The sequence below is a fragment of the Nonomuraea glycinis genome, from assembly GCF_014646515.1.
GTDB classification, from domain to species: domain Bacteria; phylum Actinomycetota; class Actinomycetes; order Streptosporangiales; family Streptosporangiaceae; genus Nonomuraea; species Nonomuraea glycinis.
Genome location: NZ_BMNK01000001.1, coordinates 228,745 through 341,804, shown reverse-complemented (window position 1 = coordinate 341,804; position 113,060 = coordinate 228,745). Strand labels below are relative to the sequence as shown.

105 protein-coding genes and 3 tRNA genes (1 of these 108 running past the window's edge) are annotated in these 113,060 nt (G+C 70.1%); 35 read left to right on the top strand and 73 right to left on the bottom strand.

Features of this window, described 5'->3' with window-relative positions; all coding sequences use genetic code 11:
- From IEY87_RS01570 to IEY87_RS01560, 3 genes are all read left to right on the top strand, one after another.
- A protein-coding gene (locus IEY87_RS01570; protein WP_189136639.1) for an ABC transporter ATP-binding protein crosses the window boundary here: on the top strand, positions 1-1,040 show its 3' portion. The gene continues 823 nt to the left of window position 1, outside the view; only the last 1,040 of its 1,863 coding nucleotides appear in the window; the start codon falls outside the window, past its left edge; the stop codon is at positions 1,038-1,040.
- 308 nt (positions 1,041-1,348) lie between these two features.
- Complete coding sequence (locus IEY87_RS01565; RefSeq protein WP_189136638.1) at positions 1,349-1,672, top strand: PadR family transcriptional regulator; 324 nt, start codon at positions 1,349-1,351, stop codon at positions 1,670-1,672.
- On the top strand, positions 1,669-2,592 hold the full coding sequence (locus IEY87_RS01560) for a hypothetical protein (protein ID WP_189136637.1): 924 nt from the start codon (positions 1,669-1,671) through the stop codon (positions 2,590-2,592). Before IEY87_RS01565 ends, IEY87_RS01560 begins: the two co-directional genes overlap by 4 nt.
- A gap of 219 nt (positions 2,593-2,811) precedes the next feature.
- Here IEY87_RS01560 and IEY87_RS01555 read toward each other — a convergent pair whose 3' ends face one another.
- Positions 2,812-3,507 carry a TetR/AcrR family transcriptional regulator gene (locus IEY87_RS01555; RefSeq protein WP_189136636.1) on the bottom strand — a complete coding sequence of 232 codons (696 nt, stop codon included), beginning with the start codon at positions 3,505-3,507 and terminating at the stop codon, positions 2,812-2,814.
- Positions 3,508-3,650: 143 nt separating this feature from the next.
- On the opposite strand from IEY87_RS01555, the gene IEY87_RS01550 reads away from it, so the two are divergent.
- The gene (locus tag IEY87_RS01550; RefSeq protein ID WP_225276846.1) at positions 3,651-4,106 is read left to right on the top strand and encodes a hypothetical protein; all 456 of its coding nucleotides are present in this window, start codon (positions 3,651-3,653) and stop codon (positions 4,104-4,106) included.
- A 48-nt stretch (positions 4,107-4,154) separates the two neighbouring features.
- Here IEY87_RS01550 and IEY87_RS01545 read toward each other — a convergent pair whose 3' ends face one another.
- The 5 genes from IEY87_RS01545 to IEY87_RS01525 form a co-directional block, all read right to left on the bottom strand.
- Entirely contained in the window at positions 4,155-4,583 is a 429-nt protein-coding gene (locus IEY87_RS01545; RefSeq protein WP_189136635.1) for a universal stress protein, read from the bottom strand.
- Between the two features lie 260 nt (positions 4,584-4,843).
- Complete coding sequence (locus IEY87_RS01540) at positions 4,844-6,028, bottom strand: MFS transporter (RefSeq protein ID WP_189136634.1); 1,185 nt, start codon at positions 6,026-6,028, stop codon at positions 4,844-4,846.
- An 88-nt stretch (positions 6,029-6,116) separates the two neighbouring features.
- Positions 6,117-6,347 (bottom strand): DUF397 domain-containing protein, encoded by a 231-nt coding sequence (locus tag IEY87_RS01535; RefSeq protein WP_189136633.1) that lies wholly within the window; start codon positions 6,345-6,347, stop codon positions 6,117-6,119.
- 115 nt (positions 6,348-6,462) lie between these two features.
- Positions 6,463-6,669 carry a DUF397 domain-containing protein gene (locus IEY87_RS01530; protein ID WP_189136632.1) on the bottom strand — a complete coding sequence of 69 codons (207 nt, stop codon included), beginning with the start codon at positions 6,667-6,669 and terminating at the stop codon, positions 6,463-6,465.
- Positions 6,670-6,692: 23 nt separating this feature from the next.
- A complete protein-coding gene (locus IEY87_RS01525; protein WP_225276893.1) occupies positions 6,693-7,598 on the bottom strand; it encodes a helix-turn-helix domain-containing protein in 906 nt (301 codons plus the stop codon).
- Positions 7,599-8,057: 459 nt separating this feature from the next.
- Between IEY87_RS01525 and IEY87_RS01520 the strand changes: the two genes are divergently transcribed.
- Complete coding sequence (locus tag IEY87_RS01520; protein ID WP_189136630.1) at positions 8,058-8,510, top strand: ATP-binding protein; 453 nt, start codon at positions 8,058-8,060, stop codon at positions 8,508-8,510.
- Positions 8,511-8,630: 120 nt separating this feature from the next.
- Here the strand turns inward: IEY87_RS01520 and IEY87_RS01515 are convergent, their stop codons facing one another.
- From IEY87_RS01515 to IEY87_RS01505, 3 genes are all read right to left on the bottom strand, one after another.
- Positions 8,631-8,777: a hypothetical protein gene (locus IEY87_RS01515; protein ID WP_189136629.1), complete on the bottom strand. Its 147-nt coding sequence runs from the start codon at positions 8,775-8,777 to the stop codon at positions 8,631-8,633.
- 148 nt (positions 8,778-8,925) lie between these two features.
- A complete protein-coding gene (locus tag IEY87_RS01510) occupies positions 8,926-9,147 on the bottom strand; it encodes a hypothetical protein (RefSeq protein WP_189136628.1) in 222 nt (73 codons plus the stop codon).
- A 218-nt stretch (positions 9,148-9,365) separates the two neighbouring features.
- Positions 9,366-11,822, bottom strand: a complete 2,457-nt coding sequence (locus IEY87_RS01505) for a DNRLRE domain-containing protein (RefSeq protein WP_189136627.1) — start codon at positions 11,820-11,822, stop codon at positions 9,366-9,368.
- A gap of 520 nt (positions 11,823-12,342) precedes the next feature.
- Between IEY87_RS01505 and IEY87_RS01500 the strand changes: the two genes are divergently transcribed.
- Positions 12,343-13,251, top strand: a complete 909-nt coding sequence (locus IEY87_RS01500) for an LLM class flavin-dependent oxidoreductase (RefSeq protein ID WP_189136626.1) — start codon at positions 12,343-12,345, stop codon at positions 13,249-13,251.
- Between the two features lie 77 nt (positions 13,252-13,328).
- On the opposite strand, the gene IEY87_RS01495 is transcribed toward IEY87_RS01500, so the two are convergent.
- Together IEY87_RS01495 and IEY87_RS01490 are read right to left on the bottom strand one after the other, a co-directional pair.
- Entirely contained in the window at positions 13,329-14,621 is a 1,293-nt protein-coding gene (locus IEY87_RS01495; protein WP_225276847.1) for a penicillin-binding transpeptidase domain-containing protein, read from the bottom strand.
- A 103-nt stretch (positions 14,622-14,724) separates the two neighbouring features.
- Positions 14,725-15,084 (bottom strand): MerR family transcriptional regulator, encoded by a 360-nt coding sequence (locus IEY87_RS01490; protein ID WP_189136624.1) that lies wholly within the window; start codon positions 15,082-15,084, stop codon positions 14,725-14,727.
- A gap of 131 nt (positions 15,085-15,215) precedes the next feature.
- Here IEY87_RS01490 and IEY87_RS01485 point away from each other — a divergent pair, with 131 nt between their 5' ends.
- Positions 15,216-16,136: an aldo/keto reductase gene (locus tag IEY87_RS01485; RefSeq protein WP_189136623.1), complete on the top strand. Its 921-nt coding sequence runs from the start codon at positions 15,216-15,218 to the stop codon at positions 16,134-16,136.
- Positions 16,137-16,275: 139 nt separating this feature from the next.
- On the opposite strand, the gene IEY87_RS01480 is transcribed toward IEY87_RS01485, so the two are convergent.
- Complete coding sequence (locus IEY87_RS01480; RefSeq protein WP_189136622.1) at positions 16,276-16,917, bottom strand: TetR/AcrR family transcriptional regulator; 642 nt, start codon at positions 16,915-16,917, stop codon at positions 16,276-16,278.
- Positions 16,918-16,998: 81 nt separating this feature from the next.
- Here IEY87_RS01480 and IEY87_RS01475 point away from each other — a divergent pair, with 81 nt between their 5' ends.
- The gene (locus IEY87_RS01475) at positions 16,999-18,291 is read left to right on the top strand and encodes a GH1 family beta-glucosidase (RefSeq protein WP_189136621.1); all 1,293 of its coding nucleotides are present in this window, start codon (positions 16,999-17,001) and stop codon (positions 18,289-18,291) included.
- Here IEY87_RS01475 and IEY87_RS01470 read toward each other — a convergent pair.
- Complete coding sequence (locus IEY87_RS01470; RefSeq protein WP_225276848.1) at positions 18,288-19,163, bottom strand: VldE C-terminal domain-containing protein; 876 nt, start codon at positions 19,161-19,163, stop codon at positions 18,288-18,290. The two genes, IEY87_RS01475 and IEY87_RS01470, sit on opposite strands and share 4 nt — an antisense overlap.
- 215 nt (positions 19,164-19,378) lie before the next feature.
- Here IEY87_RS01470 and IEY87_RS01465 point away from each other — a divergent pair, with 215 nt between their 5' ends.
- Complete coding sequence (locus IEY87_RS01465) at positions 19,379-22,393, top strand: M14 family metallopeptidase (protein ID WP_225276849.1); 3,015 nt, start codon at positions 19,379-19,381, stop codon at positions 22,391-22,393.
- A 130-nt stretch (positions 22,394-22,523) separates the two neighbouring features.
- Positions 22,524-23,957, top strand: a complete 1,434-nt coding sequence (locus tag IEY87_RS01460; protein ID WP_189136619.1) for an aldehyde dehydrogenase — start codon at positions 22,524-22,526, stop codon at positions 23,955-23,957.
- A gap of 185 nt (positions 23,958-24,142) precedes the next feature.
- On the opposite strand, the gene IEY87_RS01455 is transcribed toward IEY87_RS01460, so the two are convergent.
- Genes IEY87_RS01455 through IEY87_RS01435 form a run of 5 tightly spaced genes read right to left on the bottom strand, consistent with a single transcriptional unit; the run spans position 24,143 to position 29,573 of the window.
- Positions 24,143-24,904: an alpha/beta hydrolase gene (locus IEY87_RS01455; protein WP_189136618.1), complete on the bottom strand. Its 762-nt coding sequence runs from the start codon at positions 24,902-24,904 to the stop codon at positions 24,143-24,145.
- A 9-nt stretch (positions 24,905-24,913) separates the two neighbouring features.
- Complete coding sequence (locus IEY87_RS01450) at positions 24,914-25,873, bottom strand: ATP-binding protein (protein WP_189136617.1); 960 nt, start codon at positions 25,871-25,873, stop codon at positions 24,914-24,916.
- On the bottom strand, positions 25,866-26,288 hold the full coding sequence (locus IEY87_RS01445) for an AMP-binding protein (protein WP_189136616.1): 423 nt from the start codon (positions 26,286-26,288) through the stop codon (positions 25,866-25,868). The genes IEY87_RS01450 and IEY87_RS01445 overlap by 8 nt, the downstream gene beginning before the upstream one ends.
- 56 nt (positions 26,289-26,344) lie before the next feature.
- Positions 26,345-28,777 carry a LuxR C-terminal-related transcriptional regulator gene (locus IEY87_RS01440; RefSeq protein ID WP_189136615.1) on the bottom strand — a complete coding sequence of 811 codons (2,433 nt, stop codon included), beginning with the start codon at positions 28,775-28,777 and terminating at the stop codon, positions 26,345-26,347.
- Between the two features lie 52 nt (positions 28,778-28,829).
- Positions 28,830-29,573 (bottom strand): AMP-binding protein, encoded by a 744-nt coding sequence (locus IEY87_RS01435; protein WP_189136614.1) that lies wholly within the window; start codon positions 29,571-29,573, stop codon positions 28,830-28,832.
- Between the two features lie 185 nt (positions 29,574-29,758).
- Here IEY87_RS01435 and typA point away from each other — a divergent pair, with 185 nt between their 5' ends.
- A complete protein-coding gene (typA, locus tag IEY87_RS01430; RefSeq protein WP_189136613.1) occupies positions 29,759-31,609 on the top strand; it encodes a translational GTPase TypA in 1,851 nt (616 codons plus the stop codon).
- A 215-nt stretch (positions 31,610-31,824) separates the two neighbouring features.
- Here the strand turns inward: typA and IEY87_RS01425 are convergent, their stop codons facing one another.
- The 4 genes from IEY87_RS01425 to IEY87_RS01410 form a co-directional block, all read right to left on the bottom strand.
- Positions 31,825-32,475, bottom strand: a complete 651-nt coding sequence (locus IEY87_RS01425) for a DUF2461 domain-containing protein (protein ID WP_189136612.1) — start codon at positions 32,473-32,475, stop codon at positions 31,825-31,827.
- Between the two features lie 19 nt (positions 32,476-32,494).
- Positions 32,495-33,295, bottom strand: a complete 801-nt coding sequence (locus IEY87_RS01420) for a polysaccharide deacetylase family protein (protein ID WP_189136611.1) — start codon at positions 33,293-33,295, stop codon at positions 32,495-32,497.
- Positions 33,296-33,317: 22 nt separating this feature from the next.
- Positions 33,318-33,623, bottom strand: coding sequence for a hypothetical protein (locus IEY87_RS01415; RefSeq protein WP_189136610.1), 306 nt, complete (start codon positions 33,621-33,623; stop codon positions 33,318-33,320).
- Between the two features lie 123 nt (positions 33,624-33,746).
- Positions 33,747-34,322: a helix-turn-helix domain-containing protein gene (locus tag IEY87_RS01410; RefSeq protein WP_189136609.1), complete on the bottom strand. Its 576-nt coding sequence runs from the start codon at positions 34,320-34,322 to the stop codon at positions 33,747-33,749.
- Positions 34,323-34,417: 95 nt separating this feature from the next.
- Between IEY87_RS01410 and IEY87_RS01405 the strand changes: the two genes are divergently transcribed.
- Positions 34,418-35,251: a DMT family transporter gene (locus IEY87_RS01405; RefSeq protein WP_189136608.1), complete on the top strand. Its 834-nt coding sequence runs from the start codon at positions 34,418-34,420 to the stop codon at positions 35,249-35,251.
- A 407-nt stretch (positions 35,252-35,658) separates the two neighbouring features.
- On the opposite strand, the gene IEY87_RS01400 is transcribed toward IEY87_RS01405, so the two are convergent.
- Entirely contained in the window at positions 35,659-36,243 is a 585-nt protein-coding gene (locus IEY87_RS01400; RefSeq protein WP_225276850.1) for a sigma-70 family RNA polymerase sigma factor, read from the bottom strand.
- A 244-nt stretch (positions 36,244-36,487) separates the two neighbouring features.
- Between IEY87_RS01400 and IEY87_RS01395 the strand changes: the two genes are divergently transcribed.
- Positions 36,488-37,561, top strand: a complete 1,074-nt coding sequence (locus IEY87_RS01395; RefSeq protein WP_189136606.1) for a PLP-dependent cysteine synthase family protein — start codon at positions 36,488-36,490, stop codon at positions 37,559-37,561.
- A 55-nt stretch (positions 37,562-37,616) separates the two neighbouring features.
- On the opposite strand, the gene IEY87_RS01390 is transcribed toward IEY87_RS01395, so the two are convergent.
- Positions 37,617-38,594 carry an ABC transporter substrate-binding protein gene (locus IEY87_RS01390; protein WP_189136605.1) on the bottom strand — a complete coding sequence of 326 codons (978 nt, stop codon included), beginning with the start codon at positions 38,592-38,594 and terminating at the stop codon, positions 37,617-37,619.
- Positions 38,595-38,695: 101 nt separating this feature from the next.
- Here IEY87_RS01390 and IEY87_RS01385 point away from each other — a divergent pair, with 101 nt between their 5' ends.
- From IEY87_RS01385 to IEY87_RS01375, 3 genes are read left to right on the top strand one after another with little or no spacing between them, the layout of a single operon-like run.
- The gene (locus IEY87_RS01385; RefSeq protein WP_189136604.1) at positions 38,696-39,730 is read left to right on the top strand and encodes a FecCD family ABC transporter permease; all 1,035 of its coding nucleotides are present in this window, start codon (positions 38,696-38,698) and stop codon (positions 39,728-39,730) included.
- Positions 39,727-40,767 (top strand): FecCD family ABC transporter permease, encoded by a 1,041-nt coding sequence (locus IEY87_RS01380; RefSeq protein ID WP_189136603.1) that lies wholly within the window; start codon positions 39,727-39,729, stop codon positions 40,765-40,767. Before IEY87_RS01385 ends, IEY87_RS01380 begins: the two co-directional genes overlap by 4 nt.
- A complete protein-coding gene (locus IEY87_RS01375) occupies positions 40,764-41,582 on the top strand; it encodes an ABC transporter ATP-binding protein (RefSeq protein ID WP_189136602.1) in 819 nt (272 codons plus the stop codon). Before IEY87_RS01380 ends, IEY87_RS01375 begins: the two co-directional genes overlap by 4 nt.
- Before the next feature lie 28 nt (positions 41,583-41,610).
- Here the strand turns inward: IEY87_RS01375 and IEY87_RS01370 are convergent, their stop codons facing one another.
- The 14 genes from IEY87_RS01370 to IEY87_RS01310 all read right to left on the bottom strand — a co-directional run bounded on the left by IEY87_RS01370 (position 41,611) and on the right by IEY87_RS01310 (position 61,225).
- Positions 41,611-42,066 carry a hypothetical protein gene (locus tag IEY87_RS01370; RefSeq protein ID WP_189136601.1) on the bottom strand — a complete coding sequence of 152 codons (456 nt, stop codon included), beginning with the start codon at positions 42,064-42,066 and terminating at the stop codon, positions 41,611-41,613.
- 145 nt (positions 42,067-42,211) lie between these two features.
- Complete coding sequence (locus IEY87_RS01365; protein ID WP_189136600.1) at positions 42,212-44,518, bottom strand: ATP-binding protein; 2,307 nt, start codon at positions 44,516-44,518, stop codon at positions 42,212-42,214.
- On the bottom strand, positions 44,515-46,266 hold the full coding sequence (locus IEY87_RS01360; protein WP_225276894.1) for a ThiF family adenylyltransferase: 1,752 nt from the start codon (positions 46,264-46,266) through the stop codon (positions 44,515-44,517). The genes IEY87_RS01365 and IEY87_RS01360 overlap by 4 nt, the downstream gene beginning before the upstream one ends.
- 10 nt (positions 46,267-46,276) lie before the next feature.
- Complete coding sequence (locus tag IEY87_RS01355) at positions 46,277-46,846, bottom strand: hypothetical protein (protein WP_189136598.1); 570 nt, start codon at positions 46,844-46,846, stop codon at positions 46,277-46,279.
- Positions 46,843-47,673 (bottom strand): hypothetical protein, encoded by an 831-nt coding sequence (locus IEY87_RS01350; RefSeq protein ID WP_189136597.1) that lies wholly within the window; start codon positions 47,671-47,673, stop codon positions 46,843-46,845. Before IEY87_RS01350 ends, IEY87_RS01355 begins: the two co-directional genes overlap by 4 nt.
- A complete protein-coding gene (locus tag IEY87_RS01345) occupies positions 47,670-48,677 on the bottom strand; it encodes a hypothetical protein (protein ID WP_189136596.1) in 1,008 nt (335 codons plus the stop codon). The genes IEY87_RS01350 and IEY87_RS01345 overlap by 4 nt, the downstream gene beginning before the upstream one ends.
- Before the next feature lie 90 nt (positions 48,678-48,767).
- Positions 48,768-49,367, bottom strand: a complete 600-nt coding sequence (locus IEY87_RS01340; RefSeq protein ID WP_189136595.1) for a hypothetical protein — start codon at positions 49,365-49,367, stop codon at positions 48,768-48,770.
- Positions 49,368-49,677: 310 nt separating this feature from the next.
- Positions 49,678-52,404 carry a helix-turn-helix transcriptional regulator gene (locus tag IEY87_RS01335; RefSeq protein WP_189136594.1) on the bottom strand — a complete coding sequence of 909 codons (2,727 nt, stop codon included), beginning with the start codon at positions 52,402-52,404 and terminating at the stop codon, positions 49,678-49,680.
- Between the two features lie 117 nt (positions 52,405-52,521).
- On the bottom strand, positions 52,522-54,222 hold the full coding sequence (locus tag IEY87_RS01330) for a tetratricopeptide repeat protein (RefSeq protein WP_225276851.1): 1,701 nt from the start codon (positions 54,220-54,222) through the stop codon (positions 52,522-52,524).
- A 209-nt stretch (positions 54,223-54,431) separates the two neighbouring features.
- Entirely contained in the window at positions 54,432-55,604 is a 1,173-nt protein-coding gene (gene ftsY, locus IEY87_RS01325; RefSeq protein WP_189136593.1) for a signal recognition particle-docking protein FtsY, read from the bottom strand.
- A 65-nt stretch (positions 55,605-55,669) separates the two neighbouring features.
- Positions 55,670-59,443: an AAA family ATPase gene (locus IEY87_RS01320; RefSeq protein WP_189136592.1), complete on the bottom strand. Its 3,774-nt coding sequence runs from the start codon at positions 59,441-59,443 to the stop codon at positions 55,670-55,672.
- A 188-nt stretch (positions 59,444-59,631) separates the two neighbouring features.
- Positions 59,632-59,826: a hypothetical protein gene (locus IEY87_RS45395; RefSeq protein ID WP_225276852.1), complete on the bottom strand. Its 195-nt coding sequence runs from the start codon at positions 59,824-59,826 to the stop codon at positions 59,632-59,634.
- Between the two features lie 190 nt (positions 59,827-60,016).
- A complete protein-coding gene (locus IEY87_RS01315) occupies positions 60,017-60,304 on the bottom strand; it encodes an acylphosphatase (protein WP_189136591.1) in 288 nt (95 codons plus the stop codon).
- Between the two features lie 18 nt (positions 60,305-60,322).
- A complete protein-coding gene (locus IEY87_RS01310; protein ID WP_189136590.1) occupies positions 60,323-61,225 on the bottom strand; it encodes a LysR family transcriptional regulator in 903 nt (300 codons plus the stop codon).
- Positions 61,226-61,316: 91 nt separating this feature from the next.
- Here IEY87_RS01310 and IEY87_RS01305 point away from each other — a divergent pair, with 91 nt between their 5' ends.
- A complete protein-coding gene (locus IEY87_RS01305; protein WP_189136589.1) occupies positions 61,317-62,594 on the top strand; it encodes an MFS transporter in 1,278 nt (425 codons plus the stop codon).
- Here IEY87_RS01305 and mutM read toward each other — a convergent pair.
- From mutM to fakA, 8 genes are all read right to left on the bottom strand, one after another.
- The gene (mutM, locus tag IEY87_RS01300; protein ID WP_189136588.1) at positions 62,542-63,387 is read right to left on the bottom strand and encodes a bifunctional DNA-formamidopyrimidine glycosylase/DNA-(apurinic or apyrimidinic site) lyase; all 846 of its coding nucleotides are present in this window, start codon (positions 63,385-63,387) and stop codon (positions 62,542-62,544) included. The genes IEY87_RS01305 and mutM overlap by 53 nt on opposite strands.
- A gap of 47 nt (positions 63,388-63,434) precedes the next feature.
- Positions 63,435-64,154, bottom strand: a complete 720-nt coding sequence (gene rnc / locus IEY87_RS01295; RefSeq protein WP_189137267.1) for a ribonuclease III — start codon at positions 64,152-64,154, stop codon at positions 63,435-63,437.
- A gap of 211 nt (positions 64,155-64,365) precedes the next feature.
- Positions 64,366-64,545 carry a 50S ribosomal protein L32 gene (gene rpmF, locus IEY87_RS01290; RefSeq protein WP_033409409.1) on the bottom strand — a complete coding sequence of 60 codons (180 nt, stop codon included), beginning with the start codon at positions 64,543-64,545 and terminating at the stop codon, positions 64,366-64,368.
- A 1-nt stretch (position 64,546) separates the two neighbouring features.
- Complete coding sequence (locus tag IEY87_RS01285) at positions 64,547-65,098, bottom strand: YceD family protein (RefSeq protein ID WP_189136587.1); 552 nt, start codon at positions 65,096-65,098, stop codon at positions 64,547-64,549.
- Positions 65,099-65,169: 71 nt separating this feature from the next.
- A complete protein-coding gene (coaD, locus tag IEY87_RS01280) occupies positions 65,170-65,646 on the bottom strand; it encodes a pantetheine-phosphate adenylyltransferase (protein ID WP_189136586.1) in 477 nt (158 codons plus the stop codon).
- A 14-nt stretch (positions 65,647-65,660) separates the two neighbouring features.
- Positions 65,661-66,269, bottom strand: coding sequence for a 16S rRNA (guanine(966)-N(2))-methyltransferase RsmD (gene rsmD, locus IEY87_RS01275; RefSeq protein WP_189136585.1), 609 nt, complete (start codon positions 66,267-66,269; stop codon positions 65,661-65,663).
- Positions 66,270-66,630: 361 nt separating this feature from the next.
- The gene (recG, locus tag IEY87_RS01270) at positions 66,631-68,811 is read right to left on the bottom strand and encodes an ATP-dependent DNA helicase RecG (RefSeq protein ID WP_189136584.1); all 2,181 of its coding nucleotides are present in this window, start codon (positions 68,809-68,811) and stop codon (positions 66,631-66,633) included.
- A 48-nt stretch (positions 68,812-68,859) separates the two neighbouring features.
- Complete coding sequence (gene fakA, locus IEY87_RS01265; RefSeq protein WP_189136583.1) at positions 68,860-70,404, bottom strand: DAK2 domain-containing protein; 1,545 nt, start codon at positions 70,402-70,404, stop codon at positions 68,860-68,862.
- A gap of 206 nt (positions 70,405-70,610) precedes the next feature.
- Here fakA and rpmB point away from each other — a divergent pair, with 206 nt between their 5' ends.
- Positions 70,611-70,796: a 50S ribosomal protein L28 gene (rpmB, locus tag IEY87_RS01260; RefSeq protein WP_049556934.1), complete on the top strand. Its 186-nt coding sequence runs from the start codon at positions 70,611-70,613 to the stop codon at positions 70,794-70,796.
- Between the two features lie 121 nt (positions 70,797-70,917).
- On the opposite strand, the gene thiD is transcribed toward rpmB, so the two are convergent.
- The 3 genes from thiD to IEY87_RS01245 all read right to left on the bottom strand — a co-directional run bounded on the left by thiD (position 70,918) and on the right by IEY87_RS01245 (position 74,697).
- Positions 70,918-71,721, bottom strand: coding sequence for a bifunctional hydroxymethylpyrimidine kinase/phosphomethylpyrimidine kinase (gene thiD / locus IEY87_RS01255; RefSeq protein WP_189136582.1), 804 nt, complete (start codon positions 71,719-71,721; stop codon positions 70,918-70,920).
- An 8-nt stretch (positions 71,722-71,729) separates the two neighbouring features.
- Entirely contained in the window at positions 71,730-73,418 is a 1,689-nt protein-coding gene (locus IEY87_RS01250; protein WP_189136581.1) for a hypothetical protein, read from the bottom strand.
- Positions 73,419-73,728: 310 nt separating this feature from the next.
- Positions 73,729-74,697 carry a thiamine-phosphate kinase gene (locus IEY87_RS01245; RefSeq protein ID WP_225276853.1) on the bottom strand — a complete coding sequence of 323 codons (969 nt, stop codon included), beginning with the start codon at positions 74,695-74,697 and terminating at the stop codon, positions 73,729-73,731.
- 47 nt (positions 74,698-74,744) lie between these two features.
- Between IEY87_RS01245 and IEY87_RS01240 the strand changes: the two genes are divergently transcribed.
- Positions 74,745-74,978 carry an Lrp/AsnC family transcriptional regulator gene (locus IEY87_RS01240; RefSeq protein ID WP_106249262.1) on the top strand — a complete coding sequence of 78 codons (234 nt, stop codon included), beginning with the start codon at positions 74,745-74,747 and terminating at the stop codon, positions 74,976-74,978.
- Positions 74,979-74,991: 13 nt separating this feature from the next.
- Complete coding sequence (locus IEY87_RS01235; RefSeq protein WP_189136580.1) at positions 74,992-75,423, top strand: DUF3515 domain-containing protein; 432 nt, start codon at positions 74,992-74,994, stop codon at positions 75,421-75,423.
- On the opposite strand, the gene IEY87_RS01230 is transcribed toward IEY87_RS01235, so the two are convergent.
- From IEY87_RS01230 to IEY87_RS01220, 3 genes are all read right to left on the bottom strand, one after another.
- Positions 75,406-76,500 (bottom strand): D-alanine--D-alanine ligase family protein, encoded by a 1,095-nt coding sequence (locus IEY87_RS01230; protein WP_189136579.1) that lies wholly within the window; start codon positions 76,498-76,500, stop codon positions 75,406-75,408. The genes IEY87_RS01235 and IEY87_RS01230 overlap by 18 nt on opposite strands.
- A gap of 70 nt (positions 76,501-76,570) precedes the next feature.
- Entirely contained in the window at positions 76,571-77,581 is a 1,011-nt protein-coding gene (locus IEY87_RS01225; protein WP_189136578.1) for an NAD(P)H-dependent glycerol-3-phosphate dehydrogenase, read from the bottom strand.
- A 4-nt stretch (positions 77,582-77,585) separates the two neighbouring features.
- Positions 77,586-78,293, bottom strand: a complete 708-nt coding sequence (locus IEY87_RS01220; RefSeq protein ID WP_189136577.1) for a lysophospholipid acyltransferase family protein — start codon at positions 78,291-78,293, stop codon at positions 77,586-77,588.
- Positions 78,294-78,371: 78 nt separating this feature from the next.
- Between IEY87_RS01220 and cofC the strand changes: the two genes are divergently transcribed.
- Both cofC and IEY87_RS01210 read left to right on the top strand, forming a co-directional pair.
- Positions 78,372-79,019, top strand: a complete 648-nt coding sequence (cofC, locus tag IEY87_RS01215; RefSeq protein ID WP_189136576.1) for a 2-phospho-L-lactate guanylyltransferase — start codon at positions 78,372-78,374, stop codon at positions 79,017-79,019.
- Between the two features lie 17 nt (positions 79,020-79,036).
- Positions 79,037-79,237, top strand: a complete 201-nt coding sequence (locus IEY87_RS01210) for a hypothetical protein (RefSeq protein WP_189136575.1) — start codon at positions 79,037-79,039, stop codon at positions 79,235-79,237.
- A 50-nt stretch (positions 79,238-79,287) separates the two neighbouring features.
- Here the strand turns inward: IEY87_RS01210 and IEY87_RS01205 are convergent, their stop codons facing one another.
- From IEY87_RS01205 to leuC, 4 genes are all read right to left on the bottom strand, one after another.
- Positions 79,288-79,587, bottom strand: a complete 300-nt coding sequence (locus IEY87_RS01205) for an HU family DNA-binding protein (protein WP_189136574.1) — start codon at positions 79,585-79,587, stop codon at positions 79,288-79,290.
- Between the two features lie 99 nt (positions 79,588-79,686).
- Positions 79,687-79,929: an SCO5555 family protein gene (locus IEY87_RS01200; RefSeq protein ID WP_189136573.1), complete on the bottom strand. Its 243-nt coding sequence runs from the start codon at positions 79,927-79,929 to the stop codon at positions 79,687-79,689.
- Positions 79,908-80,495 carry a 3-isopropylmalate dehydratase small subunit gene (leuD, locus tag IEY87_RS01195; protein WP_189136572.1) on the bottom strand — a complete coding sequence of 196 codons (588 nt, stop codon included), beginning with the start codon at positions 80,493-80,495 and terminating at the stop codon, positions 79,908-79,910. The genes IEY87_RS01200 and leuD overlap by 22 nt, the downstream gene beginning before the upstream one ends.
- A 12-nt stretch (positions 80,496-80,507) precedes the next feature.
- A complete protein-coding gene (gene leuC, locus IEY87_RS01190) occupies positions 80,508-81,893 on the bottom strand; it encodes a 3-isopropylmalate dehydratase large subunit (RefSeq protein ID WP_189136571.1) in 1,386 nt (461 codons plus the stop codon).
- 61 nt (positions 81,894-81,954) lie between these two features.
- Between leuC and IEY87_RS01185 the strand changes: the two genes are divergently transcribed.
- Positions 81,955-82,671, top strand: a complete 717-nt coding sequence (locus IEY87_RS01185; RefSeq protein ID WP_189136570.1) for an IclR family transcriptional regulator — start codon at positions 81,955-81,957, stop codon at positions 82,669-82,671.
- A gap of 67 nt (positions 82,672-82,738) precedes the next feature.
- The gene (locus IEY87_RS01180) at positions 82,739-84,451 is read left to right on the top strand and encodes a hypothetical protein (RefSeq protein ID WP_189136569.1); all 1,713 of its coding nucleotides are present in this window, start codon (positions 82,739-82,741) and stop codon (positions 84,449-84,451) included.
- Between the two features lie 184 nt (positions 84,452-84,635).
- On the opposite strand, the gene IEY87_RS01175 is transcribed toward IEY87_RS01180, so the two are convergent.
- The 4 genes from IEY87_RS01175 to IEY87_RS01160 form a co-directional block, all read right to left on the bottom strand.
- Positions 84,636-84,708: transfer RNA gene (locus tag IEY87_RS01175), tRNA-Glu, on the bottom strand.
- Between the two features lie 19 nt (positions 84,709-84,727).
- A tRNA-Glu gene (locus tag IEY87_RS01170) sits at positions 84,728-84,803 on the bottom strand.
- An 80-nt stretch (positions 84,804-84,883) separates the two neighbouring features.
- Entirely contained in the window at positions 84,884-85,462 is a 579-nt protein-coding gene (locus IEY87_RS01165; protein ID WP_189136568.1) for a hypothetical protein, read from the bottom strand.
- Between the two features lie 45 nt (positions 85,463-85,507).
- A tRNA-Gln gene (locus IEY87_RS01160) sits at positions 85,508-85,579 on the bottom strand.
- Positions 85,580-85,735: 156 nt separating this feature from the next.
- Here IEY87_RS01160 and IEY87_RS01155 point away from each other — a divergent pair.
- On the top strand, positions 85,736-87,703 hold the full coding sequence (locus IEY87_RS01155; RefSeq protein WP_189136567.1) for a M3 family metallopeptidase: 1,968 nt from the start codon (positions 85,736-85,738) through the stop codon (positions 87,701-87,703).
- A 206-nt stretch (positions 87,704-87,909) separates the two neighbouring features.
- Here the strand turns inward: IEY87_RS01155 and IEY87_RS01150 are convergent, their stop codons facing one another.
- The gene (locus IEY87_RS01150; protein WP_189136566.1) at positions 87,910-88,455 is read right to left on the bottom strand and encodes a PadR family transcriptional regulator; all 546 of its coding nucleotides are present in this window, start codon (positions 88,453-88,455) and stop codon (positions 87,910-87,912) included.
- Between the two features lie 57 nt (positions 88,456-88,512).
- On the opposite strand from IEY87_RS01150, the gene IEY87_RS01145 reads away from it, so the two are divergent.
- A complete protein-coding gene (locus IEY87_RS01145; RefSeq protein WP_189136565.1) occupies positions 88,513-89,778 on the top strand; it encodes an MATE family efflux transporter in 1,266 nt (421 codons plus the stop codon).
- Here IEY87_RS01145 and gltX read toward each other — a convergent pair.
- A complete protein-coding gene (gene gltX, locus IEY87_RS01140; protein ID WP_189136564.1) occupies positions 89,672-91,045 on the bottom strand; it encodes a glutamate--tRNA ligase in 1,374 nt (457 codons plus the stop codon). The two genes, IEY87_RS01145 and gltX, sit on opposite strands and share 107 nt — an antisense overlap.
- Positions 91,038-91,814 carry a fumarylacetoacetate hydrolase family protein gene (locus IEY87_RS01135; RefSeq protein WP_189136563.1) on the bottom strand — a complete coding sequence of 259 codons (777 nt, stop codon included), beginning with the start codon at positions 91,812-91,814 and terminating at the stop codon, positions 91,038-91,040. The genes gltX and IEY87_RS01135 overlap by 8 nt, the downstream gene beginning before the upstream one ends.
- Positions 91,815-91,929: 115 nt before the next feature.
- Between IEY87_RS01135 and IEY87_RS01130 the strand changes: the two genes are divergently transcribed.
- Positions 91,930-92,301: an antibiotic biosynthesis monooxygenase family protein gene (locus tag IEY87_RS01130; protein ID WP_189136562.1), complete on the top strand. Its 372-nt coding sequence runs from the start codon at positions 91,930-91,932 to the stop codon at positions 92,299-92,301.
- 68 nt (positions 92,302-92,369) lie between these two features.
- Here IEY87_RS01130 and IEY87_RS01125 read toward each other — a convergent pair whose 3' ends face one another.
- A complete protein-coding gene (locus tag IEY87_RS01125; protein ID WP_189136561.1) occupies positions 92,370-92,966 on the bottom strand; it encodes an HD domain-containing protein in 597 nt (198 codons plus the stop codon).
- 137 nt (positions 92,967-93,103) lie between these two features.
- Here IEY87_RS01125 and IEY87_RS01120 point away from each other — a divergent pair, with 137 nt between their 5' ends.
- Positions 93,104-94,747, top strand: a complete 1,644-nt coding sequence (locus IEY87_RS01120; RefSeq protein ID WP_225276854.1) for a heparinase II/III domain-containing protein — start codon at positions 93,104-93,106, stop codon at positions 94,745-94,747.
- A gap of 144 nt (positions 94,748-94,891) precedes the next feature.
- Entirely contained in the window at positions 94,892-95,326 is a 435-nt protein-coding gene (locus IEY87_RS01115) for a DoxX family protein (RefSeq protein WP_189136559.1), read from the top strand.
- A 22-nt stretch (positions 95,327-95,348) separates the two neighbouring features.
- On the opposite strand, the gene cimA is transcribed toward IEY87_RS01115, so the two are convergent.
- Positions 95,349-96,926 (bottom strand): citramalate synthase, encoded by a 1,578-nt coding sequence (gene cimA / locus IEY87_RS01110; protein WP_189136558.1) that lies wholly within the window; start codon positions 96,924-96,926, stop codon positions 95,349-95,351.
- Positions 96,927-97,124: 198 nt separating this feature from the next.
- The gene (locus tag IEY87_RS01105; protein WP_189136557.1) at positions 97,125-97,763 is read right to left on the bottom strand and encodes a DsbA family protein; all 639 of its coding nucleotides are present in this window, start codon (positions 97,761-97,763) and stop codon (positions 97,125-97,127) included.
- 147 nt (positions 97,764-97,910) lie between these two features.
- Between IEY87_RS01105 and IEY87_RS01100 the strand changes: the two genes are divergently transcribed.
- A complete protein-coding gene (locus IEY87_RS01100) occupies positions 97,911-98,567 on the top strand; it encodes an O-methyltransferase (RefSeq protein WP_189136556.1) in 657 nt (218 codons plus the stop codon).
- Between the two features lie 6 nt (positions 98,568-98,573).
- Here the strand turns inward: IEY87_RS01100 and IEY87_RS01095 are convergent, their stop codons facing one another.
- The 3 genes from IEY87_RS01095 to IEY87_RS01085 form a co-directional block, all read right to left on the bottom strand.
- The gene (locus tag IEY87_RS01095; protein ID WP_189136555.1) at positions 98,574-99,119 is read right to left on the bottom strand and encodes a Uma2 family endonuclease; all 546 of its coding nucleotides are present in this window, start codon (positions 99,117-99,119) and stop codon (positions 98,574-98,576) included.
- Between the two features lie 139 nt (positions 99,120-99,258).
- Positions 99,259-100,356, bottom strand: a complete 1,098-nt coding sequence (locus tag IEY87_RS01090; RefSeq protein WP_189136554.1) for a branched-chain amino acid aminotransferase — start codon at positions 100,354-100,356, stop codon at positions 99,259-99,261.
- Between the two features lie 171 nt (positions 100,357-100,527).
- Positions 100,528-101,574 carry a 3-isopropylmalate dehydrogenase gene (locus IEY87_RS01085; protein WP_189136553.1) on the bottom strand — a complete coding sequence of 349 codons (1,047 nt, stop codon included), beginning with the start codon at positions 101,572-101,574 and terminating at the stop codon, positions 100,528-100,530.
- 94 nt (positions 101,575-101,668) lie between these two features.
- Here IEY87_RS01085 and IEY87_RS01080 point away from each other — a divergent pair, with 94 nt between their 5' ends.
- The gene (locus IEY87_RS01080) at positions 101,669-102,484 is read left to right on the top strand and encodes a class I SAM-dependent methyltransferase (RefSeq protein ID WP_189136552.1); all 816 of its coding nucleotides are present in this window, start codon (positions 101,669-101,671) and stop codon (positions 102,482-102,484) included.
- A gap of 390 nt (positions 102,485-102,874) precedes the next feature.
- Here the strand turns inward: IEY87_RS01080 and serA are convergent, their stop codons facing one another.
- Positions 102,875-104,464, bottom strand: a complete 1,590-nt coding sequence (gene serA, locus IEY87_RS01075) for a phosphoglycerate dehydrogenase (RefSeq protein WP_189136551.1) — start codon at positions 104,462-104,464, stop codon at positions 102,875-102,877.
- Positions 104,465-104,707: 243 nt separating this feature from the next.
- Between serA and IEY87_RS01070 the strand changes: the two genes are divergently transcribed.
- Both IEY87_RS01070 and IEY87_RS01065 read left to right on the top strand, forming a co-directional pair.
- Positions 104,708-105,562 carry a hypothetical protein gene (locus IEY87_RS01070; RefSeq protein WP_189136550.1) on the top strand — a complete coding sequence of 285 codons (855 nt, stop codon included), beginning with the start codon at positions 104,708-104,710 and terminating at the stop codon, positions 105,560-105,562.
- A gap of 85 nt (positions 105,563-105,647) precedes the next feature.
- The gene (locus tag IEY87_RS01065; RefSeq protein WP_189136549.1) at positions 105,648-107,018 is read left to right on the top strand and encodes an MFS transporter; all 1,371 of its coding nucleotides are present in this window, start codon (positions 105,648-105,650) and stop codon (positions 107,016-107,018) included.
- On the opposite strand, the gene IEY87_RS01060 is transcribed toward IEY87_RS01065, so the two are convergent.
- The 3 genes from IEY87_RS01060 to IEY87_RS01050 are packed head-to-tail and all read right to left on the bottom strand — an operon-like array spanning position 106,978 to position 110,710.
- Entirely contained in the window at positions 106,978-109,524 is a 2,547-nt protein-coding gene (locus IEY87_RS01060; protein WP_189136548.1) for an FtsX-like permease family protein, read from the bottom strand. The genes IEY87_RS01065 and IEY87_RS01060 overlap by 41 nt on opposite strands.
- Positions 109,521-110,201, bottom strand: a complete 681-nt coding sequence (locus tag IEY87_RS01055; protein ID WP_189136547.1) for an ABC transporter ATP-binding protein — start codon at positions 110,199-110,201, stop codon at positions 109,521-109,523. The genes IEY87_RS01060 and IEY87_RS01055 overlap by 4 nt, the downstream gene beginning before the upstream one ends.
- Positions 110,198-110,710 carry a PadR family transcriptional regulator gene (locus tag IEY87_RS01050; protein ID WP_189136546.1) on the bottom strand — a complete coding sequence of 171 codons (513 nt, stop codon included), beginning with the start codon at positions 110,708-110,710 and terminating at the stop codon, positions 110,198-110,200. Before IEY87_RS01050 ends, IEY87_RS01055 begins: the two co-directional genes overlap by 4 nt.
- 88 nt (positions 110,711-110,798) lie before the next feature.
- Here IEY87_RS01050 and IEY87_RS01045 point away from each other — a divergent pair, with 88 nt between their 5' ends.
- A complete protein-coding gene (locus IEY87_RS01045) occupies positions 110,799-111,365 on the top strand; it encodes an FHA domain-containing protein (protein ID WP_189136545.1) in 567 nt (188 codons plus the stop codon).
- Between the two features lie 85 nt (positions 111,366-111,450).
- Entirely contained in the window at positions 111,451-112,998 is a 1,548-nt protein-coding gene (dacB, locus tag IEY87_RS01040; protein WP_189136544.1) for a D-alanyl-D-alanine carboxypeptidase/D-alanyl-D-alanine endopeptidase, read from the top strand.
- Positions 112,999-113,060: the final 62 nt, after the last annotated feature.

Genomic DNA, 113,060 nt, shown 5'->3' with positions numbered 1-113,060 from the left:
TCGGTCTGGCCAGACGGGAGACCGTCGCCAGGCTCGTCGGCGAAGCACTGGGCGGGATCGGCAGCGCCCTGGTTTACGTCGCGCTCGGCGTGCTGCTCGCCCTCGCCGCCATCCCCCTCGCCGTCGCGGGGACCGCCGTGCTGGCCATCAGATCCGGCCAGACCTCCCTCGCCAACCTGATGTACGCCACCAACCGGCTCTATGAGGACGGCCTCTACTTCACCGACTTCCTGGAGTTCTGCGCCCATGCCGAGCGCCGGCTGCCTGACCAGCGGCGGGCCGCCACCCCCGACGGCTTCGAGCGGATCAGCGCCAAGGACGTCACCTTCACCTACCCCGGCTCCGACGCGCCCGCACTGCGCGGCGTGTCCGTAGAGATCAAGCACGGCGAGGTGATCGCCTTCGTGGGCGAGAACGGCTCCGGCAAGACCACCCTCGCCAAGATCCTCTCCGGCCTCTACGAGCCGGACACCGGCAGCGTCCTGTGGGACGACACCGACCTGCGTGAGGTCGACCCCGAGGAGCTGCGCGGGCGCACCGCCGTCATCGCCCAGGACCACACCCGCTGGCCGCTCACCGCCCGCTACAACATCACCATGGGCACCGGTAAGGGCGAGGAGAGCCTGCAGGCCGCGGCGGCCGTCGCGGGCGCCGACGAGGTGATCGCCGGCCTGCCGCACGGCTACCGCACCCTGCTGGACCGGCGCTTCAAGGACGGCCACGAGCTGTCCGGCGGCCAGTGGCAGAGGATCGCCGTAGCACGAGGCTTTCATCGCGACGCCTGCCTGCTGATCTGCGACGAGCCCACGGCGGCTCTTGACGCCCGCGCCGAGCACGCCCTGTTCGAACGCATCCGCAGCCACTCCGACGGCCGCACGGTCCTGCTGATCACCCACCGCCTGGCCAGCGTCCGCTACGCCGACCGCATCTACGTCCTGGACCACGGCAAGGTCACCGAGCAGGGCGACCACGAGACCCTGATGACCCTCAACGGCCTCTACGCCGAGCTCTACACCTTGCAGGCGTCGGCCTACCGATAGTGACTACGAGTGTAGGATCCGCGATCCGATGCGCAATGTCGGCTCTTGATGCGCAGTGAATGCGCAAATCCGCCCAGTACCGGGCCGTCAGGGACGGGGCCGTTGATCTACATCCAGATCCAGCGGTGACCGATCCAGAACTCGCCTTTCACACTGAACCGAGCGTGGTCTGATCCCTTTACGTAGGACACGATCGTCGCCACGAGCACCGCGATGACCTTCGCGGTCACCGGCTCGGGCACTGCGTGCGGCTGACTGCGGACGCGCTAGGACTTGCTCAGTGATACTTACTAAGCTTTACTGAATACATGGCACGCAGGACACAGGAGCTCGGCCGCTTCACGGATGTGGCGCTGCTCGTGCTCATCAGCCTCGCCGAGGGCCAGAAACACGGCTATCGGATGATCAGCGACATCGAGGAGTTCTCGGGCACGTCGCTGGAGCCGGGCACCCTTTACGGGGCGTTGATGCGGCTGGAGGAGCGCGGCTGGATCGAGGCGGTGGAGCCGGCCGAGCGACGCAAGCCGTACCGGATCACCGACGGAGGGCGTGACGCGCTGCGCGAGCAGCTCGCCACCCTGCGCCGGGTCGAGCAGGCGGGAGTCAGGCGAGTGGCGTGGGGGACGGCATGAGGCGAAGCATGGGGGCAGGCGTGTTGCGAGCGGCGGCAGGGGCCGTGCTGAGCCTCTACCCGAAGGCGTGGCGGGAGCGATACGGCGAGGAGGTCGCCGACCTGGTCGCCTCGCGGCCGGTGCGGTTGCGCACGGTGGCCGACCTGGCCGCCGGGGCCGGCGACGCGTGGCTGCACCACCGGCGCATCCCCGGTGCCCGGCCGCTGCGCCTGCCGCTCGCGGCGGTCCTGGTCGCGGGGGTCTATGGCCTGTGGTTGTTGTGGAGCCTAAGCGTCCGCGACATAGCCAGCCTGCAGGGCGTGTGGGCCGAGGCGGCGCGTGCCGGATCGCTCGCCGGCGAGCTGCGCAGAACGGCCACGACCATGTTCGCCTCGGCGGGCGCGATGACACTGCTGTCGCTGGCGCAACTCAACCCCGCCGTACGCGCCGCCAGCAAGCGTGCCCCGCTCGGGGCGGCCCGGACGACCGGGCATCGAGTGGTCGTGACCGGCCTGGCCATCGCCCTGCCGATCGTGTTCGTCCTGACCATATACGCCGGCCTCATGCTAGGCGCCGGCCAACCACTCGGACTGCTCGGCGGCGCCATCACGGGCGGTTTCTTCGTGCCGCCCCTCATGGCGCTGATCCTGCCGCTGCCGCTCATCGCGGCGACGTCACCCGCGCTGAGGTCCGCCGCGCGCGCCGTCGGCAAGTCGCTGATCGTGGCGGCCATCTTGAACGCGATCGCGTGGCTGGCGGTGGCGGTGCTGGTGGCCATGGGCCTCATGGAGGCGTCGCCGTGGTTCGTCACGGCGCTCGCGGCCGGCGCGGTGCTCAGCGTCGGCATGGCGGCGCTGGTCGCCAGGACCGTGCTGAGGCGGGCCTCCGAGGAGCCGGTCATGCTGCCCGAGCGCACACAGCTCGGCCGGGCCCCCTTCTGAACGACACGTGGTGCCGTCAGCCGGTGCCACGCGGCTGAGCAGCGGCACGAGCCAGCAGATCATTCCCACAGTGCGCATCAGACCCGGATTCCGGCGTTTCGGCAGCAGCGAATGCTCACGCAAGCGCGGACCCTACACCGAGCTTCCGGCCGTTCCCGAGGAGGATCCTTGGTGGCGGCGGGCACCAGCGACAGTCTTCGCCCGCTGACATGGGGAGATCTAGCCGCCGGCCGATTCGACCACGCTCTCGATCTCCGTGGCCATCAGGAGCCCGGCGTCCATGTTCATGTTGTCGAAGGCGCCGGCGATCTCGAGCGAGATGAGGCCGTGCATGCGGGACCAGGTGAGCACAGCGAGCCGCAGCGCTGTCGGCGTGATGTCCGCGGGTGCGCCGATCGCCTGCCCCCACCGCAGCAACTCCTCGTCGAGTGGAGTGGCGCCGTCGGATGAGGATGGCGACGTGAGCTCCCTCAGAGCGGTGAGCAGGGGAAGCATGCCTTCGTTGACCCTGGCGATGCCGTCCGGGGAGTCCGGCACGTCCCGCGAGCGGTCGGAGAAGAGCATCGTGTATCGGCGTGGATAGGTCAGCGCCCAGCGCCGGTACGTGTCGGCTATGAGGGTGACCCGACCCCGGGCGTCCTGCCCGGTCGCGTTCTGTGCGGCCGTCGCGACGGTGGAGCCGAGGTCGGCGTAGGCGTCGACGACGAGCGCCGCCAGCAGAGCTTCGCGTGACGGGAAGTAGCGGTAGAGCGCCGGCGGGGTCATGCCCATGGCCTTCCCCACCGACGCGATCGTCACATCGTGCGCTCCACTCGCGTCGACGAGCTCGAAGGCACGTTGCTTGATCTCATCAACCGTCTGCTGCCGGAGCCGTTCGCGGCGGGTCGGGTGTTCGGGGGTGGCGTTCACGGACATGACAAGAGTGTAGCGCCGTTGTTTTCGCTACGACTCGACGCTATCGTTATGACTCGTAACTCAAATTAGCGCCCATCACCGATGGTTGGCCATGCCCTGTGACCTGCCTGAACGGCGCTCACCCCACGGGACAAGGAGCTTTCATGACCGCTGCAACCGACGCCACCGCCACCGTTGCCCACCCCGCGCCCTGGGCAGATCGAATCGGGCGCGGGATCATGGCCGTCAACGCCGCCGCGGCCCTCTTAGCGTTCGCGAGCGGCCTGATGATCATGGCCAGCGTGTCCGATGAGCGCGTCATCACCGAGGCCTGGCGGACGTTCGCGTACATCTTCTTCGCGGGGATATGGGTCATCCTCACCGTCTCACCGCGCAGGCAAAAGGGCCTGTGGGAGCTCCTTCTCTTCCAGAAGGGCGCGATCACCGCTTACTCCTTCGTGATGTGGCACCTGCCCGACGCGCCGCTCACCGCGCTCATCGATCTCGCCGTCACGGGGACGACCCTGATCGCCTACGTGCTGTGCCGCGGCTGGCTGGCCTGGCGGACCAACTCCCCCGAGCCGGCGAACGGCGGACGACCCACCGTCTCGGCCGGATAGGCAGCGCCCTCGTACATACCGAGGAACCGCTCCTGGGCCATCGCGCTGTCAGAGGGGGTGCTGTTCGGGCACCAGGAGCACCGGCCGGTCGGTGTGGCGGGTGAGCTGCTTGGCGACCGAACCGGTCAGCAGATGCGCCCCCCATTCGTGCCGGACCACGCCGATGACGATCATCAGCGCGTCATGGCGGGCGGCCAGCTCCAGCAACCGCCGCCCCGGTTCGCCGTGGTCCACCTGGAACGACCACGGCAGCCGGTGCGCGGCCAGCAGCGCCTCAGCCGAGGCGCGTTCGGCACTCACCGCCCGCTCGGCCCAAGCCTCCCAGTCGGCGGCGTCAGGGTCGATGGGGTAGTCCTCCAGATCGACGACGTGCAGGACCAGCAGCCGCGCCCGCAGCCGGTCGGCCAACTCGGCGGCCGTCCGCAGCGCACTCTGCGCGGCCGGGTGCCGGTCATAGCCCACCACCAGCAGCGGCATAACTCACCCCTTGAGACTTCCCCTTCTTGTGTTTACGGCTCAGCCGAGTCAGCCGCGCGATACGCGCGAATACGCCCGTCGCGGAAGATCAAGATCGGGCCGCTCCCGCCGCCACTGCTCCAGCACGAGATCGACGGCGTCCTTGGGCTCTTGGCTCACTCACTGATTTTAGCTCGGACCATCAGATCCCTGACTATCTCGCACGTCGACGGACCAGGCGCTCTGCCCAAGTTTCGGCGCGGCCACATGACAGCAGAAGGTCAGCCGGGCGGGAGGGGGCGGTGGATCGGAGTAAGGAGGCCGGACAAGGAGACCAGGACGCAGCCCGCACCGGCTATGGCCGCCACGGTGGCGACGCCGAGGTGGGAGGCGCCGAGGGTGAGGAGGGCGGCGCCGGCGGGGCCCAGGACGTAGTGGATGGTCCAGAAGGCGGCGGTGACCCTGCCCAGAAGGTGGCTGGGGGTGACCTCCTGGCGGAAGGACTGGGAGCAGATTCCCGCGACGGCCGTACCGAACACGAACAGCGCCATGAGGACGGCGATCGAAGGCACGCCGGTGGCCAGCCCGATACAGCCCATCGCCAGGCCGGACAGCGTGGTGGCGGCCACCCAGGTGCGACCGAATCCGATCGCCTTGCGGATGCGGGCGATCAGCGGGGCGCCCAGGATGGTGCCGACGGCCGCGCAAGCCAGGACCAGGCCGATGGCGTCATCGTTCTGGGCGAGGTCGTGCTTGAGGTGGTATATGACGATGTCGTCCACCCCTGCGGTCAGGAAGATGAAGAAGGTCAGCAGGATGGTCAGCGAGCGCAGCACCGGCTGCCGCCACAGGAACCTGGCGCCTTCGAGCAGGCCGCCCCGGTCCTCCGGCGCTGTGGCCGGGCGTAGCCGGATCAGCAGGATGCCGAGCGCGGACAGCACGAAGCTCGCGGCGTCGATGCCGATCGCGACCACCGGGCCGTACGCCTCAGAGATCACCCCGACCAGTGCGGGGCCACCGATGCTCCCCGCGGCGTAGACGGCGTACAGACGGCTGTTGGCCTGGGTGATCTGATCGGGTTCGACCAGGCTGGGCACCACCGTGACGTAGGTGACCTGGAACAACATGCCGAGGGCGGCGCCCAAGGGGACGATCACGTACAGCAGCCAGATCTGCGGACCGAAGATCCAGACGATCGGGATGGCGCCGTAGAGCGCGGCGCGGGCGAGGTCGCAGCCGATGAGCAGGCGGCGACGGTCCAGGCGATCGGCGAGGTGGCCGGCGAACACCCCTGCCAAGAGTGACGCGGCTCCGGACAGAGCGGTCAGGACGCCCATCTGCACGACGGAGCCGGTCGCGTGCAGGACCAGCAGGGGGATGGCGAGCATCGAGAACGAGTCACCGGCCACCGACAGGGCCTGCACGGACAGGAAGACAGTGAAATCACGGTTGCGAAAGAGGGTCATACGGCCGCTGATGCTCTCGCATCACGGCCCTGGCCTCAAGGGATTTTCCCGCTGGCGGCGGGGGCTCACGAATCCAGTGGAACTGCAGTCAGCTCAACTCGCCATCCTTGGGCCCCTCGGCGAACGCGCGCCGCTCCGCCGGGGTGAACGCGAGAACAGGGCCGTCGGGGTCCTTGGAATCACGTACGAGGAACAGGCGATCCGCGACCTCGGCCTTGTCGAGCTGGAGATCTTGAGCGTCCACGGCAGCTACCTCAACGCAGTTCGCGCCGTCGCCACTGCGCGCGCTCTTGTGCCACTTGATGTCAGACAGGTCCACTTGAGACACCCGGACTTTCCGTGAATAACCGGACAAGTTCCACAGAATCGATCATTTAGCCAGGTCCGAGATCAGCCTTCGCCCCCTCCAGATTAAACGCATCAGGCCGTACGACTCATGACCCAATAATGGGGTCGAACGCGCCATCGGCGAGACCAAGACGGAAGGCGGCGACCTCTGCGTCGGTGAAGCGCAGGATGGGACCGTTCGGATTCTTCGAGTCACGAACCTCGATCATCCCGTCCCGCCTTCTGAGCTCGATACAGTTGCCATTTCCGCCGCTATAGGGGCTCTTCACCCACTCAGTTTCCGCCTTCTGCATCCCGCGCCCCTTCCGTAACCGCGTCACGCGAGACCTTCCGCTACCTTTATCAGCATAGATGCTGAATCTTTCGGGCTGAGCGCGGCAGCCTTCAGATAGTCGTACACCGACTTGTACATGCGCACCTCTGGAGGTTCTTCCAGGTAGACGGCACTGGTCATGTTCTCCAGGTACACGATGTCCTGATCGGTCGTAGCAGGGAACCCCAGGATGCTGAATGATCCGGTCAGCGCTGCATGCTCTCCCGCCCGAAACGGCAGGACTTGGACCATGACGTTGGCCTGACGGTTCGCCTGCGCGAGGTGTCGGAACTGCTCGGCCCTGACCTCCGGACTCCCAACATGCTGGCAGGTCACAGCTTCACTTACGATCACGGACAGATTGAACTCACTGTCACGAAGACGTTCCTGACGCTTGAGGCGCACGGCAACGAGCCCATCTATATCCTCCGGCGAGTCCCCTGGGCGGAATACTGCGGTGATCGCCCGTGCGTAGGCTTCTGTCTGCAGCAGGCCAGGAACAAGGCTCTGCTCGAAGTTCTCTACGGTGCTCGCTTCCGCCTCAAGTCCGATCAAGGTGGCGTACTCACTGGACAGAACGCTTCCGTATTGCTGCCACCATCCCTTCTGCTGAGCTTCCCGCGAGAGCGCGAGCAGCTCTTCCCGTTCGTTCCCCGCAACGCTGTAGAGGTCGAGAAGCGCCCGAAGGTCACGAGGCCTGATCCCGCGGCGCCCTGTTTCGATACGGCTGAGCGATGCGGCGGTCATCTCCATCCGTTTCGCCACCACTTGCATTGACATATCACGATCAGTTCTCAACCGTCTTAGCTCAGATGCTAGGCGACGCCTGCGCACGGTCGGGCTCGTCTCTGCTGACACGTCACACCTTTCTGGAAACTTCCAAAGGAAACTTCCTTTGGAAGCTACCATTGGTAATCTCTCCGAGGTAACTTCCAGATTGTAAGCCTTCGACGTGCCGACCGTTCTCGAAACGAACGGCCAGCACATGTCGACGCATCGGCCGCATGCCGATCTCTCTACGACTCAGACCTTGGCCATTCCGGCTAGCAAAGGGGCGACTGACCCAGTGCGACGGATTCGGACGCGAGCAAGCGCGACGCACCAACCTTCAAGGCAACGCACCCCCGAGGAAGAGCGGTACGTCGGCTTAGGGCGGCTGGCATGGGCGCTGCGAGAGGTGGGCCTGAGGACCTCGCTCGTCCTACCGAAGGGCTGCGAGCCGTTCGTCCTGATCGAGCGGGCTTCGGGGGCTTTGCGGGTGAGGGTGACGGTTCGGGATGGGCGGTGGATCTTCACGTGGGGTCACGGCAGGCAGCAGTGGGCGGACCTGAGCGACTCCGGTTTCCGACGGATCTGGGAGGCGGCGCAATGACGGAGAGGTTTCTGGTCGAGACGGTGGTTCCGGGGGTGGATTGGGCGGTGCCGGTGATCCGGCACTGTGTCGGGCGCACGCTTACGGCGGCGGGGCACCGGAACGTGAAGAACGCGGAACTCGTGGTCAGCGAATTGGTGTCCAACTCCGTCCTGCATACCCGCTCAGCGCGGTGCGGCGGACTGGTCACCGTGGAGGTCGCGGCGATCAGTGACACGCTGGTCCGGATCGAGGTGACCGATGAAGGGGAACAGACCTCCCCCTGCCCCCGCGAGTCCGGCGATGAGGACTGTCATGGGCGGGGGCTCTGGCTGGTCGAGCAGGTATCGGCCAGGTGGGGGACACAGCCCCAACCTCTCGGCTGGAACACAGTGTGGGCCGAAGTGTTCACGACGGACGATGCGCCGGACCGGCCACCGCACGGCCTGGACTGCCTAACTGCAGGCTAACGCCCGGCGCGACGGGCTCATCCGCCGCATCTCAGCGCTACTGAGGCCCAGGGTGCTTGGCCGGCCACGTCCCAGCACTATCGGCCCGCTTCGAGGGCTCAATAATCCCCGAAGCGGGCGTTAGGAGATGTCACGGCGCAGGACCAGGCCGCGCGACTCGGGGCTGATCCTGCCGGAGATCAGCAGAAACTGCACCAGATCTCGCAGTAGCAAGTGACCGTGCAGGCGGACGGCAATAGCGGCGGCCTCATCGGTGAGCTCGCGCAACGCCTGCATTCTATGGAGTGGACCCGCGATCGGCGAAGGGTCGCGCATTGACGAGGTGTCCACCTGCGGAACTTCACCGAAGTCCAGGTCTCCTCGTACGTATCGAGGAGACCTGGACCGGCGCCCAAGTTGAAGCGGACGTTGCTGGTCAGGGATTATCCGCCGGACGAGTGATGTTGACGCGTTGACGAGTTCCCTTATTGATCAAGTCCCGCCCTGCCAGCGGAGCCTGCAGTTCCAGCTTCACCGGGTAAAGCTTTCCGATATCCTGGTGGTATTCATTCTCCCAAGGCCACGACCGGCAATTGTCGTCCACCTGGATGCCGATGATCACCTGGGACGGGGTCTCGGATACTTCAGTGTTCGTCACCCGTTGACAGAATTCACCTTCTGCGTTGGGAGGTCGGAGAACCAGATCAACCGTCAATGTTCGCTCGTCCGCGGACAAGGATGCGAGGTGAACCTCCTCCCATTTGGCCGTGCATGCCGTTAGGACCAGTATCGAGAAGGCGATAACAACCGCTATGGAAAACGTACGGAATCGCGGAAGGGACATAGTTTCCCTACCAGGTCTCTGTGCAGCTCGTACTACGGCAACCTACGCTTCATCACATCGCCACCATAGGCCTGGCGAACGAGTTGGATGTCGGTGAAGAACTCGTCGCAGTCACCAATGAGAGGTGTGTTGGCTGAGGAGTGGATTCCCTTGGCCACTACATAGCCGGTAGCTCGGTCGATGGTGTAGACGGCCCCTCCAGAGTCGCCAGGGCCAGTGCAGGCCGAAGGATGTGTACCCTTTACAACGTTCACAATCTGACCGCCGTCCACAGGGATACTTGTATTGGCGTCGGTGACTTTCCAGCTGCATGTTTGCCCGGTCCGCATGCCTCCAACACAGTACAGGTCACCCACCACAGAACGACGACTGAATCTCCCCTTGACAGGACGTTTGGTCTTGGAGTCGATAGCCCCAACGAAGATGGAAGCTGTCGGCTGAATGCCCGGCTTGGTCACCTCGACGAGTGCGCTATCACCGAGAAGCGCGGTCTGACCTGGCAGAGGCACGGTACCCTCACCCAGAAGGTGAGTGCTCAGTACACGGCGCCCATAAGAGAAGGTAGCTTCCGAGGCGTTTCTGTCCAAGCAGTGCCCGGCGGTTAGCAGCCGCTTGCCAGCAGGTAGCGACCACGCGAAGCCCATTGTGCAGGGCTCATTCTCATTGTTGATGTACGCTCCCGCGCCATTGATGTGTTCGTTGTTGTCGTTCAGCCGACTGTCTTGGCGCTCAGCGCGGACAGCGTCGGGATCCAGCCGGATCACGAGTGTGTTGGTGCCATAACGTTGGGCGAGAGCTAGCCGCATCTCGGGTGATACAGCGTTGGCAGTGAGAAGAACCTGGTTGCGCTCAGGCCAGACACGACCAGACACGATGCGGTCCGCACCAGGCAGTTGACTGATATCCGCATCCAGTACCTCACGGATGACCGCGAACAGCCGGGCCGAACTCCTGGTTACATCGGGGACCTGCGGGGCGAACGTGAAATCCTCCGTCTCGCCCGCTGGTACTTCGCTGTGCTCGTCGGTGTCGTCCCCCTCGTATGTGCCAGGGACGGTCCAGTCCGTACCCGTCAAGCCGAGGTAGGCCGTACCAGCGAGAGCTACAGAGCCGATGGCGCGACCGTCAGCAGTGGCTGCAGGAACAATAACTTGGCCGGTAACCATGTCTACGTATGGGGTGGCGAGCACGTCGAAATTTGCTTCTACACGATCATGTGCTCCGCTAAGCGCATGCGCGAGAGGCTCCGCCATCTGCACAGAGTCGCTGCCCCAGTTCGCAGGAGCCTGTATAACCTCCACTCCGTTGGAGTCAGCTGGATAGAGGGTGGTTGGCCCACCAATAGGATCAAATGTCGCAGTGATCTTCGGGGGGTTGTTGAATTCGGCATCTTCGGAGGCAGGAAAGACTCGGTAGTTGTTCCTCGCGCGCTCAGTTGGGGACATAAGGACCAAACCATAGTTCCCAATGTCGTTGGCCCATTGGCGGGCCATGGCGGTGATATTCCAGTCCATCGGGGCAGGCCCACAGGCTCCGCCGACGCTGCTTCTGTTGGTGACAGCATCTTCGGTGGTGTTGGTCGGCTGTGCAGACCAGGTGACGGTAGAGGGACTCCACGCGCTGGTGACTCGACGGACCTGGATCCCGTCACTAACCGCAGTGCCACAACTGGGGCCGTCGATGTTGAGCAGGGACAGCGTCACGTTGCCGATCTGCTGTCCCGCCAGGGGCGACATATCGAACTTCAGGTAGGCGCGGGACGTGCTGCCGTCCGACTCTGTGCCCGCCTTCAAAGTGCTGCCGTCGCCGTTCGGAAAGTCAGGGGAGATGTTCCAAACGTCCGCGTCGGCGGTAGGGATGATGCTGAACGCGGACTGGATGGTCACCGGATATAGCGTAGCCGGATCGGCCAGATATGCGGGATCGGGCTTGAGGAGCAGCGTCTGCTTTCCGCTCGCAGTAAGCACAGCAGTCTCTACTGTCCCAGCCTCAGCGCTACGATTTTTAGCGGTCTCGGTGCCACGCAGGAGAGGCTCCGGGGCGATAGCGATGTTACGGTCACCGTCATCGATCACCCGCAGACGGCCATCTGGCGCCTTGCGCAGTGCGAGACCTTTACCCTGGACCGAGATTTTGAGCTCCAGAACCTTGACCGGCCGATTCCGGAGGACTACGTCATAGCGGAACCCGGTCGCCAGGGCAGTGACCACGAGGTCAGCACCAGGGCCAGCAGCGTCGGCATAGGTAGCTCGGCTTCCCTCCAATCTCGGTTTGGGTAACCCGGTGGGCCATGACAAGGCGAGAGTCTGCTTAGACGTGGGCGCAAAGGTGGTCAATGCGCCTGTGCGGTCGCCTGGAGACAGCGACAAGTCACCCTTGATGACCTTCGGCTTGATAGTTCCGTCCTGTTTCACCAAGGTGGTATCGATCCACGCCCAGGCGCCACTCTTCTGGACGCGAACGGGTCTCGGCCAGATCTCTGTGGTCACACGCCCATCGGGATACCGCCAGTACCGCGTGGTTTCGGTTGCCGCTCCCAATAACTCGATGGGGACGTTCTGAGTAGCGCTTTCCTGCTGAGTGGTTCCGCCAGGCACGGGGTCTGCCAATGCGATGGGCGTGAGTACAGTCGCGGGGAGGAGTGTTATCAGAAGTCCAGCGATGAACCCCCGTAATAGCCTTCTACGCCTGTTGGAGGATACGAGGAGGTGAGATGCGAGCACGAAACTCCAGTCCTTGACGAAGATCATCAATCCATATGGAACCTAACAGTAAAGATCATTCGCTGCAATACCTTGCATATTCTTCTCTATTGAGCGTGCTGGGATGCGTCGTAGCAGCCGAGCACAATGACGAGCGCTTCGAGCGAGGGGCGACTTCCCGTAAGCCAGGCGCTCAGCGAGGACCTCGTCGAACTGTTGCCTCCAGCCCATAGATCTGCACCGGTCAGGCGCTCTGATCCTTCCGCCGGTTGACCTCAACCTGTGTTGAGGTTGGACCGTAGGGGCCATGAGAACCTTCGAGATCGGTGTCATCCTGCCTGGGGTCGCCGTACAACGCAGTGCTGGCCTTGACCTGCGTGAGGCCGCGCGCCATGCGGAGGACGCGGAACTGGACGGGGTGTGGCACGGCGATCATCTGGCCACCGGCGGGCCGACGCTGGACGCCCCGATCGCCCTGGCCACCGCCGCCGCGTCCACCGCCAGGATCACGATCGGCGCCGGCGTGTTCGTCCCCGCGATCCGGCCTCTCGTCTGGGCGGCCAAGCAGATCGCGACGTTGCAGCACGTATCCGGCGACCGGCTCGTCCTCGGCATCGGCTCGGGAGGCGGTCCCGGCCAGTGGCGCGCCGCCGGAGTCCCCTTCGACCAGCGCGGCAGCCGTACGGACACAGCTTTGGAGTTGCTTCCCCGGTTGCTGGCGGGCAAGGAGACCCGCCTACGGGACGAGCCCGGGGAACCGGCGGTCGAACTGACGCCTGCGACGGCCATGCCCCCGGTGTGGGTCGGCAACGCCTCGCGCATCGCCATCCGGAGGGCGGCACGGTGGGGAGACGGGTGGTTCCCCTCGCTGATCTCCCCGCGTGAGGTCGCCACGGGACGCGAGTTGCTCTCAGCGTCGGCCCAGGAGGCCGGCCGGACCGTTCCGGTCATCGCGATCGGAGGCGTCGCCGCCCTGGGAACCGGGTCGGAGGTGCCGTCTCGGGCGCGGATCGCCTCCGGCATCAGCGGCGCGTACGGCCGACCGCTGGAGGAGGCTATGGAGATTCCGCTCACCGGCCCTCCCCAGCAGGCCGCCGAGAGGCTGGCGGCCTACCGTGAGGCGGGGGCGACGCACGCGGTCGTGGGGATCTCAGGTGGCGACTGGCGTGCTCAGGTGGACCTGCTGGCGGAGGCGCGAACCTTGATGCACCGGTGAGGCGTTGCCTGGCGCAGGATGTGTTCCGCCCTGCCATGAGGCGACCGGTTCGCTCGTCTCGTACGACTGCCGGACGATCAGGCCAGGGCGGCCCGGAGGATGGCGCGGGCGATGGCCGCGGTGGGGCCCGGTCGGTCGAGGACCACGCCCACGGCCACCTCGGGGGCACCGGCGGGGGCGAAGGCGGTGAAGACCGTGGCTGATCCGGTGGCCGCCAGTGCCACCCCGGGGGGCCAGGGGCGGGTGGTCATCATGGTGGTGAGCTGGTCGGCCATGGCCGGGCTCATGGCCGTGCGGTAGGGGGACGGGCCGGCTCGGTTGATGGTGGAGCCGCCGGGCAGCCGCGCCCGTTCCACCAGGTACGGGCGCATCAGCGTGCCGTCGTTGGCCACGGTCGCCGAGAGCATCGCGACCATGAGCGGGGTGAGGCGGATGTCCGAGGTGCCGGCGGTGGCCAGGGCGCCGCCCGGCTTGTCCTGGGATGACGGATAGGTGCTCGCCGCCACCGGCAGCGGGACCGTCAACGTGGTGTTGAAGCCGAACGCCTCGGCCTGGTCCCGCAGGGCGTCCTGGCCGAGCGACCGCCCGAGGTCGGCCAGGGCCGGATCGCAGGAGAGCCGGAAAGCCTGAGACAGCGTCAGCCGGCTCTTCCCGCAGTACCGACCGTTCTGATCATGAGCGTCGCCGGGCAGGTCCAGGGCGGTGGACGGCACGTGGCCGCCGGTGGTGAGGGCGGTGGCCGCGGCGATCAGGCCGGTCATGGCGCCCGGCGGATACGTGCGGTCGAGGGCCCGGTTCAGCAGCGGCTCGGCCGGGTCGCGGCGCAGGCGGTCGTCCGTCGCGGCCAGGGCGGCGGAGTCGAAGGTGGCGTAGGCGTTCGGGTCGTACGACGGGTAGGTGGCCAGGGCCAGGATGGCGCCGGTCGCCGGGTTGACGGCGACGGCGGCGCCCGGGCGGCCGGAGGCCTTGAGGCTGCGGTAGGCCGCCCACTGGACGCGCTTCCTGATGGTGAGCCAGACGTCGGCGCCCTGCGCGGTGCCCTCCCTGACCAGCGACTGCACCTTCACCCTGGTGTCGTCGCCCGACAGCACCGCCTCCCGGGCCCGCTCGATGCCGCCGGCGCCGCGCGGGGACACGTGCCCGGTGATGGGGGCGTACATCTCGCCGTGCGGATAGAAGCGCTGATAGCGGTACGGTCCGCCGCCGGTCTCGCGGCTGATGGCGACGGCGGTGCCGTCATAGGTGACGATGTCGCCGCGTGGCTGGCCGAACCGGGCGATGCGGGTGCGCTCGTTACGCGGGTCCGCGTTGAGGTCTCTCGATGCGAACGCCTGGACCAGAGTGAGCTGCGCCAGCAGCGCGAACAGCATCCCCGCGCACATCCTCGCTACGCGGCGCAGTGGGATGTTGATCCGTCTCGCCCTGGGCCCGGCCATGCATCACGGTTCTAGCAACCGGCCCGCCAACGCGACGTTACAGAACGCTCCGGTAATAGGAGATCTTGTTGCTGACGTAGCGCTTGCGCTCGATCAGGTTGTCGATCTGTCCCTCGACGCGACGATCGTGCTCCTCCAGGAGCTTGATGCGGTCGGCGATGGTGTGGTCGCCGGCGCGGACCAGCTCGGCGAAGCGCAGCATCTCGGCGATCGGCATGCCGGTGTCGCGCAGACACCGGATGGTGCCGAGCCAGCCGATGTCCTCCTGGGTGAACCGGCGCTGCCCGGCGGAGTTGCGCTCGACCCGCTCCAGCAGGCCGATCTTCTCGTAGTAGCGCAACGTGTCCAGAGTGAAGCCGGTCTCTTCGACCACTTCGGCAGGTGTGTAGACGCTCACGATGGTCGAGCATCCCACCTGGAGTGCACTCCAGGTCAAGCCACGCCCGAAATGACCGAAATATCACTGTAAATCCGGAAATGAAATCGGCGCTTGACATGGACCGCACTCCAGCTTCCACAGTCATGGCCATGCAGATCGCACTCGGCACCATCCCCTTCGGCACCGCCGTCAACGAGCGGGACACCTTCGCCATTCTCGACCGGTTCGTCGAAGCCGGCGGCACCATGCTGGACACGGCCGACAACTACCCGTTCTGGGTCGAGGGCTGCACGGGCGACGAGAGCGAGGCGGCCATCGGCGCCTGGCTGGCCGCCCGTGGAAACCGCGACCAGGTCTTCCTGAGCACCAAGGTCGGCGCCCGGCCGATCGTCCCCGGCGACAGGACGCTGGACAGGACCGAGGGCCTGTCGGCCGCCGCCATCGACCAGGCCATCGAGGGCAGCCTCCGCAGACTGGGCACCGACCACGTCGACCTCTACTGGGCGCACATCGAGGACCGCTCGGTCCCCCTGGAGGAGACCCTGGCGAAGCTCGACGAGCTGGCCCAGAAAGGCAGGATCCGCCGCGCGGGCGCCAGCAACCTGCCCGCCTGGCGCCTGGAGCGGGCCAGGAACGTCTCGGCCGCGCACGGCTGGCTCCCCTACACCCACCTGCAGCTACGCCACACCTACCTGCGCCCGCGCCCGTACACCAGGCCGGCGGAGGGAGGCCACACGCTCACCACCGACGACCACCTGGAGTACGTACGCGAGCACGACGTGACGCTGTGGGCGTACAACACGCTGATGTTCGGCGCGTACACCCGCGAGGACCGCCCGATCGCGGAGATGTACGACCACCCGGGCACCACGCGGCGGCTCGCCGTCCTGCACGAGGTGGCGCGGGAGCTGGGCGCGACGCCGAACCAGGTGGTCCTGGCCTGGCTGCTGGCGGACGGTCATGTGCCGATCGTCGGCGTGAGCTCCCTGGCCCAGCTGGAGGAGGCCATCGGCGGGTCGGAGCTGAAGCTGGACGAGGAGCTGAAGACGCGACTCGACGCGCCGAGCTGATCAGGCATGCCGACTGATCGGGAGTGCTGGACAGGCGGCTGATCTGGGAGCTGACCTGAGGGCTGACCTGAGGGCTGACCTGAGGGCTGACCTGAGGGCTGACCTGAGGGCTGATCGGGCGTGCTGAACAGGGGGCCGATCAGGATGGCAGGTGGTCGGCCAGGTAGCGGCGGACGAGTTGCTTGCACTCGGCGATCAGCTCGGGGTCGCCGTCATGGTCCACCCGGAAGGCGAGCTTGAGCACCGCGTCCGTGGCCTCGACCGCCACCAGGATCGCCCGGTCGAGGCCGCGGTCCAGGGGGACGCCGAGCAGGTCGGTGCCGAGCCCGCGCAGGCGGTCGGCGACGACGGCGTTGTTCTCCAGCGCCGCGTCCAGCATGCGGTTGGTGCCCTCGATGGCCGGGCCGCCCGGCGCGCGCAGCACCTCGCCGAAGTCCACCACCCCGAACCCCGGGGTGCTCCGCTTCATCGACACGAACTCGTCGATGGCCAGCTCCACCAGGTCGGTCCAGTGGCTCAGCTCGGCGGCGGCGATGAGCTCGGACACCCGGCCGAGGAACGCCTCCAGATTGCGCAGCGCGAGCGCACGCACCAGGCCCTGTTTGTCGGGAAAGAACTGGTAGAAGGTCCCGATCGGCACCTCGGCCCGGCGAGCGACCTCCTTGGTGGTCAGCGATTCGTAGCCGATCTCGTCGAGGAGGAGCGCGCACTCGTCGAGCATCCGCTCCACCCGCTCCACGCTGCGACGCTGGGCGGGGCGGCGGCGCAAGGTACTCGTCATGCCCCCATCCTGGCGCATTACTGGCAGGTAGCCGTGCGCCGGTTAACATGAGCCATACTCGCCTAGCTTGAGGAGCCTGCGATGTTCCTGTGGGGTACGGCCACCGCCGCCTACCAGATCGAGGGCGCCGCGAGCGAGGACGGCAGGGCCCCGTCCATCTGGGACACCTTCTCCCACGAGCCCGGCCGTACCAGGGACGGGCACACCGGGGACGTGGCCTGCGACCACTATCACCGGTGGGCCGAGGACGTGGCCCTGATGGCGGAGCTGGGGGTCAACGCCTACCGCTTCTCCCTGTCCTGGTCCCGGGTGCAGCCCGACGGGGTGGCCAACCCGAAAGGGCTGGACTTCTACGAGCGGCTGGTCGACGGGCTGCTCGCGGCCGGGATCACGCCGGTGCCCACGCTGTTCCACTGGGACCTGCCGCAGGCGGAGCAGGATCGCGGCGGCTGGCTGAGCCGCGACACCGCCCACCGCTTCGCCGACTACGCGGCGCTGGTGGCCGAGCGACTGGCGGACCGGGTGGCGATGTGGATCACGCTCAACGAGCCGTTCGTGCACATGGCCTTCGGACACGCGCTGGGCATGCACGCCCCCGGTCAGGCCCTGATGGTGGACGCCCTGCCCGTCGCCCACCACCAGCTCCTCGGCCACGGCCTGGCCGTGGACGCGCTGCGGGCGGCCGGCGCCGAGCAGGTGTTGATCACCAACAACTGCACCCCGGTACGGCCGGCGTCGGACTCAGCGCAGGACGTGGCCGCCGCCGAGGCGTACGACATCCTGCACAACCGCCTCTTCCTCGAACCCCTCCTTCTCGCGACATATCCGGATTTGTCGGCGTACGGACCCATGGACTGCGTCCGCGACGGCGACCTCGCCATCATCGCGGCGCCCCTGGACGGCCTCGGCGTCAACTACTACAACCCCACCCGGATCGCCGCCCCCACCGAAGCGGGCCTGCCCTTCTCCGACGCCGGCATCACCGGCGTCCCCACCACCGCCTTCGGCTGGCCGGTCGTCCCCGACGGCCTGCGCGAGCTCCTGGTGGGCCTGCGCGCCCGGTACGGCCCGGCCTTGCCGCCGATCTACATCACCGAGAACGGCTGCTCCCAGCCCGACGTCCCCGGCCCGGACGGCACCATCGACGACCAGGCCAGGATCGCCTTCCTGGACGAGCACATCCAGGCCGTACGACGTGCCCAGGATGAGGGCGTGGACGTGCGCGGCTACTTCGTCTGGTCACTGCTGGACAACTTCGAGTGGGCGGAGGGCTATCACCAGCGGTTCGGCCTGGTCCACGTGGACTTCCAGACGCTGCGCCGCACCCCCAAGGCCTCCTACACGTGGCTGAAGGGGTTTCTGGCCGCCCTTTAGAACACCGACACGTGCACGTGGTCGTAGTGGTTGGCCGTGACGCCGCCACGGTCGGACATGGGGTCCCAGCCGCCGCCCGAGCGGATGTCGTAGTAGCGCTGCTTCCAGATGATGTACATCACGCCGAGCCGGGAGCCGTTCTTGATCAGGTATTCGGCCAGCGCGTCGCCCCGGTCGGCCTCGCCGCCGGTGGCCATGCCCCGGGAGATCATGAAATCGCAGGCCCGCCCCTTGCCGTGCTCCCCCGGGTCGCCGGGGCGCAGGCAGCCGACCCCGTAGGGCATCGGGAAGTTCTGCATGACGTCGGCCCGTACCGAGATCAGCCGCTGGGTGAGGCCGCCAGCGCCGCCGGGCTGCTGGAAGCCGTACTTGGCGAGCAGTCTGTCCATCTCGCGGCGTCTGCCCTGCAGCGTGCGGATCTCCTTCTGAAGCTTCTTGATCTTGTCGTTGGCGGCCAGCTTGGCCTTGTCGGAGTCCCGGATGAGCCGCTCGACCTCGGCGACCCGGGCGGCCCGGTCGATGGCCATGTAGTTCATGTTGGCGGCGTTGCCGAGCGCCTTGTGCGGGTCGAGGCCGAGGCTCAGCAGCTGGGTGGGGTCCATGGGGCCGAGCATGTAGGTGGTCGTCGCCAGCTCGGCCAACTCGCCCCTGGCCGCGGCCAGCCGGCTGGTCAGCGAGCCGGAGGTGGTCACCGCCCGCTTCGCCTGGATCCGGACCTCTTCCAGGCTCTGGATCTGACCGCGGTAGCGGTTGTTGAGCGCGGCGGCCTGCTTGGTCAGCTTGCGCAGCGAGGTGGGGCTCGGGTCCGCCGAGGCCGCCTGCGGGGCGGGGATCGCGAACAGCCCGGCGAGGACGACGGCACTCACGGCCATGCGCCCTGCTCTCACGACCTTCCTCCCCTAGTAGACGGATCGAAACTATAGAAGATGATCTTGAGGGCTGTCATCTGAACGGACGAACTGATGCCCCTTTGACGAAGGATGTCAAGACTTGTCCGATCTAAGCTCCCAATAAGTTTGGGCCTTGCCAAGATCGGCGCATCGGTCTGAGATGGCGATCGAACTCGTCTCTGCGAAGGGGCAGACCCGTGTCTCGATCATTGAAGCTCTTCACCGTGGCCGTCCTCGGCTTAGGCACGTCCCTGGTGGGCCTGCAGGCCCAGGCCGCCGTGGACCCTCTACCACCCAGTGACCGGATCGAGCTCTACGAGCTCGACAGCCCGCTCGGCACCGGCCAGTCCCTCCGGGAACAGGGCTTCGACGTCGTCCAGCAGGAGATCAAGGACGGCAAGGAGCACGTCGAGCTGACCGCCGCCCAGGAGGACCTCGCCGGACTGCGGAAGCTCGGCCTCAAGCCCGAGCCCGTCCGCAACCCCCAGGGTCAGACCCAGCTGGAGGCGGCCAGGGCGCAGGCCGCGAACGGCTACACCGTCTACAAGTCCTACTCCGAGCCCGGCGGCATCGCCGACCAGCTCAAGGCCATCGCCGACGCCAACAAGGACATCGTCAAGCTCACCTCGCTCGGCAAGACGCTGAGGGGCCAGGACATCCTCGCCGTCAAGGTGTCCAAGCAGGCCAGGGTGCTGCCCGACGGCCTCAAGCCCGCGGCCCTCTACTCGGCCACCCAGCACGCCCGCGAGTGGATCGCCACCGAGGTGGACATGCGGCTGCTCAAGCACGTGGTCGCCAACAAGCACGCGCTCAGGGACCTGCTCAACAAGACCGAGCTGTGGTTCGTGCCCGTCGCCAACCCCGACGGCTACGACTTCACCTTCACCGAGGGCAACCGCCTGTGGCGCAAGAACCTGCGTGACGTGAACGGCGACGGCCGGATCACCACCGGCGACGGCGTCGACCCCAACCGCAACTTCCCGTCGAACTTCCACTACGACGAGGAGGGCTCCTCCTCCATCCCGAGCAGCGAGACCTATCGCGGCACCGGCCCGGCCAGCGAGCCGGAGACGAAGGCGATGGACGGGCTGCTGCGGCGCGTCAACTTCGAGACGCAGCTCAACTACCACTCCTTCGGCCCGTTGCTGCTCTACCCGGCCGGCTACCAGATCGCCACCGAGACGGCGGACAACCCGATCTACGAGGCGCTGACCGGCACCGACGCCCGGCCCGCCGTCCCCGGGTTCGACCCCGACCTCGGCGCCGAGCTCTACACCACCAACGGCGACACCAACGACCACGCGCACCGCAAGTACGGCACCCTGTCCTGGACGCCGGAGCTGAACGAGGGCTGCGAAGGCTGTGGCTTCGTCTTCCCCGACGACGAGGCGCTGGTGCAGGCGGAGTTCGAGAGAAACCTGCCGTTCGCGCTGGACATCGCCAAGTCCGCGGTCAACCCGGTGGAGCCGGTCAGCCACCTGGGCAACAAGACCCCCGACTTCGTCATCGACCCCTTCGAGCTCAGCCACGGCAAGGACCAGGTCGTCCAGGTCAACGCCAAGCGCAAGCTCGGCCCCGTGCTGCTCAACTACCAGATCGGCAACGGCCGTAAGAAGACCGCGACCACCAAGGAGTGGCAGGGCGGCGAGCGCTACGGCGACGGCTACGACCGCTACTACCACTGGATGCGCGGCAAGATCACCGGCACCAAGCCGGGCGACACGGTCAAGGTCTGGTTCACCGCGCTCGGCAAGAAGAGCGCGGAGTTCACGTACAAGGTGGCGACCGACATCGGCGGCAAGGTGCTGGTGCTGGCCGCCGAGGACGTGACGGGCATCAGCCCGGCGCAGGGCGTGACCGAGGCCAAGTACGCCGACGAGTACGTGGCGGCGCTCACCCAGGCCCGGTACACCTCCGACGTGTACGACGTCGACAAGCAAGGGCGTAAGGCCCCGCATCCGCTGGGCGTGCTCAGCCACTACAAGGCGGTGATCTGGGAGACCGGCGACGACGTCATCCCCCGCAGCGTGGGACAGGTGCCCGGCACCACCTCCAAGGTGGGCGTGGACACCGAACTGGCCGTCCGCGACTACCTGAACGAGGGCGGCAAGGTCATGCACTCGGGCAAGTATCCGTCGTACGCGGCCAACGCCAACGGCGCCTACTTCTACCAGCCCGACCAGCCGGGACAGCCGGAGTGCGCGGAGCCGAACGACCCGCCGTGCATCCCGGTGTTCAACGACTTCCAGCAGTACTGGCTGGGCGCGTACGTCTACTTCGACAACGCGGGAAGTGACCCGGCGACGAACCAGCCGTACGCGCTGAACGGCGTGGCCGGCGCCTTCGACGGCTTCTCCGCCACGCTGGAGCCCGACGTGCACACCAACTCGTTCGTGGCCACCTCGGCGATCCTGCCGGCCGACCGGTTCCCGCTGTTCGCCAGCTCCGCGCCGATCAAGTGGGCCCGGCCCGGCGGCCCGTTCGATCCGCACACCGGCTCGTGGGACGTCTACAGCGGCATCGCCGACGTCTCCTGGAAGCGGCTGAGCAAGACCGTCGACCTGACCGGCAAGAGCGCCGGCGACCTGTCGTTCTGGACCTCCTACGACACCGAGGCCGGCTGGGACCACCTGGTCGTGGAGGCGCGCACGGCGGGCGGCGACGACTGGACGACGCTGCCCGACGCCAACGGCCACACCACGCAGGCCACCGGAGACAGCTGCGCGGCCGATTGGCGCACCATCCACCCGTTCACCCAGCGCTACCAGGGGCCGAACTGCGAGCCGACCGGCACCTCCGGCGCGTGGCACGCGGCCTCGGGCAACTCCGCGGGCTGGCAGCAGTGGAAGATCGACCTGACCCCGTACGCGGGCAAGCAGGTCGAGCTGTCCATCTCCTACATCAGCGACTGGGGCACCCAGGGCGCGGGGGTCTTCCTCGACGACTTCGCGCTCACGCTGGACGGCGCGGCGGCCGAGCAGACCTCGTTCGAGTCCGACCTGGGCGGCTGGGCCGTGGCGGACGCTCCCGAGGGCACCTCACCGTCGATCAACAACTGGGCCCGCACGGACCAGATCTTCGAGGAAGGCGGCGGCATCGTCACCAAGGACACGGTCTACCTGGGCTTCGGCGCGGAGAGCGTGACGAGTCAGGAGGCGCGCACCGATCTCGTCAAGCGGTCGATGCGCCATCTTCTGGGCGATCCCCGCTGATCCTCGCTGATCTCCGCTGATCACCAGGGGGCACGGCACACCGTGCCGTGCCCCCTCTTGCGTACGTGACCAGAACATGGTTCGGTCACAGGTGAGGCTCGGACGACCAAAGGTTGCGGGAGGCCATGACATGCGCCAGCACGACACACTCTTCATCGGGGGCGAATGGGTGGCCCCGGCGGGCACCGGGACGATCGACGTCATCTCCCCGCACACCGAAGAGGTCGTGGGCCGGGTGCCCGACGGCACGACCGAGGACGTGGACCGGGCGGTCGCCGCGGCCCGCGAGGCGTTCGACCACGGCCCGTGGCCCCGCCTGACCTTCGCCGAACGCGCCGCGGCCATCGGCCGGCTGGCCGAGATCTACGCCGCCAGGCAGGCCGAGATGGCCGCGCTCATCACCGAGGAGATGGGCTCGCCCATCACCTTCTCCACCCTGGCGCAGGCGCCGCAGCCGCTCAGCATGCTGCAGTACTACGCCGAGCTCGGCGCCGGCTTCGAGCAGGAGGAGCAGCGGCCCGGCCTGTTCGGGCCGGTGACCGTGCGCAGGGAGCCGGTGGGCGTGGTGGCGGCCGTGGTGCCGTGGAACGTCCCCCAGTTCGTCACGATGACCAAGGTCGCGCCCGCGCTGCTGGCCGGCTGCGCGATCGTGCTCAAACCCGCGCCGGAGACGCCGCTCGACGCCTACCTGCTGGCCGAGATGGCGCAGGAGGCCGGCATCCCGCCCGGCGTGCTCAACATCGTTGCGGCGGGCCGCGAAGTGGGCGAGCACCTCGTCTCCCACAGGGGCGTGGACAAGGTGGCGTTCACCGGCTCGACCGCGGCGGGCCGCCGCATCGGCGCGATCTGCGGCGAGCAGCTCAAGCGGGTCAGCCTGGAGCTGGGCGGCAAGTCCGCGGCGATCTTCCTGGACGACGCCGACCTGCAGGCCAGCATGGGCATGCTGGCCATCGCCTCGCTGATGAACAACGGCCAGGCGTGCGTCGCGCAGACCCGCATTCTGGCCTCGCGCAACCGCTACGAGGAGGTCGTGGAGGCGGTCGCCGCCATGGTCACCTCGCAGCCCGTCGGCGACCCCGCCGACCCGGCCACCGGCATCGGCCCGCTGGTCGCCAAGCGCCAGCAGGAACGCGTCGAGGGCTACATCAAGATCGGTATGGACGAGGGCGCCAAGGTCGTCGTCGGCGGGCTCGACCGGCCCCGCGACCGCGGCTGGTACGTCGCGCCCACCGTCTTCGCCGGGGTCTCCAACGACATGCGCATCGCCCGCGAGGAGATCTTCGGCCCGGTGCTGGCGGTCATCCCGTACGAGGACGAGGCCGACGCCGTCCGCATCGCCAACGACAGCGACTACGGCCTGGCCGGCACCGTCTGGACGGCCGACACCGAGCACGGCATGGACGTGGCCCGCCAGGTCCGCACCGGCACCTACGGGGTCAACTGCTACATGCTGGAGAGCAACACGCCCTTCGGCGGCTACAAGGCCAGCGGCATCGGCCGCGAGCTCGGCCCGGAGGGGCTCGGCGGCTATCTGGAGTACAAGTCGATCGCCAGGCTCGGCTGAACGGTGGGGCCCCGGCACATACCGGGGCCCCATCCACCCGGATGGCGCCCAGCGAGCCCCCGCAACGCTGGGCAACCGCCCGACTACGAGAAGTATGTCCTACGTCAACCGCCTCGGCGGTTTCGTACCCCTAAGACTTTCTCCCGGCGGTTTCTATCCATCCGCCATAGGTAGACGTCTCTTACTCAGGAAAAGTTCGAAGAGATCCATTTTCCGATGCGATGGATGAGTTCGGGGGTCGCCGCCGCCTCCGCGTGGCCGTACCCCGGCTCGATCCAGAGCTCCTTCGGCTCCCGTGCGCCGTCGTACAGCTGGTGCGGGTGATCGAGCGGGAAGAAGGCGTCGGCGTCGCCGTGCACGATCAGCACCGGCGCGGGTGAGATGAGCGCCACCGCCTCGTGCGGCGGCATCGGGATCGGCTCCCACGCCCTGGCGGCGATCCTGGTCCGCTTGGCCACCCTGGCCGCCCAGCGCCCGACGGGCCGCTCGATCGCCCAGTGCACCTGGCGCATCGGCTTGGTGCCCCGGTAGTACCAGCGGGCGGGCCCGCTCACCGCCACCACCGCGTCGGCCCCCTCGCACAGCCCGCCGTGCCGCACCGCCACCGAGGCGCCCATGGAGAACCCCACCACCGCGATCTTGCGATAACCGATCACCCGGGCATGCCGGACGGCGGCGTCCACGTCGAGGATCTCCCGATCCCCCACCGTGCTCTCGCCTCCCGACCGGCCGTGGCCACGGAAGTCGAACGCGACCACCCCGCCGTAACGGCTCAGCACGTGCGCGATGCGGCGCGCCGTGCGCTCCCGCCACGATCCCGTGAAGCCGTGCGCCACCACGATCCCCACGTCCCGCCCGCTGGGGCCCGTGGGATCGGTGTGCGCGGCGTCGATGCGTACCCCGTCCTCGGTCCTGAGCAGGACGGGGAAGTGTGGTGCGAAAGGCATGCCCCGAGCCTATTCCCGGCGCCGCAGGTGCCTGTCGCGCAGCCACGCCTCCTCGGCCGCCTCCCGCGACCGCTCGGCGGCGTACTCCTTGACGACGCCGTGCAGGCGGAGCCGTCCGCCGGCCTGGCGCACCACCAGCGCCTTGTCCGCCAGGCCGCCGAGCAGGCCGGGCAGCTCCGCGCCACGCAGCAGCCCGCCGTCGGCGCAGACCCGCGCGGCGAGCTCCGGGTCGAAGGCGCCCGCGAAGACCGGCAGCCTGCGCAGCAGCACCCGCTCCTTGGGGCTGAGCAGCTCGTGGCTCCACTCCAGAACCGCCCATACGGTACGCGCGCGGCCCGGCACGGCGGGATCCACCACCCGCAGCAGTCCGTGCCGCCCGCCGATCCGCTGGAGCATCCGCGCCGGGGCGATGGACCGGGCGTGCGCGGCGGCCAGTTCGAGCGCGAGGGGCACCCCTTCGAGCAGCCGGCACACCCGCTCGACGTCGCGATCGGCCACCCCGCGAGCCCCGGCGGCGGCCGCCCGCTCCACGAAGAGCTCCACGGACCCGGCGTCCGTCCGCCCGTCGCCGGGCAGCGCCAGCGGCGGCACCCGCCGGACCAGCTCGCCGGGAACCCCCGCCGCCCGCCTGCCGGTGAGCAGGAACCGCAGGCCGGGGCAGCGCGCGGCCAGCGCGGCGACCAGCCCCGCGCAGTCCCCCCGCGGCAGGTCACAGCCGTCGAGCACGAGCAGCCCGGAGGAGGCCGGGTGCACGTCCAGCGCCTTGACGACCGACCGCCCGTCGGCGATACACCCGAGCTCCACCACTTTGGCACGTTCCAAGTAGGCGATCCGCCCGGCCAGCCGGGTCTTGCCGATGCCGCCCGGCCCGACGAGCGTGATCACCCGCTCGTCACGGAGCAGCGCGCACAGTTCGTCCACATCGCGCTCACGCCCGACGAAACGGCCGGTCGCGGAAGGATCAGACACGCGGCCAGTTTCCACTGGTCCGAGGCTCGCCGTGACCGCTTTGCCGAAGCGCGTCACCATGACGGCCGAGGTCGGCGGCGCCCAGCACCATCCGGACCCGGGACTCCTCGGCCGCCCGCACGGCCGCGCGCAGATCGGTGATCATGACGCGGGCGCTGCTGTCCCGGATCCGCTCCCGCAGCCGGGCCTCGTCCAGCTCGGCGGGGACCGGGCAGGCGATGCCGCCCACGGCGATCACCGCGTCGGTCACCACCAGCAGCGCGGGGCCGACCGACAGGCAGATGAGCACCGTGTCGCCGGGACGCACCCCACGGCGCCGTAACAGGATGCTCGCGGCGGCGGATCGCTCGTCCAACTGCCGCTCGGTGAGGGCCAGGCCGGTGCCCGAGTCGACCATGACGATGCGCTCATCCATGCGCCCACGCTAGGCAGGACCACCTGGTACGTACATCGGGCGGATTATGCAGATCCCTATGCAGAAGGCGCCGGATGCTCCGCGGCCCACACGGCGATCTGCGCCCGTGAGGTGTAGCCGAGCTTCTCCATGATGTTGGCGATGTGCCGGGCCACCGTCGCCGGGCTGATCACCAGCTCGCCGGCGATGGCCCGGTTGGACAGCCCACGGGTGAGCAGGGCGGCGACTTCGTGCTCGCGGGCGGTCAGCGGCGAGCGCCTGACCGGCTCGGTGACGGCCGCGCCGGCCGGGGCCGCCGGCCGCACGCCCTCCAGGACGAGCCGGGCGGCCTCGTCGGGACACATCGACCGCCCCCGCGACCAGAGCGAGGTGGTACGGCCCTCGCCGAGCTTGGCGCGGGCCCGGCCGAGCAGCTCCTCGATCCGCCCGGTGGCGAACCGCTGGCCGATCGACTCGCGCAGCGCGGCCGCGGCGGCGGCGGCCAGTACCGCGCCGTCCAGGTCGCCCTCGGCCTCGGCCAGCACCGACAGCCCCACCAGGCACCGGGCCACGCCCTGCCGCTGCCCGGTCCGCCTGCTCAGCTCGAGACTCGCGGCCAGCCGCTCCCTGGCCGCCGCGAACTCCCCCAGCATCGCCGCGACCCGGCCGCCCCTGGCCAGGGAGCGCGCCAGCTCCACCGTGCCGCACAGCTCCACGCCCCCGGCCAGCTCCCGCAGCCACGCGATGGCCGTCTCGTAGTGGTCCCATGCCGTCACCAGGTCGCCGCGGGCCTCGGCCACGGCGCCGAGCTGGGTCGCGCCCCTGGCCATCATCCACCGGTGGCCGTGCTCGCGCGCTCGCGCCAGCGCCTGCTCGCCGTGCCGCTGCGCCTCGCGCAGCCTGCCGCGGGTCAGCGCCACCGCCGACAGCCCGGCCAGCCCGGCCGCCTGGTTCCACGCGTCGCCGGTGGCCGTGGCCAGCGCCAGGCCCTGCTCGGCGTGCCCGAGCGCCTCGTCGGCACGGCCGGTGCGCAGCAGCACCATGGTGAGCAGACTGTGCATGACGCAGCGCTGGAACGGGTCCCGCAGGCCCACCAGGCTCTGGAAGGCGTGGTCGAGCGATCGGCTCAGCTCGTCCCTGGCCTCCAGCCCGTAGGCGAGGCAGCCCCTGGCCTGGGCGAGCTGCTCCTCCGACACCCGCGTCAGGTCCCGGCTGAGCAGGCGCTCCAGGCAGCCCACGATCTCCATCGGGTTGCCGCTCACCGGCAGCAGGCCGGTGCTGTTGAAGCACAGCCGCAGGCCCAGCGGCACGTTGCCGGACTCGACCGCCCAGTCCAGCGCGGCCCGCAGGTCGTCGAGCAGGCTCCTGCTCCTGATCAGCGCCGCCAGCCTGTGCGGCCACGGCAGCCCGGCCTCGGCCACCTCGACGGCGAAGTGGCGCTCCTGCAGCTCGCACAGGACGCTCAGGTGGCGCTCGCGCACGGCCTCCCGCTCGGCCGCCTCCGCGAGCCGCTCGGCCGCGAACCGCCTGATGGTCTCCAGCAGCCAGTAGTGGCCCCGGCCCTCGTCGTAGAGCACCAGCGACTTGTGGATCAGGCCGCCCAGCAGGTCGACGATCTCCGGCTCGGCGATGGGCGGCACGGCGCACACCCGCTCGGTCAGCCCCAGGTCGAACGGCCCGGCGAACACCGACAGCCGGCGCAGCAGCACCTGCTCCTTGGCCGACAGCAGGTCGTGGCTCCACTGGACGGCGGCGAGCAGGGTGCGCTGCCGGGCCGGGGCGGTGCGCTCGCCGGTGGTGAGCAGCGAGAAGCGGTCGTCGATCCGGTCGGCGATCTGCGCGGGGCTGAGCAGGCTCGTACGGGCCGCGGCCAGCTCCAGCGCCAGGGGAAGCCCGTCCAGCGCCCTGCACAGCCGTACGACGTCAGGCAGGCTCTCCTGGCCCAGTCTGGTGCCCGCCGCGGTCGCCCTCTCCAGGAAGAGTCGTACGGACTCCGCGTCGGACCCGCCGCCCTCGGGCAGGTCGAGCGGCGGGACCCGCCAGACGAGCTCGCTCGCGATGCGCAGCGGCTCCCTGCTGGTGGCCAGGATGGCGAGCTGCCGGCAGGACGCGACGAGCGCGGCGGCCACGTCGGCGCACTCGTCGACCAGGTGCTCGCAGTTGTCCAGCAGCAGCAGGCAGGGGCCGCCGCCGCGCAGCCGGGCCACCAGCGTGTCCAGCAGCGGCCGGCCGCCCTCCTGGCGCACCCCGAGCACCCTGGCGATCTCCTCGATCACCAGCTCGGGACGGGTGATCCTGGCCAGCTCGATCAGCCAGACGCCCTCGGGACAGCGCGGGCCGCCCTTGGCGGCCACCTGTAAGGCCAGCCGGGTCTTGCCGATGCCGCCGACGCCGCACAGGGTCACCACCCGCGCCCGGCCGAGCAGCCGGCACAGCTCGTCGATGTCGCGCTCCCGGCCGACGAACCGGTTGGGCTCGACGGGCAGGTTGTGCCGGGGGAGATCAGGCATGTGGTCACCCTGCGTCGCGGAAGGATCACACTCTCCCACAGTGTCGCACTTTTCACCCGACGAGCGAGCTGACCACGGCCCTTTCGTCCACCACGCGCAGCGCCGGGGTCCCCACCAGGCGCCTGGCCAGCTCGTAGGGGGCGACCGCGAGGGTGGCCCCGTGCTCGTGGGCGAGCACCCGGCAGCCGACCACGGTCGGCTCGTGCGCGATCACGACGTGCGCGCCGGACATCAGCGCCGCGTCCAGCAGCCGCAGTCCCTTGAACACGTCGCCGACCGCGGCCAGCACCACGTCGTCCTTGCCGACCACCAGCCGGGTGACCAGTTTGCGCAGATCGCCGGCCAGCTCGTCGTGGTCGAAGATCCGATGGCCGTCGAGCGTCAGCGCGGGCCCCGCCAGCGGCCCGAACTCCACCGTGCCGTCGCCCAGCAGCTCGCTGAACGGAAGCGCGCCCGCCGCCGCCTCCACCGCGAAGACGTGCCGTACGTCCGCCGCCGCGGCGTCGCAGCCCCGATGGGTGATCATCATCCGGGCCTCGCCGGAGCCGCCCAGCACCGCGACCCCGCCCGCCCAGGCCACCGCGTGGACCGCGACGGGCAACGCCGCGCCGAGCGGCAGGTTCACCAGGACGCGGTCGCCGTAGCGCAGGCCGTAACGGCGCAGCCCCGCCGCGGCGTGCGTGACCCGCCGGGCGAAAGCGGCGTGGGACAGCATCGCGCCGGTCCTGACATCGCTCACGGCCGGCTGATCCCCCTGCGTCGCTGTCGAGCCCATGACCAGCTCTGTCCACGTCATGCCGGTCAATCTAGGGATTGCGGCCCTTCCTGCCATGCGCACAAATGTGCATCAGCGTATGTAGGAGAGCTCCTTGAATGAATGTGCAGGGCCGGTCTCGCTCCGTCCATCAGACGGGATCAACTAGACTTAACTCCGCCGCGACTTCGCGCGGTCGCCTCCACGAACACAGAGCGAGACCACTCATGCCTTTGAACAGCCGCGACGACCTGCGGAATATCGCGATCATCGCGCACGTCGACCATGGCAAGACCACGCTCGTCGACGCCATGCTCTGGCAGTCCGGGGCATTCCGCGCGAACCAGGACGTTGACGACCGCGTCATGGACTCCAATGACCTCGAGCGCGAGAAAGGCATCACCATTCTCGCGAAGAACACCGCCGTCCAGCACAGCGGCATGACCATCAACATCATCGACACGCCGGGCCACGCCGACTTCGGTGGCGAGGTCGAGCGCGGCCTGTCCATGGTCGACGGTGTGGTGCTGCTGGTGGACGCCTCCGAGGGCCCGCTGCCGCAGACCCGGTTCGTGCTGCGCAAGGCGCTGTCCGCCAAGATGCCGGTCATTCTGTGCATCAACAAGGTGGACCGGCCCGACGCGCGCATCGCGGAGGTCGTGGACGAGGTCTACGAGCTCTTCATCGACCTCGACGCCACCGAGGAGCAGATCGACTTCCCGATCATCTACGCCTCGGCGAAGGCCGGCCGCGCGTCCCTGGCGCGCCCCGACAACGGCGGCATGCCGGACGCGGAGGACCTGGAGCCTCTGTTCGACATCATCAAGTCGACCATCCCGGCGCCGGTCTACGACCCCAACGCGCCGCTGCAGGCGCACGTCACCAACCTCGACGCCTCCGCCTACCTGGGCCGCATCGCGCTGTGCCGGATCCACCAGGGCGTGCTGCGCAAGGGTCAGCAGGTGGCCTGGTGCCGCACCGACGGCTCGATCCAGAAGGTCAAGATCACCGAGCTGCTCATGACCGAGGCGCTGGAGCGCAAGCCCGCCGAGCTGGCCAGGCCCGGCGACATCATCGCCATCGCCGGCATCCCCGACATCATGATCGGCGAGACGCTGGCCGACCCGGACGACCCGCGCCCGCTGCCGCTGATCACCGTCGACGAGCCCGCCATCTCGATGACCATCGGCACCAACACCTCGCCGCTGGTCGGCAAGGCCAAAGGCTCCAAGGTCACCGCCCGCATGGTCAAGGACCGCCTGGAGAAGGAGCTCGTCGGCAACGTCTCGCTGCGCATCCTGCCCACCGAGCGTCCCGACACCTGGGAGGTCCAGGGCCGCGGCGAGCTGGCGCTGGCCATCCTCGTCGAGCAGATGCGCCGCGAGGGCTTCGAGCTGACCGTCGGCAAGCCCCAGGTCGTCACCAAGCTCGTGGACGGCAAGGTGCACGAGCCCGTGGAGCGCCTCACCGTCGACTGCCCCGAGGAATATCTCGGCGCCATCACCCAGCTCATGGCCGTCCGCAAGGGGCGCATGGAGCACATGACCAACCACGGCACCGGCTGGATCCGGATGGAGTTCGTGGTGCCGGCGCGCGGGCTGATCGGCTTCCGCACCGAGTTCCTCACCGAGACCCGCGGCACCGGCCTGGTGCACCACGTCTTCGAGGCCTACGAGCCGTGGTTCGGCGAGCTGCGCACCCGTAACAACGGCTCCCTGGTCGCCGACCGGTCCGGGCCCGTCACCCCCTTCGCCATGCTCAACCTGCAGGAGCGCGGCACGCTGTTCGTGGCGCCGACCACCGAGGTGTACGAAGGCATGATCGTCGGCGAGAACTCGCGCTCCGACGACATGGACGTCAACATCACCAAGGAGAAGAAGCTCACCAACATGCGCTCCTCCACCAGCGAGGAGACCGAGAAGGTGATCCCGCCGCGCAGCCTGTCGCTGGAGCAGGCGCTGGAGTTCATCCGCGAGGACGAGTGCGTGGAGATCACGCCGGACGCGGTGCGCATCCGCAAGGTGGTGCTCGACGCCGCCGTCCGCGGTCGCGCCACCGCCCGCGCCAAGCGCGCCTGACCGACCACCGGTGAAGGTCCCGCTCGCGACCGTGTGTCGCGCGCGGGACCTTCCTCGTCTGCGGCGGACGAGCACGCCGTGGGACCTTTCCCGTCTGCGGCGGACGAGCACGTCGTAGGGCCTTTCTCGTCTGCGGCGGACGAGCACGTCGTAGGACCTTTCTCGTCGGCGGCGGACGATCACGCCGTAGGGCCTTTCTCGTCGGCGGCGGACGATCAGCGGCGGGGCAACTCGCTCCCCCTGACGTGGGCGCAGAGCCACTCGATCAGCGGGGCGTAGTCGCGCCAGGTGTCGCGCACCCGCCCGGCGACCTCCGGCGTGTGCACCCAGGGCTCCGGCTCGAAGCGGCTGCCCGCGTGCAGGGAGCGGTGGCGCAGCAGGTCGAGGCGGGGATGGTCGACGGGGACGCCGCGCGGCCTGGTCTTGAGCCGGTCACCGGAGACCGCGTAGCCGGCGGCGCGCAGCGAGGAGACGATCTCTTCGAGCGGCTTGCCGGACAGGTCCTCGTCGACGGCCGCCCGGTAGCGGGCCACCTGGTCGGTGGCCTGCGAATAGACGCCGCCCGCGGTGTAGAGACCCGCCGCGCTCACCTCGACGTAGAGGCCGATGCCGGGCTGGTGCTCGACGAAGGCCCCCTGGTGCGTCTTGTAGGGGGACTTGTCCTTGGCGAAGCGCACGTCGCGGTACGGCCTGAAGAGCTGAGCCTGCCCGAACTCGGCGGCCAGCTCCTCGGTCAGCGCCACCATCGGCGCCCGCACCGCCTCCTCGTAGAGGTGCTTGTGCCGCGCGAAGTAGGTCTTGGAGTTGTCCGCCTCCAGACCCTCGTAGAAGACGAACGCCTCGTCGGGGATGCCGGTGAAACCCATGCCGTAAGGGTGCCACGCGTCACCGACGGTCTTCGGCGAGGGGCGGTATGTCGTCCTCGTACTTCTTGCCGGGTTTGGGGCGGCGGCCGTACAGCTCGCTCACGGTGGCGAAGGCGTAGCCCTTGCGGGTGAGCCGGTCGAGCAGGCCGGGGACGGCCTTGACGGTGGTGCGGTGGATGTCGTGCATGAGCACGATGGAGCCCGGCTCGGCCCGCGCCCCCCGCCTGGCCACGACGGCGGGCACCCGGTCACGCCAGTCGAAGGTGTCGACGTTCCACAGGATCTGCGCCTGCCCCCGATGGCGGGTCAGCGCGGCGACGCGGCGGTCGGTGGACCCGTACGGCGGGCGCATGAGCCGCATCCGGACCCCGGTCAGCGATCGCACCAGCCTGTCGGTGCGCCGCAGCTGACGCCTGATCCGGCTCTTCGACAGGGCGGTGAGCTGCCGGTGGCTCCAGCTGTGGTTGCCCAGCTCGTGGCCGTCCGCCACCATCTGGCGCACCCGCTGGGCGCCCCGGCCGGCGGCGACCATCTCGCCCACGACGAAGAAGGTGGCCTTGACGTCCCGGGCGCGCAGGATGTTCAGCAGCCGGCCCGTGTGGCGGCCGGGGCCGTCGTCGAAGGTGAGCGCCACGCAGCCGGTCTCCGCGCAGTCGAGGCGGCGCGGCTTCGGCCAGTCGGGCTGCATGGCCATGAGCCGCTTGGCCAGCGTCTCAGGCTCGGGGACCGGGCGCGGGGGCGCCGACTCGACGTACGTGAAGCTTCCCGTGGCGCATCCCGCCAGCGCCAGCAACGCCGGCGCCACCACCCACACGCGCATGCCGCCCCCACCCGACGCGGGGTCACGGATAGTCCTGGACCCGATCCCCCCGCATCTCCTTGGCCAGGTCGTCCCACCATGATGGGATATCCGCTTGCAACTCTGTGTAGCGACGCGCCACTCTCGTCGCACATCCTGCCGGGTCCGTGCCGACATGCCGGCGTTTCACCGCTCCCTCATGCCATCGGTAGAAGCCGTCCCTGTAACGCACGACCAGTCCGATCCACACCGACAGCGTCGGGCCGTCCCCGAGCTCGTATGCGTTGGTCACGCCCAGAGCCTGCAGCTCCGCCTGGAGCTTTTCCGTCGCCGCGCGGGATTCACTCACCCGCCGCCACCCCCTGCCGACGATGCGTCGCACACCTGTGGGTGTACCCACCGACAAGCCGCAGCCGTCAAGAACATAAAGTAATCATGAAACTCCAGATGGTGATCGGGAAGCCATATGACGTTATTGGTCGGCGAGCGCGCGCGGTTCGGCGACGACCATCACGAACCTGAGCTCTTCCCGCCCCTCGTTGGCGTAGCGGTGCGCCCGGTCGGCGGTGAAGAGCACCGCGTCGTCGACGCCGATCGCATGGCTCTTGCCGTGGACGGTGAGGGTCAGCTCGCCGGCGAGCACGGTGAGCATCTCGCGGGTGCCCGCGGGGTGCGGATCGCCGTCGTGGTGCTCGCCCGGCGCGAGCCGCCAGTCCCACAGCTCCAGGATCATCGGCGAGTCCGCCCCGACGAGCAGCCTGGCCCGCACGTCGCCCTGCTCGAAGGTGACCACGTCCGCCTTGTCCACGACCCTGACCATCGGCACGTCGGACACCTCGACCAGCCGGGCCACGGTCACGCCGAGCGCCGAGGCGATCCGGGTGAGGGTGGACACACTCGGGTTGGTCCTGGCCTGCTCGACCTGGACCAGCATGCCCCTGCTCACGCCGGACCTGGCGGCCAGGGCGTCGAGCGTCAGGCCGCGGTGGGTGCGCTGGGCGCGGACGTTGGTCGCGATGGCCTGTGTGATCGTCTCCGGATCCTGCACCAGTGCAGTCTAGTGGAAAGGATTTGCACTGTGTTGCACTCTGTGTACTGTACTGGAAGTGCAATGAACTGAACTATGCGAGAAACGAGGGATCCGTGACCGCGGTGATTCTGGCGACCGCCTGTGCGGTGGTGTACGGCACGGCCGACTTCTTCGGCGGGCTCGCCACCCGGCGATCGCGGGTGCTCGCCGTCGTCGCGCTCTCCCAGCTCGCCGGGCTGGCGCTCATCCTGGTCCTGCTGCCGGCGCTGCCCGGTCTGTTCAGCGGGGGCGCGCTCGGCTGGGGGCTCGGTGCGGGCCTGTGCGGCGCCGCCGGCCTGGTCCTGTTCTACCGGGCGCTGGCGAGCGGCGTCATGTCGGTGGTCGCGCCCACCACGGCGGTCACCTCCGCCGCCCTGCCCGTGATGTACGGCCTGGCCCGGGGGGAGCGCCCGGCCCCGCTGGCGCTGGCCGGAGTCGTGCTGGCCCTCGGCTCGGTGCTGCTGGTCAGCCAGGACCGCACGGCGGCCGGGAGCGGCTCGACGGGCTCGCTGCTCACCGCGCTGGCGGCGGGCGCCGGGTTCGGCGGGTTCTTCATCCTGCTGGACCTCACCCCTGACGGGGCGGGCCTCTGGCCGCTGGTCGGCGCGCGACTGTCGTCCATCTCGGTGGTGGTCGCGCTCGCTCTGGCGACGCGGCGCGCGCTGCGGCCGAGCACCGGATCGCTGCCCGTCATCCTGGCCGCGGGCGTGCTCGACATGGTGGCCAACGTGCTCTATCTGCTGGCCAAGGAGCAGGGCATGCTGAGCCTGGTGGTGGTGCTGGTCTCGCTCTATCCGGCGAGCACGCTGCTGCTGGCCAGACAGGTGCTCGGGGAGCGGCTGCACGCGATCCAAGTGACCGGAGTCGCATGCGCGTTGGGTGCGGTCGCGCTGATAGCCGTTGCGTAGGCGGCGAGCGCTTGTTACGTTTCGCGGCGCACCCTGGCCGACTGCCACGACTACGCCCGGGGCGGCGCACGCTCCTGGTGGGCGAGCCCCGCTGGGCCGGCCGGAGCGAGATCGAGACCCGCGAGTGGATCCGGTACGAGTCGGTGATCAACACCGCGCTGGCCGGCGCGCACGCCACCGCCCTGCGCTTCTACGACACGCGGCCGGCACCCGAGATCAGCGACTCCGGCGGCCGGCTGGAGGACCCCTTACCCGGCTCCATACGACCAGAGCCCGAATCCCAGCGGGGATACGGGCTCTGGATCAGTCGTCAGCTCTGCGATCTGGTGGAGCTTCGCTCGCAGGACGGGCTGCTGCGCGTCCGGCTGCACATGAGGCTGCGCCAGGCGTCAGGCGTGCGTCAGGCGTCAGGCCACGCTGGAGGCGGGCAGGCGGACGGCGCCTTCCTCGCGGACGTGCGTCTCAAGCATGCCGCGCAGCTGGCGGCGGCCCCGGTGGAGCCTGGACATGACGGTGCCGATGGGCGTGCCCATGCGGTCGGCGATCTCCTTGTAGGCGAAGCCCTCGACGTCGGCCAGGTATACCGCCAGGCGGAAGTCCTCGGGCAGCGCGCGCAGCGCGTTCATCACCACGTTGTCGGGCAGCCGGTCGAGCGCCTCGTTCTCGGCGGAGCGCAGCCCGGTCGAGCTGTGCGACTCGGCGGCGTGCAACTGCCAGTCCTCGATGTCCTCGGCCGCCGACAGTTTGGGAGAACGCTGCTTCTTGCGGTAGTCGTTGATGAAGTTGTTGGTCAGGATGCGGTGCAGCCACGCCTTGAGGTTGGTGCCCTCACGAAACTGGTGATAGGAGCTGTACGCCTTGGCCACGGTCTCCTGGACCAGGTCCTCGGCATCGGCCGTGTTACGGGTCAGGCGCATGGCGGAAGCGAACAGCTGCGATGTCACGGGCACGACGTCGCGCTCGAACCAGTCCTGACGCTGCTCTTCGGTCATGGTGATCAAATCATTCCCCCTTGCGCTATCCCCCGTACGGCCCCAGCCGCCTGACCGCGATTCCATCGTCGCAGGCCCGGTGTAAGGGCCGCGTTAGCCTCGATGTGCTGGTCAGAGAGGTGAACAGTCCACGTGCTCGCGGCGTGCGTCATCACACCAGCGGCCGGACGATCTCATTATTGTAACACTCACACGCCACATGTGTACAAAAAGTGGTCAGCGTCACATGAGATAGCTTTGAAGCATGAACTTCGTGAGCCGGCATGACGCGGGGACGCGCCTGTGGGTGGCGGAGGCCATCCGCAAGGTCGAGGCCGACGCCAACCGTAGTTGTGATACTCACCTGCACGTCTTTCCGCTTCCCTCAAGCTGGGGGGTAAACCTCTACTTGAAAGACGAGTCGGTGCACCCCACCGGTTCACTCAAACACCGACTCGCTCGCTCTCTCTTCCTGTACGGCCTCGCCAACGGCTGGATCGGACCCACGACCACGATCGTGGAGGCCTCCAGCGGCTCGACCGCGGTCAGCGAGGCCTACTTCGCCCGGCTGCTCGGCCTGCCCTTCATCGCCGTGATGCCCGCCTCCACCTCGCCGGAGAAGATCCACCTGATCGAGTTCCACGGCGGCAAGTCCCACCTGGTCACCGACCCCGGCATGATCTACGAGGAGTCGCGCCGGCTGGCCGCCGAGACGGGCGGCCACTTCATGGACCAGTTCACCTACGCCGAGCGGGCCACCGACTGGCGCGGCAACAACAACATCGCCGAGTCGATCTACGCCCAGATGTCCATGGAGCCCTACCCTGAGCCCGCCTGGATCGTGGTGGGCGCCGGCACCGGCGGCACCTCCTCGACGATCGGCCGCTACATCCGCTACCGCCGCCATGCCACCCGCCTGGCGGTGGTCGACCCGGAGGGCTCGGCCTTCTACCCGAGTTGGGTCTCCGGCGACGACTCCGTCACGGCGCCCGGCTCCCGCATCGAGGGCATCGGCCGCCCGCGCGTCGAGCCCTCGTTCCAGCCGGCGGTGATCGACCGGATGATCGCGGTGCCGGACGCCCACTCGATCGCCGCCATGCACTGGGTGCGCGAGGTCACCGGCCGCGACGTCGGCGGCTCCACCGGCACCAACATCGCCGCCTGCGTGGATCTCATCAAGGAGATGCGCGAGGCGGGCCGGCAGGGCAGCATCGTCACCCTCATCTGCGACAGCGGCGACCGCTACCGGGGCACCTACGGCGACCCCGACTGGCTGCGGTCCCAGGGCCTGTACATCGAGCCGCACCTGGCGACGCTGCGGGCATTCCTGCCCCTCTGACAGACCCGCTCTGACAGACCCGCTCTGACGGACCCGCTCTGACGGACCCGCGGGATCAGGTTCTGGCGGGATCGACCTCGAACAGCTTCGCCAGATCGTCCAGCATCGCGTGCGCGCCCTGGATGCCCACCGCGCTCATCCAGGTCAGGTCGCTGACCTCGTGCTGCTCGCCCTTGAGCTTGCCCCACAGCGGGTTCTTCAGGAACGTGTCCTTCGGCCCGTCGGAGGCCGGGTCCGGGTAGGTGGCGACGAAGATGCGGTCGGCGTCCAGCTCGGCGATGCGCTCCTGGCTGATGTCGACCGCGATGGCGTCCTTCTCGGTCGGCTGGCCCTCGGGCCGGGGGAAGCCCACGTCCTTCAGGACCAGGCCGGAGTAGGACTTCTCCACATACAGGCGGACGGTGTCCTCGCCGGCGAAGCGGACGACGGAGATCGTGGGCAGCTTGCCCTCCTTCTCCTTGATCGCTGTGCCGATCCGGCCGGCGCGCTCCTCGTACTCCTTGATCTTGGTCTCGGCGAGCTCCTCCTTGCCCAGGGCCTGGCCGACGAGGCGGACGTTGTCCTTCCAGATGGCGCCGGTCGTCTCGCTGAAGACGGTGGGGGCGATCTTGGACAGCTTGTCGTACAGGGCTTCGTGGCGGACCTTGGCAGAGACGATCAGGTCCGGCTTGAGCGCCATCACCTTCTCCAGGCTGGGCTGCTCCAGGGTGCCCACCGTGGTCGCCTCCTTGCCGTACTCCGTCGCGACCGTCCCCAGGTAGTCGGGGAGCGTGCTGTCGATGGAGCGGTAGGTCGTGTAGCCGACCACCGGCGTCTCCAGCGTCAGCACCGCGTCGACGAAGCTCTGGTCCAGCGCGACGACCCGCTTGGGCTGGGCCGGGATCACGGTCTCGCCCATCGCGTGCTTGACGGTGCGGAACGCCTCCGCGGGCTTGTCAGCGGAGGCAGGCCCAGGAGCGGCAGGCTCGGTCGAGCCGCAGGCGGCGAGCCCGGCGACCAGCAGGGCGCCCACCAGCGCACGCAACGATCTCATCTGAATTCCTCTTCACGATCAAGTAAGGCAACCCTAAATTAGGTAAGCCGCGCCTAAGCTGGCATACTTCCCCCGGTTCAGGCAAATTCTTAGGGGGACGGGTGCGTTCGACCGCCGTGGCGCCGAGCCCGCACGGCATCCGTCACCGGCGGCTCCTCGTCCTGCTCGGCCTGCTCGCCGGCCTCCTGCTGGCCGTGGCGCTGAGCATCACCCTCGGCTCGAAACCGGTGCCCCTGGCCGACGCGTGGCACGCGCTCACCGCCCCGTCCGGCACCGAGCACGACATCATCATCCGCTCGCTGCGCGTCCCCAGGACCGTGCTCGGCGTGCTGGCCGGGCTGGCGCTCGGCGTGGCCGGCGCGCTCATGCAGGGCCACACCCGCAACCCGCTCGCCGACCCCGGCCTGCTCGGCGTCACGCAGGGCGCGGCCTTCGCGATGGTCGCCTCGATCATCCTGCTCGGCGCCTCCAGCGTGCTCGCCTACATCTGGTTCGGCCTGGCCGGCGCCCTCGTCGCCAGCGTCGCCGTGTTCGCGCTCGGCATGACCGGCGGCAGAGGCGGCCCTACACCGGTGACGCTCGCCCTGGCCGGCACCGCCGTCAGCGCCCTGCTGTACGCCCTGACCTCGGCCCTGGTGCTGCTGGACGAGCAGGCGATGGACGTCTTCCGGTTCTGGCAGGCGGGCTCGATCGCCGCCCGGGGCTCCGACGTGGTCTGGCAGGTGCTGCCGTTCATCCTGGCCGGCCTGGTCCTCGCCCTGGTCAACGCGCCCGCCCTGAACGCGCTGTCGCTGGGCGAGGACGTGGCCCGCGGCCTCGGCCAGAACATCGCCATGACCCGCGCCGTCGGGGTGGCCGCGGTCACGCTGCTGTCGGGCGCCTCGGTGGCCGCCTGCGGCGCGCTGGCGTTCGTCGGCCTCATCGTCCCCCACCTGGTCCGCCCGCTCTCGGGCACCGACCACCGCTGGCTGCTGCCCTTCTCCGGCCTGGTCGGCGCCGTCCTGCTGCTGGTCGCCGACGTGCTCGGCCGCGTCGTCGCGCCGCCGGGAGAGTTGGAGGTCGGCGTGGTGCTCGCGCTGATCGGCGCGCCCTTCTTCATCGCGCTGGTGCGCCGCAGGAAGCCGGTGCGGCTATGACGACCATCACACTCCGGATCGCCGCGCTGTCCTGGCGGCTGCGGCCGCGCGGCGTCCTCGTGACGGTGGGCGGCGTGCTGCTGCTCGGCCTCCTCATGGCGCTGAACATGCGCCTCGGCGACATCCGGCTGAGCGTGCCGGAGGTGATCGCCGCCACCTTCGACCCGAGCAGTGCCGCCCACTTCGTCGTCATGGAGCTCCGCCTGCCCCGCGCGCTGACCGGCGCGCTGGTGGGCGCGGCCCTGGCGCTGTCCGGCGCGATCATCCAGTCCATCGCCCGCAACCCGCTCGCCAGCCCCGAGATCCTCGGCGTCACCAACGGCGCCTCGGTCCTCGTCGTGGCCGGGGTGGTGGCCAGCGGCAGCGCGTACGGCGGCGCCAGCGGCCTGCTGTCCACCCTCGGCATCCCCGCGCTCTCCCTGCTCGGCGGCCTGATCGGCGGCGCCCTCGTGTACGGCCTGGCCTGGCGGCGCGGGCTGGACGGCTACCGCCTGGTCCTGGTCGGCATCGGCGTCACCGCGGTGTTCACGAACGTGAAGTTCTGGCTGCTCACCGTCGGCGACGTCAACGACACCGGCCGGGCCATGGTCTGGATCAGCGGCTCGCTCAACGGCCGGGGCTGGGAGCACGTCCAGCCGGTGGCGCTGGCGCTCGCCGTACTCCTCCCGCTGACGCTGCTCGGCACCCGCTCACTCGACGCGCTGCGCTACGGCGACGACACCGTCACCGCGCTCGGCGTACGGACGAACCTGTCCAGGACGCTGATGATCCTCGCCGCCGTGCTGCTCGCGGCCGTGGCCACCGCCTCGGCCGGGCCGATCGCCTTCGTGGCGCTGGCCGCCCCGCAGATCGCGCTCCGGCTGGCCAGGTCCGGGCAGCCGCCGCTGCTGTCGTCGGCCGCCGTCGGCGCCGTGCTCACCACCGGCGCCGACCTGATCGCGCGCACCGCGTTCCCGCTGGAGCTGCCCGTCGGCATCGTCACCGCCGTGCTCGGCGCGCCGTACCTGATCCACCTCATCTGGAGGGCGAGAAAATGAGACTCCAGGCCGCGAGCGTCAAGCTCGGGTACGGCGACCGCACCATCGTCGACGGCCTCGACCTCGGCGTCGAGACGGGCACCGTGACCACCATCATCGGCCCGAACGGCTGCGGCAAGTCCACCCTGCTGCGCGCGCTCGGCCGGCTGCTCAAACCGCAGGGCGGCGAGGTGCTGCTCGACGGCAAGCGCATCGACCGGACCCCGACCCGGGAGGTGGCCAAGATCCTCGGCGTGCTCCCCCAGGCCCCCGCCGCTCCCGAAGGGCTGACCGTGGCCGACCTGGTCGCCCGCGGCCGGCACCCGCACCAGACCTGGTACCGCCAGTGGTCCTCCGACGACGAGGCCGCGGTGGCCGACGCCCTGGCCATGACCGACCTCACCGACCTGGCCGAGCGGCCGCTGGACGAGCTGTCAGGCGGTCAGCGGCAGCGCGCCTGGCTCTCCATGGCCCTCGCGCAGGGCACCGACCTGCTGCTGCTCGACGAGCCCACCACGTTCCTGGACCTGGCCCACCAGGTGGAGGTGCTGGAGCTGGTCCGCCACCTGCATCAGCGGGCCGGCCGGACCATCGTGATGGTCCTGCACGACCTCAACCTGGCGGCCCGCTACGCCGACCGGCTGGTGGCGATGCGCGACGGCCGGGTGATCGCCTCCGGCGCCCCGCACGAGGTGCTCACCGAGGACCTCGTGCGGGAGGTGTTCGACCTGGACGCCAAGGTCATCGAGGACCCGGTGGCGGGCACCCCGCTGGTCATCCCGATCGGCCCCCACCGCCGCCGCCCTGCCCCGGACCACCTCGTCAAGGGCCCCTAGCATCCTGGTCCGGGAATGACGGCGGGTCTCAGGTGACACGGTAGCTCGTGCCGGGGCCGTTGCCCCGGTAGACACCGTCCAAGGTCCAGTACGTGGTGCTGATCGAGAAGGTCTGGCCGGGGAAGTGGGCGTAGAAGTCGGCGCTGGGGACTTTCAGTTTCGCCTTGAAGGAGCCCCTGGAGTTGGTGCGGGCCGAGCCCATCGCGGTGGCGTGGAAGGTCAGGCGGATCTCGGAGTCGGGCGGGAAGCCAGCTCCGGTGAGGCTCAGGACTCGCCGGACTGAGCCGCTCTCAGGGCTGGCCTTGAGTTTGGGAGTGGCGGCCGAAAGGCCGGAACCGCCGTCTCCGGAGCCACTGTCGTAGACGTCCTGGTGTGTTGGGGGGTGTGGAGGTGCGAACGGCCCAGGGTCGGCGTTGACGATCCAGATGCCGATCGCCGCGACCGTGAGCAGCCCGCCGACGATCTCCCCGAAGCTCTTCCTCACACGCGATGGCGGGGACGGAGGCGGCGGTGGGGCCGGCCGCGGCAGTGGTGCGGGGCCGCCTTTCCCCTTCTTCCCGGTGGGTGGGGATGGTCTCCTGTCGCCGACCTGGCCCCCCAGAATGGCCTCGCGGATCTTGTTCAGGTCCTCATTCCGCGATCTCATGACTCGCCCCCCGGTTGCGTAGTCCCTGCCGGGAGTCGGCCGCGACCCTGTCGGCCAGCACCCGAGCCTCCCGCTGGGCTGTCGTGGCCGCGCGCCGGTCCGCCGCCCGCGCCCGGGTCAGCGCCCGCGCGGTGACGCAGTACATCCCCGCATGGAATTCCTCCGTCGTCGGCCGCATGCCCGCCCCCATGAAAGCCACGCCGACGGCGTCGATGGCCACCCGCGCCTGGTCGCCTTCGGCCACGCCTGCGAGCGCCGGCTCGACCTGGGGCAGCAGCCGCAGCCAGTGCCGCGCCGAGCATGGGTTCGGGCACGCGGCACACCAGATCCGTTCCGGTGGAAACCCACCGTCCGGCACGGCCGACGACGACTGCCGGGAAGACTGCACCGGCTCGGGGTCCACGGCGACCCACACGGGCGAGGAATGGCCGCTCGCGTCCACCACGAACGCCTCCCCCCGGTCCAGCATGGGAACCTGCGCGGCCACCTGCCCGATCGCCCCCTCCCCCGGATCTTCGGCCAGCCGATGGGTCAAGCGGTTGGGAAACAACCGCGTCACCGTCGCCGACAGCTGCCGCGGACTCTGCGTGACCAGCACGAACCCCTGCCCGTACGACCGCTGCGTGGCGATCGCCGTAGCCGTCGCCTCCCCGGCCGCCGACCCCGGATGTTCAGGGGAACCGCCACCCCCAAGCAGCAAGTGAGCCTCCTCGAGTACGGCCAAGTGGCCGAACCCGGGTAGCGCGTGCGCCCGCCGATAGGCCACCAGCCCTGCCAGCAGCAGCCCGAAGGCCAGCTGCCGCGCGGTCCGGTCACCGAAGTCGGCCAGCGTGATCACGGCTGGGGCGGCCAGCAGCCGCGCCCAATCCAGTCCGGCGTGCGGGCCGCCCGCGAGCGCGTCCCCGCCCGCGCCCGCCACCAGAGCCTGCACCCGCTGCCCCAGCGAGGCCCGCAGATTGGCAGCCTGCTCCCCCGCGCCGCCGTAGGAGCCCGCGTGGTCGAGCACCGCCCGGTAGAGCGTCGCGACCGTGGGCGTGTCGTCCTCTTGATAGAGGTCGGTGACCGCGTTGCGCAGCACGGCGGCGGCGAAGGGCCAGGTGGTCAAAAGACCGGTGCCAGCGTCCAGGCATTCGGCGACCGTGTCCCCGAACGCGGCGGCGCTCACCCCCTCGGGCACCGCCAGCGGGTTGATCTGCGTGCCGTCGTGGCCCAGCCGCAGCGCCCGGTCCGCCAACCCCAGATACTCGGTCTTTTCCGGGTCGATCACCAGGTACGGCACCCCGTGGTCCCGCCACAACCGGCGCAGCAACGTCATGACCGTGGTCGACTTCCCGAACCCGGGCAGCCCCGTGACCAGCAGATGCTGGTTCAGGTCCGCCACGCGGAGCCGGTGCTCCCGCCCACCCGCCGACCGCCCGAGCCGCACCCCCGCCCCTGCGGGCGCGTACCTGGCCAGGACGGCGGGCCGCCGCGCATGCCGGGTGGACGCCTCCATCGGCAGGGCCGCCAGCGGAACCAGGCCCGCGGCCGTTCCGGGGGCGACGATCGTCCCGTCCCGCACGAGGTCGAGCGCGCTCCGGCCACTTCCGGGGACCGCGTGACGCACGCCCAACGCCGCGGCGAGTTCGGTTGCGGTGGCCGGGTCCCCCGCGCTCACCTCTACGACCGCTCGGAAGGCGACGGAGGCCGCCTCCAGCGCGTCCAGCGCCTGTTCCTCCGGCCCGGCCTCCCGCTGGGCCGGAGCGGAACGGCTGAGGGCGCGCCGCAACACAGGCAGCACGGCCCGCGGCGGCTCAACCGGGGTCAACGTCACCAGGGCCACGCAAGGACCCGCCGCCCGTTCGACCGCGTCCAGCAGCGCCGCCCAGCGCAGGCCGTCCGCCGGCCAGCAGGCCATCCGCCGTCCCGGCACCCGCTCGCCACGGCCCGGCAGGACGCGCCAGAGCGGGCCGGGAAGCGGCGCGGGTGACCCGGTGGCCGGAGCGAGGTCAACCAGCCCCGCGAGCAGGTCGGCGCAGCGGGAGGTGGTCCCGGCCACCGTGGCGGGACGCCCGGAGAGGTGGAGCGTGACCCGGGCTCCTGTCTGCGGGTCACCCTCCACCTCGGCGTGGAGCGTGACCGGGTCCGCCTCCCGTGCTCCGGAGAGGAACTCGGTCAGCCGCTCCCGCAACACGTTTCCGACCGTCGTCGGCTCGGCGCCGGGCACCGGAGTTTCAGCCTGGGCCGGGAGCCGGGTCACCCGCCAGGAGACGGCCGTCATGCCCACCACCGCCTGGCGCGCCGCCATCATGGCCGTCCGCCTCTCGCGACGAGCTGACGCAGGCGCGCGGCGGACGCCACCTGCGCGGGCCCGGCCAGGGGGTCGGCGCGGGACTCCTCGGACCCGCAGACCGGGCAGCCGGGCTGGCGGTCCACGGCCATCCAGATGCTCTGGAAGGCATGCTGACCGGGGGCATCGCGGAGTACGTGCCCGAAAAGCCAGTAGCCAGGCTCAGTGCCGAACGCGACATAGGTCTGCCCGGCCGCCCTGGGCCCGTCCAGGAAGCCCGCGATCTTCGCCTCGACCTCCGGGCTGGTGTGCAGCAGGGCCAGGGCAATTTTGGTGGCGGCGGCGGAGACGTACTGGATGTCGACGATCAACCCGGGCTCGGCGATCAGACGGCCGGTGCCGTAGTCGGTGGACTGGACGAGCGCGGTGTCCGCGGACAGCTCACGGATTCCTGCGGTGGCGCAGCCCCAGCAGGCGGAGCCGGGATAGGTCATGATCACCTCACCCCCGGCGGCGGCCCGGTAGAGGCCGGGGAAGACGGCCGGAACACCGGCCCAGTACGCCAGATGGTCCAGGCGGCGCTGCGCCCGCGCGTCGTCGGTGGCCGCCACGAGCAGATCGGCGGAGCGGAGTGTCCCGGCCAGCGCCTTCGGATCGGTGCCCTGCACGGTCGCTCGAACCCGCTCCACCTCTATCTCCGGATTTATCGCCGTAAGTCGTCGGGCCAGCGCGGTCACCTTCGGCCGCCCGACATCCCCCACCGTGTACGGGCTCCGCCCAAGGTTCTCCGGGGCCACCGGCTCCGGATCGACCAGAGTGAGCCGCCCCACCCCCGACCGGGCCAGGCACTCCGCGACGTACCCGCCGACCGACCCCGCCCCGGCCACCACCGCGTGCCGCTCGGCCAGCTCCGGCGCGAGCAGCCCCGCGCTCCGCGCGAACAACCCCGATGCCGTGCGGCGCCCGGCCCCCCACCTCGTCAGCACGCCAGGCGCCGCACGGAACCCGGCCCTCCGCGCGGACGAGCGCCCCCGCATCCGCGTGGCCGCGGCGACCGCACTCGCCAACCGCTCCCCAGGTCGCAGGGCCGGGTCCCAGACGAGCGCCACGGGCGAGCCGTGCGCGACCAGAACCGGGGGAACCGCCGGATAGTCCACCCCGAACATCACCGCCCGCACCGACGGCAGCCCCTCGAATTCCGCGGGTACGGCCAGCAGCGGCACCCCCTCCACGGTCAGCACCTCGGCCTCCCCGACGCCCCGGGCCCCGGCACGCTCCAGCGAGGCGGCGATCGGCAGCACGATCGGATGCATCGGCACCACCTCGACCCGACCGGTGCCCGCCACCGCGCAGAACCACGACACCCGGACGCCCGCCACGGACAGTTGGTGCGCGGCGGGCGACGGCGTTCCGGGGAACTCGTGGGTCACGATCGGCGCGACGAACCGGCCCAGGTGCGGGTTGATGCTCAGCGATCTGCCGTACTCGCGGCGGTCCTGGGCCGAGGGCTCGGGCAGTGCGGCCGGATGGGAGTGCACGATGCCCTTGAACCGGGCCGAGCCCGCCCGCTGGAGCGCCGCCATCCGATCGATGAGCCAGTCGCTGGTCCGGTAGCGCACCTCCGTGACCGACGCCTCCTCGTCCAGGACCAGACCGCTGACCACGTCGCCGCCCGGCGGGCCGAGCAGCGCGCCACCCGCCTCGGGCTCGACACCGCCGATCCGCGCCACGATGGCGGCCAGCACCTGATCGGTGACCCTGACGCGCATCACAGCCGGCTCACCGCCCCTCCACCGCGAACGGGAACGCGTACCCGTTACGGACGAACCCCATCCCCAGCGCCCAGAGCACCGACTTGGCGTACGCCTCCTCCAGGGAGGGCTGCCCGACGCCCCGCGTCCCGGAGAGGCAGATAGTGCCGTCCGGGTAGAGGTGACCGTCGTGAGCGCCGATCACGTTCTCCCGGACCAGCTGCTCCAGCGGGGGGTCGACCAGTTTGACCCGGTACTCACGGCCGTCGAAGAAGGCGAAAAGCGTGTACCGCTCGTTCAGCTCCGTGGTGATCGAGTACGCCCAGCCGCGCACGTCCGGCTCGTCGACGTAGACCGTGCCCTCCGGCATCTTGGCCCGCGCGAACCACAGGTCGGCGGCGAGCCGCCGGTCGGCCGCGAACGTGCCGTGGTGCACCCGGGAGACCGGCTCGTCGCCCGCCTGGTCACCCCGGTAGATGGTGCCGTCCTTCCCCACCGTGATGCGCCGGGCCGGATCGTCCGGGTAAGGGGTGTTCTCCAGCTGCGCCTGGCGGATGATGTCCCGGAGCTCGTTCAGGTCCCCCGGCTTCCCGGTCATCGCTGCCCCCCGAGATCCGAGCCGGACCTGTGCTCCGACGTGGTCGGCCGGTCCGTGATCGATCCGCTGAGCGTGGAGCTGAAGTCGGTGCGGCTGGGGCGCTGCGTGTCGCCCTGGTGGGAGTGACTCCGGTCCCCCGACCCCGCCACTTCCTTGTGGTAGTCCGTCCTGGGCTGCTCGGTGGTCGTCTTCTGTGCGCCGTGGTCGCGGTTCTGCTGCTGTTCGAGCCGTTCGTACGGGTTGGAGACAGGATCCCCGTTGGCGTCGTCCCGGCTTCGCAGCTGCGAGTGCGGCCGCATCCCGGTCGTGCCGTCGTGCCTCCCGTGCGGGGGCGCCCCCGCGTCACGACCGTGCGAGGTGTCGGGCGCTACGCCGCCATCGCGTGGCGAAACGCCCCAGCCGGGCACGGGATGCCGGACGTGTCCATGGCCATCGGTCACGGGGACTGGGTGGTGGCGCTCGCCCGTGTGACCCTGCGGTGGCGTACCGGTGTCGCGTTGCCCTGAAGCAGGCGGCTGGTGATGCTCCTGGGCGCCGGTCGCGGGGGGCTGATGATTGCCTTCGCCTGACTGGCCGCGTGGCGGCGTCCCGGTTTCGCGTGGCGGGATGCCCCAGCCGGGCACGGGATGCCGGACGTGTCCATGGCCGTCGGTCTGCTGGGTGGCGCCCCAGCGGGTGCGTGGTTCGGGCGAGGGCTCGCCCTCGTGCGGGTCGCGGACGGGGACCCGCTGAGCGTTTCCGCGACTGCTCCCGGGGCCGCCGCCTCGGGCGTCGGGCTCGGACTCCTGCCGCGCGTTCCTCGGGTCCTCCTGCTGGGGGCCGCTCATCCGGGGCTCCTCCTGTCGTCAAGTCGCTCGATGCCGTCAAGCTCGTTCGGGAGAGGTGGGGACGTGGGGTCACCCGGCACCCGGCCCATGGCGATTTCCCTGAGCAGTTCGTTGGGGGTGACCCCGAGTTCACCGGCCGTATAGGCGATGGTGTCGGCGTACTCGCCGAGCAGTCCGGAGATCACCTCCAGACGTGCCCGCTCGATCTCGGCGGCGGCCTTGGGGTCGCGCAGGAACATCGGGAGCACGCCGTACAGGGCGGCCAGGTCGACGTCGAGCCTGGTCTGCCGGACGGCGCACTCGCGGGCGATCTCGTCGCGGAACCGGTTCCTGATCCGGTCCAGGGCGGCGACCATCGGCTGGAGCGCCGCCTTCGCCTTCAGCCTCTCCGCTTTGATCTCCGCCTCTTCCCGCTCCCGTTCGGTCTCGGTGACGACCCGGTCGCCGGTCACGGTCACGTGCACGAACCGCTCGACCCGGAGCAGTCCGGTTCCCGGCACGTCTGGGAGGGCCGCCAGCGTGCCGCGCTCGTCGTCGGCGAGGTAGACGTCGTCGTGGCCGAACTGGCGGAGCAGCCGCCGGGCGTTTGCGCGGAAGTCAGCGTAGAGGTCGATGCCGGCGGCCTCGCCGTACCGGGCGCTGAGCACGCCGTACCGGGCGGCGACGCCGAGCAGGATGCTGGGTTCGGTAGCCCAGCGGGGCTGCACCACGGCCATGGCGCCGACGCTGACCCGGCGGCCGTCGCCCAGCCGGAGCGCCTCCACCGCGAGGTGCACGTTCTGCGGCGCGGTATCGAAGAGCAGCACCGACAACTCACCGGTGGCCGGGAGTCGCCGCCCGGTGAACAGGCCGAGAAAGGACCGGTGCCGCCCGGGGCCGCAGACCGTGCGGGGCACGCCGTCCCGGAAGACCACGGCCAGCCAGCCGACGTTCACCACCAGCCGCCGTTCGATCAGCGAATACGGCCCTTTCACCAAGGTCGGCAGAACGTAGGTATCCGACATGCCCGCCACCTCCGGGACGGATGTGAGACGCAGTAAAGACAGGGGCCCGTGCGCTGAAGTCCTGGGTACTGAGCCGCTCTCCCGTCGCTCTCAATCGTTGCGCCAGATCTGCAGCGTGAACGTCCAACTGCCGGAGTTGTCGCCGATGTTGTCGTCGTTGATGCCCAGGCCCATACGGACGGGGAGCACGGGTGCGGGAAAGCAGGAGACGGAGCTGAGTTCGCGAAGAAAGTGTGGATTCCACGGGTTGGGGTCGGATCCGCTGGCCACCCAGCCACCCGGGTTGTTGTTCATGCGGAAGAGATTGGCGTATTTGGGCCAGCCGGGGAACGGGTAGCCGGCCGAGGCGGCTTCGGATTTGCCGTCCACGGTGTACCACTCGTTGTTCCAGTTCGAGATGGAGACCGTGGTGGGCTGGATGACGACGTGGAGTGCTTCGTTGGGGAAGATTCCGTTCGGCGGGTTCGGGCCAGGCGGGAAGTTGATAGGGCCTCCACCCGACTGCGTGATGGTCCAGTTGACGTCGGGCTGACGGTTTTGCAGGCATTTCTGCATGCCGGTCGAGCCGGCGTGAGCCGGGACAGGGTTCACCAGCGCACCCGTCACCAAGCAGGACGTGGTGAGTGTCAGCACCGCGCCCGTCCATGCGATAGAGCGGCGGCGGGTTCTCCTGACTGGGAATACGGTCATCCTGCGCTCCATGTCGAATCAAGGACTGCTGTGCGGTCCCGCAGGGTTCGGCACACACAGGATCGGGCTCCGGTGCTTACGCGAGCATCGAGGAAACCACGGATATTTAAGGCTTGAGTTCTAAGAGTGGTTGCGAATGCCGCGGAAAGCGACATTCGTATGTCTCGCTGGGTTCACAACAAGATGCCGACGGTCACGAAGAAGCGCTGATTCGAGCTGTTGCGCAGGGCTATAAGTGCGCAGCGCCGACCGTTCGGTGATCTGTTCGTCCGCTCGTCACAGCCGGAACGGTCTTCTCCTGAACGCACTGTCAGTCCTGGAAGGCAGAAGGCGGGCGGAGGATGAGGTCGCGCCGGGACATATCCAGTTTTCTATAGACCCTGCTCAAGTGGGTCTCGACGGTCCTGACGGTGATGAACAGGCGTTCGGCGATCTGGGCGTTGGTCAGCCCTTGGGCGGCCAGTGCCGCGGCCTGACGTTCGGCGGGGGTCAACTCGCGCGGGTCGGTGGTCCTACGCCGTCCGCTGGCAAGGCGTAGTTCCTTGTGGGCGCGTACGACCAACCAGTGCGCTTCGGCCTGGGCGGCCGTAGTGGCGGCTTCGGCGAGGATCGGCCTGGCGCGGGCGGTCTGGCCGTTCTGGCGCAGCCAGCCGCCGTAGAGGAGTTGGGTCTCCACCTTCTCCAAGGGAAGGTCGGTGTCCTCGTGCAGGGCGAGCGCCGTACTGAACTCGGCTTCGGCGGTGGACCGGTCGTCGGCGAGCAGCGCGCGGCCGGTCGCGGCGGCGATTCTCGGCCAGACGCAGGGAAGCCTCTCCGAGACGTCCTCCAGCCGGGAGACCAGCCGCGCGGCAGACTCACACCGTCCTGTCCTTATGTACGCAGTGATCGCGTCACGACCCCACGGGACCAAGCAGGGCTCGCGGAACCCGAACCGTTCTGTCGTCTCGTCCAGCAGGTCGAACAGCGAGCACGCCGCGACGAGGTCGCCTTCGTGCAGTGCGCGGCGGCCGCGGAAATACCAAACGTAGATCAGTGTGCCGACGTCGCTCAGGCCCGTCGCGCTCTGCTCGACCTGGGCGCAGCGGCGCTCACACTCTTCCAGGTCGCCGGACAGCAGCAGGATCCAAGCCTGCCCCACGGCTATGAACCGTTCCGACATCGGGGCCAGATCCTTGATGGCCCATGCCTGCTCCACACTCGCCCGGGCTTCCAGGAGCCTGCCGACGCGGATCAGTAACTCGGAGCGTGCGACGTACAGGAAACTGAGCGTATTGATGGCCCCGGCGCGCTCGGCGGCACCGATCACCAGGTTGAACGCCTGCTCGCATTCGGCGAAGCGTTCCGCCCACTTGGTGGCGTAGGCGTGGTTGGCGAGCGCGCCCCACGTGCCCTGGACATCGGTGAGCTGGGCCGCCGGGTCGTCCTCGATCTCCCGCGCTGCCTGCGTGACCTGGTCCAGCCCAGCGATGTCGGCTCCGAGGAACGCGATGTAGCCGCGCGCCGACGCAGCCCGGCGACGCAGGGCCGGGCCCACGTCCGCCGCGCACTCCAGGGCGCGGGTGGCCAAAGGGAGCGCCCGGACCCCCTCGGTCAGGTGCCGGAAGGTGGCATGGTCCAACAGCGCCTCGACCGCGATCTCCGGGGCCTGCGCCGCAGCCAGATCGGCGGCGCGGGCCAACTCCTGCTCAGCCCGCCGGTGCTCACCGACGAGGTAACTGCCGCGCCCTGACAGCCAGGCCGCCTGCGCGGCGACCCGTACATCGGCGACCTCCTGCCGGGAGACGGAGCCGAACATCTCAACCGCCGCGGTGGCTCGGCCGACCGCTATGAGTGCTTGCCCAGCGATGAGCCCCAGCCCCGGGTCCGCGCGGTCCCCGGCCAGGCGGTGGGCGCAGGTCAGGTAGCGCGCGGCGGTCTCCGTCGCGCCGACGGCAAGCGCGCTGCGGCCGACCCGCTCCAGCACCGTGATGGCGTGCTCGTCCCCGGCCATGTTCCCGCGCAGGGCGTGCTCGGCCGCCTCCGCCTGCAAACCACGCCGCGCCAGCAGGCCGAACGCCCGTGCGTGCAGCCGTAACCGCGTCGCGGTTGGCATCTCGTCGTAAAGGATCTGCTGAAACAACGGATGTACGTACTCGACCCGGCCATCGGGAGCTTCACGGAGCAGGCGATCGCGCTGCAGCCGCGCAACGGCGTCGTCTCCCACCTCAGGGTCGATGCCGGCCAGTTCCACAGCGATCCCGGGGTCGAAACACAGGCCCAGGATGCTTCCTGCACGCGCGCAACGCATCGCCTCGGGTGTCGCCCCGACGAACCGCCGGACCAGCAGTTCCCTACGGGCCAGGTCGGGTGTTCGCGCCTCCAGCCTGCCCAGGTCGGTGCCACCCGCGAGCAGCCCTGCGGCATGGTCCAGCAGCAGCGGGTTGCCCGCGCACATCGCCCGCACCGTCCGCACCGTCTCGGCGGGGAGCTCTCGACCCGCCCGGTGCGCGAGCAGGGCGGCGGAAGATCGTTCGCCCAGGGGCTCGAGCTCGACCGTGCGCGCGAACCCACCCTCCTGCAGCTCGTGGGCGACCTCCAGTGCGGCCGGTGGCCAGGCCCGCAGCGCCGCCACCACCGCCACCCGGGAGGCGCCCAGTCGGCGGCACAGGAACGCCAGCAACGTGAGAGAGTCCGCATCCGCCCAGTGCAGATCGTCGATGACAAGCAGCATCGGGCCACCGGACCAGGACCGCAGGGCCTGCCACACCCGGTAGCACCACCCGGCCACCGTGTCCGCCGGCGCGCCCGCCAGCAAGTCATCGACCCCCAGACCGGTCAACGCCTGCGCCATCACGTCAAAGGGCACGCCCGACTCGATCGGAGATCCATACCCCCTTCCAACCTGGAAGCCGGAGCCCGCCCGGCAGGCAACCTCATGGAGCAGCCAGGTCTTCCCCATCCCCGCATCCCCTTGAAGGAACACCGCCCCACCACGCCCCGCCCTGGCCTCCGTCACCAGCCGGCCTACGGCCTCCGCCGCAACCTTCCGCTCTCTCATGACTCCCCAGTGTGACAAATCCTGCTCAGTCCGGGGCTGAGATCCAGGGCTTGATGGGCTCGGTGCTCTCTCCGTGGTCCCCTTGATACTCAAGACCGGCTCAGAAGTCAGTCCTGGTCAGGGCAGGTCCGCGAGCGCCTGCCGTACATCCTCGTCGTCGGGCGCGAGCTCGGCCGCGCGCAGCAGGTCCGTGCGTGCCTGGGCGGTCAGGCCGAGCGCGCGCAGCGCGTAGGCGCGGTTGAAGCGCACCTCGGCGCCGTCCGCCAGCTCGATCGCCCGCGTCAGGTCGGAGACCGACGCCTGTACGTCGCCTTCCTCGAACGCCAGCGCCCCCCGCCCCGCCCAGGCGACGGCCAGCGCAGGAGCCTGCTCCAGCGCCGAGTCGTACGCCTTGCGCGCCGCCACCAGATTGCCCTGCGCCGTCTCGATCTGGCCCAGCACGGTGAGCAGGAAGGGGTTGCCCGGATCGCGTTCGGCGTCCGCCCTGGCCCGGTCGAGCTCGTCCAGCGCCACCAGCAGCCCGGCGCGGTTGACGTAGGCGTCGGCGAAGCCGGGGTCCAGCTCGATCGCGTAGTCCAGGTCGGCGAGCGCCCCCGCCAGGTCGCCCTGCGCGTACCGCACTTCGGAGCGGTTGTAGTAGGGCTCGGGGAAGGGCGGGCCCACGCGCATGGCCGTCTCGTAGTCGGCCACGGCCTGCAGCGGCCTGCCGAGCCGGTGCAGCAAGTTGCCGCGGTCGAGGTAGTGGTCGGGATAGCCGGGGTCGGCCGCGATCACCGCGTCCAGGTCGGCCAGCGCGCCCTCCGGGTCGCCCCGCATGGCCGTGAGCTGCGCCCGGTTGGCCCGCAGCACCAGCTTGTGCACCGGATGGCGGCCGTCCGCGAGGTCGCGCTCGGCCAGCTCGATCGCCGCGCGCACCAGCCGCATCGCCTCCTCGGGACGCCCTCGGCGGACCTCCACCAGCGCCTTGCCGTTGAGGTCGAAGCTCAGGTGGAAGGCCCGCTCGGTGCGGTCGGGCAGCCGCGAGGTCAGCGCCACCGCCCGGTCGATCCAGACTCCCGCCTCCTCCGGGTCACGCCTGCCCGGATCGTGGTGCCTGACCAGCAGCATCGCGGTGGCGTAGGCCGCGGTGGCGAGGTGCTTGGGGTCGGTGCCCACCCGGCGGGCGTGGTCGAGCAGGTCGCGGGCCTCGTCCTCCCGCTCCAGGGCGGCCAGCGCGGTGGTGGTGCGGTGCAGCAGCGTCCACCACGGCTCGCCGTCCTCCGGCAGCGTGGGCAGCAGCGCCGCGCCAGCCTCGGCCATCGCGTGATGGAAGCCCTCGTTGCGGAAGCGGTCCAGCTCGGCGCCCGGCGCATAGGACGGAGGCGGATGCGGCGGCCCCGACTCCTCACAGACGACCGTCAGCGCGGGCACCCGCCGCTCCAGGACGGCCAGCAGCTCAAGGTCGGTCGGGTCGGCCTGCCCGATGTTGAGTGCGCGCAGTGCGAGCGGCCCCGTCACGGCCAACTGATCGCGTACGAACTCCGCCAGCCCGTTGGCCAGCCGGAGGGTCCGCAGCGGCGCGGGGACGAGGATGCGTTCCTCCTGCGGCACCCGGTCGGCCAGTGTCGTGCGCCTGGCCGGGACCCGGTGCCGCAGGGCGGGAGCCGCTGCTCTGATCTCGATGTCGTGCGCCGCCACCGACTCAGGCGCCGCCTCGGTGACGAGCGCGCCCACCAGTGCGCCTGCCAGCGTGTAGGGGCCGTTCAGTGCGCGATGCGCGTCGAGCGTGATCTGTCTCAGCGTCGCTCCCTCGGGAGACGGCTGGGCCGGCGCCCCCACCGCAAGCGCCGCCCCTCTGCCATGAGGGGATGCTAGGCGGCGTGCTTGGGGGTCGCCGCGCCGGTCAACTTCGTAGTGCCCGGCTTATGAACCACGACCTTCTTCATGTTCGCCCTTTCCGATCTGGACAGATCGTTCCATGTCAGCACGACATTGATCCGGCGACAAGCCACGCGACGAAAAGGAACATTTCCTAATATGTCAATATTTCATTCGCCGAGAATGGCGTCCACGAACACCTCGGCGTCGAAGGGCGCCAGGTCGTCCGGGCCCTCTCCCAGACCCACCAGCTTGACCGGAACGCCCAGCTCACGCTGGACCGAGATGACGATGCCCCCCTTGGCCGTGCCGTCGAGCTTGGTCAGCGCGATGCCGGTGATGTTGACCACCTCGGCGAACACCTGAGCCTGGCGCATGCCGTTCTGACCGGTCGTGGCGTCCAGGACGAGGAGCACCTCATCGACGGTGGCCTTCTTCTCGATGACCCGCTTGACCTTGCCGAGCTCGTCCATGAGGCCGGTCTTGGTGTGCAGGCGGCCCGCCGTGTCGACGATGACCACGTCGACCTTCTCCTCGATGCCCCTGGCCGTCGCGTCGAAGGCCACCGACGCCGGGTCGCCGCCCTCCGGGCCGCGCACCACGTCGGCGCCCACCCGGTCACCCCAGGTCTGCAGCTGGTCGGCCGCCGCCGCGCGGAAGGTGTCGGCCGCGCCGAGCACGACCTTCTTGCCGTCACCGATGAGCGAACGGGCGAGCTTGCCGGTGGTGGTCGTCTTGCCGGTGCCGTTGACACCCACGACCAGCACCACCGCGGGCCGCTCGCCATGCTTGGCCACCCGCAGCGTGCGGTCCAGGCCGGGATCGATCTGGTTGAGGAGCTGCTCGCGCAGCAGCGCCCGCACCTCCTGCGGCGAGCGGCTGCCGAGCACCTTGGACTTGGTGCGCAGCTCCTCGACCATGACCTGGGTCGGCCCGACCCCGACATCGGCGGTGATCAGGCGCTCTTCGATCTCGTCCCAGACCTCGTCGTCGAGCCGGTCGCGCGACAGCAGCTCCAGCAGCCCTCTGCCGAACGCGCTCTGCGACTTGGCCAGCCTGGAGCGCAGTCGCGTCATCCGGCCCGCGGACGGCGGCGGCACCTCCACTTCCGGCACCACGACGGCGGGCTCGGCCACCGGAGGCGGGAGCGTGGTGGTGGCCCCTCCCTCCCCCTCCTCCGCTCCCGCCGGCCGCTTCGCCCCTTCCTCCGGAAGGGGGAGCGTCTCGGGCGGCTCGACCGGCGGCGCGGCCTTGCCTCCCGGCCTGAAGAGCAGGAACAGGCTCCCCGCCGCCACAAGGGCGACAAGGACCACGATCACTATGACGCCGAGGTAACCATCCACAAGATGTCAGTTTTCCAGATCGTCCGGCATACTCCGCACAAGGCCACACGGATCGACGCGACTGATCAGGCGGGCTCGCGCTCCCGCAGCCGCTGGCTGACCACCTGCGTCACACCGTCACCGCGCATCGACACGCCGTAGAGGGCGTCGGCGATCTCCATCGTGCGCTTGTTGTGGGTGATGACGATGAGCTGCGAACTCTGCCGCAACTCCTCGAACAGCATCAGCAGCCGCTGCGTGTTCGTGTCGTCGAGGGCCGCCTCCACCTCGTCCATCACGTAGAACGGCGACGGCCGCGCCTTGAAGATGGAGATCAGGAACGCCACCGCCGTCAGCGACCGCTCGCCGCCCGACAGCAGCGAGAGCCGCTTGACCTTCTTGCCCGGCGGCCTGGCCTCCACCTCGATGCCGGTGGTGAGCAGGTCGTCGGGATCGGTGAGGATCAGCCGGCCGTCGCCCCCGGGGAAGACCCTGCCGAAGATCTGCTCGAACTCGCGGGCCACGTCCTCGAAGGCCGAGCCGAACATCTCCTGCACCCGGTCGTCGACCTCCTTGACCACCGTCATCAGGTCCCGCCGGGTCTTCTTCAGGTCCTCCAGCTGCGAGGTGAGGAAGGCGTGGCGTTCCTCCAGCGCCGCGAACTCCTCCAGCGCCAGCGGGTTGACCTTGCCCAGCTGGGTCATCTGCCGCTCGGCGGCGCGGGCCCGCTTCTCCTGCTCTTCTCGTACGTACGGGATGGGCGGGTCGCCGGGCACCGGGGCCTCGGGGCCGTACTCGGAGATCAGCGCCTCCGCGTCGACGCCGAACTCGTCCATCGCCCGCTGCTCCAGCTGCTCCAGCCGGAGCCGCTGCTCGGTGCGGGCCACCTCACTGCCGTGCACCCGGTTGACCAGCTTGTCCAGCTCCTGGCCGAGCTCACGGACGCGCACGCGTACCTGCTTGAGCTCGGCGTCCACGGCGATCCTGGTCAGGTCCGCCTCGTCACGCTCGGCGGCGGCTAGCCCGATGGACGTCGTCAGGGCGGCGAGCACCCGCCGCGCGCCCTTGCTGACGGCCTCGGCGACCTGCGCCTGCTGCCTGCGCCTGGCGCGCTGAGCGGCCGCCTGGGCGCGTTCGTGACGCTCACGCTGGGCGGCCTGGACGAGCCGGTCCGCCTGGCCCTCGATGCCTCGCACCCGCTCCTCCGCGGTGCGGACCCGCAGGCGGGTCTCCACCTCGCGCTGCCTGGCCGTCTCGCAGGCGGCGGCCAGCTCCTCCCGCGTCTCGGTGGTCGGCTCGCTCTCCAGCTCCTGGGAATATTCGGCCTCCGCCAGCCGGATCTCCAGCTCGGCCAGCTCCTCCAGGCCCTCGGCGCGGGCCTCCTGGGCGGCGGTGACGCTCCGGCCCAGCCGTTCGGCCTCCTGGTGCGCCGCGTCGGCGGCGGCTTCGAGCTGCGCCAGCCGCCTGGCCGCCGCGGCGCCCCGCTGGTCGGCCTCCCGCTGCCGGGCCCTGACCTGGTCCAGCGCTCCCTGCGCCGAGCTGAGCCCTGCCTGCGCGGTGCTGACGGCCGCCTGCGTCTCGCTCACCCGCGCCTGCGCCGCCTCCACGGCCGCCTGCGCGGCCTGCTCGGCGGCGACCGCCTCCTCGAACGCGACCGCGGTCCGCTCGGCCGTCGCCTCGGCGTCCGCGAGATCGGCGACGGCGTCGTCCAGCGCCGCGCGCACCTGGAGCACGGACGTGCCCCCCTCGGACCCGCCACTGGCGACCTGGGCCCCCACCAGATCGCCCCGCATGGTGACAGCACGCAGCTCAGGATGCCCCTCCACGACCTGGCGAGCCGCCTCCAGATCGGCCACCACCACCACCCCGGCCAACACCCGCCCGACAACCGACCGCAGCCGCTCAGGAACGACAACCAACTCCCCCACCCACCGCCCACCGCCAGGCGCACTCCCAACCCCACCAACGGCGGCGGAGACACCCGAAGAGCCGAGGGCTCCCGCAGGAGCGGGCACGGAGACGCCCGAAGGGCTGGGGCCGGAGGCTGGGGTTTCCGAAGGGGTGGAAGGGGGTGGGGTGGCTACCAGGAGGGTTGCTTGGCCGGCTTCCTTTGCGCGGAGTAGTTCGAGGGCGCTCACGGCGGTGTCGACCGAGGTGACCGCGATCGATTCGGCGAGCGGGCCGAGCACGGCGGCCACGGCCGGCTCAGCGCCGGGGACCACCTGCAAGGAGGCCGCCAGCGGGCCGAGCACGCCGGCCAGGTCCGCCTCCAGCAGGGCGGCGCCGCCGTCGCCCTTGGCCAGCCCCAGCTCGAGCGCGTCCCGGCGAGCTCGCAGGGCCGCCACGGCTCGCTGGGCCTCCTGATCGGCCGCTCGTGCCGTACCGACTCCTGATCGGGCGGACTGGAGGGCGGCGCGCGGCGCGTCGAGCGCCGCCTTGACCTGCTCGACGGCGGCGCGGGTCTCGTCGGCGACCAGCCTGGCCTCCTCGACCAGCCCCTGCGCGGCGGCGAGCTCCTCGGCCAGCGCGGGATCGGCGGCGGGCTCTTCGAGCCGCTCCGCCTCCAGGTCCTCGCGGGCGCGCCGCTCACGCTCGACGGCCTCGGCGACCGCCCGCTGCAGGCGGCCGATCTCCTCCTCGGCGGCACGGGACCTGCTGCGTACGGAGTCCACCTGGCCACGCAGCTTGGCCAGGCCCTCGCGCCGGTCGGCGGCGGCCCTGGCGGCCATCGCGAGCCGTCGCTCCTCGGCGGCCAGCGCGGACTCGGCCTCGGCGCGCAGCTCGACGGCCTCCTCCAGCAACTCCTGGGCCTGCTCCAGCTCGGCCCGCAGGATCAGCTCCCGCTCGCGGACCTCGGCGGCCTCGCGCTCCAGCTCCTCCGGATCCCGGCCCCGGCGCTCGATCGACGCGGCGTCCACGGCGTGCCGGTGGCGCTCGGCGGCGAGCTGCTCAAGCCCGGTGGTGCGCTCGCGCAGGGACGACAGCCGGAAGTAGGTCTCCTGGGCGGCGGCCAGGCGGGGCTGAGTCTCGGCCTCGGCGGCCTCCAATGCGGCCTCCCGCTGCTGCCCCTCGGCCAGCCCGGCCTCCACCGCGGTCCGTCTGGACAGGATGGCGGCCTCGTCGGCGGCCTCGCGCCGCAGGGTGGCGCGCAGGATGCCGACGTCGTCGGCGAGCAGGCGCAGCCGGGCGTCGCGCAGGTCCGCCTGGATGACGGCCGCCTTGCGGGCGATCTCCGCCTGGCGGCCGAGCGGCTTGAGCTGGCGGCGCAGCTCGGTGGCGAGGTCCTGGACACGGGTCAGGTTGGCCTGCATCGCGTCCAGCTTGCGCAGCGCCTTCTCCTTGCGCTTGCGGTGCTTGAGCACGCCGGCCGCCTCCTCGATGAAGGCTCTGCGGTCCTCGGGGCCCGCGTGCAGGACGGCGTCGAGCTGGCCCTGGCCGACGATGACGTGCATCTCGCGGCCGATGCCGGAGTCGGAGAGCAGCTCCTGGATGTCGAGCAGGCGGCAGGTGTCGCCGTTGATGGCGTATTCGCTCTGGCCCGACCGGAACATCAGCCGGCTGATCGTGACCTCGGTGTAGTCGATCGGCAGCGCGCCGTCGGTGTTGTCGATGGTCAGCGTCACCTCGGCCCGTCCCAGCGGCGGCCGGGAGGAGGTGCCGGCGAAGATGACGTCCTCCATCTTGCCGCCGCGCAGCGACTTGGCGCTGTGCTCGCCCATGACCCAGGCCAGGGCGTCGACGACGTTGGACTTGCCGGAGCCGTTGGGGCCGACGACGCAGGTGATCCCCGGCTCGAAGCGCAGGGCGGTCGCCGAGGCGAAGGATTTGAAACCGCGCAGGGTGAGGGTCTTCAGATACAACGAACGGACCCCCTTCTCCCTGGACGGACTCCGGAAAAGACTACTGGTCCCGACCGTCAATCGCTGGCGGCCGTGCTGGCGGAGTCCGCGCCGGGCGGCGTAAAAGGGGTCCGAAGTATGTTCGAATCAGCACAAATAACAAGGGACGCCTCATCGAGACGTCCCTGGATCTTGCGCTCCGATCACTCTCAGGTGAGTGCCGGCTCGCGCTCCTGCATTCGGCTGAGAGCCTCATCGCGGGTTTGCGCCGCAAGAGCGTCATTGTGGGCCTGAAGTCGGATGAGTTCTGCCTCCAGATCACGGATACGCTGCTGCAAACGGCGCATCTCCGAGACCATTCGAGGGTCAGGACCGCCGACGTGGCCGAGTAGAGCCTTCGCCATGGTAAAGGGTCCTCCACGCTGAGTGACCAGACTGGTTCGCGCACTTCTTATTCCGCGGGAGGGGTGCGCGTGGTACCTAACAAGAGTCGCACCGGCAGTGTGGGCGGTCAAGTCGAGCAACCGCCCGTGCCCCACATCAGGCACTCCCGACATACAACTATACCCTATTTGGGCTGTTTATCAAAAGCGGCTACCGTTCGCTAAAACCGCCCAAACTACCTCGGGATTCGCTCCAACGTTCCACTACTCCATCGACTTTGCCCGGCGTGTCGCAACCTCTCAGCAGGTCAAGCAACTTGACGCACGCCTCCTCGGATCCCTCCGCGACCACCTCCACCCGGCCGTCCTCGGTGTTCCTGGCCCATCCGACCAGGCCGAGCTCCAGCGCCCTGGACCTGGTCCACCACCGGAAGCCCACCCCCTGGACTGTTCCCCGTACCCAGGCCGTCATCCGGATGTCTCCGCTGTCCTGCGGCATACGATCTCCCGCTCGGTCTCACGCCACCAGGGCGGCCATGCCCACCGCATGCCCGGCCGCCGCCTCGTCGAACGCCCGGATCGCCGCGCTCTCCGCCGACTTCACCCAGGCCAGACCGAGGATAGACGGAGGCAGACCCGCCACGGGGACGAAGCTGACGTCATGGCGCGGGTGCTGCGCCGCCGTGGGGGCGCAGAACAGCATGCCGCCCCGGCCGAGCGCCACCTGGGTCAGGCCTTCCTGACTGGTGGCGACCCGGCCCGCCGCCGGAATGGGACGACCGAAAGGGGTCACGGAGGGTGCCACCCGTTCTCGCCAGGCGCGCGGAGCCGGGCCCTCCAGGCCGATCAGCGGCAGGGACGCCAGCTCTTCCGCGTCGATGCCCGCCCGGCCCGCCAGTGGGTGCCGCGTGGAGACGCCGAGTTGGTAGGAGACACGGTTCAGCCCACCCCCCGTCGCCAGGTCGGGCTCGTCCACCGGCAGCAGGGTGAACGCGATGTCCACCTCCCCCGCCCGCAGTCTGCTGAACGGATCGGAGAGCGGAATCTCCACCAATTCCACCGCGCACGCTGGATAGCGGCTCTCGAAGGCCCGCACGCTGCCTGTGACGACGTCCGTGGGCGTGGACAGGAAACCGACCCTTAGCACGCCCGTCACGTCACGGGCGGCGGCCTTCGCCCGGCTCACCGCGCTCGCCAGGCCGTCGAAGGAGGGCCGCAGGTCAGCCAGGAAACGCGCACCGAGCGGGGTGAGGCGCACCCGCCTGCTGCTCCGCTGGAAGAGCCGGCCGCCGATCCTGGTCTCCAGCGAGCGCACGAGCTGACTCACCCGGCCAGGTGACAGATAGAGGCGCTCCGCCGTACGCGCGAAGTGAAGTTCCTCACTGAGGACGACGAAGCACTCCAGCTCCCTGAACTCCATCTGCGCCTCCGGCCGATCGTTTAGCCCTACTGAACCAAGCCTTCGTACTTCGTCGTTGTTCCCGCCGGCGCGAATCAGAAGGCTGAGCCGCATGACCACGACTGACGTTCTGACCGGGGCGCGGGCGCGCTGGCTCGCCGTGACCTCGGTCGCGGCGGGCACCTTCACCATCGTGACCAGCGAGATGCTGCCTGTCGGCCTGCTGACTTCGATCGCGTCCACGCTGGAGGTGTCCGACGGCACGGCCGGGCTGATGATGTCGGCTCCCGGCCTGGTCGCCGCCGTCTCCGCGCCCGTGCTGGCGATCACCACCCGCCGGCTCGACCGGCGCGTCACGCTTCTCGCGCTGATGGCGTTGCTGGCGGTGGCCAACCTGGCGGGCGCGTTCGCCCCCAACTACCCCGTCATGCTGGCCGCCCGGCTCCTGACCGGCGTGAGCATCGGCGGGTTCTGGGCCATCGCGGCCGGTCTGGGCGTACGGCTGGTGCCCGAGCGGTTCGTCGGGCGGGCGACCTCGATCATCCTGGCCGGGGTGTCGGTGGCGTCGGTGCTGGGCGTGCCCGCCGCGACGTTCCTCTCGTCGTACGCGGGGTGGCGCACCGCGTTCGCCGCCATGGGCCTGGTAGCCCTGGCCCTGCTCGCCCTCCTGGCCACGACCCTGCCACCGATGCCGACCACACCCCAGCCCCAGCCCCACCCCTCCGAATCTCCCGCCCACACCACCGAGCAGGATCCCCGTACATCCGAATCTCCCGCCCACACCACCGAGACGTCAAACCCGTTGGAGGACCGTACGGACGACCGCCTGGGGTGGCTCTCACGCCCCCTCAAGGTCATCCTCGTTCTCACCGTGCTGACGGTGTCCGGCCACTTCGCGGCCTACACCTACCTCCGGCCGTTCATGGAGCAGGTCGCACACGCCGGTCCCGCCCTCATCAGCACCGCCCTCCTGCTGTACGGCGCGGCGGGCGTGGCGGGCAACTTCGCCGCCGGAGCCAGAGCGGCCAGGAATCCCAGGGCAGTGCTGATCACCCTGACCGCCCTCATGGCCCTGTCCATGGCGGTACTGCCGCTGACCGGCCAGACTCCTGTCGTTCTGTCGCTGGTCCTGCTCGTGGTGTGGGGGCTCGGTTACGGCGGCGTGGGGGTGACGCTGCAGCTGTGGATCATGCGGTCGGGCGGCGGCGAAATGGGCACGGCGCTGTTCGTGAGCGCCTTCAACGTCTCCATCGCCCTCGGCGCGTTCGCCGGCGGGCGGGTCGTGGACGGCGTGTCGACCTCTGCGGTGATGTGGCTGGGCGTGGCTCTGACCGCGGTCAGTGCGACCGTCGCTGGCATCTGGGGCAGAAGTAGGACGACCGGTTCATGAACGCCTCCCGCCTGATCGGGGTGCCGCACCGGGAGCACGGCAGGTCGCGGCGGCCGTACGCCTCCAGGGAGCGGTCGAAGTAGCCGCTCTCCCCGTTGACGTTCACGTAGAGGCTGTCGAACGACGTGCCGCCCTGCTGGAGGGCGGCGCCCATGACCGCGCGCACGGCGGCGAGCAGTTCGGCGACCTTGCGGGTGGTGAGCGTCTGCGTCGGGCGGGACCAGTGCAGCCGCGCGATCCACAACGCCTCGTCGGCGTAGATGTTGCCGACCCCGCTGATCAGCGACTGGTCGAGCAGCGCCCGCTTGACCTCGGTGTGTTTGGCCCTGAGCCTGCGGGTGAACTCGGCCTCGTCGAACGCCGCCTCGAACGGGTCGGGGGCGATGTGCGAGATCGGCTCCGGCACGCCGCCGACCAGGGCGGTGAGCATGACGTGACCGAAGGTGCGCTGGTCAACGAAGCGCAGGTCCGGGCCGCCGTCCTCGAACCGAAGGCGGACCCGCAGGTGCTTCTCCAGCGGCGAGTCCTGGTCCACGACCAGCAACTGACCGCTCATCCCCAGGTGGGCCAGCAAAGCCTCTTCGGCGCCCGACAGCGGGAGCCACAGGTATTTGCCACGGCGCTCGGCGGACAGCACCGTGCGGCCCTTGAGCCGCGCGGTGAACTCGTCGGCCCCCGGCACGTGCCGCCTGATCGCGCGTGGGTGCAGCACCTCCGCGGCGGCGATCTCGCGGCCGATGACCCACTGCGCGAGGCCACGCCGGACAACTTCGACTTCCGGCAGTTCAGGCACAACCAGACCTCACTTCGGCACTTCGAACGACGCCCGCCGGTCCTTCGTCAGCCCGTCGGCTGGCTCTCGCGCTCCTCGCGGCGGGCCCTGATGCGCGTCCACGCCGCCTCGGCCGCCTGCTGCTCGGCCTCCTTCTTGCTGCGCCCGGACCCGTCGCCGTAGGACTCGCCGCCCACCCGCACCACGGCCGTGAAGGACTTGGCGTGATCGGGGCCGCTCTCCTCGACGTGGTATTCGGGCACGCCGAGCGCCTCGGAGGCGGTCAGCTCCTGCAGCGAGGTCTTCCAGTCGAGTCCGGCGCCCAGTGAGGCCGAGCGGACGATCAGCGGGTCGAACAGCACGTGGACGACCCGGAAAGCCTCGTCGAGGCCCTTGTCGACATAGACGGCGCCGATCAGCGCCTCCAGCGTGTCGGCCAGGATCGAGGACTTGTCGCGCCCGCCGGTGCCCTCCTCGCCCCTGCCGAGCCGCATGAACCGGCCGAGGCCCAGCTCACGCGCCACGTCGGCGAGGGCGCGCATGTTGACCACCGCGGCCCTCAGCTTGGCGAGCTGCCCCTCGGGCAGGTCGGGGTGGTTGCGGTAGAGGGTGTCGGTGACCACCAGGCCCAGCACCGAGTCGCCGAGGAACTCCAGGCGCTCGTTGGTGGGCAGGCCGCCGTTCTCATAGGCGTAGGAGCGGTGCGTCAGTGCCCGCTCCAGGATGTCGGGATCGAGGACGACCCCCAGCACTCGCTCAAGCTCGTCTCTGGCGACCTCGACGGCCACTGGCTTAGGACCTGCGCCCACGTCTTTCCTCCTCAGACATCTTCACGTGGCGTGAGGACTGCGGAAGATGCCCGAAAACGTGGTGGGCGTCGGGGAACAGAGCCCCGGCGTCCACCACGGCCGCGGGCGAAACCGCCACCGCACGCACCTGAAACGGTAACGCCGACCGGGGCACAATGGCACCCGGTCGGCATCACGTCAACTCGCGAGATCAGGCGGACGGCTCGATGACCTGACGACGGTTGTAGGTGCCGCAGGTGGGGCACGCGATGTGCGGCTGCTTAGGCGAACGGCACTGCGGGCAGCTCACCAGGGCGACAGCAGTCGTCTTCCACTGGGAGCGACGGGCGCGGGTGTTGCTCCGCGACATCTTTCGCTTCGGGACGGCCACGTCACTTCTCCTGATCGTTATCGTTCTCGGTAACCAGACCTTGCAACGACGCCCATCGGGCGTCGATCTTCTCGTGCCGGTGATCTTCGCCGGCCTCGGCCAGCTTGATCCCGCACTCCGTGCAGAGTCCCGGGCAGTCGTCGCCGCACACAGGGCTCAACGGCAGTGCGAGCACCACCGCGTCGCGGAATGTCGGCTCGAGGTCGAGCAGGTCTCCGTCGAGCAGCGAATCGTCCTCCGAGGAGTCCTCGGCGGAGTAGAAGAACAGCTCCTGCAGGTTGACCTCGATATCGGAGGTCAACGGGTCAAGGCACCGCGCGCACTCCCCGGCGAGCGGGGCCTGCGCCGTGCCCGAGACGAGCACGCCTTCCATCACTGCTTCGAGCCGAAGGTCCAGCTCGACTTCGGCGTCCTTGGGGACACCGATCATGTCGACGCCGAGATCCGCCGGTGCCGGGAGGGACAGGGTGATCTCTCGCATTGTGCCCGGCCGCTTTCCCAGGTCGTGAGTGGAGATCACCCAAGGGGAGCGGGGGTTGAGGTGCTGAGTCATCCTGCTCTCGCTAGGCATGGCGAGTTAGTCGCCGTCGTACAAGGCCGAAATGAAAGGATACCAGGTCGCCGTCAGCCCCTGAGCCGCTCGATGAGCAGCTTGTGCACCAGGTCAGGGACGAGACCCGACACGTCCCCACCATACCGGGCGATCTCCTTCACCCGGCTGGAGGACAGGAACGAGTACTCCGGATTGGTCGGCATGAACAGCGTCTCCACGCCGGACAGCCGGTAGTTGAGCTGCGCCATCTGCAACTCGTAGTCGAAGTCACTGACGACCCTGATCCCCTTGACGATCGCCGGGATCTCGTTCTGCTTGCAGAAGTCGACCAGCAGGCCATGAAATTTCCTGACCTTGACGTTGGTGTACTCCTTCGTCACGGTACGGAGCATCTCGATCCGCTCGTCAACGGTGAAGAGGCTGCTTTTCTCGACATTGATGAGTACGGCCACCGTCACCTCGTCGTACAACCGGGCGGCCCGGCCGATGATGTCGAGATGACCGTTGGTGATGGGGTCGAACGACCCCGGGCAGACAACGCGCCGCAAAACGCCTCCCAGGTCTACGAGCCGTCCACAGATACTCCGGCCGCGCGACCGTACCAAACGGACGCTTCGCCGTATCTACGGACCCTCTCCTCAACGTAACCGTCAGGCCATATGAGCGGCTTTCCCCGGCTTTCCCTCTCGAAAGCCACCAAAGCACCATTAACCAGCCAGCCGTTGTCCCGCAACAGCGCCAGCACCGCGATCACCTCGTCGTCGGACACCGCGTACGGCGGATCGGCGAACACGATGTCGAACGCCTCCATCGGCGGCCCGTCACCCGGCCGGCCCGCCGGACCCCTGCCCAGAAAACGCGCCACTTTGTCGGCCACCACCTCGGCCCCGCCGCCCAGGTCCAGCGCCCTGACGTTCGTCTTGATCGTCCGCACGGCCTTGGGATCGGACTCGACCAGCACCGCGCACCCCGCCCCCCGCGACAGCGCCTCCAGCCCGACCGCCCCCGAACCCGCGTACAGGTCCATCACCCGGGCCCCCCGGAGCCCGTACAGGGAGTCGAGCGTCAAGAAGATCCCTTCTCGCGCCCTGTCACTGGTCGGCCTGGTCCCGCGCCCCGGCGGCACCTCCAGCCGTCGCCCACCTGCGCTCCCCGCGATGATCCGAGTCATGTCGGCCATTGTTCCGCATAACGACGCAGGTCAAGAGTGGACAAGTGTCGGCCTCGACTGCGCAAGGGTGATTCACATTGCCCGGTCGAGTCAGCAAGATGAGGTCTGCGGCCTTCGAGGTGACCCAGATGAAGGCCGACCGGCGTGATCGTGAGCCCTTCCGCACGCCGGTTCCCTCGGCACCTGACCCGAGGGTGGGCCCAGCCGGGGACGGCATTCGGGGGGAGGCCGTCCCCGCGGCTGGGTTCGCATCACCTTCCCGGCCCGTCCGGGATCAGGTCTTCTGACACGTCCGGCTGCTGAAGCCAGACCCTCGCCGTGAAGCCAGACCCTCGCCGGCATCCGGCTCGCAGAAGCGGAGTCAGGTCTTTTCGAGGTATTCGGCTCGCTCGTCCTCCAGCAGCCGGCCGATCTCCGCCCTGAGCGCCTCGTGCGAGGTCAGCGTCGGGTCCTCCGCCAGCAGGGCCGCCGCCTCGTCGCGGGCGGTGGCGATGACGTCCTCGTCGCGCAGGAGCTGCAGCATCTTGAGCGACGACCGCTTGCCCGACTGGGCCGCCCCCAGCACGTCACCCTCGCGGCGCTGCTCCAGGTCCACCCTCGACAGCTCGAAGCCGTCCAGGGTGGCGGCGACCGCGTCGAGGCGGGCCCGCGCCGGGGTGCCCGCGGGGAAGTCGGAGACCAGGAGGCACAGGCCCGGCAGGCCGCCTCGGCCGACGCGACCGCGGAGCTGGTGGAGCTGGGAGACGCCGAAGCGGTCGGCGTCCATGATGATCATGACGCAGGCGTTGGGGACGTCGACGCCCACCTCGATGACGGTGGTGGCGACCATGACGTCCAGCTCGCCCCGGGTGAAGGAGCGCATCACGGCGTCCTTCTCCTCCGGCGGCAGCTTGCCGTGCAGAATGCCCAGGCGCAGATCCTGGAAGGGGCCCTGGGACAGCAGCTCCGCCACGTCGAGCACGGCGAGCGGCGGACGGCGGTCCTCCTCCCCGGAGGCGGAGGCCGCCAGGTCTCCCTCGTCGCCCTCCAGGTCGCCGATGCGGGGGCAGACGATGTAGGCCTGCCTGCCCAGGCCGACCTCCTCCCGGACCCGCTGCCAGGTGCGCTCAAGGAAGTGGGGCTTCTCCGCGGCCGGGACCACGTGGGTGGTGATGGGCGCGCGGCCCGAGGGGAGCTGCGAGAGCGTGGAGACCTCCAGGTCACCGAAGACCGTCATGGCGACCGTGCGCGGGATCGGGGTGGCGGTCATGACCAGGACGTGCGGCCGGGTGTCGCCGGCCTTCTCGCGCAGGGCGTCACGCTGCTCCACGCCGAAGCGGTGCTGCTCGTCCACGACCACGAGCCCCAGGTCGGCGAACTGGACGTGCTCCTGGAGCAGCGCGTGCGTGCCGACGACGATGCCCGCCGTCCCGGAGGCGGCGTCGAGCAGGGCTGAGCGGCGGGCGGCCGCGCCCATGGAGCCGGTGAGCAGGGTGACCGCGGTGCCGCCGAACATGCCTCCCTGCGCGAGATCCCCCAGCATGCCGGTGATCGAGCGGTGGTGCTGCTGGGCGAGCACCTCGGTGGGGGCGAGCAGGACCGCCTGCCCGCCCGCGTCGACCACCTGGAGCATGGCGCGCAGCGCGACCACGGTCTTGCCCGCGCCCACCTCGCCCTGCAGCAGCCGGTGCATCGGGTGCTCCAGCGCCAGGTCGGCGGCGATCTCCACGCCCACCTCGGCCTGGCCCTCGGTGAGCTGGAACGGCAGCCGGGCCTCGAAGTCCGCCAGCAGCCCGTCACCCCTGAGCGGGCGCGACCTGGCGGGCCAGGCCGTCGCCGCCTGCCGGCGCCGCAGCAGCACGGCCTGCAGCACGAAGGCCTCGTCGAACTTCAGCCGCTTGCGCGCCCGCTGCACGTCGCCGAAGTCCTTCGGCCGGTGGATGGCCACCAGCGCGTCGCCCAGCTCCGGAAGGCCGTGGCGGACCCGCAGCTCGGCGGGCAGCGAGTCGTCCAGCGGGCCCAGCGTGTCGAGCACGACGCCGACGGCCCGCCTGATCGCCCACGGGGTGAGGTCCTTGCCCGCCGGATAGATCGGCACCGGAGCCGCCGCGAACTCCTCGACGGCGGCCTCGCTCTCCTCGAACAGCTCGAACTCCGGGTGCGAGAGCTGCCAGCGCGGGCTGGTGCGCGAGCCGAACAGCCCCACCTTGCCGGCGAACATGCCACGCCGCCCCGGCTTGAGCCGCGACTCGGCCACATGGGAGCCCTTGCCGAAGAACGACAAATAGATCTTGTTGCCGTTGCCGTCGACGACCTCGGCCTCCAGCCAGGTGCCGCCGCGGTTGCGCATGGGCTTGCGCATCAGCCTGGTCACCTCGCCCACCACGGTGACGTGCTCGTCGACCTCCAGCGCGTCGAGCGAGGTCAGCTCGCCGCGCTCGGCGTAGCGCCGGGGATAGTGGCGCAACAGGTCGCCGACCGTCTCCAGGCCGAGCACACTGTGCAGCAGCTTTGCGGTCTTCGGGTCGAGCGCCTTCTTCAGGGGCTCGTCGAAACGGCTCACGGCTCTATGTTCTACCGCCTGCGACCGACAGGAACGACAACCGCCGTCCTACTCGACGCCGATGAGCAGCGGGTAGCCGCCCTGCTCGCCCTCGTAGACGACCAGATCCACGTCCGGCCTGGTGCGCCCGAGGTGCTCCTCGACGCCGGTCGCCAGCCGGGCGGGGGCGAGCGCGCCCGTCACCAGGGTCACCAGCTCGCCGCCGCCCGCCACCATCCGGTCCACGACCAGCGCGGCCACCTCGGCGAGGGTCGCGCCGATCACCGCCACGTCCCCGTCGATCAGCCCGAGCACGTCGCCGGGGGCGCACAGCCCGGCGCTGGTGACGCCGTGCCGGTCGGCCAGCACCAGGTGGCCGTGCCGGGTGTGACCGGCCGCGTCGGTCATCGCCACCACGTCGTCGTCGAAACGCCGTAACGGATCGTGTACGGCCAGCGCGGCCAGCCCCTGCACCGTGGCCTTGGTGGGCAGCACGCTCACCACGACCCCGTCCTCGCGGGCGATCTCCGCCGCCGCGGCGGCCACGGCTCCGGCGGCGTCGTCGTTCGGCAGCACGGCCACCTCGTTGCCGGCCTGCCTGATGGCGGCGAGCATGGCGGGCAGGGCCGGCCGGCCACCGGGCTCGCGCCGTACGACGACCGCGCCGCACTCCTCGAACAGTGCCGCGATCCCCTCGCCCGCGGCGACGGCCACCACTCCCCGGCCGGCGTCGGCGGAGCGTGGCCGTTCGGCCAGGTAGGTGACCCTGATCCGGTGCGGCCGGCCCACCCGCAGCGCCGCCTCGATGGCCAGGCCGGCCTCGGCCACGTGCACGTGGACGTTCCACAGCCCCTCGCCGCCGACCACCACCAGTGAGTCGCCCAGCGCGTCGAGCTCCGCGCGCAGCGTGTCCACCGCCCGGTCGTCGGCGTCGAGCAGGTACATCACCTCATAACCCGCGCCCACCTCGGTCATCGGCGAGACCCGCGCGGTCGGCGTGGGCACGTCGTAGCGCTCGCGGTGGGCACCGGTGATCACCGTGGCCAGCGACTCCAGCAGGATCGCCAGCCCGGCGCCGCCCGCGTCCACGACGCCGCTGCGGGCCAGCACGTCGAGCTGCCCGGGGGTGCGCCGCAGCGCCGCGCGGGCCTCCTCGGCGGCGCGCCGCGCCACGTCGTCCAGCCCGCCGTCACCACTTTGGACGGCTCGGGCGACGGCCGCCAGGACGCTCAGCACGGTGCCCTCGACCGGCCTGGCGACGCTCTGCCTGGCCAGGGCCGCGGCTCTGGCCAAGCCGGCTCTCAGGTCGGAGCCGTGCTTGAGCACCTCGGCCAGCCCGCGCAGCGCCTGGCTGACGATGACCCCGGAGTTGCCGCGCGCGCCGACCAGCGCGCCGTAGGACAGCGTCTGCCACACGACGGCGGCGTCCACGTCGTCGGGCAGCTCCTCGACGGCCTCGGCGGCGGAGAGCATGGTGAGATAGAGGTTGGTGCCGGTGTCGCCGTCTGCGACCGGAAACACGTTGAGCGCGTCGATGTCGGCCCTGGCGCGGCCGAGCGCGTCGGCGGCCAGCCGTGCCCAGCGCCGCACCGCGGGCGGGTCGAGAACCTCCATGTGCGCGTCCGACCTCTCCGCATGCGCTACCGTTAACCGAGGAGAATATCGTCGTGCCGGGCCGAGTCCAGTGCCTGGCGTGATCGGGTTCGCGTCCAGTGGTGCGGATCGGATATTCTCGTCTGGCTAGCCGGTCGTCCCGGCATGCCCTCCGCCCGACAACATCAGCGGACAGGGCTCTATCGACTGTTTTAAGGAGCGATACCGTGGCTTCCGTCTGCGATGTCTGCCGCAAGGGGCCGACCTTCGGCAACAACGTGTCCCACTCTCACCGCCGCACCCGCCGTCGTTGGAACCCCAACATCCAGACGGTGCGCGCTGTCATCGGCGGCACGCCGAAGAAGCTCAACGTGTGCACCTCGTGCATCAAGGCGGGCAAGGTCACCCGCTAGTCCCTGACTTTCACGAAAGCCCGCCGCTCACCATGAGCGGCGGGCTTTCGTCATGTCAGCGCGAGCGCCAGGCGTGGTCCGTCAGCGCCAGGCATGGTCCATCAGCACTGGGCGTGGTCCGTCAGCGCCAGCGCCAGGCGTGGTCCACGGGACCGATGCCGGCGCCCAGGGGGAAGCCCTTGCCGATGGCGCCCGTGACGTAGTCCTTGGCCTTGCCGACGGCTCCTGGCACGTCCTCGCCGAGCGCGAGGTAGGAAGCGATGGCCGAGGCCAGGGTGCAGCCGGTGCCGTGGGTGTGCCGGTTGTCGAGGCGTCCGGCGCGGAAGACGTGCTCCTGGACGCCGTCGGTGAGCAGGTCGACGGGCTCGCCCGGCAGGTGGCCGCCCTTGATCAGCGCCCAGGTGGGGCCGAGCCGCAGGATGGCCTCGGCGGCGCGGCGCAGGTCCCGCTCGTCCTCGACCTTGACCGAGGTGAGCTGCTCCACCTCCCATAGGTTGGGGGTGACGACGGTGGCGACCGGCAGCAGGCGCTCCCTGAGCGTCGCCACGGCCTCGGGCGCGAGCAGAGAGTCGCCGTGCTTGGACACGCCGACGGGGTCCACCACGACAGGCGCGGGGTAGCCGCCGAGCGTCTCGGCCACGATCTCCACCAGCGCCGGCGACGCCAGCATGCCCGTCTTGACGGCCTGGGCGCCGATGTCGCCGAGCACCGAGCCGAGCTGGGCCCGCACCGCCTCCGGCGGCAACTCCCAGTAGCCCTGGACGCCGACGGAGTTCTGGGCGGTCACCGCGGCGATCACACTCATCCCGTGCACGCCCAGGGCCAGCATGGTCTTCAGATCGGCCTGGATGCCCGCCCCGCCGCCGGAGTCAGATCCGGCGACGGTCAGCACCCGTGGGGGAGTCAAAACCGTCATATCCCCCATCCAACCATTCAACTAACGGCGCAGTCCCCTCCGACCAGCCCGCAGTTCGTCGGCTGACCCGCCCTTCCGGTGGCCGCGATGGTGACCTCCGTGGACTCGCCCTCGGCGATCGGGGTGGACAGGTCCACGATCAGCAGATTGCCGTCCTGCGTCCAGGTCGCGCCCTCCACACTGAGGATCTTCCCGCGTACGGGAAGCGACAGGGTGAAGGTGCTCAGCGCCTGGTCCGACGCGTTGGTGACACCCATGGTGGCCGTGTAGCTCGTCAGGCGCTGGCTGGTCACGTTGAAGTCGACGTTCACCGAGCCGCCGCTGGGGACGCCCTGGAAGGTCTCGCTGGCCGTCGGCAGCGGGATGCCGCCGTTGTCGGGCCTGGTAGCCCTGTCCGGGTCCAGGGAGATCTCCTCAGTCGGGGTCTCCTCGGGGATGGACTCCTCCGCCGTGGCCTCGTCGATCGGCTCGTCGACCGGCTCCTGCGTCTGCTTCGTCTTGGTCGGCTTCGGCTTGGGAGTGGGAGAGGCGGTACGGCGCGGCTCCCGCGCGCTGTACGTCGCGGTCGGCGTCGGGCTCTTGGCCGGCTCGCTCTCCTCCTCCTCGGTCGGCTCCTCGGCCGGTTCCTCCTCCTCGGTCGGCTCGTCGGCGGGCGGGGCGGTGTCCTTCGGCGCCGGCTGGTTGCTCGACTGGACGGCGGCACAGGTGCCGCCGGGACAGTCGGCGGGCCCGCCGCCGGAGCTCATCATCTTGACGCCCGCCACGGTGCCGCCGAGCACGACGACCACCGCGGCCACGGAGAGCAGGGCCATCCGGCCCCGGCCACCGCCGCCACCGGAGGGGGCGTCGAGCGGGTCGGGGTCCTTCGGCGGACCACGCCGGCCACGCCGGCGGCGCGGCTCCGGGTCGCCCTTCGCCTCGTCGGAGGACAGGAACCCGTTGTCCGCCTCGGCCCACGCCGGGGCGGCCATGCCGACCATGGTCGGCTCGCCGTACACCTTGATGTCGCCCGGCTCCGGCGGGCCGTCGGGACCAGGCTGGTCGAACCTACCGGTGGCCTCTTGACCGAGCGGGTCGAACCTGGCCGTGCCGTCCTGACCGGGTGCGTCGAACCTGGACGTGGCCTCCTGACCGAGCGGGTCGAATCTGGCCGTGCCGTCCTGACCGGGCAGGTCGAACCTGGCCGTGCCGTCCTGACCGGGTGCGTCGAACCTGGACGTGGCCTCGTGAGCGGGCGGGTCGAACCTGCCCGTGCTCTCGGCCGCGAACGGGTCGTAGCCGCCCGTGCTCTCCCCTGGACGCTGGTCGAACGCGGGCCGCTGGTCGAACGCGGGCCGCTCGTGCGCGGCCGTACGGTCCGACGGGTTGTCGAAGGGGTTGCGACCGTCCGACGCACGCGGCTCGAACGGGCCCGGCCGATCCATCGGGCGCGGGTCGAAAACACTCTGATTCTGGTCGAACGGACGAGGCTGCTGGTCGAACGGGCCTGGCCCGTCCTGGGGCAGCGCCCCGAGCGTCTGAGTGGCATCCGGGGCGTCGTCCCAGGAGACCGGGCGGACGAAGGCTCCGGTCGTCTCGTAGGGCTGCTCCAGTGCCGGATCGACCCTGCCGGTCCCCTGCTGGGGCGGCGGGGCGAAGGCCCCCGTCGTCTCGAACGGGTCGCGCCGCGGAGCCGGGGCGTCCGCGCCGGGACTTCCCTGGGGCATGGGCGCCCACTGACCGGTCACTTCGACCTGGCCAGGCGCCGAAGGCCAGCCGGGCTCGTCGGCCTGCTTCCCGTCCGACGGCCCCCAGAACGAATCGGCCTGCTGATCCTGCGGCCCCCAAAAGGCGCTGGTGTCCCCCTCTTCACGCGCGTCCTCGGATCCACCTGTGCCGTGGCGGCCCATGGCTGCCCTTTCTTGCCGGTTACAGTTGGCCGCCAATCTTCATAACACCTTTACTACGCCTTTGTCTCATCAATCCCGGTAGTCGCCCCTCAAATCGGGGAATTGTCACCCAAATCGGGACAGGTCCTTACCGAAAGTGATCCCAGCCGCCCGGCCCGGCCGCGCGCCCCGCGACGTGGACGCCCTCCCCCGCCACGACCCGCCCCACGACCAGCCACGACGGCGGAAGAGCCACCTGCGCGGGGAAGACCGCGGCCAGCGCGTGGTCCTCGCCTCCGGTCAGGATCCAGTCGAGCGGATCGGCTCCCAGCTCCTTGCCCGCCGCCGCCACCGGCTCCGCCACCTCCAGCGCCCGGGGGTCCAGCTCGATCCGCACCCCGCTGGCCTTCGCGACGTGCCCGAGGTCCTGCAGCAGCCCGTCGCTCACGTCCAGCATCGCCACCGCGCCCAGCCGCGCCGCCTCAGGCCCGCACGCGTACGGCGGGCGGGGCTGCCGGTGCCCGGCCACGGCCCGCGCCAGCTCGTCGGCGGCCACCGGCACGCCCGCCTCCAGCAGGGCCTGCCCGGCGGCGGAGTAGCCCAGGCGACCGGCCACGGCCACCACCTGCCCCGGCCGCGCCCCCGATCGGGTCACAGGCGCACGACCGCCCAGGTCGCCCAGCGCGGTGACCCCGATGACCACCAGTTCGCATCGGGTGATGTCACCGCCCGCCACGCTCGCCCCCACCACCGCGCACTCGTCGCCGAACCCGTCGGTCAGCGCGTCCAGCCAGGCGAGCGGAAGGTCCGCGGGAATCCCGAGCCCGACCACGATGGAGGTGGGAACGGCGCCCATGGCGGCGATGTCGGCGAGATTCTGGGCCGCGGCCTTGCGGCCCACGTCGTAGCCGCTGGACCAATCGCGACGAAAGTGCCTACCCTCAATCAACAGGTCCGTTGACACCACGACGCGCCCATCAGGGGCGCTGACCATGGCGGCGTCGTCACCCGGCCCGAGCAACACCGCCGCGCTCTGTGGCAGACGTCCGGAAATACGAGCAACTACTCCGAACTCGCCGAGATCTCCGACTGTGATGACACACCTCCTGACGCACACAGGGTACGGTGGCCCTTCGGCGTGATCCAATCGCCCGGGAGGACGTAATGGTGCAGGCCTACATCCTTATTCAGACCGAGGTCGGCAAGGCGGCGGCCGTGGCTCGCGAGATCTCCGGGATCCCCGGCGTGACTCAGGCCGAGGACGTGACGGGGCCCTACGACGTGATCGTCCGCGCCGAGGCCAACAACGTCGATGAGCTCGGCAAGCTGGTCGTCGCCCAGATCCAGGCCGTCGAGGGGATCACCCGCACCCTCACGTGTCCGATCGTTCATATCTGAAGGCAGATTCTACGTGCGTGCGGCCAGCCTCCTGCTCGTCCTGCTCGCGCTCGCCGGCTGCGGCGGCGCCGTCCAGGTCGAGCCGCCGGTGCCGGAAGGCGAGGCGGTGGCCGCCTGTCAGCGCCTGGCCGGGCTGCTCCCCCGGACGCTCGACGGGGACGACCGGGTCGAGTCCATCCCGCCGTCGCCGTACGTCGCGGTGTGGGGTGCGGGGACCCTGGCGCTGCGCTGCGGAGTCCCGCGGCCGCCCAGGATGGAGCCGACGGCCCGGCTCCAGGAGATCGACGGGGTGGGGTGGTACGCCGACCCCGAGAAGCCCACCCTCTTCACCGCCGTCGCCGCCCCGGTCTACGTGGAGGTCACCGTCGGTGGCTCACACCCGGCCGGCGAGGTCCTCGCCGCCCTGTCCGGCCCGATCGGCCAGATCTCACCGCAGCCCCGGTGACCGCGCCAGCGCGAGCTGGATGAGCCGGTCGACCAGAGCGGGGTACGACAGCCCCGAAGCCGCCCAGAGCTGGGGCGCCACCGACAGCGACGTGAAGCCGGGCATCGTGTTGATCTCGTTGAGCACCAGGTCGCCGTCGGGCGTGTAGAAGAAGTCCACCCGCGACAGCCCCTCGCAGTCCAGCGCCTCGAACGCGCGCACCGCCATCGCCCGCAGCTTCTCGGCGACCTCGGCGGGGATGTCGGCGGGGACCGTCAGCGACATCTGGTCGGGGTAGTACTTGGCCTCGAAGTCGAAGAACTCCTGCCCGCCCTCCACGCGCACCTCGCCGGGGATGGACGCGGCCGGCGGATCGTCGCCGAGGGACTGGAGCACGGCGCACTCGATCTCCCGGCCGACCATGGCCTCCTCGATCAGCACCTTGGGATCGTGCTGCCGTGCGAACTCCACGGCCCGCTCCAGCTCGGCCCGGTCGTGCGCCTTGGAGATGCCCTGCGAGGAGCCGGCCCTGGCCGGCTTGACGAACACCGGCCAGCCGAGCTCCTCGGCCTCCTTCAGCACGCGGTCGCGGTCGAGCCGCCAGTCGCGGTCACGGACCACCACATAGCGCCCGATCGGCAGCCCCGCGCCGGCCAGGACGGTCTTCATGTAGCCCTTGTCCATGCCGACGGCGCTGGCCAGGACCCCGGAGCCGACATAGCGGACCCCGGCCAGCTCCAGCAGGCCCTGAATCGTGCCGTCCTCGGCGAACGGCCCGTGCATGACCGGGAACACCACGTCGACCGAGCCGAGCTCCACAGGGATGCTTCCAGGGTCGTAGGCCACCAGCGAGCCGCTGCCGGTGGGCAGCGCGAGCGCCGCGCCGGAGGAGTCGACGACGGGCAGCTCCCCGGACTCGATCGCGAACCGCTGGCCGGACGCCGCGAGCACCCACCTGCCATCCTGGGCGATCCCGATGGGGATCACCTCGTACTTACTCCTGTCGATCGCATCCAGCACACTGCCCGCACCCATCAAAGACACGGCATGCTCGGAATTGCGACCCCCGAAAACGACGGCGACGCGTGGCTTGCTCATGACGTCCGAATCTACCGGCGTGCCCCCGTTACAGCGAGTCAAGCACGCGGGAAGCTCGCAGATCGGCTCGTCAGGTGCCATAGCGCTCGGGTTTGGGCGACCGCGACATCAGCAGCATCCCCGCCTCCGTCGGCGACATGCCGTCGTGGACGACCCCGACCACGACCTCCGTGATCGGCATCTCCACCCCGTGCTTCCTGGCCAGCTCCAGCACCGATTCGCAGGACTTGACGCCCTCGGCGGTCTGCCTGGTGGCGGCGATCACCTGCTCCAGCGTCATGCCGCGGCCGAGATTCTCGCCGAAGGTGCGGTTGCGGGACAGCGGCGAGGTGCAGGTGGCCACCAGGTCGCCCATGCCCGCCAGGCCCGCGAAGGTGTGCGGATCGGCGCCGAGCGCCGCACCGAGGCGGGAGATCTCCGCCAGCCCCCTGGTCATGAGCATGGCGCCGACGTTCTCGCCCATGCCCATGCCGTGCGCCACGCCCACGGCCAGCGCGATCACGTTCTTCACCGCGCCGCCCAGCTCGACCCCGACCACGTCGGTGTTGGTGTAGGGACGGAACCACGGCGGCAGGTGGCAGGCCTCCTGCAGCCGCGCGGCGACGCCCTCGTCGGTGCAGGCCACGACGGAGGCGGCGGGCTGGCGCTGGGCGATCTCCTTGGCCAGGTTGGGCCCGGACACGACCGCCACCCGCTCCTGCGGCACCCCGGCGACCTCGCGGATCACCTCGCTCATCCGCTTGGTGGTGCCGAGCTCGATGCCCTTCATCAGGCTGACCAGGATGGCCTCGCGCGGGATGTGCTCGCGCCAGGCGGTGAGGTTGGCCCGCAGGGTCTGGGAGGGGACCGCGAGCACCACGAGATCGGCCCCGTCGAGCGCCTCGGCCACGTCGGTGGTCGCGCGCAGCGAGGTGGGCAGCGAGATGCCGGGCAGGTAGTCGGTGTTCATGTGCGTGCGGTCGATCGACTCGACCACCTCGCGTCTGCGCCCGTACAGGATGGTCTTGTTGCCCGCCTCGGCGAGGATCATCGCGTACGTGGTGCCCCACGAGCCGGTGCCGAAGACGGCGGCCTTGGTCATCGCGTCACCGCTCTGTGGAGTCGTAGGGAACTGCGGGAGCCTTCTCGCCGCGCAGCTCGGCGAGCTGGGCGGTGATCGCCGCCATGATGTCGGCGGTGGCCGCGCGCAGCACGTCGGCGTGCGGGGCGCGGCCCGCGTACTTCGACAGGTCCACCGGGGGGCCGACCATGACGCGGAAGGTCTTGCGGGGCAGCGGTCTGGGCCATGTGTCTCCGTAGGGCAGCAGCTCTTGCGCGCCCCAGTGGGCCACCGGGATCACCGGCGCGCCGCTCTCCAGCGCCAGCCGGGCGGCGCCGGTCTTGCCCACCATCGGCCACAGCCGGGGGTCACGCGTGCAGGTGCCCTCGGGATAGAACAGGATCGCGCCGCCGTCGCGCAGGCGCTGGGCCGACTCGCGCAGCGACCTGGCCGCCTCGTCGCTGCCCCGATCGACCGGGATGGCGCACATCTCGCGCACGGCGTGGCCCAGGAAGGGCACCTTGAACAGGGTCGACTTGGCCAGGACGACCGGCCAGCGGCCGTGGTTGTAGAGGAAGTGCGCGAGCAGCACGGGGTCGGCCCAGGACAGGTGGTTGGTCGCGATGATGACGCCTCCGGTGCGGGGCATGCGGTCGCCACCCCGCCAGTCCTTCTTGACCAGAAGCCAGGAGAGCGGTTTCACGATGACGACAGCCAGGGTCTCCCAGAAACGCGACGGTCGCGTGCGACTCATGGTCTCCTCCAACGGCTCCGGTGCCCGCCTCAGTGTCCTGGTTGGCCGCCAGGGCTGTCGAGGCGCGATGCTTACCCTATGAGCATCCGCTGGTCCCTGGTCATTCCGGTGAAGACGCTGGTCGCGGCGAAGACCCGGCTGGCCGCCGCCACGGGACCGCACCGTACGCGACTGGCCGTCGCGGTCGCCTGCGACACCGTCACCGCGGCGCTGGCCTGCCCGCCGGTCGCGCGGGTGATCGTGGTGACGGCCGACCCCGCCGCCGCGGGCCCGCTCGGCGCGCTGGGCGCCGACGTGGTCACCGACCCCGACCGCGGCCTGAACACCGCGCTGCGCACCGGCGCCGCGCACGCCGTGCGGCTGGCCCCCGGCGACGCGGTCGGCGCCCTGCAGGCCGACCTGCCGGCGCTGCGCCCGGCTGAGCTCGCCGCCGCCCTGACGGCGGCGAGCGAGTTCGACCAGTCGTTCGTGCCCGACGCGCTGGACATCGGCACGACTTTCTACGGAGTACGGCCCGGCCTGCCGTTCGAGCCCCGCTTCGGCGGCGAGTCACGGATCAAGCACCTGGGCGGCGGGGCCAAGGAGTTGCGCCTGGACGGCATCGACTCGCTCAGGCGCGACGTGGACACCCCCGACGACCTGCGCGCAGCCATGGCGCTCGGGCTGGGCCGGCACACGGCGGCGGTCGTCGCCGAACTGTGGCCCGCTGGCCCGCCCGCACGCTGACCCGTAGGCTGGTTCGTGTGCAGGCGACAGTGCGCAGTTTCGACGAGACGACCCGTTCGGGCTCGGTCTTCCTCGACGACGGGACCGTCCTGGCTTTCCCCACGCACGCCTTCGACGCGGGCCCGCTGCGGCTGCTGCGCACCGGGCAGCGCGTCAACCTCGCGCTGGCCGACGGCGAGATCACCTACGTCACGCTGTCCACTTTCGCGCTGCCATGAAAAAAGCCCGGGCTCCCGAATAGGAGCCCGGGCGTTCGCCGTCCCGGTGGCTACTTCTTCTTGGCGGCCTTCTGACCGCCCGCGTTCACCAGCTCTTTGAAATCCGAGCCGGGGCGGAATTTCGGCGCCCAGCTCTCCTGGACTTTGATCTCCGCGCCGGTCGACGGGTTTCGCGCCGTCCGAGCCGGCTTGTGCACCATCTCGAAAGCGCCGAAGCCGGTGATCGAGACCTTGTCCCCGTTCGCCACTGCCTTCTGGACGGCGTCAATGATCGCGTTCACGGCCTCGGTCGCTGTTTTCCTGTCGCCCACCCGGTCTGCGATGGCGTCGACCAGTTCCCGCTTGTTCATGAATGTTCTGCTCCCCCAGTTACGGCGCGGGGTTCCAGCTCACGCGTCCGACGTAGAAACCCCTTACGGGCTCGAAAGTAGGCGGGATCGCGGGTGAACTCAATCACCGGGCGTGTTTAACCCCTCGCGTGGCGTGTCGCAAGCACCGTCTTGCAGGGTGGCGAGAAAGGTCTCCAGGCGGGCCGCGGCCCTTTTCGGGTCACGTTTGGCCTGATCGCAGATGGACAGGTAGCGGCGGGCCGCCCGCTCCTTGTCGGCGGCGGGCAGCATGCGGACGCGGCGGTGCGCTTCACGCAACCGCCGCGCCAGCTCATCGTCTTCTAGACGGTCGTCGGCAGCCATGGCTGCCGACCATTCTCGTACGCCGCCACATCCTCGGCGTGACGCAGGGTCAGTCCGATGTCGTCGAGACCCTCCATCAGCCGCCAGCGGGTGTAGTCGTCGATCTCGAAACCGACGCTCTCACCGGCCCAGCGGACCTGACGCGCCCCCAGGTCAACGGTCACCTGGAGATCCGGGGCCGCCTCGATCGCGTCCTGGAGGGCCTCGACCTTGTCGCCCGGCAGGACGACCGGCAGCAGGCCCATCTTGGTGGAGTTGTTACGGAAGATGTCGCCGAACCTGGCGGCGATCACGACGCGGAAGCCGTACTGCTGCAGCGCCCATACGGCGTGCTCGCGCGAGGAGCCGGTGCCGAAGTCGGGACCCGAGACCAGGATCGAGGCGCCGTCGTAGGTGGCGTCGTTCAGCACGAACGCCGGGTCCTCGCGCCAGGCGGCGAACAGGCCGCGCTCGAACCCGGTGCGGCTGACCTGCTTGAGCCAGACGGCGGGGATGATCTGGTCGGTGTCGACATTGCTGCGGCGCAGCGGCACCGCCGTACCCGTGTGGGTGGTGAAAGCGTCCATCGGAAGGTTCTCCTAGAGGTCGGCGGGGGCGGTCAGGCGGCCGGTGACGGCGGTCGCGGCGGCGACCTGCGGCGAGACCAGGTGGGTGCGGCCACCCTTGCCCTGGCGGCCCTCGAAGTTGCGGTTGGAGGTGGAGGCGCTGCGCTCGCCCGGCTGGAGCGTGTCGGGGTTCATGCCCAGGCACATGGAGCACCCGGCCTCCCGCCACTCCGCGCCCGCGGCCTTGAACACCTCGTGCAGGCCCTCCTGCTCGGCCTGGAGCTTGACCAGCATCGAGCCGGGGACGACCAGCGTGCGGGTCCGCACCTGGCGGCCGCGCAGGATCTCGGCGGCGGCGCGCAGGTCCTCGATGCGGCCGTTGGTGCACGAGCCCATGAAGACCGTGTCGACCTCGATCTCGCGCAGCGGGGTGCCGGCGGTCAGGCCCATGTACTCCAGCGCGCGCTGCGCCGAGGACTTCGCGGTCGGGTCGGCGAAGCTGTCCGGGTCGGGCACGGTCTCGGTGAGCGGCAGGCCCTGGCCGGGGTTCGTGCCCCAGGTGACGTACGGCGCCAGCGACGCGGCGTCGATCTCGACGACCTTGTCGAACACGGCGTCGTCGTCGGTCCTGAGCGTCTCCCAGTAGGCGACGGCCTGGTCCCACGCCTCGCCGGAGGGCGCGTGCGGGCGGCCCTTGAGGTAGGCGAACGTGGTCTCGTCCGGGGCGATCATGCCCGCCCGCGCGCCGGCCTCGATGGACATGTTGCACACCGTCATCCGGCCCTCCATGGAGAGCTTGCGCACGGCCTCGCCGCGGTATTCGACGATGTAGCCCTGGCCGCCGCCGGTGCCGATCTTGGCGATGATGGCCAGGATCAGGTCCTTGGCCGTGACGCCGGCGGGCAGCTCGCCTGCGACCTCGATGGCCATGGTCTTGGGCCGGTAGGCCGGCAGCGTCTGGGTGGCCAGCACGTGCTCGACCTCGGAGGTGCCGATGCCGAACGCGATGCCGCCGAAGGCGCCGTGGGTGGAGGTGTGGGAGTCGCCGCAGACGATCGTCATGCCCGGCTGGGTCAGGCCGAACTGCGGGCCGATGATGTGCACCACGCCCTGGCCGGCGTCGCCCATCGGGTGCAGCCTGAGGCCGAACTCGGCGGCGTTCTTGCGCAGCGTCTCGACCTGGGCCTTGGACACCGGGTCGGCGATGGGGCCGCGCACGGTCGGGACGTTGTGGTCTTCGGTGGCGATCGTGAGGTCGGGCCTTCGCACGGTCCGGCCCGCGAGACGGAGTCCGTCGAACGCCTGCGGGCTGGTCACCTCATGGATGAGGTGCAGGTCGATGTAGAGCAGGTCGGGTTCGCCTTCGGCGCGGCGGACGACGTGCTGCTCCCAGACCTTCTCGGCCAGTGTGCGACCCATGATCTCCTCCTGAAAATCTTCCGACTTGCCTTCTCATATGTCGAGACTGCAGTATCGGTGTATGGACAACTCTAGCGGAGTCGGCGTACTGGACAAGGCCGTTCTGGTACTCAACGCCCTCGAAGCCGGACCGGCCTCCTTGGCGCAGCTCGTTCAGGCGACCGGCTTGGCCCGCCCGACGGCCCACCGACTCGCCGTCGCGCTCGAACACCACCGCATCGTGACCCGTGACACCCAGGGTAGGTTCGTGCTCGGCCCGCGGCTGTCGGAGTTGTCCACCGCCGCCGGCGAGGACCGGCTGCTCGCCGTCGCCGCCCCCGTGCTCATGCAGCTGCGCGACCTCACGGGCGAGAGCGCGCAACTCTACCGGCGGCAGGGCGATGAGCGGGTCTGCGTGGCCGCCGCCGAACGTTCCAGCGGCCTGCGTGACACCGTGCCCGTCGGCTCGGCGCTGCCGATGACGGCCGGCTCGGCCGCCCAGATACTGCTGGCCTGGGAAGAGCCCGACCGGCTGCACCGCGGCCTGCGGGGGGCCAAGTTCACCGCCGCGACGCTCGCCTCCGTACGGCGCAGAGGCTGGGCGCACAGCGTGGGAGAGCGCGAGCAGGGCGTGGCCAGCGTGTCGGCGCCGATACGGGGCACGGGCGGCAAGGTGATCGCGGCCGTCTCCGTCTCCGGACCTCTGGAGCGGCTGACGAGAGCCCCCGGAAGACTGCACGCGGTGCCCGTGATGGCGGCGGCCGAGCGGATCACCGAAGCCATGCGCCGCACCTCATGATCAGCATGACCGGCCAAAGCCCGTATTCGGGGAGCCGAGTGCCTCGCGGGAGCACTAGCCTGAGTGCGTGACAGATCGCATCGAGGTAGCCGCCACTGAGCTGCGACCCCTGCTCGAAGAGTTCATCTTGTGGGCACGCGCCAACGCACCCGACAGTGACCCCGAGCTCGTGGGGCCTGCCGCACTCTGGCACCGTCTCGCCTTCTCGCCGGATCTCGGCACGTGGAAGCGTGCCGACCTGCGCAACCTCGTGCTCGACCGGATGCCGAAGGTCGTCGAGGACCCCGACACGGCGGCCGACGGGATGCTTCCCGCCATCGACGCGTACCTCACTTTCCTCTCCATGACCGGCAGGCTCACCGAGGGCTCCGACTCCCTCACCGACCTGCAGGCCGAGCTCGACGACGTCGAGGACGACTTCGTCGAGCTGATGGAGGAGCTCATCGAGGACGCCGACGAGGATGAGGACGAGGCCGGCGATCTGGGGGACTTCGAGCTGTACGCCGACGCGCTGGCGGATCTGGCCACCGTCAGGCTGCGCCCCGACGCCGAGCTGGCCGCCGCCGCCCGCGCGGTCCCGCTGATCGCCAAGGCGCGCGACCTGGCCCTGTGGGTCGGCTCGGGCCGCCGGGTCGGTGAGGACACGCTGCTGTCCGACGCCGAGGTGGAGGAGGCGCTGGCCACCGTCGGGCTGCCCAAGCCGGAGACGGACGGCTCCCTGGCCGAGGCCGTCCCCCAGCTGTGGAACCTGTGGAACCTCGCCGTGGACCTGGAGTTCCTGGAGCCGGGCGAGGGCAACACCGTGGCCGTGCAGGACGACACCTCGGAGTGGCCGTTCGACGACGACGAGGACGTGCTCGACGCCTGGATGCTCGGCCTGCACTCGGTCGACTACGGCGACCCCGAGCTGCCCGACGAGGATCTGACCATGGCCCTGGCCGGTCTGACCCGGGCCCTGCTGGTCAGGCTGCTGCTCGCGGGCGGCAGCCGTGACCTCGACGAGCTGCGGCAGGAGCTGGCCGAGGCCGCCACCGAGTTCGACGAGCTGGGCGCCGACGCCTGGCAGGCCGCGGGCGACCCGCTCGCCTCCGTGCTCGAATGGCTGGCCGGTTACGGCATGACCGAGGTCACCGGCGGCACGGTCAGTCTCACGCCGCTCGGCACTGAGGGCGTCGTCCATCTGGTCGACGACTCCGACATCGAGATCGACGCGCGGCCCGCCATCGAGTCGATGAGCGCGCACGAGCTGCTGGTGCTCAGCGCCGAGCTGCCCGAGGAGGAGGCGGACGCGGAGTTCGCCGCCTGGATGCGGCTGCGTGAGCCCAGCAGGGCGGCGGAGGAGCTGCTGGAGGCCGCCGCCAAGGACGAGAGCGACGCGCTCATCCGGGTGCAGGCGGCCAGTGTCGTCGGCACGCTGGGCGAGGACGCGATCCCCGCCTGGCAGGAGGCGCTCAAGGAGTCCTCGCTGCGCCCCTACGCGGCCACGCACCTGAGCCAGCTCCAGGTGCCGGACGCGCCCGAGCCGACCCCGGACGACACCCACTGGCTGATCCTGGACATGTGGACGATCTCGGCCGGGCTGGGCCGGGCCGAGTTCGTGGGCAGCCTGCGGGACATCGGCCCTGAGCTGCTCAACAGCCTGCTCGACGTGGTGTGGAAGATTCCGCATGCGCACGTCGAGGAGCTGCTGGACCTGATCTCCCAGGTGCACCCGGACAAGCAGATCGCCAAGACGGCCCGCCGGGCGCTGTTCAAGGCCCGCTCCGCGACCACCCCTTAGCCGCCCCGCTCGCCGCCGCGCGTTCCCGGAACGCGCGGCGGCGAGGAGCGGCCGGGTCATGCGCCTGGCGGTGAGAAGCGGTCGGGTTGAAGAGAAGTGGTCGGGTTGAACGCGCGGCGGCGCGAAGTAGTCGTGAAACGCGAAAAAGACCCGATCGGTGATCGGGTCTTTTTGCGGTGATGTGTAGTCCCGACCGGATTCGAACCGGCGCTACCGCCTTGAGAGGGCGGCGTCCTGGGCCACTAGACGACGGGACCTTCGCGAGCTTGGTGACAGTGGTAGTCCCGACCGGATTCGAACCGGCGCTACCGCCTTGAGAGGGCGGCGTCCTGGGCCACTAGACGACGGGACCCTGTCTCCAAGCGAGCTTGCCGGGTCTCCCCGGCAACGCAGGTAACTCTACCGCACCGGAAGGAGCACTCAAAACCGTTATCAGGCCAGCAGATCGGGCCTGTGGCGACGTACCCAGTCCCCCATCCGCCCGCGCTCCCAGAGCGGGTCCACGACGCCGAGCGGAATGCCCAGCCGCTGCAGGCCGGTGTGCGGGTCCACCGGAACGCGGGCCAGGTGGTCGCGCATCCAGCGGGGCATCCGGGCCGGCACCTCGCGCTCGCCCCAGCCGACGAGGCCGACGCTCCGCATCGCTCCGGCGCGCACCCGGACGCCGCCGGGGCGGCTGATGGTGCGAGGGCTGGCCATCCGGCTCTCCACCACGTCGACGCGCTGGACGTCCGGCCAGTCGAGGCGCAGGACGAAACCGTAGGTGTCGGCCATCTCCACGCCCCGCGGCGAGAACCGTACAACCGTGCCCGCGATCATCCGCCGGTGCTTGACCACCAGCACTCCGACGAGCGCCGACGTGCCCGCCGCGCCGATGACCAGAGCCCAGGCGAGGCTGCCGGTGAGAATGCCGCCGAGCAGCAGGCACACGGGGAAGAAGAGCAGCAGAGGGAGGAGGAAAGGGGCAGCGAACGCGAGGAAGGATCCGCGCCCCATCCGGAACTCATCCATAAAACAAGAATACGGACACCCCCTGAAGGGAGCATCCGCACATTGCTGGGGTACCAGGACTCGAACCTAGACTAACTGAACCAGAATCAGTCGTGCTGCCAATTACACCATACCCCACCGCCTGCGACAGCCCCGGAAGGCGGCGCTTGGCGACGTCCGAAAGAATAGCCCAGCTAGGGGTGGAAGACCAAAACGAATACCCGGCGGCGCTCGGCATCGGCTTCTCCGTGCCAAGCTGATGGGGACAAACCACCACGTGGAGGAGCCCAAGCTTTGGCCGAGAACCCCTTCTTCGCCCCCAGCGGCCTGCCCTACCAGCTGCCGCCCTTCAAGGAGATCCGCGAGGAGCACTACCTGCCCGCCTTCGAGCGCGGGATGGCGGAGCAGCTGGCCGAGGTGGCGGCCGTGGCGTCCGGCGAGGACCCGCCGACGTTCGACAACACCGTCGCCGCGCTGGAGCGCTCGGGCCGGATCCTGGGCCGGGTGGCCACGGTGTTCTACAGCTACGCGGCGTCCAACACCTCCGACGCCCTCATGGAGATCGAGAAGCGGATCTCGCCGGAGCTGTCCAAGCACAGCGACGCGATCAGGCTCGACCGCGCGCTGTGGGCCCGGCTCAAGCAGGTGACGACGGACGACCCCGAGCAGGCGTGGCTGCTGGAGAAGTACCGCGAGGACTTCGTCCGGGCCGGCGCCGACCTGTCGGAGTCCGAGCAGGACAGGCTGCGGGCGCTGAACCTGGAGCTGTCCACGCTGTCCACCGAGTTCTCGCAGAACCTGCTCAGGGCCTCCACCGGCTCGGCCCTGGTGGTGACGGACGCCAAGGAGCTCGACGGCCTGGACGAGGCCACGGTCAAGTCGCTGGAGAAGGACGGCCGCTACGTGCTGCCGCTGCTCAACTTCACCAACCAGCCGGCCCTCGCCCAGCTCACCGACCGCGAGGTGCGCCGCAGGCTCTACACGCTGAGCGTCGAGCGGGCGCCGCAGAACTTCGAGCTCGCCATCAAGATGGCGACCCTGCGCGCCGAGCGGGCCGCGCTGCTGGGCTTCCCCAGCCATGCCGCGTACGTCGTCGCCGACCAGACGGCCAAGACCGTGGAGGCGGTCGAGGAGATGCTCGACCAGCTCGTCGACCCGGCCGTGCGCAACGCCCGCGAGGAGGCCGAGGCGCTGGCCGAGCAGGCCGGGTTCCCGATCGAGCCGTGGGACTGGTCCTTCTACGCCGAGAAGGTGCGCCGGGCCCGCTACGACTTCGACGCCGACGCCATGCGCCCCTACCTGGAGCTGAGCCGCGTCTACCGCGACGGCGTGTTCAAGGCGGCGAGCCTGCTCTACGGCGTGACGTTCACCGAGCGGCCCGACCTGTCCGGCTACCACGAGGACGTCGAGGTCTTCGAGGTGTTCAACGAGGACGGCAGCGAGCTCGGCCTGTTCCTGCTGGACCCGTACGCCCGGCCCGGCAAGCGCGGCGGCGCGTGGATGAACAACCTGGTCGACCAGTCGTTCCTGTTCGGCGAGAAGCCCGTGGTGATGAACAACCTCAACATCACCAAGCCCGCCGAGGGGCCGGCGCTGCTGTCCTACGACGAGGTCACCACCGCCTTCCACGAGTTCGGGCACGCCCTGCACGGACTGTTCTCCGAGGTGCGCTTCCCGCGCGTGTCGGGCACCAGCGTGCCGCGGGACTTCGTCGAGTACCCCTCTCAGGTCAACGAGATGTGGGTGACCTGGCCGGAGATCCTGGCGAGCTACGCCAGGCACCACGAGACGGGCGAGCCGATGCCCGCGGAGCTGGTGGACAAGCTCAAGGCCGCCGACAACTTCAACCAGGGCTTCCAGACCGTCGAATACCTGGCCGCCACGCTGCTCGACTGGGCCTGGCACAAGCTCGGCGCGGGCGAGAGCGTGCCGGACTCCGAGGCGTTCGAGGCGGCGGCGCTTGAGGCGGCGCGTATCGCCCTGCCGGAGGTCAGGCCGCGCTACCGGACCAACTACTTCGCGCACATCTTCTCCGGCGGCTACAGCGCCGGCTACTACTCCTACATCTGGAGCGAGGTGCTCGACGCGGAGAGCGTGGCGTGGTTCAAGGAGAACGGCGGGCTCAAGCGGGCCAACGGCGACCATTTCCGCCGTGAGCTGCTGTCCAGGGGCGGCAGCGTGGACGCGCTGACCTCCTTCCGCAACTTCCGCGGCCGCGAGCCCGGCATCCGCCCCCTCCTGGAGCGCCGCGGCCTCATCTGACCGCTCCTGAAGCGCCGCGGCCACGTCTGACCGCTCTGGAGCGCCGCGGCCACGTCTGACCCCTCTCCTGCTCCCGTCCGATCACGTCCCCGTCTCGTACGGACACCGCGCCGTCCGTACGAGACCGGGCGGGCCGTGTGGACGCGGCCCTTCGCACGAGACCGTGGGCGCGGTCCTTGGCCCGTTCACGGGTGTGCGGCTCTGGGTCAGCCCGCCACGGCCAGCTCGTCGATCCGCCGCCGGAGCCACTCCTGCTCGGCCCCGCTGGCCGCGCGGGCGATCTGGAGCATGCCGCGCCGGTACGGGTCGGGCTCGTCCCGGATCCGGACCGGCTTGTCCCCCTCGTAGAAGAAGCTCGCCGGCGCCTCCAGGAACGCGAGCCTGCGCCGGAGCACCTCCGCCTGTTCTCGCGCGTCGGGCAGCGCCGACAGGAACGTCAGCAGGGCGAAGAACCTGCTCTGGTCGCTGATGTCCAGGTCGCTGGGCTCGCGTAGCCGCCCGAGCAACTGCTGCCTGCCCTCGGGGGTGATGGTGAGCACCTGCCTGCGGGCCGCGTGCGTACCGGCCTCCTCGTGCCGCTCCACCAGGCCTTTCGCCTCCAGTCTGGCGATGGCCGGATAGAGGGCGCCGTCACTGACGGGCCTGAGATGCCCGGTCAAGGCCGCGATCCGGGCCTTGAGCTCGTAGCCGTGCATCGGACGCTCGTCGAGGAATCCCAGGATGGTGAGGGTCAGGTCACCGCCACTTGCCATGTCATGCATCGTACCGCTATACCTCGATTAGAGTTATTACGAATCGAGGTATGACGCATGCTCCGGCTCGCGATGCCGATCTATGTGGAACTGCTGACCGCCGTCGTGGCGGTCGGCCTGATCGATCTGCTGTGGGTGTCCCCGCTGGGCGAGGGCGCCATCGCGGCGGTGACCGTGGCGACCACGACCGAATACCTCGCCTACGGCCTCTTCCTGGCCGTCCCGACCGGCGTCACCGTGCTGATCGGGCGCCGCGACGGCCGAGCGCCGCTGACCCCCGTGATCAGGACGGGCTGGCTGCTGTGGGCCGTGTTCGCCGTGGTGATCACCGTGCCGGGCGTCCTGCTCCGTGAACCGCTGGCGGCGCTGTTCACCGACGACGCGGGGCTGACGGCCTCCTATCTCCTGATCTCGCTCGGCGGCCTGCCGGTGTACTTCGCGCAGACGATCGTGGACGGCACGCTCAAGGGCAGGGGCGACACGAGGCGGCCGATGCGGCACGCGCTGATCTGCAACGCGCTGGTGGGCGTCCTGGATCCGCTGCTCATCTACGGGCTCGGCCTGGGCGTGCGAGGAGCCGCACTGGCCACCGTGCTCGCCCGCGCCCTCACCCTGGCCGTGGCCTTCCGTGCGCTCGCCCGCCCGGCGTCCCCGGAGCCGGCGCCCGGGCTCGTGGTGGGTGACGTCCTGAAGACCGGGCTGCCCATGTCCGGAGATTTCCTGGCTCGTGCGGTGGTGGGCATGGTGCTGGTGGACCTCGTGGCGTCCTTCGGCACGGCCGAGCTCGCCGGCTACGGCATCGGGCAGAAGGTCATGCTCGCCGGGGTCATGCTCTTCTACGCCCTCCGCCAGGCCGCCCTGATCCGCACCGCGCGCTCGGAGCCCACCGGCTCACCCCTGCGGCTCGGCCTGCTCGCGGGGGCGGTGGTGGCCCTCACGCTCAACGCCGTGGCCGTCCCCGTCGCAAGCCTGTTCGGCGGCGATCCGGCGGCGGCGGTGAGCTTCCTGCGCTGGATGACGCTCTATCTCATCCCCTTCGGCGCCCTGATCGCCGTCGGCGGGGTGCTCCAGGCAAGCGGAAGGGGCAGCCGCCTGCTGGCCGCCACTCTGGCGGGCTTCGCCGTACAGCTGCCCCTCGCCTATGTCCTGAGCGCGTGGCTCGGCGTCACCGGCGTGTGGCTGTCGATGGCCGCGGGCGCGGCCGTCAGCCTGGTGCTCAGCCTCGCAGGCGGGCCAGCGCCGCGCGGATGCGGTCCTTGGCGCGCTCGCGGCCGAGCACCTCGATCGACTCGAACAGCGGCAGGCCCACGGTCCGGCCTGTGATCGCCACGCGGACGGGCGCCTGGGCCTTGCCGAGCTTGAGGCCGTGCGCCGTGCCGACCTCCTCCAGCGCCGCCTTGAGGGAGTCGGGATCCCAGCTCAGGGTGTCGAGGCGGGCCAGATAGCCGGTGAGGATCTCCTCCGGGGAGTTCTTCATCGCCTTGTCCCAGGACGCCTGGTCGAAGACCGGCTCCTCCAGGAAGAGGAAGTCGACGTTCTGCCGGATCTCCGACAGCACCGTCAGCCGGGTCTGCGCCAGGATCGCGACCTTGCTGAACAGCTCGCGGTCCCAGTCGGGGTCGAGGTAGGGCCGGCAGCGCTCCTCGAACGTCTCGATCGGCAGGGCCCGGATGTACTCGCCGTTGAAGGCGCGCAGCTTCTTGTCGTCGAAGAAGGCGCTGGAGGAGTTGACGTCCTCCAGGTCGAACAGCGGCACCATCTCCGACCACGGCATGATCTCGCGGTCGTCGCCGGGGCCCCAGCCGAGCAGCATGAGGTAGTTGACCACGGCCTCGGCGAGGTAGCCCTCGGCGCGGTAGTCCTCCAGCGCGACCTTGTCCCGCCGCTTGGACAGCTTCTTGCGCTGCTCGTTGACGATGACCGGCAGGTGCGCCCAGACCGGCGGAGTGGCGCCCAGCGCGGGCCACAGCAACTGCTGCTTGGCGGCGTTGCCCAGGTGCTCCTCGCCGCGGATCACGTGGGTGATGTTCTGGGTGATGTCGTCGACCGCGTTGGCCAGCACGTAGAGGGGCGAGCCGTCGGTGCGGGCGATGACGAAGTCCTCCTGCGCCTCGTTGGGGAACTCCACCCGGCCGCGGATGACGTCCTCGACGACGGTGACGCCCTCGTCGGGGGTGCGGAAGCGCACCGCGCCCTCGGTCAGCCCGCGCTCGCGGCAGTGGCCGTCGTAGCCCTTGTGCTCGGAGCCGGTGCGGGCGACGAGCAGCTCGCGGGTGCAGTCGCAGTGGTAGGCCCCGCCGCCGGCCAGCAGCTTGGCCACGGCCTCGCGGTGCTGCGGCTCGTAGGCCGACTGGAAGTAGGGACCCTCGAAGACCGGGTTGGTGCCGTTGATGCCGATCCAGTCGAGGGCCGAGATGATGCCCTCGGTCCACTCCGGCCGGTTGCGGGTCGCGTCGGTGTCCTCGACGCGCAGCACGAACCGGCCGCCGGACTTCTCGGCCAGGGCCCAGTTGAACAGCGCAGTACGGGCGCCGCCGACGTGGAACATGCCGGTTGGGGACGGGGCGAAACGCACCCGGAGATCAGTCACGAGAGACCACCTTGTTCGTCAGAGTGCCGATGCCCTCGATCCCGACGCTGACCTCGTCACCGATCTCCAGCGGGCCGACGCCGGCCGGGGTGCCGGTGAGGATCACGTCGCCGGGGATCAGCGTCATGACCGCGCTGACGTAGGCGACGAGGGCGGGGATGTCGTGGATGAGCTGGCTGGTGCGGCCGGTCTGCCGCATCTCGCCGTTGACCGTGGTGGTGAGGGCCAGGTCGGACGGGTCGAGGTCGGTCTGGATCCACGGCCCGAGCGGGCAGAAGGTGTCGAACCCCTTGGCCCGAGTGAACTGCACGTCCTTCTTCTGCAGGTCGCGCGCGGTGACGTCGTTGGCGCAGGTGTAGCCGAAGATGACGTCCTTGACCCGCTCGGCGGGCACCTCGCGGCAGAGCCTGCCGATGACCACGGCCAGCTCGCCCTCGAAGTCGACCCGGTCGGACAGCGTGGTCGGATAGGCGATCGACTCGCCGTGGCCGATCACGGAGGTGGACGGCTTCATGAAGATGAGCGGCTCGTCGGGCACCTCGTTGCCCATCTCGCGAGCGTGCTCGGCGTAGTTCCTGCCGATGGCGATCACCTTGCTGGGCAGCATCGGGGCGACCAGCTTCACCTGGGACAGCGGGACCCGCTCCCCGGTGAACTGCACCTGGCCGAACGGGTGGCCGGTGATCGCGGAGATGAACTCCTCGCCCGGACCGCCCTCGACCACGCCGAACGAGACGCCTTCGCCTGTGGAGAACCTCGCTATACGCACCTGACAAGGCTATCGCCGACGTCGGCGGGGTCCGCCCATGCGGGCGCCTGTCCCATGATTGGCTGGACAGGCAACTGATTGGCTGGACAGGCAACGACGTGAAGGAGGATCTCCCGTGTCATCGGTCGTGAAGATCAACGTACTGACGGTGCCCGCCGAGATGCGTGCCCAGTTGGAGGAGCGCTTCTCCAACCGGGCCGGGATGGTGGAGTCGGCCGACGGGTTCGAGTGGTTCGAGCTGCTGCGGCCGGTCGAGGGCACCGACCGCTATCTCGTCTACACCCGCTGGCGCAGCGAGGCGGACTTCCAGACCTGGCAGCAGGGCCAGGCGTTCCAGCGCGGGCACGCCCAGGCCGCCCAGGCCGCCCAGGCCGCCCAGGAGCAGGGTCAGGGTCAGGGGCACGGCCATGGGCAGGGCCCGGCGGCGTCCGGCTCGGAGGTGTGGTCGTTCGAGGTGGTGCAGAGCGCGGCGCCGAAGCCGGCCTAGCCGTCCAGCGCCGGCCGAAGCCGGCCCAGACGTCCAGCGCCAGCCGAAACCGGCCCGGTCGGCCGGCGCTAGCCGTCCAGCGGGTTGTTCGCCATGCGCTCGGCGATCCCGCCGCGGACGAACCCGCCGGCCAGGCTCGACGGCTTGCGCGTGCCCTGGTCGGTGACGCAGGCGGCGAACTCCTTGACCAGGTCGAGACGCGGGTGGCGGCGCAGGACCTCCTCGCGCAGCCCGGCCGGGATGTCCTCGGTGCGCCGCCCCGAGATGTCCATGCCGGTCGACAGCTCCAGCAGGTGCCCCTCGGGGTCCTCCTCCACGGGCACCACGTCCCACATGTGGCGGATGATCACCTCGGCGGCGCGCACCCGGCGCTCGACCGGCCAGCCCGCGCCCGCGGCGAACGCCCAGGCGACGTGCCCGCCCGCCTCTTCGAAGGGCACCGTGTGGCTGTCGAACTCCGCGGTCAGCCCGATGTCGTGCAGCATGGCCGACACGTACAACAGCTCCGCGTCGAACCCGATGCCACGCTCCTGGGCGTAGGCCGCGGCCCAGATGTAGGCCCGGATGGAGTGGTTGAGCAGCGACGCGGAGTGATACTGGGCGGCCACTTCGCGGGCCGTCCCGCAGACCGGCGTGTCAGGGAAGATGACGTCGTCGTATCTCATGCAGGACAGCATCGCCGACCCGGCCGACCTGGGCGAGGCTGGGGGGCGTAACGATCCGGTGCCCGACTTGACCTTGATATAGGGATTCGGCCAGCATGTGCCAATTCCCCACCTTTTCGGCCCGGAAGGAAGTCGGCGTGCGCCGCCTCGCGATCCCCCTTGCCCTGACGCTCCTCCTCAGCGGGACGGCGAACCTCGCTCAGGCCGAGGGCAGTGCGTCCGCGCCGGTCAAGCGCACCGCGCAGTGCCAGGGCGACTGGCTGCCCGGCACCCCCACCGCCGACGACGTGATGCGCGGCGAGATCTCTCTGGTGGGCCTGCCCGCGTACAAGCTCGGCAAGAAGATCAACTGGGCCGCGAGCCCGCACCGCAACCGCTCCTGGGAGTACGTCTTCCAGTCGCTGCGCTGGATGGGCACACTCGTCGTCGCCTACGAGAACACCGGTGAGCGGCGCTATCTGGATCGAGCCGGGGAGATCACCAAGGACTGGGTGACGCACAACAAGCGGGGCGCGCGCGGCACCAAGGCCTACGTCTGGAACGACCACCCGGTCTCGCTGCGGAGCCAGGCGCTGGTCTGCCTGAGCATGCACCTCCAGGACGACTGGCTCAAGCGGAGCCTCGCCGACCACGCCAAGCTCCTGTCCGACCCCCGGCTCTACAAGAAGGGCCACAACCACGGCATCGACCAGGACATCGCGCTGATGGCCATCGGCTGCCGCTACGGCCGTAAGGACTGGTCGGGGCTGGCCTCCAAGCGGCTGACCGGCACGGTCAAGCTGGACGTCGACTCCCAGGGCGCGCTCATGGAGCAGGCGCCGCGCTACGCGGTCTACGTCTACGGCCGGCTCCAGGTCGCCATGGCCAACATGCGCTCCTGCGGCCGCAAGGTGCCGGGCGAGATCAGCAGGCGCGCCGACGCGCTCAAGGACTTCATCGCCCACTCCACCCAGCCCAACGGCTACATGGTGCCCATCGGCGACGGCAGCGCCGAGACCGAGCCCAAGATGACGACCGGCACGCCGAAGCAGCTCGTCAAGGCGTACAAGGCGGGTTACGTCTACGGCCGGACCGCCTGGGGCAAGCCGGACTCGGCCTACTACTCCATCCGCTTCGGCCCCGGCATGAAGTACCACGGGCACGAGGACCACCTGGGCGTCACCTACTACGCGCACGGCCGGGACATCCTGGTCGACGCCGGGTTCCACTCCTACGAGAAGAACGCCTACCGCTACTGGACGCTCTCCCCCGAGGCGCACAACGTGCCCGTCGTCGTGGGTCAGCGGTTCAGGCCGCGCACGTCGAGCAAGCTCGTCAAGACGAAGTACGGCTCCGGCACCCAGGCGTTCCGGCTGACCGACAAGGCCTATGGCGTCACCCGGACCAGGTCCGTGCTGGTGAACCACGACGAGGACGTGATGGCGGTGCTCGACACCGCCGCGGGCGGCAAGAAGATCAAGAATCTGTGGCGGTTCGACGACTCGCTCAAGCTGGTGTCCAACCGGGGCGGCCGGGTCGTGCTCCGCGACGGTAAGTTCGACGTCACGATGGTGCAGCTCGCCTCCTGCAAGCCGGTGGGCGGGCAGAAGGTGCAGCGCGGCGGCAAGCGGGGCTGGATGTCACCGACCTACCTGTCCAAGCAGCCCACCAACGTGGTGGTCTCCCCCGCCGCGAAGTCGTTGCTGACGATCATCGTGCCGGGCACCGACGCGCCCAAGGTGTCGTGCTCCGGCGGAAAGGTCACCGTCAACGGCGTGAGCTTCCCGGCCGGCATTCTCTGAAATTTACCGGCTGGTATTTTCATCGGTAAAGTCGCACGTCAGAATCGCTGTCGGCGATATTGACCGCGGCCCCGATTGACGGTGACCGAAACGGTCCGCACGCTTGGCCTCGTCTTGATCCCCCCCGGAATAAGGTGAGGCCTCATGCGCCATTTTGACCGGATCGGGCAGCCGATGCTCGCGCTGTTCCGCGTGGTGACCGGATTCCTTTTCACGCTGCACGGCGTGGCGTCCCTGTTCGGCGTGCTGGGCGGCAATCGCGGCACCGGGCAGGCCGTCGCGTTCGCCGCCTGGCCCGGCTGGTGGGCCGCGCTTATCCAGCTCATGTGCGGCCTGCTCGTGCTGAGCGGCCTGTTCACCCGAGCCGCGGCCACGCTGGCCTCCGGCACGATGGCGTACGCCTACTTCGTCGTCCACCAGCCGCTCCACCTGCTCCCGCTGCGCAACGGCGGCGAGCTGGCGGCGATGTACTGCTGGGCCTTCCTGCTGATCGCGGTCCTGGGACCCGGCGCGTGGGCGGTCGACGGCCTGCTCGGCCGCCGCCGCGCCCAGCTCGCGCCGGATCCCGTCAGCTCGTAGCCGCTAGGCGGACTCGTAGCCGCTAGGCGGGCTCGTGGCCCGCCCGGAGCAGGCCGTACGTGACGGCCTGCTCCAGCGCCTGCCAGGAGGCGTCGATGATGTTCTCGGCGACGCCGACCGTGGCCCAGTCGGACTCGTCGTCGCTGGAGGTGATGAGCACCCTGGTGATGGCGCCGGTGCCGTGGGTGCCCTCCAGGATGCGGACCTTGTAGTCGACGAGCTCCACCCTGGCCAGCTCCGGGTAGAGCCGTTCCAGCGCCAGCCGCACCGCCTTGTCCAGGGCGTTGACCGGGCCGTTGCCCTCGCCGGTGGCGACGATCCGCTCACCCTTGGTGTGCAGCTTGACCGTGGCCTCGCTGACGAGCTCGCCGCCCTTGGTGTGCTCGACGATCACCCGCCACGACTCGACCTCGAAGTGGCGCCTGCGCTCGCCGTGGACGGTGTCACGCAGCAGCAGCTCGAAGGAGGCGTCCGCGGCCTCGAACGTGAACCCCTTGGACTCCAGGTCCTTGACCCGCTCGACCAGCGTCTTGGTGTGGGCGGCGTCGAGCTCGTAGCCCAGCTCGCGGCCCTTGAGCTCGACCGACGCCCGGCCGGCCATGTCGGAGACCAGCATGCGCATGTCGTTGCCGACCGCGGCCGGGTCGATGTGCTGGTAGAGGTTGGGGTCCACCTTGATGGCGCTGGCGTGCAGACCCGCCTTGTGCGCGAACGCCGAGGTGCCCACATAGGGCGCGTGCGAGTTGGGGGTGACGTTGGTGACCTCGGTGATCGCGTGCGCGATGCGGGTCATGTCGGCGAGCGCCTGGCTCGGCACCAGGTCGAACCCGCGCTTGAGCTGCAGGTTAGCGACCACGGTGAACAGGTTGGCGTTGCCGGAGCGCTCGCCGTAGCCGTTGGCGCAGCCCTGGACGTGCGTCGCGCCCGCCCGGACCGCGGCCAGCGTGTTGGCGACCGCGCAGCCGGTGTCGTCGTGGCAGTGGATGCCGACCCGGACGCTGGTCTCGACGGCCTGGGCCACGATCTCGGCCAGCTCCTCGGGCAGCATGCCGCCGTTGGTGTCGCACAGCGCGATGACGTCGGCGCCCGCCTCGGCAGCGGTGCGGATGACTTCCAGCGCGTAGGCTGGATTGGACCGATAACCGTCGAAGAAGTGCTCGGCGTCGAGGAAGACTCGCTGTCCCTCCGCACGAAGGTGAGAGACCGTGTCGCGGATCATCGCGAGGTTCTCCTGGAGAGTCGTGCGGAGGGCCAGCTCCACGTGCCGGTCGTGACTCTTGGCGACAAGGGTCACGACCGGCGCGCCGGATTCGCGCAACGCGGCCACCAACGGGTCGTCGGCTGCCTTCACCCCTGCTCGGCGGGTCGCACCGAACGCGGCGAGTTGCGCGTGCTTCAGGTCGAGCTCTGTTTGAGCGCGCCTGAAGAACTCTGTGTCCTTGGGGTTGGCGCCGGGCCAGCCCCCCTCAATGAAACCGACGCCCAGCCCGTCCAAGTGGCGCGCGACGGTGAGCTTGTCAGCGACGGTGAGGTTGAGCCCCTCCTGCTGTGCTCCGTCACGCAGCGTCGTGTCATAGACGTGGAAGCGGTCGTCGGCCATGGTTCTTCTCTCTTGTTCGTCTCTTCGGGAAAACAAAAAGACCCCTCACGGACGTGAGAGGTCTGCGCGCTGGCGGTGTCCCTGCGTTAGCCAGCGCGCCTGCCGATAATGAGCAGACCGTAGAACATGGTGCTTGCGAGTCTGCCACAGTCACTGACCGTCTGGCACATCGATCTCACCCTCTGGACGGTCTCTTGGTCATACCGTGACTCCGCCGCCACCCGTGATGGCCTGCTCCAGCGCGGCCGGGTCGAACGCCTCCCCGCCCAGCATCCGGCCCTCGAGCACCAGCGTGGGCGTGCCCTCGATCCGGATCTTCGCGTTCTCCGCCAGGTGCGTCCCGGCGTAGGACTGCGCGGTCACGCACTGCTCGGCCGCCGGCGCCCCGGCCTTCTTGGCCGCCGCGGCCAGCTCCCCTACGGTGAAGCCGGAGGCCACGCCGTGCGGCGCCGGCTGGAGGGCGTACAGCTCGTTCCTGAAGGCCAGCCAGTTGGCCTCGGGCATGCAGCGGGCCGCCGCGGCGGCGCGGATGGAGTTGGACCGCATCGGCTCGTCCCGGAAGATCGTCACCGCGTGGAAGACCACCTTGACCTTCCCCTCCCTGGCCAGCCGCGCGATCGTCGGGTCCACCCGGGCGTGCATGTCCTTACAGACGGGACAGTCGAAGTCCTCGTACAGATCGAGCACGGGCGCCTGGCTGCCCCGGTCGGCCAGCACCATGGACCCATCGGGCTGGCGCGTCAGCCGGACCTCCCCCGGCGCGGACCGGCCGGGCCCGGAGAACGTCACCACAGCGAGCACGACCAGCGCCGCGCAGGCGACCACGATGGCCGCCATCCTCTTCATCATCCCGCCCCGCCCGTTGCCCGATCATCGCCGTGACCTTACCGGACCATGACAACAAGGCGTTCCACCGGCTACGCGGGAAGCCGCCGGCCCCTCCCGCAGGCCGAGCCGGATCGTCGACTGACTCACAATGGCCTCATGAAAGCGTACGTTCTGACTCAGTCCGTGGCTCGCTACATCCTCGATCACTCCACCCGGCCCGATCCGCTGCTGGCGGAGCTCGCGGCCGAGACGGCCGCGGCGACCGGCGAGAGCGCCGAGATGCAGATCTCGGCCGACCAGGGGACCTTCCTCACGATGGTCACCCAGCTGGTCGCGCCGCGGGTGGCGGTGGAGGTGGGCACGTTCACCGGCTACTCGTCGGTGTGCATCGCGCGGGGCCTGTCGGGCGGCACGCTGCACTGCTTCGACGTGAGCGAGGAGTGGACGTCCATCGCGCGGCGCTACTGGCACAAGGCCGGGCTGGCCGACCGCGTCACGCTCACGCTGGGGCCCGCCCAGGACACGCTCAGCGCCTTCGACCAGCCCATCGACCTGGCGTTCCTGGACGCCGACAAGCCCGGCTACCCGGCCTACTACGAGCTGCTGGTCGGCAAGCTGCGGCCCGGTGGGCTGCTCATGGTGGACAACACGCTGTGGACGGGCCACGTGGCCGACCCGGACCGCCACGACGCCTCGACGGTGCGGATGCGGGAGTTCAACGATCTGGTGGCGGAGGATCCCCGGGTCACCGTGGTCATCCTGCCGCTCGCGGACGGACTCACCATGATCAGGAAAAATCCGGATCTGTCGTAGGGAGAGCTAGACGCACAGCAGTCCGCCGGTGTCCAGCGGGTGGTCCCACGGGGCGGGCAGGGTCAGCGGGGCGCCCACCGGCTCGACCGTCTCCCTGGTGTATCCGTCCCGGCCGGGCTCGCTGTACAGCTTGACGAGCCGCTGGAACGGGTCGATCACCAGGTAGAGCGGGACGCCCGCGGGCGCGTAGCCCAGCGGCTTGACCACGTGGTCGTCGTAGGCGCCGCCGGCGGCCACCACGTCCACGAGCAGCAGGGTGCTGTCACCGCGCACCGCCTCGTCCGACTCCATCACCGGCCGCTGCGGCACCACCGTCAGATCGGGCACGTAGCGGTCGGCCTCGGCGCCGAGGAAGATCGTGATGTTCGGCCAGATCTCCCACCCGCGCTCGGCGACCACGGGCATGAGCTGGAAGAGCACCTGCGCCAGGATCGTGTTGTGCTGCCAGGTGCCGGTGTCGTTCACCACGATGCGGCCGTTGAACACCTCGGTCCGAAGCTCAGGAAACAGCTCACGGACCGTACGGTAACGCTCCTCCACAGGCCTGATCACACCATCGTCCTCACCGTGCGCGAGCGATCTCCGACTGATCGTAATCATCGGCCCGCGAGGACGGCAACCTCCGGAGGGCCGGAAGTAGCGGGTGGGTGGCGCCGGGTGGCTTGTGTCGGCCGCCCGGCGCCTCGGTCCGTTAGACGATCTTGTGGATCCAGTTGTGGGTGTCCGGGCGGGCGCCGTACTGGATGCCGACCAGCTCCTCGCGCACGCGCATGGTCACCGGGCCCGGGGTGCCGTCGCCGACGGTCCAGGCGCGGTCGGCGCCCTTGACCGAGCCGACCGGGGTGACGACCGCCGCCGTGCCGCAGGCGAACACCTCGGTGAGCTCGCCCGACTCGCAGCCGGCCTGCCACTCGTCGGTGCTGATGAGGCGCTCCTCCGTCTCCAGGCCCAGGTCGGCGGCCAGGGCGAGGATGGAGTCGCGGGTGATGCCGGGCAGCAGGGTCCCGGTCAGCGCCGGGGTGACGAGCTTGTCGCCGAAGACGAAGAACAGGTTCATCCCGCCCATCTCCTCGACGTAGCGGTGCTCGTGCGCGTCCAGCCAGACCACCTGGTCGCAGCCCTGCTCGACGGCCTCGCGCTGGGCGACGAAGGCCGCGGCGTAGTTGCCGCCGCACTTGGCCGCGCCGGTGCCGCCGGGGGCCGCGCGGGTGTACTCGGTGGACAGCCAGACGGAGACGGGCTTGACGCCGCCGGCGAAGTAGGAGGCCGCCGGCGAGGCGATGACCAGGTAGGTGTAGGTCCGCGACGGGTAGTTGACGCCGAGCCCGATCTGGGTGGCGATGATGAAGGGGCGCAGGTAGAGGCTGTGGCCTTCGGTGGTGGGCACCCAGTCCTGCTCGGTGCGGACGAGGAGGTCGAGCGACTCGACGAAGGTCTCCTCGGGCAGCTCGGGCATGGCCATCCGGACGGCCGAGCGGTTGAAGCGGGCGGCGTTGGCGTAGGGGCGGAAGGCGACGATGGAGCCGTTGCCCTGGCGGTAGGCCTTGAGGCCCTCGAAGAGCTCCTGGCCGTAGTGGAAGACCGAAGTGGCGGGGTCGAGCGAGAGCGGGCCGTAGGGGCGCAGGCGCGCGTCGTGCCAGCCCTCGCCGTCGGTGTAGTCGATGGTGATCATGTGGTCGGTGAAGACCTGGCCGAACCCCGGGTTCGCCATTACCTGCTCCCGCTCGGCCGCGGTGCGAGCGTGGTCGGATAGCTGCACGTCGAAGCTGAGCTTCTGAGCGATGGTCATGACGACGGTCCTTCTCTCTGCGGTTCCGGCCGGTACTGCCGTAAGGGCAGCCCGTACTTCCTATTGTCTCGTCATTTGGGATAGCAAGGGTGTTTTGACCTTTTAGACGTGAAAAAGCGCCTGGCGGGTCCGCTCGCGGACCGCCAGGCGCTTGCTGAGCTCGGGGCGGCCCTAGCTCGATACTCGCGCGGCGATGTCGTCGCCGATCTCGTGGGTGGTGCGACCGGCCCTGCCCGCCGACCGCTCGACGATGTCGTCGGCGACGGCCTGCTCGACCTTGGCGGCCTCGGCGGCCAGGCCCAGGTGGTCGAGCAGCATGGCGACCGACAGGACGGTGGCGGTCGGGTCGGCCTTGCTCTGCCCGGCGATGTCCGGCGCGCTGCCGTGCACCGGCTCGAACATGCTGGGCGAGGTGCCCTCGGGGTTGATGTTGCCGCTGGCGGCCAGGCCGATGCCGCCGGCGATGGCGGCGCCCAGGTCGGTGATGATGTCGCCGAACAGGTTGTCGGTGACGACGACGTCGAACCGCTCGGGCTGGCTCACGAAGAACATCGAGGCGGCGTCGATGTGGCTGTAGTCGGTGGTGACCTCGGGGAACTCCTCGGCCACCCGGTTGACGGTGCGCTGCCAGAGGTCGCCCGCGTAGGTCAGCACATTGGTCTTGTGGACCAGGGTCAGCTTCTTGCGGGGGCGCGACATCGCCTTGTCGAAGGCGTAGCGCACCACGCGCTCGACGCCGTGCGCGGTGTTGAGCGACTCCTGGGTGGCGATCTCGTAGGGGGTGCCGCGCCGCATGACGCCACCGGTGCCGGCGTAGAGGCCCTCGGTGCCCTCGCGGACGACGATCATGTCGATGTCCTCCGCCGGGGTGTCGGCGAGGGGCGTCCGCACGCCGGGGAAGAGCTTGACCGGGCGCAGGTTGACGTAGTGGTCGAACGCGAAGCGGATGCGCAGCAGCAGGTCACGCTCCAGGATGCCCGGCGGGACGCTGGGGTCGCCAACGGCGCCGAGCAGGATCGCGTCATAACCGCGCAGTTCCTGGAGAACGGCGTCGGGCAGCGTCTCGCCGGTGCGGTGATAGCGGGCGGCTCCCAGGTCGTAGTGGGTGGCTTCGATCTTGGTCCCGACAGCTTCGAGGACCTTGAGACCTTCGGCCACGACCTCGGTGCCGATGCCATCACCGGGGATGACGGCCAGACGAATGTTGCGCGACTCCATGGGTGCAACCCTACCTGCTCGTCTCGGCTGACGAACACTCGATCTCACAATTCGGACGTGTCGTTCCTGCTGCGACAAGCGTAGCGTGGCGCGCATGGCAGCCGAGAAAGTCCATCTCACCGAGGAGAAGGCCACCCTTCTCGCCACCCTGTACGGCAGAGCCCTGGACGCCCGCTCACCCCATCCGATCCTGGGCGACACGCTGGCCGCCCAGGTGGTCGAGCGGATCGACCACGACTTCGCCAGAACCGGCATCAACCGGCGCAGCGCCGCCTCGGTCGCGTTCCGGGCCCGCCTGATCGACGGGTGGGCCACCGAGTTCCTGACCGCGCACCCCGACGCCGTCGTGCTGCATCTGGGCTGCGGGCTGGACACCCGCGCGCACCGGCTGGACCGGCCACCCGGCACCGAGTGGTACGACGTCGACTACCCGGAGGTCGTCGACCTGCGCCGGCGCCTGCTCCCCGAGTTCCCCGGCCACACGACGATCGGCTCGTCGGTCACCGACCTGGCCTGGCTGGACCAGGTGCCGGGCGACGGCCGGCAGGTGCTCGTGGTCGCCGAGGGCCTGTTCTACTACCTCGACGCGGCCCGCGGCCGCGAGCTCGTCCGGCGGATCGTGGACCGGTTCGCCGGCGGGGAGTTCGTCTTCGACGCCATGAGCGGGCTCGGCCTGCGGCTGCAGGTGCTCAACAAGCCGGTACGCGAGGCGCACGCGAAGATGCACTGGGCCATCGACGGACCGCAGGACCTGCTGTCCATCCACCCGAAGCTCCGGTGCACGACCATGCTGAGCGCGCTCGATCTCACGGGCCCCGGCCTGCCGACGGGCTATCGGGTGGCGGCCCGGCTGATGAGGGCGGTGCCCGGGATGGCGAAGGCGGCGGCGTTCTACCGGCTGGGGTTCTGAGGAGCGCCGCCGTTGTCGCGGCGGTCCAGCGCCTCCTGCAGCGCCTGGGCCGCCTCGTCCTCGTGCTCGTCGGCGCGGTTCCAGGGATACATCTCGTACATGTGCTCAGCTCATTTCGCGAGGCGTCGGAACGTGAAGTCGGATCCCGGTCGCGAATCCGACCAGGCCTGCTCTCGGGGTCCGGATCACGGACCACTCGAAGGGGACTTACCGGCCGACGGAACGCCGCTCACCGCGGCGGGTCGCCGACCTGCCCTAACAGGCCCCGCCGCGGCAGGTAATGAGTACGAGAACCTGGCGCATCGTTCGTCAGATTACCTGGCGGCAACCGGACTGTCTCGTTGGATGTCCGAGCATCTCGCATCCTGAGACAAACCGGCTGCCGCGGAATCAGTCCTCCAGGTCCACCGAACGGCCGGACTCGGCACCGATCTCGGCGCCGATCTGCTCCAGCACGTCGGCCGGGATCGCCGAGTCGACGGTCAGCGCCATCAGCGCCTTGCCGCCCTTGACGTCGCGGGACACCTGCATGGAGGCGATGTTGATGCTCCGCTCGCCGAGGATCCTGCCCACGATGCCGACGACGCCGGGGCGGTCGGTGTAGGTGAGGAACGACAGGTGGGCGGTCGGCTCGATCTCCATCTCGTAGCCGTTCACCTCGACGATCTTGGTGATCTGGCGAGGGCCGGAGAGCGTGCCGGACACCGAGACGTGCCGGCCGTCGGCCAGGACGCCGCGCACGGTGATGACGTTGCGCCAGTCGGGGCTGTCGGCGCTGGTCACCAGGTCGACGGTGACGCCCCGGTCCTTGGCCAGCAGCGGCGCGTTGACGTAGGTGACGGAGTCCTCCACCACGTCGGCGAAGACGCCCTTGAGCGCGGCCAGCTCCAGCACCCGCACGTCGTGGGCGGCGATCTCGCCGCGCACCTCGATGTCGAGCTTGGTGGCCACCTCGCCGGCCAGCGCGGTGAAGACCCGCCCCAGCTTCTCGGCCAGCGGCAGGCCCGGCTTGACGTCCTCGGCCACGGCGCCGCCCTGGACGTTGACGGCGTCGGGCACGAACTCGCCCGCCAGCGCCAGCTTCACGCTCCTGGCGACCTGGGTGCCGGCCTTCTCCTGGGCCTCGTGCGTCGAAGCGCCCAGGTGCGGGGTGGCGACGACCTGGTCCAGCTCGAACAGCGGGCTGTCGGTGCAGGGCTCCTTGGCGAACACGTCCAGGCCGGCGCCGGCGACACGGCCTTCCTTGATCGCGGAGTAGAGGGCGCCCTCGTCCACGATGCCGCCGCGGGCCACGTTGATGATCCGCACCGAGGGCTTGACCTCGTGCAGCTCCTTGTCACCGATGAGCCCGAGGGTCTCCTTGGACTTGGGCAGGTGCACGGTGATGAAGTCGGCCTGCTTGAGCACCTCTTCGAGGCTGAGCAGCTTGACCCCCATCTGCGCGGCGCGGGCCGGCGGCAGGTAGGGGTCGTAGGCGATCAGCTCGACGCCGAACGGCTGCAGCCGCTGGGCCACGAGCTGGCCGATCTTGCCAAGGCCGAGGATGGCGACGACCTTCTCGTCGAGCTCGACCCCGGTGTACTTGGACCGCTTCCACTCGCCGTTCTTCAGGGCGGCGTGGGCCTGCGCGGTGTTGCGGGCGCTGGCCAGGATGAGCGCGATGGTCTGCTCGGCGGCGCTGGTGATGTTGGACGTCGGGGCGTTGACCACCATGACGCCTGCCTTGGTGGCCGCTTCGACGTCGACGTTGTCGAGGCCGACACCGGCGCGGGCGACGACCCGCAGCTTGGGCGCGGCGGCCAGCGCCTCGGCGTCCACCTGGGTGGCGGAGCGGACGATCAGCGCGTCCACGCCGGCGAGCGCGGGCAGCAGTTGGGAACGGTCGGCGCCGTCGGTGTGGCGGACTTCGAAATCGGCGCCGAGCACGGCGAGGCCTGCTTCGGACAGCTCCTCTGCGACCAGAACGACGGGCTTGTTCACGAGTGTGAATCCTTCGAGCGTGCGACGAGTGTGAGGGGCGCGGCGACGGGCCCCTCCGGTCCCACAGAGTCTATCCAGGCTTGTGAACGCATTCACGAAGGACCCAGCATCTGAGACGCCCCGGCGCCGCGTCGTACCCCCTTCTGCGGAAAATCATCCACACTGCTCCCGTCTTTGTCTTGATCGGGAGATTTATTCACCATTAACCTGCTAAGCCGTGGCCAACTACCTATGGTTCGTCATATGAGCATCGGGAATCCTGCGCTTGCCGACGTGCTCGCCCAGCACGGCGGTCCGCACCGTCTGCTGGCGGCTCTCGCTGACGGTGGAGTCCTGGTGGCCGTGCGACCAGACCGATCAGTCGTCCTGGGGACGACACAGGCCGGTGACCGAGTGCTTCTCGGGTACACCAGCACGGTGACGTATGCCCGTCACCGTGGCAGCCATTCCCTGTCTGCGTGCGACCCGGACACCGTCCTGGACATCCAGCGCGTCACTGGCGTGCGAGAGATCGTGATCGACGCCGCCGGCCCCGCCGCGGCCGCCGTCCCCATCGAGGACCTCCAGCGGTTCCTCACCTCCACCCGTTCGGGACCGACTCCGGTCATGTCCGGGGCCGTCCCCGCCGCCTACGCGACGGGGGCGATGGCGACGATCTCGCGGGGCGGCCCGCTCGCCCAGGTGGCGCCGCCGTCCCCCGAGGCGCCGGCGATGCCCTGGATCCCGGCACCGCGCCCGCACCTGTCGGGTCCTATGCAGCAGGTGGACCCCGGCTACCGGCGGTGCACGCATCCGATCCTGCCCGCCCTGCGGCAGGCGATCGCGCAGTTGCTCATGGACTACCCGCTGGTGCACCACGTGTGGATCTCCGAGGCCCGCACGGCGTCGGGCGCGACCGGGATCATGCTGCACGTGAAGGTGCACATGTCGGCGGCCGAGGACGTGGTGCGCGACCTGCATCGCGGGGCCCGGGCCAGGTTGCCGCAGTTCGCGGCGAGCGGGGCGCCGATCCTCATGGCCAGGGTCGCGGACTCGCGCAGTGAGCGCCGGATGATCGAGATCGGCGCGCACGTCGTCTGCGCGAACGTGAGCGACTGACGTCGCCTGCGCGAACGTGAGCGACTGACCGAACCGGGTTTTTTGGGGCTTACCGAACAAGCCCTTGGTCGGCTTGAATGAGCCAATGACCGCACCGGCCGCGACCTTGCCCACCGTTTCCCGGGGCGTGCGCCTCGGTTACGGCCTTGGCTCCTTCTGCACCGCCACCTTCGGGGCCGTCCCCGGCCTGCTGCTGCTCTACTACATGACCAACTTTCTGGCCGTGCCCGCGTGGCTGGCCGGGGTGGTCGTGACGGCGCCCAAGGTCTGGGACCTGGTGATCAACCCGCTGGTCGGCCGCTGGTCGGACCGGACGGTGTCGCGGATGGGCCCCAGACGCCCGTGGATGCTGGCCGGCGCGGCCACCCTGCCGATCACGTTCTTCCTGGTGTTCGCCGGCCCGCCGCTGACCGGCACCCCGGCCGCCCTGTACGTGGGCGCCTGCTTCCTGGCCGCGGCCACGGCCTACGCCCTGTTCGAGGTGCCGTACAAGACGATGCCGGCCGAGATGACCGGCGACTACCACGAGCGGACCTCGCTGCTGCAGTGGCGCATGATCTTCATCGGCGCGGCCACGGCGATCAGCGGCATCGCGGCCCCGGCGCTGGTCAACAGCGACGGCCCCAACGGCACGCTGGACAGCTACCGCCTGATGGCGGTGGTGATCGCCGTCGTCCTGGCGGCCTCCATGTTCGGCTCCTTCTTCGGTACGGCCCGAGCCCCGATGACCGGCGCGCCCCAGCCCGACAACGGCGGTCTGCGTGCCCAGTTCGCCGCCGCCAGGAGCAACCCGGCGTTCGTCTGGCTGCTGGTGCTCAGCTGCACCCAGCAACTGGCGGTCGCCATGATGCTGGCCGCCGCGCCGTACTTCGCCGCCTACACCATCGGTGACCCCAGGGCCACCACGACGCTCTTCGCCGCGCTGGTCGGGCCCATGCTGCTGACGATGCCGCTGTGGGTGCGGCTGTCCAAGCGGTTCGACAAGCGCGGCGCGATGATCCTGGCCGCGCTGATGTTCAGCGGCGGCACGGCGGCGGCCCTGGCCACGCCGATCTTCGGCGGCTGGTACGCCCACGTGGCGATCCTGCTGGTCGGGACCGGGATCGCCGGGGTGCAGCTGCTGCAGTTCTCGATGCTGGCGGACGTGATCGCGGTGGACGCGGCGACGACCGGCAAGCGGCGGGCCGGGGTGTTCACCGGGTTGTGGACGGCGATCGAGAGCGGGGTCAGCGCCTTCGGCGCGCTGGTCTTCGGGACCATCCTGACGATCGGCGGCTTCATCTCCTCCGAGCCGGACACGCCGGTCGCGCAGCCGGACAGCGCGGTGACCGCGGTCCTCATCGGACAGACCGCGGTCCCCGCGCTGATCATCCTGCTGTCGGTGCTGATGACGCTGAAGTACCGGCTGACGGTCCCTACGCCAGTCGCCGGGTCAGCGTCGGACGCGCCCGCGTGACCAGCCCGGCCACCAGCGCCGCCAGCAGCGGCAGGCCCACCACGATCGCGGCGGTGAACGACCAGGGAACGGCGACGAAGAGGGCGTCGTAGTCCAGGGGGCCGCCCGACGTGCGGGCGTGCCGGGACATCGGCCAGCTGGCCGCGATCCCCATGACACCACCCGCGACGGCGCCGACCAGGGTGCCGAGCCCGGCGACGAAGCCCGCCTGCGCCGCCACGATGAGCCGGCGCACCCGTGGCGGCGCGCCGACCGCCGACACGGTGTCGAGATCGCGCCGCATGTCGGCGGTCGCCAGCCCGGTGGCGGCGAAGGTGCCGCCGAGCCCCAGGACCAGCGCGACGCCGAGCAGGGTCGGGAAGAGCGGGGTGGACGGGTCGCCGGGGCCGCTTTCCAGGTGGACGTCCGCCTTGCCGGTGGCCAGGCTGAGCCGCCGCTCCAGCAGTGGCAGGTCGGCGGGCCGGTGCGCCGCGTACAGGCGGCGCTCCGCCAGCTTGAGGCCCGCCTCGGTGAGGGCTTGCGGTGGGAGCACTGCGCCGATCTGCCGTGGGTCGGCCGCCGTGACCGTCACCGCCGGGATCTGGAGCGACGTGCGCTCCGGCGCCTCCGACGACAGATCGACGGTCAGCGTGCCGTCCTTGACCATCCTGTCGTCGAACACGACCGCCCTGCCCTCCGCCAGCGCCGCCGCGGCGCGGGGGTCGGCCCGGCCCTGAACGAGGGCGAGCAGTCCGGCGTCCCCGATGGGCGAGTCGAGGGCGACGCCGCACTGGCCATGGCAGCCCTGCGGCACCAGCACGGTCGTGACGGGCCGGCCGTCGCGGCCGAGTGCCAGCTGCCCGGGAATCAGGGAGACGCCGGGCAGCGCCTTCGTGGCCGCGGCGCGCAGGTCGGCCCAGCCACGATCGCCGACGCCGTGGGCGGTGATGGTGAGGGTGCCGGTCGGCACCTCCGGCCGGTAGCTCGCCTTGAACGCGGCTTCCTGGCTCTCGGCGCCGATGCCCAGCGAGATCGCCCCCATGGTGGCGGCCATGACCGCTGCCGCGGCGCAGGCCGTACGGACCCGGTGGCGGGCGGCGTCGCGTACGGAGAGCCGGAGCGGGAGCGGGAGCCGGGCGGCGAGCCGTCCGGCGGCCTGGACCAGCCAGGGCATGACGGCGACCAGCCCGAACACGACGAGCACGCCGCCCACCAGGATCGTCGGACCGCTGTCGTCCAGGCTGAGCGCCGTCACGCAGAGCCCTGCCGTGATCAGCAGGAGGCCGAGGATCGGGCGGCCCGCGCGGCGTCGTCCCTGCTCGCTCTCGCGTCCCGCCAGCACCTGGGCGGGGTGCTGCCGGGCGGCCTGGACGGCGGGGACCAGGGCGGCGATCACCGCGCTGAGCAGGCCCAGGGCGGCGGCGCCGAGCACCGGGAGCCAGGGCACCTCGGGCGGGCCGTACCCTCCGGTCCAGCGAGCCAGGATCGGCACGGCCACGAGCGCGCCGCCGGTGCCGAGCGCGGCGCCGAGCAGCGTCGCCACGCCGCCGAGCACCAGCCCGTCGGCCAGCACGATCGCTCGCAGGTGTGCGCCGGAGCCGCCCTGTGCCGCGATCAGCGCCAGCTCCCGGCGTCTGCGCCGGAGCCCCACGGCGAAGGCGGGACCGGCCAGCAGGACCGTCTCCAGGACGGCGAGCACGACGCCCGCCGCGATGGTGGTGAGTATCCGGGGGTCGGTGGCCGCGTCGTATCCCGGGAATTCAGTGGCCGGCGGAGGGCCGGCCAGCACCGCGCGGGAGGTGGCCGTGAGCCCCACGCCGTTCAGCCGCAGCACATCCTGCCACAGGACCGGCGCGGGGGTGTCGGCGAGCCAGCCGGTGCCGTGCCCGTCCCGTTTGTCCAGCAGCAGCACGTTCTGGAAGCCCACCACCTCCTTTCGCCTGAGGTTGTTCGGGTGCTCGACCACGCCCACGACCCGGACCTGCCGCTCCTGCGGCGTCACGCTGATCGTCCCGCCGAGCCGTACACCCCGCTCGATCATCTCCGGCGTCACCGCGACCTCGCCGGGCGAGGCGGGGAAGCGGCCGCTGACCAGGGGGCGGATGCCGCGTGTCATGGGGTCGCGCAGGTCCAGCTCTATCGCGCTCACCACGTCGTGGCCGTCCGGGCGGCGGACCTCCACGCTGCCCACGTCATAGGGGATGAGCCGCCCGTCGAGCACCGCGGTCACCTCGGCCACCGTCCTCGACCTGTCCGAACGGGCGGTCCGGGTGTGCCTGAAGCCATCTCCCCCGGGCGTCTGGACGATCGGCACGCGGAATTCGCTAGTGGCGATCCTGGCATCGGCGGCTCCGAGCCTGGCGGTCACCTGCTCGGCCGGGCTCACCCCGGCCGTGGCGAAGCCGGTGAACAGGCCCGTGATGACCAGCACCGGCAGGCCGATCATGGCCATGATGAGGGCGCTGCGCCCCTTGGCGCGCAGCGCGTCCCTGCGCGCGATCCGCAGGGCGGCGACCAGGGCGCTCATCGGGCGCTCTCCAGCCGTACGGCGGTCGAGTCGGCGATCTCGCCGTCGCGCAGGTAGACCACGCGGTCGGCCCAGGCGGCGTAGCGGGGCTCGTGGGTGACCAGCAGCACGGCCACGCCCGCGTCGCAGCGCTCGCGCAGCAGCCGCAGGATCTCGTCCCCCGTCGCCGTGTCCAGCGCGCCGGTCGGCTCGTCGGCCAGCAGCAGGCGCCGCTCGCCGACCAGCGCCCTGGCGATCGCCACCCGCTGGCGCTGCCCTCCGGACAGGTCCCCGGGGAAACGGCCGGCGACGTCATCGGCGCCCACCTCGCGCAGGACGGATTCGGCCTCCTCGCGAGCCTGCCTGGCGCGCACGCCGTCGAGCTCCCTGGGCAGCATGACGTTCTCGGCGGCCGTCAGCGACGGGATCAGGTTGAGGTCCTGGAAGACGTAGCCGACGCCGCCGCGCCTGAGCGCGGCGAGGTCCTTGACGGTGGCGAGGTCCCGGCCCTCGATCGTCACGCTGCCCGAGGTGGGCCGGTCCAGCCCGCCCGCCAGGTTGAGCAGGGTGGACTTGCCCGAGCCCGAAGGGCCCATCACCGCCACCAGTTCGCCCCGGGACACCTCCAGGCTCACTCCGTTGAGCGCCCGCACCTCGCCGTGCTCCCGGGTCACGTCCCGTAGTTCCACCACAGTCATGCGCTCTTCTCCTTGACGACGGCCTCGCAGTGGTCCAGCCAGCGCTGTTCCGCCTCGGCCTTGAAAATCATCGAATCGAGGACCAGTCGCCGGCCGGCGTCCTCGGTGCTGCTCCGCTTGGCCCTGGTCAGCTCCTGAAGGGTGCGCATGATGGCCATCCGCTGGGCCAGGATCACCGCCGCGACGTCCACGTCATCCGCCGCCACGGCCATGGCGACCTTGATGACCAGCTCGTCACGGGGGCGGGCCGTTTGGTCCACCGGTGTGGCGAACCATCGCGCCAGCTCCCGCCGCCCCTCCTCGGTGATCGCGTAGACGGCGCGGCCCTGCTCGTCGGCGCCCCCCGGGGCCACCAGGCCGTCCCGCTCCATCCGCGCGAGCGTCGTGTAGACCTGGCCGATGTTCAGCGGCCAGGTCGCCCCTGTGGACGCCTCGAACTCCACCCGTAGTTGGTAGCCGTAGCGCGGTCCTCTGCTCAGCAACGCGAGCAGTCCGTGTCTGATCGACATGGATACTGAGTATGCATACTCAGTATGCTCTTGGCAACAGATCCGCGTATTCTGGACAGGGAACGCTCTTCAGGCCGATACTCGTGAGATGAGCTCGACGCAGCCGCCGTTCCGCGCCTCCGACGGTGAGCGTGACCGTGCGATCGACGAGCTCCGTGACCGCGCGGTCGAGGGCCGGCTCTCCCACGACACCTTCGTCGGCCGCGTGGACCAGGCTCTGCGCGCCCGCAACCAGTACGAGCTCGACGCGCTCGTGGCCGACCTGCCGCGCCGCCCGACGTTCCGCCGGCGGCTGACCGGCATGCTGACCGGCGTGGTCTCCGCCGCCGCCGACGTCACCTCCAACCTCCAGGCCGCCTGGCGCAAGCCCCGGCTGCCCCGGCTGGCCCTGCCCAACGACGATCGCAGCCGTTACGTGGTCGGTCGCGGGTCCGCCTGTGATCTCGTACTCGCGGATCTGACGGTCTCCCGGGTGCACGCCGAGCTGCGGCGCGACACTGACGGCAGCGGGTGGACACTGGTCGATCTGGGCTCGCTCAACGGCACCCGGCTGAACGGCTGGCGGCTGGTCGGGCCCGCCAAGGTCAGGTCGGGCGACGAGATCTCCTTCGGTGACTGCGGTTTCCTGATCGGCTCGGACCTGCCGTCAACCTGAAAGATACGGATATTTGCGGATTACAGGGCGTCTGCGCTGGCCGATGATCCAGGCGACCCCAGTCGCATCCCCCTTTGGAGATCCCTTGCGGCGCACCTCAGCATCCCTCGTCGCGGGCGCGCTCGTCGCGGCCCTCGCGTGGTCGTCCGGCCCGTCCTCCCCCGCCATCGCGCTCGACCCCTCGCCGGGCGTCGCCGACCTGACCCAGGACCTCAACCAGATCCTCGCCGACTCCCGGCTGACCATCGGCCGGGCGGGCGTGGTCGTCAGGAGCGCGGAGTCCGGCGAGGAGCTGTACGCGACCGACGCCGGCAAGCTCATGATCCCCGCCTCCAACACCAAGCTGTTCACCTCCGCGGCGGCCGTCGAGACGCTCGGCCTCGACTACCGCTTCGCCACCACCGTGCTGCACAGCGGGCGCAAGCTCGGCTCCGTGGTCAACGGCGACCTGGTGCTGCGCGGCACCGGCGACCCCACGATGCTGGCCGAGGACTACGACGCGCTGGCCGCCCAGGTGGCCAAGGCGGGCGTCAAGGTGGTGACCGGCAAGCTGGTCGCCGACGACACCTGGTTCGACTCGGTACGCCTCGGCCAGGACTGGGCGTGGGACGACGAGACGGCCTACTACGCGGCCCCGATCTCCGCCCTGACCGCCTCGCCCGACCGCGACTACGACGCCGGCTCGGTGATCGTGTCGGTCGCGGCCGACGGCGGCAAGCTCAAGGTGTCGACCACACCGGAGAGCGACTACCTCAAGATCGTCAACAGGGCGACGGTCGGCACCTCGAACAACGTCCTCATCGAGCGGCAGCACGGCACCGCGACGGTGGTCATCAGCGGCACGGTGGCCTCCTCGTACTCCGAGTGGGTGGCCGTGGACGACCCGACGGCGTACGCCTCCTCGCTGTTCCGCAAGGCGCTGGCCGGGCATGGCGTGAAGGTGCTCGGCAAGACGGTGACCGGCGCGGCGCCGAAGGACGCCAAGGAGCTGGCGGCGCGCGAGTCGATGCCGCTGAGCGAGCTGCTGGTGCCGTTCATGAAACTGAGCAACAACATCCACGCCGAGATCCTCACCAAGGCCATGGGCCGCAAGGTCGCCGGCCAGGGCACCTGGGCCGCCGGCCTCAAGGTGAGCACCGACTTCGCCAAGGCCAACGGCGTCGAGGTGCTGAACATACGGGACGGCTCGGGACTGTCCCGCCGCGACGGCTTCACGCCCGCCTCGATCGCGCGGCTGCTGACCGCGGTGCGCGCCAAGCCGTGGTTCCAGACCTGGTACGACGCGCTGCCGATCGCGGGCAACCAGGACCGGTTCGTGGGCGGCACCCTGCGCAGCCGGATGCGGGACACGGCCGCGGCGAACAACGTGCGCGCCAAGACGGGCTCGCTGACCGGCGTCACAGCGCTGTCGGGGTACGTCACCAGCGCCGACGGGGAGCCGCTGGTCTTCTCCATCATGCTGAATCAGTATCTGTCGGGCTCGCCCAAGGACATCGAGGACAAGATCGCGATCCGCCTGGCGCAGTTCACCAGGGCCGCCGCGGTGAACGACGCCGCCGACCGGCGGCGCGCCGCCATCGCCGAGCAGCCGGGCGATCTGGAGTGCTCCTGGCTCAAGCCGGTGCAGTGTTAGAAGGCCGCTGATGCGTTGTTAGAACGCCGCTGACGGGGGCGCGCCGCGTGGTTCTCCACGCG

Bases quoted from the DNA above. Each gene is read 5' to 3' on its own strand.
- IEY87_RS01565 (WP_189136638.1), top strand. From the start codon at position 1,349: ATGGCACGCAGGACACAGGAGCTCGGCCGCTTCACGGATGTGGCGCTG.
- IEY87_RS01560 (WP_189136637.1), top strand. From the start codon at position 1,669: ATGAGGCGAAGCATGGGGGCAGGCGTGTTGCGAGCGGCGGCAGGGGCC.
- IEY87_RS01555 (WP_189136636.1), bottom strand. From the start codon at position 3,507: ATGTCCGTGAACGCCACCCCCGAACACCCGACCCGCCGCGAACGGCTC.
- IEY87_RS01550 (WP_225276846.1), top strand. From the start codon at position 3,651: ATGACCGCTGCAACCGACGCCACCGCCACCGTTGCCCACCCCGCGCCC.
- IEY87_RS01545 (WP_189136635.1), bottom strand. From the start codon at position 4,583: ATGCCGCTGCTGGTGGTGGGCTATGACCGGCACCCGGCCGCGCAGAGT.
- IEY87_RS01540 (WP_189136634.1), bottom strand. From the start codon at position 6,028: ATGACCCTCTTTCGCAACCGTGATTTCACTGTCTTCCTGTCCGTGCAG.
- IEY87_RS01530 (WP_189136632.1), bottom strand. From the start codon at position 6,669: ATGCAGAAGGCGGAAACTGAGTGGGTGAAGAGCCCCTATAGCGGCGGA.
- IEY87_RS01525 (WP_225276893.1), bottom strand. From the start codon at position 7,598: ATGGTAGCTTCCAAAGGAAGTTTCCTTTGGAAGTTTCCAGAAAGGTGT.
- IEY87_RS01520 (WP_189136630.1), top strand. From the start codon at position 8,058: ATGACGGAGAGGTTTCTGGTCGAGACGGTGGTTCCGGGGGTGGATTGG.
- IEY87_RS01500 (WP_189136626.1), top strand. From the start codon at position 12,343: ATGAGAACCTTCGAGATCGGTGTCATCCTGCCTGGGGTCGCCGTACAA.
- IEY87_RS01495 (WP_225276847.1), bottom strand. From the start codon at position 14,621: ATGCTGTTCGCGCTGCTGGCGCAGCTCACTCTGGTCCAGGCGTTCGCA.
- IEY87_RS01485 (WP_189136623.1), top strand. From the start codon at position 15,216: ATGCAGATCGCACTCGGCACCATCCCCTTCGGCACCGCCGTCAACGAG.
- IEY87_RS01480 (WP_189136622.1), bottom strand. From the start codon at position 16,917: ATGACGAGTACCTTGCGCCGCCGCCCCGCCCAGCGTCGCAGCGTGGAG.
- IEY87_RS01475 (WP_189136621.1), top strand. From the start codon at position 16,999: ATGTTCCTGTGGGGTACGGCCACCGCCGCCTACCAGATCGAGGGCGCC.
- IEY87_RS01470 (WP_225276848.1), bottom strand. From the start codon at position 19,163: ATGGCCGTGAGTGCCGTCGTCCTCGCCGGGCTGTTCGCGATCCCCGCC.
- IEY87_RS01460 (WP_189136619.1), top strand. From the start codon at position 22,524: ATGCGCCAGCACGACACACTCTTCATCGGGGGCGAATGGGTGGCCCCG.
- IEY87_RS01455 (WP_189136618.1), bottom strand. From the start codon at position 24,904: ATGCCTTTCGCACCACACTTCCCCGTCCTGCTCAGGACCGAGGACGGG.
- IEY87_RS01445 (WP_189136616.1), bottom strand. From the start codon at position 26,288: ATGGATGAGCGCATCGTCATGGTCGACTCGGGCACCGGCCTGGCCCTC.
- IEY87_RS01440 (WP_189136615.1), bottom strand. From the start codon at position 28,777: ATGCCTGATCTCCCCCGGCACAACCTGCCCGTCGAGCCCAACCGGTTC.
- IEY87_RS01435 (WP_189136614.1), bottom strand. From the start codon at position 29,573: ATGACGTGGACAGAGCTGGTCATGGGCTCGACAGCGACGCAGGGGGAT.
- typA (WP_189136613.1), top strand. From the start codon at position 29,759: ATGCCTTTGAACAGCCGCGACGACCTGCGGAATATCGCGATCATCGCG.
- IEY87_RS01425 (WP_189136612.1), bottom strand. From the start codon at position 32,475: ATGGGTTTCACCGGCATCCCCGACGAGGCGTTCGTCTTCTACGAGGGT.
- IEY87_RS01420 (WP_189136611.1), bottom strand. From the start codon at position 33,295: ATGCGCGTGTGGGTGGTGGCGCCGGCGTTGCTGGCGCTGGCGGGATGC.
- IEY87_RS01400 (WP_225276850.1), bottom strand. From the start codon at position 36,243: ATGACCGAAGAGCAGCGTCAGGACTGGTTCGAGCGCGACGTCGTGCCC.
- IEY87_RS01395 (WP_189136606.1), top strand. From the start codon at position 36,488: ATGAACTTCGTGAGCCGGCATGACGCGGGGACGCGCCTGTGGGTGGCG.
- IEY87_RS01390 (WP_189136605.1), bottom strand. From the start codon at position 38,594: ATGAGATCGTTGCGTGCGCTGGTGGGCGCCCTGCTGGTCGCCGGGCTC.
- IEY87_RS01380 (WP_189136603.1), top strand. From the start codon at position 39,727: ATGACGACCATCACACTCCGGATCGCCGCGCTGTCCTGGCGGCTGCGG.
- IEY87_RS01375 (WP_189136602.1), top strand. From the start codon at position 40,764: ATGAGACTCCAGGCCGCGAGCGTCAAGCTCGGGTACGGCGACCGCACC.
- IEY87_RS01365 (WP_189136600.1), bottom strand. From the start codon at position 44,518: ATGATGGCGGCGCGCCAGGCGGTGGTGGGCATGACGGCCGTCTCCTGG.
- IEY87_RS01360 (WP_225276894.1), bottom strand. From the start codon at position 46,266: ATGCGCGTCAGGGTCACCGATCAGGTGCTGGCCGCCATCGTGGCGCGG.
- IEY87_RS01355 (WP_189136598.1), bottom strand. From the start codon at position 46,846: ATGACCGGGAAGCCGGGGGACCTGAACGAGCTCCGGGACATCATCCGC.
- IEY87_RS01350 (WP_189136597.1), bottom strand. From the start codon at position 47,673: ATGAGCGGCCCCCAGCAGGAGGACCCGAGGAACGCGCGGCAGGAGTCC.
- IEY87_RS01345 (WP_189136596.1), bottom strand. From the start codon at position 48,677: ATGTCGGATACCTACGTTCTGCCGACCTTGGTGAAAGGGCCGTATTCG.
- IEY87_RS01340 (WP_189136595.1), bottom strand. From the start codon at position 49,367: ATGACCGTATTCCCAGTCAGGAGAACCCGCCGCCGCTCTATCGCATGG.
- IEY87_RS01335 (WP_189136594.1), bottom strand. From the start codon at position 52,404: ATGAGAGAGCGGAAGGTTGCGGCGGAGGCCGTAGGCCGGCTGGTGACG.
- IEY87_RS45395 (WP_225276852.1), bottom strand. From the start codon at position 59,826: ATGGCGAAGGCTCTACTCGGCCACGTCGGCGGTCCTGACCCTCGAATG.
- IEY87_RS01315 (WP_189136591.1), bottom strand. From the start codon at position 60,304: ATGCCGCAGGACAGCGGAGACATCCGGATGACGGCCTGGGTACGGGGA.
- IEY87_RS01310 (WP_189136590.1), bottom strand. From the start codon at position 61,225: ATGGAGTTCAGGGAGCTGGAGTGCTTCGTCGTCCTCAGTGAGGAACTT.
- IEY87_RS01305 (WP_189136589.1), top strand. From the start codon at position 61,317: ATGACCACGACTGACGTTCTGACCGGGGCGCGGGCGCGCTGGCTCGCC.
- IEY87_RS01285 (WP_189136587.1), bottom strand. From the start codon at position 65,098: ATGACTCAGCACCTCAACCCCCGCTCCCCTTGGGTGATCTCCACTCAC.
- rsmD (WP_189136585.1), bottom strand. From the start codon at position 66,269: ATGACTCGGATCATCGCGGGGAGCGCAGGTGGGCGACGGCTGGAGGTG.
- fakA (WP_189136583.1), bottom strand. From the start codon at position 70,404: ATGGAGGTTCTCGACCCGCCCGCGGTGCGGCGCTGGGCACGGCTGGCC.
- thiD (WP_189136582.1), bottom strand. From the start codon at position 71,721: ATGGGGGATATGACGGTTTTGACTCCCCCACGGGTGCTGACCGTCGCC.
- IEY87_RS01250 (WP_189136581.1), bottom strand. From the start codon at position 73,418: ATGCCCCAGGGAAGTCCCGGCGCGGACGCCCCGGCTCCGCGGCGCGAC.
- IEY87_RS01240 (WP_106249262.1), top strand. From the start codon at position 74,745: ATGGTGCAGGCCTACATCCTTATTCAGACCGAGGTCGGCAAGGCGGCG.
- IEY87_RS01230 (WP_189136579.1), bottom strand. From the start codon at position 76,500: ATGAGCAAGCCACGCGTCGCCGTCGTTTTCGGGGGTCGCAATTCCGAG.
- IEY87_RS01225 (WP_189136578.1), bottom strand. From the start codon at position 77,581: ATGACCAAGGCCGCCGTCTTCGGCACCGGCTCGTGGGGCACCACGTAC.
- IEY87_RS01220 (WP_189136577.1), bottom strand. From the start codon at position 78,293: ATGAGTCGCACGCGACCGTCGCGTTTCTGGGAGACCCTGGCTGTCGTC.
- cofC (WP_189136576.1), top strand. From the start codon at position 78,372: ATGAGCATCCGCTGGTCCCTGGTCATTCCGGTGAAGACGCTGGTCGCG.
- IEY87_RS01205 (WP_189136574.1), bottom strand. From the start codon at position 79,587: ATGAACAAGCGGGAACTGGTCGACGCCATCGCAGACCGGGTGGGCGAC.
- IEY87_RS01200 (WP_189136573.1), bottom strand. From the start codon at position 79,929: ATGGCTGCCGACGACCGTCTAGAAGACGATGAGCTGGCGCGGCGGTTG.
- leuD (WP_189136572.1), bottom strand. From the start codon at position 80,495: ATGGACGCTTTCACCACCCACACGGGTACGGCGGTGCCGCTGCGCCGC.
- leuC (WP_189136571.1), bottom strand. From the start codon at position 81,893: ATGGGTCGCACACTGGCCGAGAAGGTCTGGGAGCAGCACGTCGTCCGC.
- IEY87_RS01185 (WP_189136570.1), top strand. From the start codon at position 81,955: ATGGACAACTCTAGCGGAGTCGGCGTACTGGACAAGGCCGTTCTGGTA.
- IEY87_RS01165 (WP_189136568.1), bottom strand. From the start codon at position 85,462: ATGGATGAGTTCCGGATGGGGCGCGGATCCTTCCTCGCGTTCGCTGCC.
- IEY87_RS01150 (WP_189136566.1), bottom strand. From the start codon at position 88,455: ATGGCAAGTGGCGGTGACCTGACCCTCACCATCCTGGGATTCCTCGAC.
- IEY87_RS01145 (WP_189136565.1), top strand. From the start codon at position 88,513: ATGCTCCGGCTCGCGATGCCGATCTATGTGGAACTGCTGACCGCCGTC.
- IEY87_RS01125 (WP_189136561.1), bottom strand. From the start codon at position 92,966: ATGAGATACGACGACGTCATCTTCCCTGACACGCCGGTCTGCGGGACG.
- IEY87_RS01115 (WP_189136559.1), top strand. From the start codon at position 94,892: ATGCGCCATTTTGACCGGATCGGGCAGCCGATGCTCGCGCTGTTCCGC.
- cimA (WP_189136558.1), bottom strand. From the start codon at position 96,926: ATGGCCGACGACCGCTTCCACGTCTATGACACGACGCTGCGTGACGGA.
- IEY87_RS01105 (WP_189136557.1), bottom strand. From the start codon at position 97,763: ATGGCGGCCATCGTGGTCGCCTGCGCGGCGCTGGTCGTGCTCGCTGTG.
- IEY87_RS01100 (WP_189136556.1), top strand. From the start codon at position 97,911: ATGAAAGCGTACGTTCTGACTCAGTCCGTGGCTCGCTACATCCTCGAT.
- IEY87_RS01090 (WP_189136554.1), bottom strand. From the start codon at position 100,356: ATGACCATCGCTCAGAAGCTCAGCTTCGACGTGCAGCTATCCGACCAC.
- IEY87_RS01085 (WP_189136553.1), bottom strand. From the start codon at position 101,574: ATGGAGTCGCGCAACATTCGTCTGGCCGTCATCCCCGGTGATGGCATC.
- IEY87_RS01080 (WP_189136552.1), top strand. From the start codon at position 101,669: ATGGCAGCCGAGAAAGTCCATCTCACCGAGGAGAAGGCCACCCTTCTC.
- IEY87_RS01070 (WP_189136550.1), top strand. From the start codon at position 104,708: ATGAGCATCGGGAATCCTGCGCTTGCCGACGTGCTCGCCCAGCACGGC.
- IEY87_RS01065 (WP_189136549.1), top strand. From the start codon at position 105,648: ATGACCGCACCGGCCGCGACCTTGCCCACCGTTTCCCGGGGCGTGCGC.
- IEY87_RS01060 (WP_189136548.1), bottom strand. From the start codon at position 109,524: ATGAGCGCCCTGGTCGCCGCCCTGCGGATCGCGCGCAGGGACGCGCTG.
- IEY87_RS01055 (WP_189136547.1), bottom strand. From the start codon at position 110,201: ATGACTGTGGTGGAACTACGGGACGTGACCCGGGAGCACGGCGAGGTG.
- IEY87_RS01050 (WP_189136546.1), bottom strand. From the start codon at position 110,710: ATGTCGATCAGACACGGACTGCTCGCGTTGCTGAGCAGAGGACCGCGC.
- IEY87_RS01045 (WP_189136545.1), top strand. From the start codon at position 110,799: ATGAGCTCGACGCAGCCGCCGTTCCGCGCCTCCGACGGTGAGCGTGAC.